At 69.2% G+C, this 109,775-nt stretch carries 118 protein-coding genes and 15 pseudogenes (2 of these 133 only partly in view); 63 read left to right on the forward strand and 70 right to left on the reverse strand.

Features of this window, described 5'->3' with window-relative positions; genetic code table 11:
- Positions 1–28: the 3' end of a hypothetical protein gene (locus tag ACGFYU_RS02200; RefSeq protein ID WP_393825311.1), read on the forward strand. Its footprint begins 566 nt before the window's first position; 28 of the gene's 594 nt are visible here — the last part of the coding sequence; the start codon falls outside the window, past its left edge; its stop codon occupies positions 26–28.
- A 430-nt stretch (positions 29–458) separates the two neighbouring features.
- Here ACGFYU_RS02200 and ACGFYU_RS02205 read toward each other — a convergent pair whose 3' ends face one another.
- On the reverse strand, positions 459–899 hold the full coding sequence (locus ACGFYU_RS02205) for a hypothetical protein (protein WP_393825312.1): 441 nt from the start codon (positions 897–899) through the stop codon (positions 459–461).
- A gap of 494 nt (positions 900–1,393) precedes the next feature.
- On the opposite strand from ACGFYU_RS02205, the gene ACGFYU_RS02210 reads away from it, so the two are divergent.
- Positions 1,394–1,903 carry a hypothetical protein gene (locus ACGFYU_RS02210; protein WP_393825313.1) on the forward strand — a complete coding sequence of 170 codons (510 nt, stop codon included), beginning with the start codon at positions 1,394–1,396 and terminating at the stop codon, positions 1,901–1,903.
- Between the two features lie 151 nt (positions 1,904–2,054).
- On the opposite strand, the gene ACGFYU_RS02215 is transcribed toward ACGFYU_RS02210, so the two are convergent.
- A complete protein-coding gene (locus ACGFYU_RS02215; RefSeq protein WP_393825314.1) occupies positions 2,055–2,339 on the reverse strand; it encodes a winged helix-turn-helix transcriptional regulator in 285 nt (94 codons plus the stop codon).
- Positions 2,340–2,486: 147 nt separating this feature from the next.
- On the opposite strand from ACGFYU_RS02215, the gene ACGFYU_RS02220 reads away from it, so the two are divergent.
- Positions 2,487–2,906: a YybH family protein gene (locus tag ACGFYU_RS02220; RefSeq protein WP_393825315.1), complete on the forward strand. Its 420-nt coding sequence runs from the start codon at positions 2,487–2,489 to the stop codon at positions 2,904–2,906.
- A gap of 428 nt (positions 2,907–3,334) precedes the next feature.
- On the opposite strand, the pseudogene ACGFYU_RS02225 reads toward ACGFYU_RS02220, so the two are convergent.
- Positions 3,335–3,556 (reverse strand): annotated as a pseudogene (locus ACGFYU_RS02225) (DUF4267 domain-containing protein); the annotation flags it as partial.
- Positions 3,557–3,600: 44 nt separating this feature from the next.
- A complete protein-coding gene (locus ACGFYU_RS02230; RefSeq protein ID WP_393825316.1) occupies positions 3,601–4,047 on the reverse strand; it encodes an anthrone oxygenase family protein in 447 nt (148 codons plus the stop codon).
- 91 nt (positions 4,048–4,138) lie between these two features.
- Between ACGFYU_RS02230 and ACGFYU_RS02235 the strand changes: the two genes are divergently transcribed.
- Entirely contained in the window at positions 4,139–4,717 is a 579-nt protein-coding gene (locus tag ACGFYU_RS02235) for a TetR/AcrR family transcriptional regulator (protein WP_393825317.1), read from the forward strand.
- 748 nt (positions 4,718–5,465) lie between these two features.
- On the opposite strand, the gene ACGFYU_RS02240 is transcribed toward ACGFYU_RS02235, so the two are convergent.
- The 9 genes and pseudogenes from ACGFYU_RS02240 to ACGFYU_RS02280 all read right to left on the reverse strand — a co-directional run bounded on the left by ACGFYU_RS02240 (position 5,466) and on the right by ACGFYU_RS02280 (position 14,324).
- Entirely contained in the window at positions 5,466–6,134 is a 669-nt protein-coding gene (locus ACGFYU_RS02240; RefSeq protein WP_393825318.1) for a hypothetical protein, read from the reverse strand.
- Between the two features lie 181 nt (positions 6,135–6,315).
- Positions 6,316–6,573, reverse strand: coding sequence for a hypothetical protein (locus tag ACGFYU_RS02245; RefSeq protein WP_393825319.1), 258 nt, complete (start codon positions 6,571–6,573; stop codon positions 6,316–6,318).
- Between the two features lie 967 nt (positions 6,574–7,540).
- Positions 7,541–8,137, reverse strand: coding sequence for a dihydrofolate reductase family protein (locus ACGFYU_RS02250; protein ID WP_393825320.1), 597 nt, complete (start codon positions 8,135–8,137; stop codon positions 7,541–7,543).
- 243 nt (positions 8,138–8,380) lie between these two features.
- Positions 8,381–8,458, reverse strand: a pseudogene (locus tag ACGFYU_RS02255) (DUF4287 domain-containing protein); the annotation flags it as partial.
- 87 nt (positions 8,459–8,545) lie between these two features.
- Positions 8,546–9,214 (reverse strand): DUF998 domain-containing protein, encoded by a 669-nt coding sequence (locus ACGFYU_RS02260; protein WP_393825321.1) that lies wholly within the window; start codon positions 9,212–9,214, stop codon positions 8,546–8,548.
- Positions 9,215–9,341: 127 nt separating this feature from the next.
- Complete coding sequence (locus ACGFYU_RS02265; protein ID WP_393825322.1) at positions 9,342–11,621, reverse strand: DPP IV N-terminal domain-containing protein; 2,280 nt, start codon at positions 11,619–11,621, stop codon at positions 9,342–9,344.
- Positions 11,622–11,713: 92 nt separating this feature from the next.
- Positions 11,714–12,850 carry a serine hydrolase domain-containing protein gene (locus tag ACGFYU_RS02270; RefSeq protein WP_393825323.1) on the reverse strand — a complete coding sequence of 379 codons (1,137 nt, stop codon included), beginning with the start codon at positions 12,848–12,850 and terminating at the stop codon, positions 11,714–11,716.
- Between the two features lie 26 nt (positions 12,851–12,876).
- Positions 12,877–13,548, reverse strand: coding sequence for a DUF4097 family beta strand repeat-containing protein (locus ACGFYU_RS02275; protein ID WP_393825324.1), 672 nt, complete (start codon positions 13,546–13,548; stop codon positions 12,877–12,879).
- 311 nt (positions 13,549–13,859) lie between these two features.
- Entirely contained in the window at positions 13,860–14,324 is a 465-nt protein-coding gene (locus ACGFYU_RS02280; protein ID WP_393825325.1) for a VOC family protein, read from the reverse strand.
- A gap of 99 nt (positions 14,325–14,423) precedes the next feature.
- Here ACGFYU_RS02280 and ACGFYU_RS02285 point away from each other — a divergent pair, with 99 nt between their 5' ends.
- Positions 14,424–15,314, forward strand: a complete 891-nt coding sequence (locus tag ACGFYU_RS02285; RefSeq protein ID WP_393825326.1) for a LysR family transcriptional regulator — start codon at positions 14,424–14,426, stop codon at positions 15,312–15,314.
- 89 nt (positions 15,315–15,403) lie between these two features.
- Here ACGFYU_RS02285 and ACGFYU_RS02290 read toward each other — a convergent pair whose 3' ends face one another.
- Complete coding sequence (locus tag ACGFYU_RS02290; RefSeq protein WP_393825327.1) at positions 15,404–15,574, reverse strand: hypothetical protein; 171 nt, start codon at positions 15,572–15,574, stop codon at positions 15,404–15,406.
- A complete protein-coding gene (locus ACGFYU_RS02295) occupies positions 15,574–15,882 on the reverse strand; it encodes a hypothetical protein (protein ID WP_393825328.1) in 309 nt (102 codons plus the stop codon). Before ACGFYU_RS02295 ends, ACGFYU_RS02290 begins: the two co-directional genes overlap by 1 nt.
- A gap of 18 nt (positions 15,883–15,900) precedes the next feature.
- Between ACGFYU_RS02295 and ACGFYU_RS02300 the strand changes: the two genes are divergently transcribed.
- The 3 genes from ACGFYU_RS02300 (at position 15,901) to ACGFYU_RS02310 (ending at position 19,609) form a co-directional block, all read left to right on the forward strand.
- Positions 15,901–16,608 (forward strand): hypothetical protein, encoded by a 708-nt coding sequence (locus ACGFYU_RS02300; protein ID WP_393825329.1) that lies wholly within the window; start codon positions 15,901–15,903, stop codon positions 16,606–16,608.
- 221 nt (positions 16,609–16,829) lie between these two features.
- Positions 16,830–19,283, forward strand: coding sequence for an N-6 DNA methylase (locus ACGFYU_RS02305; RefSeq protein ID WP_393825330.1), 2,454 nt, complete (start codon positions 16,830–16,832; stop codon positions 19,281–19,283).
- Between the two features lie 83 nt (positions 19,284–19,366).
- Entirely contained in the window at positions 19,367–19,609 is a 243-nt protein-coding gene (locus ACGFYU_RS02310; protein WP_393825331.1) for a hypothetical protein, read from the forward strand.
- Between the two features lie 385 nt (positions 19,610–19,994).
- Here ACGFYU_RS02310 and ACGFYU_RS02315 read toward each other — a convergent pair whose 3' ends face one another.
- A complete protein-coding gene (locus ACGFYU_RS02315) occupies positions 19,995–20,603 on the reverse strand; it encodes a DJ-1/PfpI family protein (RefSeq protein WP_393825332.1) in 609 nt (202 codons plus the stop codon).
- 721 nt (positions 20,604–21,324) lie between these two features.
- Between ACGFYU_RS02315 and ACGFYU_RS02320 the strand changes: the two are divergent.
- Positions 21,325–21,576: pseudogene (locus ACGFYU_RS02320) on the forward strand (IS110 family transposase); the annotation flags it as partial.
- On the opposite strand, the gene ACGFYU_RS02325 reads toward ACGFYU_RS02320, so the two are convergent.
- Positions 21,546–21,893 (reverse strand): hypothetical protein, encoded by a 348-nt coding sequence (locus tag ACGFYU_RS02325; protein WP_393825333.1) that lies wholly within the window; start codon positions 21,891–21,893, stop codon positions 21,546–21,548. The pseudogene ACGFYU_RS02320 and the gene ACGFYU_RS02325 overlap by 31 nt on opposite strands.
- A 205-nt stretch (positions 21,894–22,098) precedes the next feature.
- Between ACGFYU_RS02325 and ACGFYU_RS02330 the strand changes: the two are divergent.
- Positions 22,099–22,420, forward strand: a pseudogene (locus ACGFYU_RS02330) (MFS transporter); the annotation flags it as partial.
- Positions 22,421–22,516: 96 nt separating this feature from the next.
- On the opposite strand, the gene ACGFYU_RS02335 reads toward ACGFYU_RS02330, so the two are convergent.
- From ACGFYU_RS02335 to ACGFYU_RS02355, 5 genes are all read right to left on the reverse strand, one after another.
- Positions 22,517–22,984, reverse strand: a complete 468-nt coding sequence (locus tag ACGFYU_RS02335; protein ID WP_393825334.1) for a MarR family winged helix-turn-helix transcriptional regulator — start codon at positions 22,982–22,984, stop codon at positions 22,517–22,519.
- Between the two features lie 38 nt (positions 22,985–23,022).
- Positions 23,023–24,015, reverse strand: a complete 993-nt coding sequence (locus ACGFYU_RS02340) for a hypothetical protein (protein WP_393825477.1) — start codon at positions 24,013–24,015, stop codon at positions 23,023–23,025.
- 315 nt (positions 24,016–24,330) lie between these two features.
- Positions 24,331–24,594 (reverse strand): hypothetical protein, encoded by a 264-nt coding sequence (locus tag ACGFYU_RS02345; protein WP_393825335.1) that lies wholly within the window; start codon positions 24,592–24,594, stop codon positions 24,331–24,333.
- 37 nt (positions 24,595–24,631) lie between these two features.
- Positions 24,632–25,129, reverse strand: a complete 498-nt coding sequence (locus ACGFYU_RS02350; RefSeq protein ID WP_393825336.1) for a hypothetical protein — start codon at positions 25,127–25,129, stop codon at positions 24,632–24,634.
- Positions 25,130–25,401: 272 nt separating this feature from the next.
- On the reverse strand, positions 25,402–27,438 hold the full coding sequence (locus tag ACGFYU_RS02355) for a HelD family protein (RefSeq protein WP_393825461.1): 2,037 nt from the start codon (positions 27,436–27,438) through the stop codon (positions 25,402–25,404).
- 1,002 nt (positions 27,439–28,440) lie between these two features.
- Here ACGFYU_RS02355 and ACGFYU_RS02360 point away from each other — a divergent pair.
- From ACGFYU_RS02360 to ACGFYU_RS02380, 5 genes and pseudogenes are all read left to right on the forward strand, one after another.
- A pseudogene (locus tag ACGFYU_RS02360) lies at positions 28,441–28,736 on the forward strand (AraC family transcriptional regulator); the annotation flags it as partial.
- Entirely contained in the window at positions 28,736–29,401 is a 666-nt protein-coding gene (locus ACGFYU_RS02365; RefSeq protein WP_393825337.1) for a glyoxalase, read from the forward strand. The pseudogene ACGFYU_RS02360 and the gene ACGFYU_RS02365, both read left to right, overlap by 1 nt.
- Positions 29,402–29,516: 115 nt before the next feature.
- Entirely contained in the window at positions 29,517–29,930 is a 414-nt protein-coding gene (locus tag ACGFYU_RS02370) for a VOC family protein (RefSeq protein WP_393825338.1), read from the forward strand.
- Positions 29,931–29,976: 46 nt separating this feature from the next.
- Positions 29,977–30,411, forward strand: coding sequence for a YdeI/OmpD-associated family protein (locus ACGFYU_RS02375; RefSeq protein WP_393825339.1), 435 nt, complete (start codon positions 29,977–29,979; stop codon positions 30,409–30,411).
- A gap of 96 nt (positions 30,412–30,507) precedes the next feature.
- Positions 30,508–30,954: a DoxX family protein gene (locus tag ACGFYU_RS02380; protein ID WP_393825340.1), complete on the forward strand. Its 447-nt coding sequence runs from the start codon at positions 30,508–30,510 to the stop codon at positions 30,952–30,954.
- 54 nt (positions 30,955–31,008) lie between these two features.
- Here the strand turns inward: ACGFYU_RS02380 and ACGFYU_RS02385 are convergent, their stop codons facing one another.
- The 3 genes from ACGFYU_RS02385 to ACGFYU_RS02395 all read right to left on the reverse strand — a co-directional run bounded on the left by ACGFYU_RS02385 (position 31,009) and on the right by ACGFYU_RS02395 (position 32,828).
- Complete coding sequence (locus ACGFYU_RS02385; RefSeq protein ID WP_393825341.1) at positions 31,009–31,299, reverse strand: hypothetical protein; 291 nt, start codon at positions 31,297–31,299, stop codon at positions 31,009–31,011.
- A gap of 73 nt (positions 31,300–31,372) precedes the next feature.
- Positions 31,373–32,035, reverse strand: coding sequence for a hypothetical protein (locus ACGFYU_RS02390; RefSeq protein WP_393825342.1), 663 nt, complete (start codon positions 32,033–32,035; stop codon positions 31,373–31,375).
- Entirely contained in the window at positions 32,028–32,828 is an 801-nt protein-coding gene (locus ACGFYU_RS02395) for a TetR/AcrR family transcriptional regulator (RefSeq protein ID WP_393825343.1), read from the reverse strand. The genes ACGFYU_RS02390 and ACGFYU_RS02395 overlap by 8 nt, the downstream gene beginning before the upstream one ends.
- 141 nt (positions 32,829–32,969) lie before the next feature.
- Between ACGFYU_RS02395 and ACGFYU_RS02400 the strand changes: the two genes are divergently transcribed.
- Positions 32,970–33,563, forward strand: coding sequence for a TetR/AcrR family transcriptional regulator (locus tag ACGFYU_RS02400; RefSeq protein ID WP_393825344.1), 594 nt, complete (start codon positions 32,970–32,972; stop codon positions 33,561–33,563).
- The gene (locus ACGFYU_RS02405) at positions 33,560–34,399 is read left to right on the forward strand and encodes an alpha/beta fold hydrolase (RefSeq protein WP_393825345.1); all 840 of its coding nucleotides are present in this window, start codon (positions 33,560–33,562) and stop codon (positions 34,397–34,399) included. Before ACGFYU_RS02400 ends, ACGFYU_RS02405 begins: the two co-directional genes overlap by 4 nt.
- Before the next feature lie 94 nt (positions 34,400–34,493).
- On the opposite strand, the gene ACGFYU_RS02410 is transcribed toward ACGFYU_RS02405, so the two are convergent.
- Complete coding sequence (locus ACGFYU_RS02410; protein WP_393825346.1) at positions 34,494–34,733, reverse strand: nuclear transport factor 2 family protein; 240 nt, start codon at positions 34,731–34,733, stop codon at positions 34,494–34,496.
- A gap of 102 nt (positions 34,734–34,835) precedes the next feature.
- On the opposite strand from ACGFYU_RS02410, the gene ACGFYU_RS02415 reads away from it, so the two are divergent.
- Positions 34,836–35,813: an NADP-dependent oxidoreductase gene (locus tag ACGFYU_RS02415; RefSeq protein ID WP_393825347.1), complete on the forward strand. Its 978-nt coding sequence runs from the start codon at positions 34,836–34,838 to the stop codon at positions 35,811–35,813.
- Between the two features lies 1 nt (position 35,814).
- Positions 35,815–36,495, forward strand: coding sequence for an alpha/beta fold hydrolase (locus tag ACGFYU_RS02420; RefSeq protein ID WP_393825348.1), 681 nt, complete (start codon positions 35,815–35,817; stop codon positions 36,493–36,495).
- A gap of 208 nt (positions 36,496–36,703) precedes the next feature.
- Here the strand turns inward: ACGFYU_RS02420 and ACGFYU_RS02425 are convergent, their stop codons facing one another.
- Positions 36,704–38,056 (reverse strand): tetratricopeptide repeat protein, encoded by a 1,353-nt coding sequence (locus tag ACGFYU_RS02425; RefSeq protein WP_393825349.1) that lies wholly within the window; start codon positions 38,054–38,056, stop codon positions 36,704–36,706.
- Positions 38,057–38,422: 366 nt separating this feature from the next.
- Between ACGFYU_RS02425 and ACGFYU_RS02430 the strand changes: the two genes are divergently transcribed.
- The 4 genes from ACGFYU_RS02430 to ACGFYU_RS02445 are packed head-to-tail and all read left to right on the forward strand — an operon-like array spanning position 38,423 to position 40,884.
- The gene (locus ACGFYU_RS02430) at positions 38,423–38,737 is read left to right on the forward strand and encodes a pentapeptide repeat-containing protein (RefSeq protein ID WP_393825350.1); all 315 of its coding nucleotides are present in this window, start codon (positions 38,423–38,425) and stop codon (positions 38,735–38,737) included.
- A complete protein-coding gene (locus tag ACGFYU_RS02435; protein WP_393825351.1) occupies positions 38,737–39,063 on the forward strand; it encodes a hypothetical protein in 327 nt (108 codons plus the stop codon). Before ACGFYU_RS02430 ends, ACGFYU_RS02435 begins: the two co-directional genes overlap by 1 nt.
- A gap of 10 nt (positions 39,064–39,073) precedes the next feature.
- Positions 39,074–39,970: a hypothetical protein gene (locus ACGFYU_RS02440; RefSeq protein ID WP_393825352.1), complete on the forward strand. Its 897-nt coding sequence runs from the start codon at positions 39,074–39,076 to the stop codon at positions 39,968–39,970.
- Positions 39,967–40,884 (forward strand): hypothetical protein, encoded by a 918-nt coding sequence (locus tag ACGFYU_RS02445; RefSeq protein ID WP_393825353.1) that lies wholly within the window; start codon positions 39,967–39,969, stop codon positions 40,882–40,884. Before ACGFYU_RS02440 ends, ACGFYU_RS02445 begins: the two co-directional genes overlap by 4 nt.
- Before the next feature lie 212 nt (positions 40,885–41,096).
- Here ACGFYU_RS02445 and ACGFYU_RS02450 read toward each other — a convergent pair whose 3' ends face one another.
- On the reverse strand, positions 41,097–41,858 hold the full coding sequence (locus tag ACGFYU_RS02450; RefSeq protein ID WP_393825354.1) for a maleylpyruvate isomerase family mycothiol-dependent enzyme: 762 nt from the start codon (positions 41,856–41,858) through the stop codon (positions 41,097–41,099).
- A 77-nt stretch (positions 41,859–41,935) separates the two neighbouring features.
- Between ACGFYU_RS02450 and ACGFYU_RS02455 the strand changes: the two are divergent.
- A pseudogene (locus ACGFYU_RS02455) lies at positions 41,936–42,536 on the forward strand (IS5 family transposase).
- 11 nt (positions 42,537–42,547) lie between these two features.
- Positions 42,548–43,218: pseudogene (locus tag ACGFYU_RS02460) on the forward strand (transposase family protein); the annotation flags it as partial.
- Positions 43,219–43,353: 135 nt separating this feature from the next.
- Here ACGFYU_RS02460 and ACGFYU_RS02465 read toward each other — a convergent pair.
- Positions 43,354–43,785, reverse strand: coding sequence for a VOC family protein (locus tag ACGFYU_RS02465; RefSeq protein WP_393825355.1), 432 nt, complete (start codon positions 43,783–43,785; stop codon positions 43,354–43,356).
- A 262-nt stretch (positions 43,786–44,047) separates the two neighbouring features.
- On the opposite strand from ACGFYU_RS02465, the gene ACGFYU_RS02470 reads away from it, so the two are divergent.
- Both ACGFYU_RS02470 and ACGFYU_RS02475 read left to right on the forward strand, forming a co-directional pair.
- Entirely contained in the window at positions 44,048–44,635 is a 588-nt protein-coding gene (locus tag ACGFYU_RS02470) for a DinB family protein (RefSeq protein ID WP_393825356.1), read from the forward strand.
- 12 nt (positions 44,636–44,647) lie between these two features.
- A pseudogene (locus tag ACGFYU_RS02475) lies at positions 44,648–45,141 on the forward strand (transposase); the annotation flags it as partial.
- 56 nt (positions 45,142–45,197) lie between these two features.
- On the opposite strand, the gene ACGFYU_RS02480 reads toward ACGFYU_RS02475, so the two are convergent.
- The 3 genes from ACGFYU_RS02480 to ACGFYU_RS02490 all read right to left on the reverse strand — a co-directional run bounded on the left by ACGFYU_RS02480 (position 45,198) and on the right by ACGFYU_RS02490 (position 46,556).
- Positions 45,198–45,473 carry a hypothetical protein gene (locus ACGFYU_RS02480; RefSeq protein ID WP_393825357.1) on the reverse strand — a complete coding sequence of 92 codons (276 nt, stop codon included), beginning with the start codon at positions 45,471–45,473 and terminating at the stop codon, positions 45,198–45,200.
- Between the two features lie 215 nt (positions 45,474–45,688).
- The gene (locus ACGFYU_RS02485) at positions 45,689–46,270 is read right to left on the reverse strand and encodes a hypothetical protein (RefSeq protein ID WP_393825358.1); all 582 of its coding nucleotides are present in this window, start codon (positions 46,268–46,270) and stop codon (positions 45,689–45,691) included.
- A 37-nt stretch (positions 46,271–46,307) separates the two neighbouring features.
- The gene (locus tag ACGFYU_RS02490) at positions 46,308–46,556 is read right to left on the reverse strand and encodes a hypothetical protein (protein WP_393825359.1); all 249 of its coding nucleotides are present in this window, start codon (positions 46,554–46,556) and stop codon (positions 46,308–46,310) included.
- A gap of 66 nt (positions 46,557–46,622) precedes the next feature.
- On the opposite strand from ACGFYU_RS02490, the gene ACGFYU_RS02495 reads away from it, so the two are divergent.
- Positions 46,623–47,942, forward strand: coding sequence for a ricin-type beta-trefoil lectin domain protein (locus ACGFYU_RS02495; RefSeq protein ID WP_393825360.1), 1,320 nt, complete (start codon positions 46,623–46,625; stop codon positions 47,940–47,942).
- Between the two features lie 53 nt (positions 47,943–47,995).
- Here ACGFYU_RS02495 and ACGFYU_RS02500 read toward each other — a convergent pair whose 3' ends face one another.
- Entirely contained in the window at positions 47,996–48,538 is a 543-nt protein-coding gene (locus ACGFYU_RS02500; protein WP_393825361.1) for a hypothetical protein, read from the reverse strand.
- Positions 48,539–49,056: 518 nt separating this feature from the next.
- Between ACGFYU_RS02500 and ACGFYU_RS02505 the strand changes: the two genes are divergently transcribed.
- Positions 49,057–49,470 (forward strand): hypothetical protein, encoded by a 414-nt coding sequence (locus ACGFYU_RS02505; protein ID WP_393825362.1) that lies wholly within the window; start codon positions 49,057–49,059, stop codon positions 49,468–49,470.
- Between the two features lie 8 nt (positions 49,471–49,478).
- On the forward strand, positions 49,479–52,379 hold the full coding sequence (locus ACGFYU_RS02510) for a tetratricopeptide repeat protein (protein ID WP_393825363.1): 2,901 nt from the start codon (positions 49,479–49,481) through the stop codon (positions 52,377–52,379).
- A 422-nt stretch (positions 52,380–52,801) separates the two neighbouring features.
- On the opposite strand, the gene ACGFYU_RS02515 is transcribed toward ACGFYU_RS02510, so the two are convergent.
- Positions 52,802–52,996 (reverse strand): DUF5708 family protein, encoded by a 195-nt coding sequence (locus ACGFYU_RS02515; RefSeq protein WP_393825364.1) that lies wholly within the window; start codon positions 52,994–52,996, stop codon positions 52,802–52,804.
- 1,145 nt (positions 52,997–54,141) lie between these two features.
- Here ACGFYU_RS02515 and ACGFYU_RS02520 point away from each other — a divergent pair.
- The 3 genes from ACGFYU_RS02520 to ACGFYU_RS02530 all read left to right on the forward strand — a co-directional run bounded on the left by ACGFYU_RS02520 (position 54,142) and on the right by ACGFYU_RS02530 (position 55,376).
- Positions 54,142–54,612 carry a carboxymuconolactone decarboxylase family protein gene (locus tag ACGFYU_RS02520; RefSeq protein WP_393825365.1) on the forward strand — a complete coding sequence of 157 codons (471 nt, stop codon included), beginning with the start codon at positions 54,142–54,144 and terminating at the stop codon, positions 54,610–54,612.
- Positions 54,613–54,729: 117 nt separating this feature from the next.
- Positions 54,730–54,942 carry a DoxX family protein gene (locus ACGFYU_RS02525; protein ID WP_393825462.1) on the forward strand — a complete coding sequence of 71 codons (213 nt, stop codon included), beginning with the start codon at positions 54,730–54,732 and terminating at the stop codon, positions 54,940–54,942.
- A 5-nt stretch (positions 54,943–54,947) separates the two neighbouring features.
- Positions 54,948–55,376 (forward strand): tyrosine-type recombinase/integrase, encoded by a 429-nt coding sequence (locus tag ACGFYU_RS02530; RefSeq protein ID WP_393825366.1) that lies wholly within the window; start codon positions 54,948–54,950, stop codon positions 55,374–55,376.
- A 1,009-nt stretch (positions 55,377–56,385) separates the two neighbouring features.
- Here the strand turns inward: ACGFYU_RS02530 and ACGFYU_RS02535 are convergent.
- From ACGFYU_RS02535 to ACGFYU_RS02555, 5 genes are all read right to left on the reverse strand, one after another.
- The gene (locus ACGFYU_RS02535) at positions 56,386–57,261 is read right to left on the reverse strand and encodes a sigma-70 family RNA polymerase sigma factor (protein ID WP_393825367.1); all 876 of its coding nucleotides are present in this window, start codon (positions 57,259–57,261) and stop codon (positions 56,386–56,388) included.
- On the reverse strand, positions 57,258–57,650 hold the full coding sequence (locus ACGFYU_RS02540) for a VOC family protein (protein WP_393825368.1): 393 nt from the start codon (positions 57,648–57,650) through the stop codon (positions 57,258–57,260). The genes ACGFYU_RS02535 and ACGFYU_RS02540 overlap by 4 nt, the downstream gene beginning before the upstream one ends.
- 861 nt (positions 57,651–58,511) lie before the next feature.
- Positions 58,512–60,377, reverse strand: a complete 1,866-nt coding sequence (locus tag ACGFYU_RS02545) for a hypothetical protein (RefSeq protein ID WP_393825369.1) — start codon at positions 60,375–60,377, stop codon at positions 58,512–58,514.
- A gap of 306 nt (positions 60,378–60,683) precedes the next feature.
- Positions 60,684–61,799, reverse strand: coding sequence for a hypothetical protein (locus ACGFYU_RS02550; RefSeq protein WP_393825370.1), 1,116 nt, complete (start codon positions 61,797–61,799; stop codon positions 60,684–60,686).
- Positions 61,800–61,876: 77 nt separating this feature from the next.
- On the reverse strand, positions 61,877–62,833 hold the full coding sequence (locus ACGFYU_RS02555; RefSeq protein WP_393825371.1) for a poly-gamma-glutamate hydrolase family protein: 957 nt from the start codon (positions 62,831–62,833) through the stop codon (positions 61,877–61,879).
- 258 nt (positions 62,834–63,091) lie between these two features.
- Here ACGFYU_RS02555 and mobF point away from each other — a divergent pair.
- A pseudogene (gene mobF, locus ACGFYU_RS02560) lies at positions 63,092–63,674 on the forward strand (MobF family relaxase); the annotation flags it as partial.
- Positions 63,675–64,059: 385 nt separating this feature from the next.
- Positions 64,060–64,278: a hypothetical protein gene (locus ACGFYU_RS02565; RefSeq protein WP_393825372.1), complete on the forward strand. Its 219-nt coding sequence runs from the start codon at positions 64,060–64,062 to the stop codon at positions 64,276–64,278.
- A gap of 170 nt (positions 64,279–64,448) precedes the next feature.
- Here the strand turns inward: ACGFYU_RS02565 and ACGFYU_RS02570 are convergent, their stop codons facing one another.
- Positions 64,449–64,703 carry a hypothetical protein gene (locus tag ACGFYU_RS02570; RefSeq protein WP_393825373.1) on the reverse strand — a complete coding sequence of 85 codons (255 nt, stop codon included), beginning with the start codon at positions 64,701–64,703 and terminating at the stop codon, positions 64,449–64,451.
- A 412-nt stretch (positions 64,704–65,115) separates the two neighbouring features.
- On the opposite strand from ACGFYU_RS02570, the gene ACGFYU_RS02575 reads away from it, so the two are divergent.
- A complete protein-coding gene (locus ACGFYU_RS02575; protein ID WP_393825374.1) occupies positions 65,116–65,697 on the forward strand; it encodes a hypothetical protein in 582 nt (193 codons plus the stop codon).
- 577 nt (positions 65,698–66,274) lie between these two features.
- Positions 66,275–66,700 (forward strand): hypothetical protein, encoded by a 426-nt coding sequence (locus tag ACGFYU_RS02580; RefSeq protein ID WP_393825375.1) that lies wholly within the window; start codon positions 66,275–66,277, stop codon positions 66,698–66,700.
- 554 nt (positions 66,701–67,254) lie between these two features.
- Here ACGFYU_RS02580 and ACGFYU_RS02585 read toward each other — a convergent pair.
- Positions 67,255–68,061 (reverse strand): response regulator transcription factor, encoded by an 807-nt coding sequence (locus tag ACGFYU_RS02585; protein WP_393825376.1) that lies wholly within the window; start codon positions 68,059–68,061, stop codon positions 67,255–67,257.
- 140 nt (positions 68,062–68,201) lie between these two features.
- Between ACGFYU_RS02585 and ACGFYU_RS02590 the strand changes: the two genes are divergently transcribed.
- Positions 68,202–68,612, forward strand: a complete 411-nt coding sequence (locus tag ACGFYU_RS02590; RefSeq protein ID WP_393825377.1) for a hypothetical protein — start codon at positions 68,202–68,204, stop codon at positions 68,610–68,612.
- Between the two features lie 430 nt (positions 68,613–69,042).
- Here ACGFYU_RS02590 and ACGFYU_RS02595 read toward each other — a convergent pair whose 3' ends face one another.
- A complete protein-coding gene (locus ACGFYU_RS02595) occupies positions 69,043–70,173 on the reverse strand; it encodes an NADH:flavin oxidoreductase (RefSeq protein WP_393825463.1) in 1,131 nt (376 codons plus the stop codon).
- A gap of 220 nt (positions 70,174–70,393) precedes the next feature.
- Here ACGFYU_RS02595 and ACGFYU_RS02600 point away from each other — a divergent pair, with 220 nt between their 5' ends.
- Both ACGFYU_RS02600 and ACGFYU_RS02605 read left to right on the forward strand, forming a co-directional pair.
- Positions 70,394–70,861: a MarR family winged helix-turn-helix transcriptional regulator gene (locus ACGFYU_RS02600; protein ID WP_393825464.1), complete on the forward strand. Its 468-nt coding sequence runs from the start codon at positions 70,394–70,396 to the stop codon at positions 70,859–70,861.
- 119 nt (positions 70,862–70,980) lie between these two features.
- Entirely contained in the window at positions 70,981–71,517 is a 537-nt protein-coding gene (locus ACGFYU_RS02605; protein ID WP_393825378.1) for a transposase, read from the forward strand.
- Between the two features lie 280 nt (positions 71,518–71,797).
- On the opposite strand, the gene ACGFYU_RS02610 is transcribed toward ACGFYU_RS02605, so the two are convergent.
- The 3 genes from ACGFYU_RS02610 to ACGFYU_RS02620 form a co-directional block, all read right to left on the reverse strand.
- Complete coding sequence (locus ACGFYU_RS02610) at positions 71,798–72,622, reverse strand: NAD(P)H-binding protein (protein WP_393825379.1); 825 nt, start codon at positions 72,620–72,622, stop codon at positions 71,798–71,800.
- Positions 72,619–74,010 carry an MFS transporter gene (locus ACGFYU_RS02615; protein ID WP_393825380.1) on the reverse strand — a complete coding sequence of 464 codons (1,392 nt, stop codon included), beginning with the start codon at positions 74,008–74,010 and terminating at the stop codon, positions 72,619–72,621. The genes ACGFYU_RS02610 and ACGFYU_RS02615 overlap by 4 nt, the downstream gene beginning before the upstream one ends.
- A gap of 435 nt (positions 74,011–74,445) precedes the next feature.
- Complete coding sequence (locus tag ACGFYU_RS02620) at positions 74,446–75,324, reverse strand: sigma-70 family RNA polymerase sigma factor (protein WP_393825381.1); 879 nt, start codon at positions 75,322–75,324, stop codon at positions 74,446–74,448.
- A gap of 95 nt (positions 75,325–75,419) precedes the next feature.
- Here ACGFYU_RS02620 and ACGFYU_RS02625 point away from each other — a divergent pair, with 95 nt between their 5' ends.
- Positions 75,420–75,845 (forward strand): VOC family protein, encoded by a 426-nt coding sequence (locus tag ACGFYU_RS02625; protein ID WP_393825382.1) that lies wholly within the window; start codon positions 75,420–75,422, stop codon positions 75,843–75,845.
- A 133-nt stretch (positions 75,846–75,978) separates the two neighbouring features.
- Here the strand turns inward: ACGFYU_RS02625 and ACGFYU_RS02630 are convergent, their stop codons facing one another.
- The 5 genes from ACGFYU_RS02630 to ACGFYU_RS02650 all read right to left on the reverse strand — a co-directional run bounded on the left by ACGFYU_RS02630 (position 75,979) and on the right by ACGFYU_RS02650 (position 79,418).
- Positions 75,979–76,890, reverse strand: coding sequence for a phosphotriesterase (locus ACGFYU_RS02630; RefSeq protein WP_393825383.1), 912 nt, complete (start codon positions 76,888–76,890; stop codon positions 75,979–75,981).
- Positions 76,884–77,468, reverse strand: coding sequence for a DUF4865 family protein (locus tag ACGFYU_RS02635; RefSeq protein WP_393825384.1), 585 nt, complete (start codon positions 77,466–77,468; stop codon positions 76,884–76,886). The genes ACGFYU_RS02630 and ACGFYU_RS02635 overlap by 7 nt, the downstream gene beginning before the upstream one ends.
- 14 nt (positions 77,469–77,482) lie before the next feature.
- Entirely contained in the window at positions 77,483–77,872 is a 390-nt protein-coding gene (locus tag ACGFYU_RS02640) for a cupin domain-containing protein (protein ID WP_393825385.1), read from the reverse strand.
- An 11-nt stretch (positions 77,873–77,883) separates the two neighbouring features.
- Complete coding sequence (locus ACGFYU_RS02645; RefSeq protein ID WP_393825386.1) at positions 77,884–78,459, reverse strand: TetR/AcrR family transcriptional regulator; 576 nt, start codon at positions 78,457–78,459, stop codon at positions 77,884–77,886.
- Positions 78,460–78,530: 71 nt separating this feature from the next.
- Positions 78,531–79,418 carry a DUF2268 domain-containing protein gene (locus ACGFYU_RS02650; protein ID WP_393825387.1) on the reverse strand — a complete coding sequence of 296 codons (888 nt, stop codon included), beginning with the start codon at positions 79,416–79,418 and terminating at the stop codon, positions 78,531–78,533.
- Between the two features lie 648 nt (positions 79,419–80,066).
- Between ACGFYU_RS02650 and ACGFYU_RS02655 the strand changes: the two genes are divergently transcribed.
- Positions 80,067–80,450 carry a hypothetical protein gene (locus tag ACGFYU_RS02655; protein WP_393825388.1) on the forward strand — a complete coding sequence of 128 codons (384 nt, stop codon included), beginning with the start codon at positions 80,067–80,069 and terminating at the stop codon, positions 80,448–80,450.
- A 39-nt stretch (positions 80,451–80,489) separates the two neighbouring features.
- Here the strand turns inward: ACGFYU_RS02655 and ACGFYU_RS02660 are convergent, their stop codons facing one another.
- Complete coding sequence (locus tag ACGFYU_RS02660; RefSeq protein WP_393825389.1) at positions 80,490–80,918, reverse strand: hypothetical protein; 429 nt, start codon at positions 80,916–80,918, stop codon at positions 80,490–80,492.
- A gap of 164 nt (positions 80,919–81,082) precedes the next feature.
- On the opposite strand from ACGFYU_RS02660, the gene ACGFYU_RS02665 reads away from it, so the two are divergent.
- Positions 81,083–81,751, forward strand: coding sequence for a hypothetical protein (locus tag ACGFYU_RS02665; protein WP_393825390.1), 669 nt, complete (start codon positions 81,083–81,085; stop codon positions 81,749–81,751).
- A gap of 239 nt (positions 81,752–81,990) precedes the next feature.
- On the forward strand, positions 81,991–82,593 hold the full coding sequence (locus tag ACGFYU_RS02670) for a hypothetical protein (RefSeq protein ID WP_393825391.1): 603 nt from the start codon (positions 81,991–81,993) through the stop codon (positions 82,591–82,593).
- 355 nt (positions 82,594–82,948) lie between these two features.
- Here the strand turns inward: ACGFYU_RS02670 and ACGFYU_RS02675 are convergent, their stop codons facing one another.
- On the reverse strand, positions 82,949–83,356 hold the full coding sequence (locus tag ACGFYU_RS02675; protein ID WP_393825392.1) for a DUF3224 domain-containing protein: 408 nt from the start codon (positions 83,354–83,356) through the stop codon (positions 82,949–82,951).
- 261 nt (positions 83,357–83,617) lie between these two features.
- Between ACGFYU_RS02675 and ACGFYU_RS02680 the strand changes: the two genes are divergently transcribed.
- Positions 83,618–84,064: a hypothetical protein gene (locus tag ACGFYU_RS02680; protein ID WP_393825393.1), complete on the forward strand. Its 447-nt coding sequence runs from the start codon at positions 83,618–83,620 to the stop codon at positions 84,062–84,064.
- A gap of 853 nt (positions 84,065–84,917) precedes the next feature.
- Here ACGFYU_RS02680 and ACGFYU_RS02685 read toward each other — a convergent pair.
- The 11 genes and pseudogenes from ACGFYU_RS02685 to ACGFYU_RS02735 form a co-directional block, all read right to left on the reverse strand.
- Entirely contained in the window at positions 84,918–85,598 is a 681-nt protein-coding gene (locus tag ACGFYU_RS02685; RefSeq protein ID WP_393825394.1) for a hypothetical protein, read from the reverse strand.
- Between the two features lie 561 nt (positions 85,599–86,159).
- Positions 86,160–87,011 (reverse strand): MBL fold metallo-hydrolase, encoded by an 852-nt coding sequence (locus ACGFYU_RS02690; RefSeq protein ID WP_393825395.1) that lies wholly within the window; start codon positions 87,009–87,011, stop codon positions 86,160–86,162.
- Positions 87,012–87,377: 366 nt separating this feature from the next.
- On the reverse strand, positions 87,378–87,719 hold the full coding sequence (locus tag ACGFYU_RS02695) for a hypothetical protein (protein ID WP_393825396.1): 342 nt from the start codon (positions 87,717–87,719) through the stop codon (positions 87,378–87,380).
- Between the two features lie 253 nt (positions 87,720–87,972).
- Positions 87,973–88,819: pseudogene (locus ACGFYU_RS02700) on the reverse strand (integrase core domain-containing protein); the annotation flags it as partial.
- 103 nt (positions 88,820–88,922) lie between these two features.
- Positions 88,923–89,330, reverse strand: a complete 408-nt coding sequence (locus ACGFYU_RS02705; protein ID WP_393825397.1) for a hypothetical protein — start codon at positions 89,328–89,330, stop codon at positions 88,923–88,925.
- Between the two features lie 257 nt (positions 89,331–89,587).
- Positions 89,588–90,457 carry an alpha/beta fold hydrolase gene (locus tag ACGFYU_RS02710; RefSeq protein WP_393825465.1) on the reverse strand — a complete coding sequence of 290 codons (870 nt, stop codon included), beginning with the start codon at positions 90,455–90,457 and terminating at the stop codon, positions 89,588–89,590.
- A 104-nt stretch (positions 90,458–90,561) separates the two neighbouring features.
- The gene (locus ACGFYU_RS02715) at positions 90,562–91,299 is read right to left on the reverse strand and encodes an SAM-dependent methyltransferase (protein ID WP_393825398.1); all 738 of its coding nucleotides are present in this window, start codon (positions 91,297–91,299) and stop codon (positions 90,562–90,564) included.
- Entirely contained in the window at positions 91,296–92,507 is a 1,212-nt protein-coding gene (locus ACGFYU_RS02720) for a glycosyltransferase (RefSeq protein ID WP_393825399.1), read from the reverse strand. The genes ACGFYU_RS02715 and ACGFYU_RS02720 overlap by 4 nt, the downstream gene beginning before the upstream one ends.
- Before the next feature lie 119 nt (positions 92,508–92,626).
- Positions 92,627–93,409: a VOC family protein gene (locus ACGFYU_RS02725; RefSeq protein WP_393825400.1), complete on the reverse strand. Its 783-nt coding sequence runs from the start codon at positions 93,407–93,409 to the stop codon at positions 92,627–92,629.
- A 54-nt stretch (positions 93,410–93,463) separates the two neighbouring features.
- On the reverse strand, positions 93,464–94,465 hold the full coding sequence (locus ACGFYU_RS02730; RefSeq protein WP_393825401.1) for a GNAT family N-acetyltransferase: 1,002 nt from the start codon (positions 94,463–94,465) through the stop codon (positions 93,464–93,466).
- Between the two features lie 70 nt (positions 94,466–94,535).
- Positions 94,536–95,177, reverse strand: coding sequence for a hemerythrin domain-containing protein (locus tag ACGFYU_RS02735; protein WP_393825402.1), 642 nt, complete (start codon positions 95,175–95,177; stop codon positions 94,536–94,538).
- A 148-nt stretch (positions 95,178–95,325) separates the two neighbouring features.
- Here ACGFYU_RS02735 and ACGFYU_RS02740 point away from each other — a divergent pair.
- The 4 genes and pseudogenes from ACGFYU_RS02740 to ACGFYU_RS02755 form a co-directional block, all read left to right on the forward strand.
- A pseudogene (locus ACGFYU_RS02740) lies at positions 95,326–95,451 on the forward strand (LysR family transcriptional regulator); the annotation flags it as partial.
- 164 nt (positions 95,452–95,615) lie between these two features.
- Entirely contained in the window at positions 95,616–96,218 is a 603-nt protein-coding gene (locus ACGFYU_RS02745) for a substrate-binding domain-containing protein (protein ID WP_393825403.1), read from the forward strand.
- A 205-nt stretch (positions 96,219–96,423) separates the two neighbouring features.
- Positions 96,424–96,695 (forward strand): annotated as a pseudogene (locus tag ACGFYU_RS02750) (disulfide bond formation protein DsbA); the annotation flags it as partial.
- Positions 96,696–96,749: 54 nt separating this feature from the next.
- A pseudogene (locus ACGFYU_RS02755) lies at positions 96,750–96,914 on the forward strand (EamA family transporter); the annotation flags it as partial.
- Between the two features lie 54 nt (positions 96,915–96,968).
- Here the strand turns inward: ACGFYU_RS02755 and ACGFYU_RS02760 are convergent.
- Complete coding sequence (locus ACGFYU_RS02760) at positions 96,969–97,148, reverse strand: transposase (protein ID WP_393825404.1); 180 nt, start codon at positions 97,146–97,148, stop codon at positions 96,969–96,971.
- 89 nt (positions 97,149–97,237) lie between these two features.
- Here ACGFYU_RS02760 and ACGFYU_RS02765 point away from each other — a divergent pair, with 89 nt between their 5' ends.
- Positions 97,238–97,609 (forward strand): hypothetical protein, encoded by a 372-nt coding sequence (locus tag ACGFYU_RS02765; protein ID WP_393825405.1) that lies wholly within the window; start codon positions 97,238–97,240, stop codon positions 97,607–97,609.
- Between the two features lie 155 nt (positions 97,610–97,764).
- Here the strand turns inward: ACGFYU_RS02765 and ACGFYU_RS02770 are convergent, their stop codons facing one another.
- On the reverse strand, positions 97,765–98,547 hold the full coding sequence (locus tag ACGFYU_RS02770) for an ISL3 family transposase (protein ID WP_393825406.1): 783 nt from the start codon (positions 98,545–98,547) through the stop codon (positions 97,765–97,767).
- A 210-nt stretch (positions 98,548–98,757) separates the two neighbouring features.
- Between ACGFYU_RS02770 and ACGFYU_RS02775 the strand changes: the two genes are divergently transcribed.
- Positions 98,758–99,294: a GNAT family N-acetyltransferase gene (locus tag ACGFYU_RS02775; protein ID WP_393825407.1), complete on the forward strand. Its 537-nt coding sequence runs from the start codon at positions 98,758–98,760 to the stop codon at positions 99,292–99,294.
- A 185-nt stretch (positions 99,295–99,479) separates the two neighbouring features.
- Here ACGFYU_RS02775 and ACGFYU_RS02780 read toward each other — a convergent pair whose 3' ends face one another.
- Positions 99,480–99,794 carry an ATP-binding protein gene (locus ACGFYU_RS02780; protein WP_393825466.1) on the reverse strand — a complete coding sequence of 105 codons (315 nt, stop codon included), beginning with the start codon at positions 99,792–99,794 and terminating at the stop codon, positions 99,480–99,482.
- Between ACGFYU_RS02780 and ACGFYU_RS02785 the strand changes: the two genes are divergently transcribed.
- From ACGFYU_RS02785 to ACGFYU_RS02800, 4 genes are all read left to right on the forward strand, one after another.
- On the forward strand, positions 99,678–99,998 hold the full coding sequence (locus tag ACGFYU_RS02785) for a hypothetical protein (protein WP_393825408.1): 321 nt from the start codon (positions 99,678–99,680) through the stop codon (positions 99,996–99,998). The genes ACGFYU_RS02780 and ACGFYU_RS02785 overlap by 117 nt on opposite strands.
- Positions 99,999–100,007: 9 nt before the next feature.
- A complete protein-coding gene (locus ACGFYU_RS02790; RefSeq protein WP_393825409.1) occupies positions 100,008–100,493 on the forward strand; it encodes a hypothetical protein in 486 nt (161 codons plus the stop codon).
- Between the two features lie 270 nt (positions 100,494–100,763).
- Entirely contained in the window at positions 100,764–101,300 is a 537-nt protein-coding gene (locus tag ACGFYU_RS02795; protein ID WP_393825467.1) for a transposase family protein, read from the forward strand.
- Positions 101,195–101,473 carry a hypothetical protein gene (locus ACGFYU_RS02800; RefSeq protein WP_393825478.1) on the forward strand — a complete coding sequence of 93 codons (279 nt, stop codon included), beginning with the start codon at positions 101,195–101,197 and terminating at the stop codon, positions 101,471–101,473. Before ACGFYU_RS02795 ends, ACGFYU_RS02800 begins: the two co-directional genes overlap by 106 nt.
- A 3-nt stretch (positions 101,474–101,476) precedes the next feature.
- Here the strand turns inward: ACGFYU_RS02800 and ACGFYU_RS02805 are convergent, their stop codons facing one another.
- On the reverse strand, positions 101,477–101,989 hold the full coding sequence (locus ACGFYU_RS02805; RefSeq protein WP_393825468.1) for a hypothetical protein: 513 nt from the start codon (positions 101,987–101,989) through the stop codon (positions 101,477–101,479).
- A 101-nt stretch (positions 101,990–102,090) separates the two neighbouring features.
- Here ACGFYU_RS02805 and ACGFYU_RS02810 point away from each other — a divergent pair.
- The 3 genes and pseudogenes from ACGFYU_RS02810 to ACGFYU_RS02820 all read left to right on the forward strand — a co-directional run.
- Positions 102,091–102,691 (forward strand): annotated as a pseudogene (locus ACGFYU_RS02810) (IS5 family transposase); the annotation flags it as partial.
- 48 nt (positions 102,692–102,739) lie between these two features.
- Positions 102,740–103,063 carry a hypothetical protein gene (locus tag ACGFYU_RS02815; RefSeq protein ID WP_393825410.1) on the forward strand — a complete coding sequence of 108 codons (324 nt, stop codon included), beginning with the start codon at positions 102,740–102,742 and terminating at the stop codon, positions 103,061–103,063.
- A gap of 50 nt (positions 103,064–103,113) precedes the next feature.
- Positions 103,114–103,662, forward strand: a complete 549-nt coding sequence (locus ACGFYU_RS02820) for a GNAT family N-acetyltransferase (protein WP_393825411.1) — start codon at positions 103,114–103,116, stop codon at positions 103,660–103,662.
- Positions 103,663–103,704: 42 nt separating this feature from the next.
- Here ACGFYU_RS02820 and ACGFYU_RS02825 read toward each other — a convergent pair.
- The 3 genes and pseudogenes from ACGFYU_RS02825 to ACGFYU_RS02835 all read right to left on the reverse strand — a co-directional run.
- Positions 103,705–104,136, reverse strand: a pseudogene (locus ACGFYU_RS02825) (transposase); the annotation flags it as partial.
- A gap of 50 nt (positions 104,137–104,186) precedes the next feature.
- The gene (locus ACGFYU_RS02830) at positions 104,187–104,672 is read right to left on the reverse strand and encodes a winged helix-turn-helix domain-containing protein (RefSeq protein WP_393825412.1); all 486 of its coding nucleotides are present in this window, start codon (positions 104,670–104,672) and stop codon (positions 104,187–104,189) included.
- A 142-nt stretch (positions 104,673–104,814) separates the two neighbouring features.
- Complete coding sequence (locus ACGFYU_RS02835; protein ID WP_393825413.1) at positions 104,815–105,054, reverse strand: nucleic acid/nucleotide deaminase domain-containing protein; 240 nt, start codon at positions 105,052–105,054, stop codon at positions 104,815–104,817.
- A gap of 54 nt (positions 105,055–105,108) precedes the next feature.
- On the opposite strand from ACGFYU_RS02835, the gene ACGFYU_RS02840 reads away from it, so the two are divergent.
- The 5 genes from ACGFYU_RS02840 to ACGFYU_RS02860 all read left to right on the forward strand — a co-directional run.
- On the forward strand, positions 105,109–105,366 hold the full coding sequence (locus ACGFYU_RS02840) for a hypothetical protein (protein WP_393825414.1): 258 nt from the start codon (positions 105,109–105,111) through the stop codon (positions 105,364–105,366).
- Positions 105,367–105,616: 250 nt separating this feature from the next.
- On the forward strand, positions 105,617–106,090 hold the full coding sequence (locus ACGFYU_RS02845) for a hypothetical protein (protein WP_393825415.1): 474 nt from the start codon (positions 105,617–105,619) through the stop codon (positions 106,088–106,090).
- Positions 106,091–106,636: 546 nt separating this feature from the next.
- Positions 106,637–107,266: a hypothetical protein gene (locus ACGFYU_RS02850; RefSeq protein ID WP_393825416.1), complete on the forward strand. Its 630-nt coding sequence runs from the start codon at positions 106,637–106,639 to the stop codon at positions 107,264–107,266.
- Between the two features lie 440 nt (positions 107,267–107,706).
- A complete protein-coding gene (locus ACGFYU_RS02855) occupies positions 107,707–108,378 on the forward strand; it encodes a PASTA domain-containing protein (protein WP_393825417.1) in 672 nt (223 codons plus the stop codon).
- A 1,063-nt stretch (positions 108,379–109,441) separates the two neighbouring features.
- Positions 109,442–109,775, forward strand: the start of a protein-coding gene (locus ACGFYU_RS02860) for an IS110 family transposase (RefSeq protein ID WP_393825469.1). Its footprint extends 923 nt past the window's final position; 334 of the gene's 1,257 nt are visible here — the first part of the coding sequence; it begins with the start codon at positions 109,442–109,444; the stop codon falls past the right edge of the window.

Here is a 109,775-nt window from a genome sequence, read left to right on the forward strand (position 1 = left end):
TACGTGTCTGTGCTGCACCCTTTTCTGACAGGACATCACCTCACCCCCGTGGAATCGGCCAGACCGAGACCGCGTGGCGCGAGGGGCGGCCGCAGCGGCCCGATGAGCGAGATCTCCCCCCTGCCGGGGGGAAGCGCCATGGACGTAGACGAGCTGGACGCGTGAGCGCGCCCACAAGTGCTCGCGACTTCTCGGGGTCGAGCGTGACGGACGGCAGGTTGGCCGCGGCGAGGGCTATCTCGGCGCGGGAAACGGTGCAGGTGCCGCTGCTGCCCTTGAACGGTCCCGGCCGTAGTCACGCTGCCGCTGGTGGCGCAGGTGACGGGGCCAGTGGTCACCTGCCCGTACACGTACGTGAACGATCAGGGCTGCGGCCAGGACCAACGCCCCGGCGGCTACGGGATGCAGCGGCGCCGCCGGATCGGCTTGTTCCCGGCGGCGCCGCGGCGTGTGCGGGTTCAGTTGGCGCCGGTCAGCAGCCGCCTGGTCTCGTACGCCAGGGCGCGGCGGGTCAGCTCGGCGGCGACGGCCGGGGCGTCAGGGGTGCGGCCGAGGTGGACGTGGACCTGCATGGTGGCGTTGTGGGTCTTGAACTCCACGGCCTGGTGGCCGTCGTAGTCCGCCGCGAGGCTCGCGGGAAGCCAGAGTTCCACGCGCGCCGACCCGAAGATCAGGTACACCACGGAATTGGCCTTGGGTAGAGACGGCAGGATCCGCACGTACTGCTCCGCTTGCGTGGCGGCCGGGTTCTCCTTTCGGCGCAGCACGCTGACCTTGTCGGAGTCGGCGACCTTGCCCAGGTACTCCCAGGACAGGGTCACGGCCTCAGGGTTGGCCTCGATCCGCTCGGCGAACAGGCACAGCAGTGTCGCGCGCTCAGCCAGGGGCATGTGATGCACAGGGGGTGTTCCATCTCGGTCGAGGGTGGGTGTGGGGTGGGATCGACGGGCTCGCCTGCGGAGTTCGAGTACGCGCTGTGGCGCGGCGGGGCGCAAAGGCTGGGGCTGCTGCCGCACCGGGGTCATGGAACGGAGGGCTTTGAGCGCGATCGGATAGTCGGGGGCGCCCGCAGTGCACGCGGCAGGGTGTGCCGGCGGAGCACCGAGGAGGGAGCGGCTACGCGGTGGTCATGGCACGCTTTGTTGCTGGGGCATATTGTGCCGGTCGTGCGACCGGGTCCCGCGACCGGCTGCCTGGGTGATCCGCTCGGGCGCCGGGGGACACGCCGCGCACTCCCGGGGCGGGTCCAAGCGCTCCTCCACCCGCAGACCCGCGTGGCGCGGTCGCATGTGACCGTACTCGCGACATCCCGTGAGTTCTCCTGAATCCAGCCGAGTCCCTGACCCCGTGGCCAGGCTCGACCGGGTCGCACCGTGAGGGGAATCATGGGCGAATGACGTCGACCGAAGCAGCAGCAATCGCTCTCCAGGACCATGCCGCCCTCTGGAGCACGGGGGAAGTCCGTGCGAGTGAAGTCGTCGATGCCGCCTGCGATGCGCTCGTCGCAGGACTCGACACCCCCGGCCTTCGAATCCTCGCCGCCTGCACACGCGCCGAGGCGGACTACGACGTCCACGACTTGCTGCCCTCAGCACTCGACGAACTCGGCCTCACCTTTCATCCGATCGCCAGCAGGGCCGGCCAAGAAGCCACCGCCCGAGCGCTCGCACGCCGCATGCTCGCCGGCGAGCTCACGCCTCGGGAGTTGACTTTCCGGATTCACCAGCGCTTCGGACATGAGCTGCCCCTCACTGAGCGGCTCGCCGAACTCGACGACGAGTACGACGTCCTCGAATACGGCGACAGAACAGCGGCACAGGTCGATGCCGAGGTCACGGCCGAAGCCCGCCGCCTCGCAGCCCACCCCAGGGTTCCAGCCGAACCCACGGATACGCCCAGTTGATGCACACGGGCCGACACGCGAGTCCCCGAGGAACAGGCTTCGTAGGAGCCGCAGCTCACCCTTCTGCCTGTGGAAGACCTTCCGGGCGACGTTGTGGCGGGACTCCTACCGAGGCCGGGACCATTTCGCCGGCGATCTCAGCCCGGCCGTCTCAAGTCGGGTTCTCTGCTCCCCAGTCCCACAGGGCTTGGAGGACCGGGCCGAGGCGGTGTCCACGCGGGGTGAGCGCGTAGCGCACTCGCGGCGGCCAGCCCGGGTGGCGGTCGCGTTCGACGACTCCGGCCTCGCCGAGCTGTGCCAGACGGTCGGACGGCACCTTGTCCGACAACGTGGGCAGGGCCGCGCGCAGCTCGCTGTAGGAGCGGTCGCCGCGCAGCAGCTCGCGAACCACCAGCGTCGTCCAGCGGCCGTGAAGGGCCGCCAGTGTGATTTCCACTGGGCAGGCGGGAGCAGGCGCCCCGTTGTTCGCGTGTGGCTCGTTGGGCAGCCCTGCCGGGTGACCAACCGTTCGGTGAGTCACGAGATCGCCTCCTAACGTGTTGAGCACCCCATTGTCCCCGTAACGGAAGGACGTCTGTCGATCATGCGAGAACTGGCCGATCGGCCCGAAGAGGTGCCCGCGGTGTTCGCCGAGCGGTTCAACAGCGGCGACGCCGCCGCGTTGGCGCAGGTCTACGAGGACGGGGCGGTGCTGGTCGAGCAGCCGGGAACGCCGGTGACCGGCCCCGACCTGCTCGCCGCCAACGGCCGCCTGCAGAGCCTCGGAGTTCCCATCGCCGTCCGACCGCGGCACGTCTACCGCAACGGAGACCTGGCGCTGCTGATCGTGGACTGGGTCATCGAGGGGACCGACCGTGACGGCGGGGCGGTGCACGTCGAGGGCACGGCCACCGACGTCGCCCGGCGGGGCTCGGACGGCCGCTGGCGGTACGTCATCGACAACCCCTTCGGTCCCCGTTCACAGCAGGTCGCCGCCGAGGCCGCCGCAGAACCAGCGTCCTGAATCCACTTCACCCAGGTCGGCACCGCCCGACCGGGGGGCTCGATCCCCTTCTCCGCCGCCGCGTCCCGGGTCACGCATACCCGCGTCTCCTTTCAGGGGTCGCTCTAGTACGACGCGCCGACATGCTCCCGTGGCCGCCCTCGGCGTCACCCGCACCGCGGCGGACCGTGACGGGCGAACCCCTGGCCATCGCGCCGGGCTTCGACTTCCGGGACTTCCGTGTACGCATCGCGGCGTACACGGCCCTGGAGTCGTAGCTTGGACACCAGGGAGCAAGTAGCCCGCCAATAGCCTTCAGAGCTTCATGCCGGCGGTCTCTTTGGGCTGGCGAGGCACGGTCTTCTCGCGGTTGAGGCGCCCGTACACGAGCTTGGGCCGGCGCCCGCCGAGCCGGCCGCGGGCTCGCGCGGAGGCGGACCCTGGCATTGGGCGGGCTGCGGGGCGGGCGTTGCCGGAGCGGGCGCGGCCTTGCGGGTCTCGCGCATTGTCCGCAGGCCGTTGACCACCATCAGTGTCGCGGTCAGGCCGTGGACGCCGAGTGTGGTGGCCACGGAGTCGCGGTGGGCCAGCACGGTGGCCATGTCGCCGTACGCGGCGAGGGCCTCCACCAGTAGCACCCAGCCCAGCGCCCGGCGGTGGCCCGTCACCAGGCCGCGCGGATGCGGCTGATCGAGGGGCGGGTGAGCCCGCGGGCTCAGGTGAGGGCGGCGACCAGCAGGGTGAAGGCGGCGATGATGACGGCGACGCGGGCGTAGTGGAAGCGATCCCAGCGGTTGTTCTGCTCCTTCCAGTCCTCGGGCAGGTTCCCGGGGGTCCATGTCTTGCTCCGGTTGTTGATCGGGACGAGCAGCAGAAGCGACATGACCACGCTGAGGATCAGCAGCGCGCCGGCGGTGACGACGAGGCCGGTTCCCCGGTGGTGCCATCCGGCGACGGCCCAGACGGCGACGAGGACGAGCGAGCCGATGTACCAGACCGGCATCAGGGCGCCGAGCATCCGGCCCCCGTGGGCGCGGCCGAGCACGCCGCTGTCCTCGGGGAGTGCGTTGAGGATCGGGTTGATGACGAAGGCGACGGAGAACTCCACCCCCACCATGAGGCCGACGACCACGGTGGTGAACACCTCGAGTGCGTTGTGCATGATGACCTCTCAGATATCTAGCGCCGCTAGCTGATGAGGCAACGCTAATGCTGCGGCCGCTCACTTGTCTAGCGGTGCTAGGATTCCAATCATGTCGGTACAGGAACGCAAGCAGCGCGAACGGGCGGAGCGCGAGCGCCTCATCGTGGCGACGGCCCGAGAACTCGCCGAGCAGCAGGGCTGGGACGCGGTCACCACCCGCCGGCTCGCCGAGCGCATCGAATACAGCCAGCCCGTCCTCTACAGCCACTTCCGCGGCAAGCGCGAGATCATCGGTGCCGTCGCCCTCGAGGGCGCCTCCGAGATGGCGGCGGCGCTGCGGGCCGCGGCCTCCGCCGCGGACGGCCCTCGCGCCCGGGTCACCGCCCTCGCCCGCACCTACCTCGAGTTCGCCGAGCGCAACCCGGCGGTCTACGACGCCCTGTTCCAGCTCGACGGGGGCCTGGCGTACGCGCAGGAGGACACCCCGGAGCCGCTGAAGGACGCCTTCGCCGCCCTGCTGGAGACTCTCGGCGAGGTCGCCGGCGACGGCGTCCATCCGGGGCTGTTCACCGAGGTGTTCTGGGCGGCCCTGCACGGGCTGGCGACCTTGACCCGGGCGGGACGGCAGCTGCCTGGGGACGCCGAGCGGAGGGTGGAGCTGCTGGTGGACCGGCTCGCCGTGCTCTGACACCCCGTCCCGGCGGAGGGGACCGGCCAGGGCTGCCCCCCCCCGAAACGGTGCGGACAAGGGTGAAGTGAGCCATGACCGCCCCGACGTCGTCCAGCCCACCCCGGGCCATGGTCCGCGGTCCCGGGCGGGACGGTTCTTTCGCCCGACTGGAGCCGTTGGTCAGCCGATCCGGGGGAGGGCAGGCCGAACCCTTCCGAGAGTGGCCGGCCGCGTGGCCCGGACCGTCAGCCGCCGGCGGTCGCGCAGACGGCGAAGAACTCAACCTCGATCTGGTTGCCCGAGGTGTGCAACGGCGAGATGCCAAGATGTCCCATCCGCAGAGGGGGCGGACTCGCGCACATCCAGCTCAGATCGGTCTCCGCTGGTCACCGTCGCTCCTTCGCCGAGAAGCTTCTTCCTCGCAGGGCAGTCAGTGTCGCGTGAGGGCACGAAGAAGCCGCCCTCTACGAGCCCACCGCTGACCACTTCGCAGCCGGGGATGCCGTTCCCGGCTGGGGAGCCGGGAGGCGGTCGAGGAACACGGCACGGACATGGACGTGGCCGCGCTGTGGGCGGTGGTGGAGGAAGTCGCCCGCGCGCCGACCGTGCTGACATTGGCCCTTGCCGGGGCGGTGCGCGAACTTCACGAGGGCGGCACGGCGGGTTTGCCGGGTCGCCGAGGCGGCGGGAGTGCGGCCGGACGTACAAGCCGTTGCGGTAGCGCCCACGGAGGTTTGCTACCCGAGGAACCCGGGGTTCCCCGCGGCTACCGGGGGGTGGGGTGTTCCTTGCAGTCGGGACAGTACATGTCCGAACCCCCGTCCGCTCGGCGCAGGCGTTTCACCTCCCAGTCCAGCCGGATCCGCCGGGTCCTTCCGCAGGAGCGGCAGTAGGCGGACCAGGGCCGGGTGAAACCCCGAAAGCGCTCGATGGGCGAGTATCCGAGATCGCGGGCCAACTGCGTCGCGCCCTGCTCCCGGAGCTCATCGGGGAAGGCCACGTGGGCGGCGGCGTTCGGCCCGTTGATCTCCCGGGCCCGGTCTTCCTGGAAGCGGGCATCCGCTCGGTGCCATGCCCGTACGAGGGGGCCGTGACGCTCCGGGGAGATATCGCATCCCACCAGGAACGCCCGCATTTGGTCCAGTGAGGGGCGGGTCCTTCTGGCACCGATGCGCTGTGCGGTGGAGTGGGGTAGCCGGCCGAACTGCTTGACGGTCGCCTCCGCTCGTCGCTCCATCGTCCGGTACGGCGGGTGGCCCTTTTGGGCGCGTAAGTCAGCCAGGAACACACCCAGGTCGGCGTAGTTGTAGATCTGTTCCACCCCGGGAACGTCCTGGGGGCCGCGCCGGCCGAGGTGCTCGGTGCGGGCAGCCTGCCAGAGGCCGTAGACCTTGTTCTGATCCAGGCCACAGCCCCGCGCGAATTCCTTGACCACCTCCCAGGACGGCCGCGGCCCGCTGCAGCGTGGTGGGGTGGTACTTGGTGGCCGTCGCCAGTTCCCGGTAGCCCTGGCCGCGGAGCGCCAGGCCGTTGCGCAGGTGTTGGGCAAGCCGTCCGGTCGCGCTGTTCGGCTTCGGGATGGGATTCGCGGATCGTCCCACGACCTGCTCCTCCCCTCACACCTGTCCGGCGAGGCGGGCGAGCGCCGCAACGGCCTCGCGCTCCGCCTCCCGGGCTGAGCGGACTGCGCCGGCAGCGGTCATGGCGGCGACCGTCACGACGGAGGCGCCCGCGGTGCCGGTGAGCAGGATGAGGGTCTGGTCGACGGGCAGGCCGAACGCGGCGAGCGTCACCGACGACGCGAAGAACACCGTGGTGACGACTAGAGAACTGGTTTCGCGCGGACCGATTCGGCTGGTCAGGGTGTGATGCATCGTCATTTCCTCCCTAAAGACGCCCTCCTCGCGGGCGGATTGCTGCGAGGAGGAGACCCCCGGGCGACGGGCGCACCGGGGGCCGGGCTTCAGCCTGAAGCGATGCCTTCGGGACGTTTGGCGCCGTCCGAGGCAGGTGGTGCGAACCGTATGGTGCCAGCAGCGTGGGCCGATCGGGGGGAGACTGATGCGTCCAGCCCCAGTACGGAAATCGCTGCGGGACGTCATGCTCAGGCGACCATCTGGACGCGGGACAGTGCGCATCAATACGCCATGCTGCATCGATGCACCCGACCAGGGCAGATGTGAGGCCGCCCCCTGGGATCCCGGCATGGAGCGGCTGCAGCCGTTCCGTAGACCCAAGGGGAATGCCGCAGGTCCGTCCCACGGTGTCTTGCTGCGGGTTCCGCTCTCTGTCACCATCCAGCCGACCCCTGAAACGGGCTTCAGCCGCCGCACAGGGTTTCCGCGGGATCGTGTTGGCGCGCGGTTCCGCAGATGAAGAGCCGGCCCTCTAGAAGGACCGGCTCTTTGGCGTGGCCTGGCGATACAACGGCTTTGTCCTCGTCGGTGACGCGGGGAGATTCCTCAACGCCGCCTTCTCCAGGGCCCCTGTCGGTCTCACCCTGGCCTACACCCACGAGGCGGCGCCCGCCCACTTTCAAGGTGGCCGGGAGCGGCGGCACGGCCGGCGGGGAGGAGGTCGCCGTCGTCCGTCAGCATCGAGGGCGCCGTCGACCGCATCAAGAAGATCAAGCGGCAGCTCTACGGCCGAGCCAGGTTCGAACGGCCGGGTAGTCGCTGAACTGCTCCCCGCACCCGCGGGGATGCCCCCAACCCGCCGCACCGCCGACGGTGGCCGCGCCCTCTGTTCCCCGCGCATGTGGGGATGGCCTCCGTAGTGGAGCTCCTCCCAGCCCGCGCGGGTACGCACCGAGCGCCCGGCAGCGGCTCGTACGGCCGCCGGCTACGCCCCGGCCTTCGGGCGGTAGGTGCACACGTGCACTCCGGTGCCGGTCGCCACCGTGGAGACCAGGTCGAACGTGCGGAGGTGGCCGTCGGTCGGGTAGATCGTCTTACCGCCGCCGACGAGCACCGGCAGGATCATGAGCCGGAGCTCGTCGACCAGGCCCTCGGCCAGCAGGGTCTGGGCGAGGGACGCGCTGCCCATGACCACCAGGTCGCGGCCTTCGGTCTCGCGCAGCTTCTTGATCTGGTCCAGCGCCTGGTCGCCGGGGATGCGCGTGGTGTTGTTCCACGTCAGCTCGTCCTCGCCGAGGGTGCTGGAGACGACGTACTTGGTGATGCTGTTCATGCCGTCGGCGAACGGGTCGCCGGCCCGGGCCGGCCACGCCGCGGCCATGACCTGCCAGGTGCGACGTCCGAACAGCAGGGCGTCGGCATTGGCCTGCCACTCGGCGAAGGCGCCGCCCATCACCTCCGGGTCGAAGAACGGGTGGGTCCAGCCGCCGTGGGCGAAGCCGCCGTCGGTGTCCTCGTCCTGACCCCCCGGGGCCTGAACGACGCCGTCCAAGCTGATGAACTCACCAATCGCAATGCGCATACGGATGTCTCGCTTCCTGATCCGTTGGGTTCAGATCCTTGCCGCTGGATTCCCTGTCGTTCGCGACAGGGGAGAAGCTATGTTGCGTTCAGAGGTCCAGCAACCTATTGATCGCTTCTCTTCTTTGTCGGTGCAGGTCAGTTGAGGGGAATCATTGCAATGGGCTTGTCGCTGAATGCAAGAGTGGCAGTCGGGTCATTGCAATGAGCAGAGCGTGAACGCCCAGTGGCGGCCCGGTGTGGACTACTTGGCCTTGTCCTCCGCGAGGGTGTGGGCGACCAGGGCGTTGGCGTGGCCGTGCCCCAGGCCGTGCTGAGTCCGTTATGGCGGCCATGCCTTTCCTTCGTTGCTCGGGAAGGTCTTTGGCGTGTGTCTGCTACGTGGTGGTCGCCCGGCGGGGCGGTCCGGTCAGCGGCGCGTCAGCCGGACGGTCACCGCCGTGAGTGCGGCGAGACCGAACGCCGCCCCCGCGGTGAAGGACAGTACGGAGGCCGCGGACCCGGCGAACCCGGCGAGGACGACCGCGGGGGTGAGGCGGCAGGCGATCGCCCAGCCCCGCTGCCGCCGGACGGCGAAGTGGCGGGCCAGGACGAGGAACGCGGCGCACAGGGCGAGGTAGCCGACCATGCCGGCAGCCATGTGGACCGCGCCGTGAACGCTCAGGGTGGGGGTCGCGGAGTCCGGGGTGCCGGCGGGGAAGCCGGCACCCGGATCGGCGACGAACACCCCGCTGACCAGGAACGAGGCGCCGAACACGCCGACCAGCCAGGGCGCCGCGCGGTGGCCGGGGCCCTCGCCCAGCGCGCGCCGCAGGCCGACCGCGCCGGCGATCACGAGGGTGCCCGCGGCGAAGAAGGCGGTCACCTGGATCCAGCCCAGGTCGCCGAGGCTGAGCTGGCTGATGGCGTTGCGGGTGAAGTCGAATCCCTCACGCGTGAGGCCCTGGATGAGGCCCACGCCCAGGAACAGCGGGCCCGCCGCGGCGCCACAGGCCAGCAGCATCCGCCCCGTCGGTCGGGCCGCGGCCGCGGCCGTCGTGGGTGTGGCAGGGGCGGAGGTGCTGATCGTGTGGGTCATGGCATGCCTTCCTCGCTGGAATTTCGTTGCTTGCCTGTATGACCGTGAGGGATGGACGAACTCATCGGGCCGGGTGAAGTGATCCGGGTCACATGTGTGTGCTCGTTCTTCGTCTGCGCTGTCCCGGTCAGGCGAACAGTTCGGCGAGCAGTTCGGGGCCGATGGCGATGGGGGCGGGGCGGTACGCCGTCGGCTGGGTGCCCGTCAGTTCGCGGACCAGGAAGTCCCAGCCGCGCGTGCGGACGTACGCCAGGTGGTCGATGAACGTGTGCTCGGCGCCGGGGACGATGAGCAGCTCGAAGTCCTTGCCGGCGGCGATGAAGCGGTCGGCAAGGCGGAGGGTCTGGTCCGGGTGGACCTGGTCGTCCATCTCGCCGTGGATCAGGAGCAGTTTGCCCGCCAGACGGTCGGCGAGGTCCACGTTGGAGGTACGGGCCCAGGCCTCGGGGTTGTCCGCGCCGTCGTAGGTCTCCACGAAACCGGCGTTGAAGTGGCGGGCGTCGTGCGAGCCGGAGAGTGCGACCCCGGCCTTGTACGTCTCGGGGAAGTCCAGCATCGCGCGGGCCGCGGCGAAGCCGCCGCCGGAGTGGCCGAAGACGCCCACCCGGTCCAGGTCCATCCACGGACGGGCCGCGGCCAGCTGTCGCAGCGTCGCGACGTGGTCGGCCAGGTTGCCCGCGTCGGCCAGGTTGCCGTAGGAGGCGTCGTGGAAGGCCTTGCTCCGGCCCGGGGTGCCGCGTCCGTCCAGTGCCACCACCACGAAGCCGAGCGCCGCGAGGGGTTCCGCGTCGAGGCCCATGCCGCCGGGGTCGAAGCACGGGGCCACCCGGTTGACCTGCGGGCCGGGGTAGACGTTGTCCACCACCGGGTAGCGGCGGGCGGGGTCGAACCCCCGCGGCCGGTACAGCACTCCGTAGATGTCCGTCACCCCGTCGGCCGCCTTGACGCGGAAGCGTTCCGGCGGCGTCCAGCCGGTGGCGGTGAGCTTGCCGATGTCCGCGCGCTCCAGCTCGACCAGGACGCGTCCGGTCCAGTCGCGGACCGTCGTCACCGGCGCGGTGTCGACGGTGGACGCGGAGTCGATGAAGTACCCCGCGTGGTCCGGCATGGTGACGGTGTGGTCCAGTTCGTCGTCCGTGAGCTGGGCGAAGCCGGAGCCGTCCAGGCCGATCCGGCAGACCGTGCGCCGGTACGGATCCTCGTCGACCAGCCCGGAGGCGGTGAAGTACACCACCCGCTCGGCCTCGTCGACGCGCAGGATCTGCCGTACCGCCCACTGCCCGGAGGTGACCTGTCCCAGCAGTGCGCCGGTGCTCAGGTCGTACCGGTACAAGTGGCCCCAGCCGTCCCGCTGCGAGTACCACAGCACCTCGTCGGCGAGCACCCGTACGATCGGCGGCTCGTACGCGTACTGGTTGGGCTCCACGCGGGTGGGTCCGGTCTCGCTGAGCACCGTGGTGACCTCGCCGGTGACCGGGTCCAGCCGGTACAGGGTGAGCGTGCGCAGGTCGCGGGGGCGGCCGAGGTAGTACACCGCCGAGCCGTCCGGAGCCCACCAGGCCCACTGGGCCGTGATCGGCGACAGCGTCGGCATGAGCAGCGGCTCGGCCTGCGCGCGGACCACCGTGCCCGCGGCGACGTCCAGTACGACCAGTTCGGCCAGCGGTACGTGCTCGTCCCCAGGGTAGGCGAACCGTTGGGTGTGCAGCACCGGGGCCGAGCCGTCGGCGGGCCTGGCCTCCAGCAGGTGGGTCTGCCGGACCTCGCGCTCATCGGTGCGGTGCGCCAGTACCTTCGTCGAGTCGGGTGACCAGGCCACCGCGGGCGGCAGGTACGGCAGGCCGATCTTGCGCAGCAGGGTGCCGTTGGCCGTGCAGTCCGGGCCGGTGCCGTACTGGTGGTCGGGCGCGCCGTCGGTGGTCAGTGGCCACTCGCGGCCGTCGGAGAGCGAGCGCGCCCACAGGTCGTGTCCCCGCCGGGACACCGCGGTCTTCTTGTCGGGTGACAGGACTTCGAGGGGGTTGCCCGGCGGCGTGAACTCGGCCCGCTCGCACGTGTAGTCGTCCAGGTGGCAGCGCCAGAACTCGCCGCCGAACGCGTCGAACTCGACCGTGTTCCCGGCCGGTGCTATCGCCGTTGTCGGCAAGAACTCGGGGTCGACCTGCTGCCCGGAGGCGGCGGCCAGTGCGGCGGCGAGGCGGGCGTGGTCGAAGGCCGGCTCGCGGGTGCCCGCCGCCGGGTCGACCAGCACGAACCGCCTGCCGAGGCCATTGCTCACCGCGTACCAGAAGCGGGCGCCGCCGTCGATCCACTGGGGCCGGACCTTGTCGCCGATGACGAGCTCGCCGGGGCGAGCGGGGCGACGCAGGAGTTGCTCTGCGGCCTGGTAATCCTGAGTGGTGCTCATACTTTTTGTCCGTCCTGGGTGTTGCCGGTTCTGGGCATGGTGGTGCCACGGTGGTGAAGGCGTGGCAGGGGTGATGAGGGGGGTGGGAGGGCTCAGGCCTCGTCGGACGGCTCGGCCTGCTCGTCGCTGAAGACTTCCTGGACGAGCCGCTGCGTCGCCTTCTGGAACGCCTCGGCCAGGGACATCGCGGCGTCGTCGACGTAGTTCACGGAGGCGGTCAGGGTCTTGGCGCCGTCGGGCGTGCTGTACATGAGCGCCGCGTGGCCGGCGATGCCGCCGTTGTGGGTGATGACGGTGCCGCCGCCGGCCGTCTCCTGCACCATCACGCCCAGGCCGTAGCCGATCTTGGGGTGCGGTGTGAGCATCTCGGTCAGCAGCGGGGGCGGCAGGAGCTGGCCGCCGAGGAGTGCGGAGATGAAGGTGTGGAGGTCCTGGGTGGTCGAGATCATGTCACCGCCGCTGGAGATCCAGGAGGGGTTCTGGCGGGTGACGTCGACCGTCTTCTCCTCGCCGGCGTCCTCGAAGCGGTAGTAGGCGTGGGCGTGCGGCTCGGGCAGTTCCTGCGCGGTTTCCGGCACCACCGTGTCCGACAGACCGAGCGGGCCCAGGATCCGGCACTGCATCACCTCGGCCAACGGGCGGCCGGTGACCTGCTGGATCAGCAGCTTGAGCAGCACGTAGTTGGTGTTGGCGTAGCTCCAGTCCGTCCCCGGCTCGAACCGCGCGGGCTTGGACACGGCCAGCCGTACGAGCTCCTCCGGCCGGTAGGTCTTGAAGCGGTTGTCCACCCACTCCTGGCCCTGCCAGGGGATCCCCGGGGCGACCGTTCCGTCCTCGTGGTACTCGCCGGTGAAGTTGAAGACCCCGCTGGTGTGCTGCAGCAGCATCCGTACCGTGATGCGGCGGTCCAGGTCGAACTCGGGCAGGTGGTCGGCCGCCGGGTCGTCCAGCCCGATCCTGCCTTCGGCCACCAGCTGCAGCACCAGGGTCGCGATGAAGGTCTTGGTGCTGCTGCCGATCCGGAACCGCCCGTCGGTCGGCGGCTTGGTGCTCTCGCCCAGCTTGCTCACTCCGGCGCTGCCGAGCCACTCGCCCCGCTCATCGTGCACGCGCAACTGCATCCCGACGAAGCCTGAATCGACGATTTCCTGGATGACCTTCTGCAGCTCGGGGCGCTCCTGCCCGGCGGCGTCGACGGCTTCGGTGGGCTTGTGGGTCGTGTTCGTCACGAGGGGGCTCCTTTGGAGACTGCGGGTCAGTTGCTGCGGACGGTGATGTCGCCGTAGGCGGTGGTCGCCTGGATGTTCAGGGCGGCAGCGGCGCCGTCGGCGTTCTGCAGCGCGTTGTTGATCCGGCCGTGGCCGGTGCCGGCGTCGAGGGTGGCGGAGACTCCGCGGGCGGCGCCGACCGAGATCTCGCCCGCCTCGGTGCGCAGGGTGACCGAGCCGCGCACGGCCTCGGCGACGCGGATGTCGCCCTTCTGGGTGCTGATCTCGGCGGGGCCGCCCAGGCGGCCGACCGAGATGTCACCGGCCATGAGGGTGAGGCGGGCGCCTTCGGTCTCCTCGAGCCCGACCGAGCCGGCCGCACCCTCGAAGACGACGTCGCCGAGCCGCCCGGCGCCCCGGAACTCGGCGGCGGCCGTCTTCGCCTCGACGCGGGAGCCGGCGGGCAGTTGGACGGTCACCCCTACGGATCCGGACTGGCCCAGGATCTGGTTCTTCGCCTCCGGGGCCGCGACGCGCAGGACGCCGTCGACGTAGGCGACCTCGATCTGCTGCGCCGCCTTCACGTCACGGCTCTTCGAGGCGTCCGCGGGCAGGACCTCGACCGTGGTGTCGGACCGGTCCGCAGCGATGAACCGGATGAGGCCCGCGGGGATGTCCAGGACGGCGGCGATCGGGGCGGGGGTGTCGAACTTCTGCATGATGCTCTCCTGTGATTCATTGTTTCCGATGAGGGAAAAGCTACGTTGCGTTCATAGATTCTTCAATGTAGCCGTTGCGTAAAATCAGCATACTTGCAGATCAGTGGCGGGAATTCGTTGCAATGATCTTGGAGGTTAACGCAATGGCGGGGCCTGAGTGTTGCAATGATATGAAGGTGAAGGCTAAGTGGGGGCACCCAGGGGAACGAAGGGGAGCGCTACGCGGGGCGGCAGGCTCACCGATCACCCGTGACGTGATGCGCAACGACGGCGCCACCGTCCACCTGGCCGTGCGCGGCGGTGACCGTACGTCAGGCCCCGGCATCCGACGCGAACTGGCCCTGTGGCCGGCCGGCTTCCTCCGCGGCGGCTGACCCATCGTGTTCGGGGGCGCCGGCCGGCGGCACCCATTCGGCGAGCCGCACCACGACACCATTGGGGTCGGTCAGCAGGAACTGCCGCTCACCCCAGGGCTCCTGGCGTATCGGGCCGACGACAACGGAACCCCGACCGCGCAGCCGTTCGTACTCGGCCGTGAGATCCGTGACGGTCAGGGTCACTGCCAGATCGGCCAGCCCCTGGCCCCGCCAGGCCCGCGGCGGCAGCTCGGGGTCGCGCTCGCACAGGGCGATCTCGGCGGTGCTGTCGTCCCGGCGGAGGCAGATGTACCCCTCCGTCGACTCGACCTCACGAAAGCCCAGGTAGGCGGTGAAGAACCGGCTGGAAGCGGCTATGTCCTCCACCGTCAGCGACACCTTGGTGGTCACGATGTTCATGCACTGAGCATCCGGTGTGGACAAGTTGATGATCAACGGTCGATCATGCAACGCCGGTTAAGCCAGGGGTTAACGAACAAGTGGGGGCGTGGGGGGCACGTGGAGCTGCGCGACATCGAGATATTCCTGACGTTGTCGGAGGAGCTGCACTTCGGACGGACGGCCGAGCGGCTGCACGTGTCGGCTGCGCGGGTCAGTCAGGCGATCAAGAAGCAGGAACGTTCGATCGGCGCGGAGCTCTTCGAGCGGAGCAGTCGCCAGGTGCGGCTCACGCCGGTTGGTGAACAGTTGTGCGGTGATCTGAAGCCGGTGTTCCAGAGCCTGAAGGCGAGCCTGGAGCGGGCGCGGCTCGCCGCCCAGGGCAAGACGGACGTGCTGCGCGTCGGCCTGATGGTCACCAACGGCCACGAACTGCGGCCCTTCTGGGACGCCTTCCGCTCGCAGCATCCGCAGTGGGGGCTGCGGCTGAGCCACAACGGTTACATCGACCCGTTCGCCCCGCTGCGCAACGGCGAGATCGACCTGCTTCTGTCATGGCTCCCGGTGGAAGAGCCCGATCTGACCGTGGGGCCCGTGCTCTTCGTGGAGCCCAGGGTCGCACTGATGGCCGCCGACCACCGGCTGGCCTCCCGCTCGTCGGTGACCTTGGAAGCGTTCGCGGACCACGGTGTCGCGGGACCGTCGGGGTTCCAGCCCGACTACTTCGAGGACGCATTCCTGCCGTACTCCGCGCCCAGCGGCCGTGCCATCGAACGGAAGTGCCTGGTCACGACGCTGGACCAACTGTACACGTACGCTGCCGACGGGGAAGTCCTCCACATGCTGGGCAATCAGGTCACCCGCTTCTACGTCCGCCCCGACGTCACGTACGTCCCCGTTCGCAACACACCCCTCCTGCGCTGGGGACTGGTCTGGCGGTCGGACAACGACAGCCCGATGGTCCGGTCCTTCGTACGCGTCGCCCGCGAGCTCGGCACGATGTCCTTGTGAGGGGCCTGCCGACGGACGTGCCTAACCGCGGCCCCGCAGGCCCTGCGCCTGCCACGTGTGCGCCGGGAGGTACTCCGCCAGGCTGCCGATCACGAACAGGCGGCCCTCGCGCGGCTCACCGCGACGTTGAGGAGGTTCGGGCGGGAGGCGGCCCAGGCGCGGGCGCCCGGGCGGCCCGGGTCGGTGCCCAGGATCAGGATGACGACGTCCGCCTCTTTGTCCTGGGTCGTGTGCACCGTACCGACCCGCTCGGCCGGCATCAGATCCCGCCACGCCCGCTTCGCGCCCTTACGACCTGCCGGAACGGGCTGATCACGAACACCTCCCGGGCCAGGTCCACCCCGCCCTCCTCCCGCACCCGCTCCCGCACCCGCTCCCGCACCCGCTCCCGCACCCGCTCCCGTACGCGCCGTTGCGCCCGCCCCGCCGCCGGGATCCAGTGCCCGTCCGCCTCCGCGCCGACGACGTTGACCCAACTGCTCGTCGGCCGGTAGACGTACGGATCACGCTCCGCCACGCCCTGGACCATCAGGCCGTAGTAGGCGATGGCGTTGCTGATGGAGAACATCGGGTCGTCACACCGTCGGTGCACGCGCAGCGGCGAGCCGACCCACACCACTGGCGTGACGAACTACCTGCCGACTTCAACTGGGCTGAGACCCAGGCCGATCTGGAGATCGAGCAGAACCAGGCGCACGTGCGGCAGATGCGCGAGAACCTGAAGCGCCTTCCGGTCCGCGCCGGGGCCACGCGTGAGCAGCTCGACGCCCGCGTGAACGGGGTGCTCGCGGCGCTCAACCGCGACCGCCTCCCCGTGGAGGATCCCGAGATCATGGCGGATCTGAAGGCGGCCATGGCCTTCGACGGACCTTCCGCGCGATCCCGCGCGGCGTGGATGCACGCGGCGCTGTGCCGTGTGGAGCAGTTGGCGCTGCGACAGGAGACGAACGGCGTGGAACGGTACGCGGCACTCATGGCACTTCAGGACGCGGAACTCCTCCACTTCCGGGAACTCGTACTCGAGTCGATCAACGCCATGTACGCATCCGCATCAGAGGCGCGGCTGCGGAGCCTTGCGATCCGATCCCTTCCTGACGCCCGGATGGCGGGCCGGCTTCTCGTGGAGTGGAACAGCATCCGGCAGGTGGTCGCCCCCGGCTCCCGCCCGGCGCAACTCGCGCTCGACGGCCTGCGCAGCCTCTGGGACGTCTGCTCACACGCGGGCGGGGGAGGCGAAGGCCGCGCGGCGTTCGTGGCACGCACCGGGAACAGTGCGTCCAACCGAATCGGGTGAGTGTTAACCCCCTTGTTCGAGACCTCTCGTGTAAACCTTCCCCTTGGTCTCCTCACTTCCCATTAATCTGGCATTTCAGAACATCCCTCCGCTTGGTGTGAGGCGGCGCACGGAGACACCACTATGTGCGCACCCGCAGTGCGCACATGACATCACAAGGCGCCGCCCCGTACGTTCCTCATCAACGGAACGTCCTCCGGGCACAGTTCAAGGGGAGCAGCATGGAGAGCAGCAAGGCGCCCTACGACGGCGACGACCCTCACATCACACGCAGTCAGATCGCGCGGCTGGCCGATGTCACACGGCCGACCGTCACGGCCTGGGAACGCCGTTCGACGGACTTCCCCTCGCCCAGGAAGGCGGGAGGAACGGGGTACTTCCTCCGGTCGGACATCCTGAATTGGCTCGACGACCGTCCGGTTCCGCTTCACCTGAGGCGACCGGGGGAGGGTGCGGAGGCCACGTACGGCGCCCGGGCCCGCGGTCGCGTGGCCGATGCGGAGGAGACGGCGAAGGCGAAGACGAAGACGAAGGAGCGGCAGTCCCGTTCCGCGGCTGTCCCCACCGCAGGCCTTCAGCCGGTCCGGTCCGCAGCCCCCGATCCGTCGGAGTGGCGCAACCGGCAGGTCGTGCGGGAGCTCATGGGGCCCCTCGCCGATCAGGTGCGCGGTTCGGGCTCGATGGTGAGCTTCGTCCAGCTGCTCGCCGCGCTCCACTTCCTGCAGGTCACCCGCCGCGACCGGTGGGAGGAGCTGCGGGGCAAGGCGCTGACGGTCGCCCGGGCCGGGGCAGCAAGAGCAGCCGGCGGCGATCTGCTCGACCACATCGGCCGTACGGTGGACGACGAGGTGCAGCGCCTGGGCATGCTGCGCAGCTTCACCGAGGCGCTGTCGCACCTGATGCCCCGGCGCGCGGCCGATCTGGCGCGGGTCGTGGAGCTGGTGGGCACGCTGGACGGCAACGCCTTCCAGCTGATCATCGACGAGTACGAGACGCACGCCCGGCTGCGCAGCCGTGAGTTCTTCACCCCCCAAGGCGTCGTGCGGCTCATGGGCGCACTCGCCCGCACCTCGCTCGGACGTGTCGCCCAGGTCGTCTACGACCCGTACGTCCGCGGCGGCGAGTTCCTCGCGGAGTCGGTCGCCGTCTCCGAACTGCTCCGGCACCATCCCCTCGCCGGGAAACCGGTCGCCGTCTTCGGAGAGACGACGGTCCGGGACGCGTCGCTCCTGGCGGGTCTCAACCTGGCGCTGTGCGGCGTACGGTCCGGGGTGCGCCTGAAGCGCGAGGCGCCGTGGGCCGGCGCGCGGGCCGGCGGCGGGTGGGCCGACCTGGTGCTCACCAACCCCCCGTTCAACATGAAGGACTCGGCGGGGGAGGCCTGCCGCTCGGGGACATGGGCGTACGGCGCGCCACCGCTGGACAACGACAACCTCGCCTACGCGCAGCACGCGCTCGCTTCGCTCCGCGAGGGCGGGCGGGCAGCCATCGTGATGCCCAACAAGGCCGGCAACTCGGGCAGCGCAGTGGAGACGGCGATCCGCCGCGCGATGGTGGAGGCGGGCGTCGTGGAGTGCGTCATCGCGCTGCCGGCCAAGCTGTTCAGCGGCACGGCGGTGCCGGTGTCCGTGTGGCTGCTGCGTCATCCCGGGGATCCGTGCGCCGGCGTGCTCTTCCTCGACGCACGCCACCTCGGAGCCAAGAAGGGGCCGCGACGGGTTCTGGGAGAGGAAGACCTCCATCTCGTCCTGGACACGTACCTGGAGGGGGTCGGCCGCCAGGACCCCTTCCGGTACGACGGTCCGGACGGGCTGCCGCGCGTGCCGTGGGCGCTGGTGGACCATCAGAAGTTCCTGGACCAGGGCTGTTCGCTCAATCCCCTTACGTACATCACCTCGAAGGAGCCGCGGGACGACCGGGAGGCTGGTCGTGCCGAGGCGGAGGCATCGCAGGCCTGGGCGGACGTCGAGTTCCTGAGGGAACACAGCGAGAGTGTGGGCGCGCACGCGGCCTCCTTGCGCAGCGCGCTCACGCCGGAGGCCCTGAACGAGGTCAAGTGGGCCGCCACGACGCTCGGCAAGCTCTGCGAGATCAAGGCCGGCCCTTCGTTCACGCGGGTGGGCAGCAAGGACCGTGGGCCCCATGGCCAGGTGCCGGTGGTGTTCCCGCGGCATCTGAAGGTGGGGCGCGTCACCGATACCGGAGAGGAGCGCGTCTCCGCGGAGTTGGCGGCCCGCTGCAAGGACTACCGGCTCCAGGGGGGAGACATCCTGTGCGTCCGCTCCGGCAAGGTCGGGCGGCCGGCTCTCGTGTCGGCGGCGCAGGAGGGGTGGCTGATGAGCCCGAACGTGATCCGGCTGCGCGTGAAACCGAACCTCGAGGTGGATCCGGGCTACCTGCTCGCGTGGCTCAGCCGCCCGGAGGCGATCGCCTGGGTCGAGGACCGCTCGGCCGCCACCGCGGCGTCGTCGATCAGTACCGCGTCCCTCGGCGGCATGGACGTACGGCTGCCTCCGTTGCCGGAGCAGCGCCGGATCGCCGAGCTGCTCGACAGCCTGGAGGAACAAGCCCGCGCCCACCAGGAGCTGGCGGCGGCCCTTACCCGGTCTCGCGTCCTGCTCACGGAGCAACTGATGACCCCCGCACCGCGGTCCGCCGACACCGGTGCAACGTGACCACCCGCGACCTGTCCCCCCGCCCGCCTGCTTTGCCCTGCCCTGCGTTACCCCTGCTTGCCCGATCGAAAGGGAACACCGCCGTGACCGCCTCCGACGACCTCACTGACCTCCATGCCGCTCCCGCTCTGCCCGTGTGGGCGCTCTGGCTGCTGATCATCACCTTGTTCTCCCTGTCCGTCGGCCTGTCCGCCGGCCTCGTGGAAAGCCTTGCGGGCGCGGGCCTCCCGGAGGTGATCCGCTCCGGCGGAACCGGCTTCGCGACCGCGGCGGGGCTGTGCCTGGCCGCCGTACCTGCCGTACTGCAACTCCGGAAGCGCCGCTAGCTGCGCACGTGTCCGTCCGGGGACGGGAACTTCGGCTTCCCGTGCCCGGACGACTGCTTCGAGTGAGCGCGGTCCGGGCAATCGGCCTGGTAGGAGAGGGGAGGGCGCCTTGCGCCCGATACGGGGATTTGCCGGACTTTACGAAAGTGCTCTGCAGCGGGGCTTGGTGCCCGTAGAGTCCCAGGCCATCAAGCCTGCTCCCCGCATGTGCGCGGGGGATGACCCCGTGATCCTCGGCGGGCCTGTGATCGTCCAGCTCTGCTCCCCGCCTCCGCGGGGTCCGAGACAGCCTGCGGCCGAAACCTCCCTCCGGGGCGGCACAGCGGAAAGGACGCGGTGGCAAGCCCCGCGCTGACCGCTGGAACATGAAGACCTCGCCCGCGGACTAGCGCAGTGAGACTTCGCCCATCCGGACTACGTTCAGGGCGCGCTCGACGGTCTGTTGGTTTTCGCCGACCGGGGCCACGTAGTCGAGGACGTCGTGCGCGGCGTCCTCGCCGAGGGTCCGGGTGATCACCCAGGTGGCGAGGTACTGGGAGGACAGGCAGCCGCCCGCGGTGGCGATGTTCCCCTCGGAGTGGAACGGCAGGTCCAGCACGGTGATGTCGCAGGCTTCGACGAAGGGCCGGCTCTTCTGGTCCGTGCAAGCGACGCCGTTCAGCAGCCCGAGCCGGGCGAGCACCAGTGCGCCGGAGCACTGCGAGCCGATCAGCTGTCGCGAAGGGTCGAGCGGGAGCCTGGAGAGCAGCCGTTCGTCGGCGACCGCCTCTCGCGTCTTGATCCCGCTGCCGATCAGTACGACGTCTGCCTCCGTCACGAACTCCATCGGGCGCTGCCCGGCCACCTCGACGCCGTTCATCGAGGTGACCTGCGGCGTCGGCGTCGTGATGAAGGCTTCCAGGCCGTCCTTGCGGCACCGGTTGATCAGGGCGGACGCGATGAAACTGTCGAGCTCGTTGAACCCATCGAAGGTGACGACGGCTACTTGCGGCATGGTTCCTCCACGTATCAACAGATTCTCGATTCTCTTTCGCACGCTTTTCGGCGGACCAGGGCCAATGTGCGGCAAGTGGCCTGCCGGCCTGCAAAGCCAGTCCGGTATGCGCCTCGGGCTGGAAGCACGTCCGCTCACACGGAGGAATCGGTCGTGAGGTCGGCCATTCCTGCGCTGCGTGAGGGCATGGGCCAGGACATGCGGTGGACCATGCGTGCGCCGGTGCGTTCGTTGAGTATCCACAGGTGGTCGCCGTCGGCCTTCAGGACACCGGTGGCGAGGTCGATGGGCTTCGGCCGTGACCAGGGCGGGCTGGGGACCGGTGACGTCGAGGGAAGCGGCAGTGATGCAGGGCCGTTCCGGTACGCCGGCGTAGCTGCCGCAGCCCATGCCGGTGCCGGTGTACGCGTAGCTTCCGACGCGGGGGAGCACGTAGCTGTTGCTGTCGGTCTGCCAGATGCGGTCGGTGTCGAAACGTCGAAGCCACTGCCTGTGCCGGCGACGTAGAGGAGGCTGCCGGACCAGACGACCGCGTTGGCGTGCCCCCGATGAGCGGGGTGTATCCAGTGCCGTCCGCCGCGACGCCGACGAGCTGGGCATGGCGGTAGCGAACGCGAACGCGATCGGAATCGGAATCGGAATCGGTGACGTCGGCGAAGGTGAGGCGCTCGGTTCCTCCCGGGCCGTACCAGCTCGTGACGACGGTCTTACGGGTGTCGACCGTGCCGGCTCGGCGATCCGCGGTGAGCAACCGTCCTGGAGAGGAAACAAAAGGCTCAAACGGGCCTTCTTCCTGTCGGCGTTCGCAGCCCTGGCCGACCCGGCCTCCAGGGCCTACTGCGACAAGAAGATCAACCAAGGCAAACACCGTGCCCAAGCCCTGCTCTGCCTCGTGAGACGACGGGCCGACGTGCTCTTCGCGATGCTCCGCGACGGCACCTTCTACGAACCGAGACCCGCTACGTCAGCCTGACCGCCCAGGGCCTGCCTCGCCCGAGCCCACACCTGCTCGAACTCCTCAACGGAGAGCTCATCGGCATCCAGTTCGTCCTCCCAGCCGTCAAAGACTCTGCCGTCCGCCAGAACTCCGTACTGCTGCTCGTACCGGCTCATTGCCGCCCGATCGCAGTGATCACGCAGATGCAGGACCTCCTTCAGAGACGCGGCCGTCACCGGCCGCGAATCCACCCCCCGAATCTCAACCTGACGGACCGCCCAGCCCTCACCATCCGCCTCGAAGTACTGCCACAGATCTTCATCCTCGTAATAGGCACGGAACCAGATCGTCATGGCACCATCCTCGCCCCACCGCCCTGACCAAACCCCCGGGACGTTCAGCGGCCGGCCGCAGCGACCCGGTTTCCCGCGACGCTGCTGGGGGTCGCGGTGCAGGAGCCGGCGATCCGTACCGACCGGAGTGACACGGACGCGGGGGCGGCGATGATCACGAGGGCTCAGGCGCTGGTGGGGCGGCGGGTTGCTGGTCTGCAAGGAGATGGGCCTCCCGGGCGACCGCTACGGACGTCGCCCGCTGTGCCTGGCTGGCCTGCGCCGCCTCGGCCCAGTGGATGTTCCCGCTGGTCGCGTTGCTGCGCACGGCCGATCCGCTGCTGTGACCATGGGTTTCGCGGGCGCGCTGCTGGCCATGGCGTCGATGTTCGCGGTGGTCGGGGCCTACCTGCCAGAGCTGTACGAGCCGCGCATCCGGGGCGCGGGGTCTCGGTTTGCTGCAACCTGGGCGGCCGGGGGTGCTGGGCGGGGCCCTGACCGGCATCGCCCCGCTCAGCCTGGGCCGCTTCGCGCTTCTGCCGGAGACGAACCGCACTTGGTCTGGGCGACGGCCAGGCATGCGGCTCGGCGGAGGCACCCGGGCGTCGGTATCACCTCGGTTGCCGGTCGTTGTGGTGGTTCGGTCACGTGTCGCGGAGGGTGTCGAGGTGCGTCCGTACGTCGTGGAGCAGGGTGAGGAGGGTGTCGAGGTCGCCGTCGCTGAGTGGCTCGAGGGCGGCGCCGGCCTCAGGGTGCATGGCGCTGATGGCCTGGTGGAGCAGGTCCTGCCCGGCGGTGGTGAGTTCCACGGTGCGTCGCCGGGCGTCTTCGGCGTCGGTGCCGACGCTCACGGCGCCGCGTTCGGCGAGGGTACGCAGGGTCTTGGAGACCGCAGGCTGGTTGACCTCCATCGCGGCGGCGATCTCGTTGACGGAGCAGGGGCGCGATGTGCCGGCGAGGTGGAACAGCAGACTGGTGTGGGTCATGGTGAGACCGAGGGGACGCAGCGCCCGGTTGAGCCTGGTGGTCAGCAGCTGGTGTACGACGGCCAGTTCGCGAACGGCCTGTCCTTGCTGCTGGGCTCGGGGCGGTCGGCCGGCTTGCCTGGGCATGCGCGCGTGTCCCTTCTCGTGCGTGTGGTCCGTATGGATCAGGCGGGATGCCCGATGTTGAGGATCTCGACGACATGGGGAGTGTCGACCAACGTGTGCGGGGCCAGTGCGTGGTAGGCCCACAGGTGCACCCAGGCGTTCCCTGTCCGCAGCGTCAGTACGGCCTTGACCATGCCGGGGCCAAAGTACTGCAGGAGCAGCAGGACCACCGAAAGCAGGGTGGCGGTCGGCGAGGTGAACACGGTCCAGGCCTCGAAGAAGTGAAGCAGTGCGTAGGTGAGGCCGCCGAGCACGATGGTGGCCGGTACGGACCGGGTCAGTTTGAGGTAGCGGGGCAGCAGGATGGCGTAGATGAAGATCATGGTGGGGAGCGCGGAGCCGAAGAGGTAGAGCACGAAGGTCACCGGCGCGCCGACCAGTAGTTGCCCGGGGCTCAGGCTGAGGATCGCGGAGCTGAGACCGCCGAGTTCATTGAGCGATTCAATGATCATGACCACGAGGATCACCAGGAAGTCGTTGCGGCGGTTCGACGAGCGCAGGTTCAGGTTCGTGGCGGAGTAGTGCCGCCTGAAGTAGAGGTACGGCAGAAGGGCGTAGCAGACGAAGTTGTAAACGGCCCAGGTGTAGGCCTCGTACGGCGTCACGTGCTGGTGGCCGTAGAGCGTGCCGGCGAGGTGGAAGCTGATCGGGTGCCCGCCGAGGAACCGGCCGAGGAGCGCGCCTCCGAGTTGGGCCGCTATGCCGTAGGCCAGGAGCCCGCCCACCTCGCGCGCGGCGACGCGCTGCTCAGGGGCGCGGGCGGCCAGGTCCGGGACGGTGCGTCTGCGGGTCAGTGCATAGGTGACCCCGATCAGTACGAAGACCGCCACGAGGTTGACGTTGGCTCCGATGGCGATGCCGGTCGCGGTGACGCCGGCCTGGTCGAGGGTGCCTCGGGGGAGAAGCGCGACGGCGATGTCGGCCAGCGCCCAGAGCGTCAGGGCGATCTGGACGCTTCGATGGGTCAGGAGTTTGCGGACGCGCGTCAACATGGGGGATCCGTTCTGGTGGGGCGGCGCAGGCCTTCGGCCAGCACATTGCATTCCTTGGAATGCATCATGTGGCACGTTTGCCCGCGAGGTCAATATTCCTTGGAATGTAACCAGGTGTCATCTCGGGCCCGGCGGGATCGGTCTACGGACGCTGACCGAAACCAGTGCTCAGCTGTGGCTCATGGGCACCAACCGATCCCTGAAGAAGCCGGTGGTGCCGTATGCCCGCGGCCGCAACAGAGCTGGTGGTTCGATGCGCGAGGGACTTGGTCGGTGGCGACGGCGCTACGCCGAACGGGTACACGGGATTCCTGGTCAGGCGGCTTCAGCGAAGTCGTCGCGGAGCGGGGTGAAGTCGACGTCGAGCTCCGGGTCGTACGCCTCGGGCTTGATGGCCGGCTCGTGGGTGCTGTAGTCGCCGAACCGGCTGATGTGCTCGGTCAGGCAGGGCGAGACGCGGTCCAGGCCCTCGGGGTTGATCTCCCAGCCCTCTTCCAGCAATTGACGCACGACCTCGGCGATGTGGCGTGCCGCCAACGAGGAGCGAGCGGGTTCCTCCTGGAGGAGGAACCCGGGCATCCCGTTCCCGGCCCGACCCCCGGTGAGCGTCCCGCGCTCAGAACAGTCGGTGCCCCTTGACCACGGCGCTCTCGGATCCGTTTCCCCTCACGAGCCTGAGCCTCTTCACCCCGTCGTGATGACCTGCGGCGAACAGGAAAGACGGGCCTACGATCAAGGCCAGGGCGACCAGCCCGAAGTAGACGCCCACGGTGTTGGTGGCACTCGTGTCGCCCTCTTCGACGGTCTGGCCGCCGAGGTGGAAGAGCGTGGGGACGGTGATGACGAGCGAGAGAAGGAGGAGCCAGCCCACCGCCCGGTAGACCAGCTGTTTGCGCCGCGCCTTGGCCGCTCTCTCCACGCGGACCGTGAACTCGCGCGAGCAGCGGGGGCAGGTGATGCCCACGGTCTGGTCCTCACCGGTGGGCCGCTGCGCGCCACCCGGCGGCAGGTGTGAGACGCTCCAGTTGACCGTGGTCACGGACGGCCCTGACTCAACGCTCACCCTGCAGCCGATGCCCACGACGTACCGCTCGTCGATCGACGAACTCCCCATCCCCGCCACCCCCCGGTGCCTGCCAGCCCCCGCACGCCGGCAGGCGGATTCTTGCCACCCGGCAGGGACGCGAAACCCGCGCCTGGATTCCCGGCGACGTCGCGGCCGGCACCCCCTCCTCCTCAACGCCCAGCCGGACCCGTACTCGAAGCAGCTGCCCGCCCACCAGATGGAGATCGGGCTCGCCGAGGACGCCGGGCGAGGCAGAACGCCTCCGGGGTCAAGCCACCACCGTGCACGCTGCACCCAGGGCCAGTCCCTACCGGGGTCCGTCAGGCGGGCTGGACGGTGACGGTGCGGAGGCGCTTGGTCGCCCGGGTCAGGGCTACGTACAAGTCCCTTTCCCCACCGGGGCGAGCCGTGATGATTTCCTCGGGGTTCATGACGACGACTCCGTCGAATTCCAGGCCGCGTGCTTCGGACGCCGGCACGATGCGTGCGTGGTGAGCGACGCCCTGGGCAGTCAGCTCGCTCACCCTGGTGTCCGCGCAGATCACTCCCAGGAGCTCGCCCGGGTGCGCCGTGCTCTGGGCGCGGAGTTCCTGAACGACGGCCGTGACCAGCCCGTCCGGAGGTGTGGTCACGGTGCGAGGGCTCTCACCGCTTCGCAGTGACCGTGTGGGCTTCTGGTCGGGAGCGATCCGCGTGAGCAGGTCCCGGACGCTCTCAAGGATCTCCTGCGTGGTGCGGTAGCTGACGGTCAGGTTGTGCAGTCTGAACCGCGGTCCGACGTGGGGGCTCAGTGCTTCCTTCCAGTCGCGTGCTGTCGCGACCGGGCCTGCCTGGGCGAAGTCACCCACCAGCGTCATTGACCTCGACGGGCAGCGGCGGACGATCATCCGCCACTGCATGGCGGTCAGTTCCTGCGCCTCGTCGACGACGACGTGCCCGTACGTCCGCTCGGGAGGGCCGTCGACCAGGCTCGCCGCCTCGTCCAGCAACGGCACATCGGCATCGGTCCACGGGTCGTCCGGACAGCGCAGCAGAAGGGACCGCTCCTGCGCGGTCAGGCGGGGCAGGTACTCGGCGAGAGCGCCGGCGTTCGTCAGGAGCGCCTTCACGAGGTCACCGGGTACCAGCCGCGGCCACAACACCTCGACCGCTCGGTCGACGCCGGCGTCGTCGAGGAGATCGGCTCGGATGACGTCCAGGTCCAGCTCGTGGACCGGACCCGGGTCGGCCGCACCTTCGGCACGGCGCTGGGCGGCCCCCGTGAACCGGTCGAGGTTGATGCCCGTCATCCTTTCGGCATCGGCGTCGATCTGCTCCAGGAGGTCGCCCATGTCTCGTTGCATCGCGTCGGTGACGGCGTCGACCAAGAGCTCTTTGAACACCTGGCGCGCGGGGTTGTGCCCCGGTACGGCTGCCACGGCGGCGTCGCGTGCCGTGGCGACTTCCTCACCGGAGAGGCGAACCAGTTCCTGTCCGACACGCACGGTGAAGTCACCGGCGGGGGCTTGGTGGACGCGCAGCAGGCCGGCCAAGGCGTCGGCGAGGTCGGAGCTGCCCTTGAGGCGCGCCGTATCGAACGGGTCCACCGCGTCCACCGTGTCCGAGGACACTCCGGCCAGTTCCCGGCAGGTCGCCAGAACGACGTCGTTCTCTCCGAGCGAGGGAAGGACCTGGGAGATGTAGTCGAGGAACCGGGCGTTCGGGCCCACCACCAGGACACCCTCCTCCGCGGCGCGCGGGAACGCGTACAGGACGTAGGCCGCCCGGTGCAGGGCGACCACCGTCTTGCCGGTGCCGGGCCCGCCCTGCACCACGGTCACCCCGCGGTGGGCGGAGCGGACGATCTCGTCCTGCTCGGCCTGCAGCGTCGCGACGGCCGCGTGCATCCTGCCCGTACGCCTTGCCGACAGAGCCTCGGCCAACGGGCCGTCCCCCACGACGTCCTCGTCGGTCGGGGCGGTCCCGTCCAGCAGTTCGTCGCTCACCGAGACGACCGTGCGCTCCTCGAGGCGCAGGTGCCGGCGCCGCCGCAGGTCCATCGGGTGGACCGGTGTCGCCTCGTAGAAGGGCCGCGCCGCGTTCGCCCGCCAGTCCACGAGCAGGGGCAGGTCATCCTCCTCCGTATGCAGTCCGATCCGCCCGATGCGCAGGGCCGTGCCATCCGTCCAGTCGATGCGCCCGAAGACCAGCCCCTTTTCTGCGCCCTCCAGCCGGCCGATTTCCTTTGCCAGACGCTCGGCGGCGATTTCTCTCTCGTATGCCTCACCGGCGTTTTCCGCCGGGGCCTTCAGCACACTCGCTCGGTGTACTCGCGCCTCGGAAAGCCGCTCGGTGAGCAACTCATATAGGGAGGACACATAATCGCGCTCCGAGTCAACTGCACGCACAGCGGGATCATTTATGTTCGACAACAGGGGGCTCCTTCGACTCGAGCCACACCATACGGTCAATGTCCCCTAAAGATCAGTCTTGACTTACTTGGTGAAGCTATGGCCCTACGGCTGCGTATCATGCATTCCGTCGTTCCGTATATCGCTGATTGCGCTCCCGATGCCCGCCTGCCTTATGGGCGAGCCCGTCCTTGGATGCCGGCGGTGTTCGGCCGCGCTCGGGAAGGGGGGAGAGATCCGGCGAGGCGACCGGCGCCATCGAGCTCACTGCCAGGGGGTATCCGGTCGCTTGGTCGGGCGACCCGACCGAGGGGACTCGCACAGAATGGGCCCAGATAACGGATCGGTGAACTCTCCCCGTTCGCCGCCGCGCCGCCCGGCGGGAGGCCCGTCCGTGTTCGGACCATCCGACCCGGCCCCGCCCAACCTGGATCCGCCGATCTTCGGCCTCCGCGTCCAATGAACTCGTGCAATCCGGGGGTTCGCGGCGGCTCGAATCCAATCAGATCCGATGGTGATTGATGACAGGGTTTGACGACAGATACGGTCCGATCCCCAGCACGGAAGGGGCCCTGATGGCGAACCTGGTCTACAAGCGGGTCCCGACCAACCAGCAGTCGACCGACCGTCAGAACCTCGTCCTGGACGAGGCCGGGATCGAGGCCCCGGTCGTCTTCGAGGAGGACCCGGGCGCCTCCAGCCGCCTCCACCCGCTCCAACGGCCGAAGTTCAGCGAGCTGCTCGCTCGGCAATCCCGCCCCAACGCAAGGCCCGCCGCTGGTACGAGAACCGCGTCAGCACCCTCGGGACCGAGACCCCGTGGCAAGCCGCCAGAACTTCAAGATCATCCCGTGGCCCCTTGGGCTTACCGCGGCGATGGCGGCGCGGGCGCGGGGGCGGCGGGTCCGCGCGGTCCGTTGCGCCGACGGGTCTTGCCGCGGGCGGCGGGTGTAGCGGTGCCCACAGATGCGGGCGACGGCGCTGCTGCGGCGGGGCGACCTCAGCGACACCGAGGTCTGCTTCGCGGTCGGCTGCCCATCGCTGGGAACGTTCACCACCCGCCTCACCGAGCTGATCGGCATGCCGCCCGGGGCCTTCCGGCGTCAGGCGGCGGATGCGGCGGCCGACCCTCCCGATGCTGCGGGTACGGCCCGCGATGCGGGGTCGGCGATCAAGGTGGAGTGGATGCCGACGTGCGTGGCGAAGCACGTCTCAAGCCGGTCAGGAATCGAGAAGCCCCGGCCGCCGCGCAGCCCCTAGCGTGATGGTCATGGCAACCACCACCTCCACCGCAGCCAACACGTCCCTCGCGTCCGTCACCCTTGAGGTGGCTGATCCCGAGGCCGCCCGCCGCTTCTACAGCGCCTTCGGCGTGGACACGTACGTACGCCTGCGGGCGTCCGAGGCGCCCTCCACCGGATTCCGCGGCTTCACCCTGGCGCTCACGGTGTCCGGGCCGGCCACCGTCGACGGCTTCGTCGGCGCCGCCGTGGACGCCGGCGCCACGGTCCTGAAGCCCGCCGCGAAGTCGCTGTGGGGCTACGGCGGCGTCGTCCAGGCCCCGGACGGGACGATCTGGAAGATCGCGACCTCGGCGAAGAAGGACACCGGCCCCGCCACCCGCGAGATCGACGAGGTCGTCCTGCTGATCGGCGTCGAGGACGTGAAGGCCACCAAGCAGTTCTATGCCGGCCAGGGCCTGACCGTGGCCAAGAGCTTCGGTGGCAAGTACGCCGAGTTCGCCCCCGGTCAGGCCAGCCCCGTCAAGCTGGCGCTGTACAAGCGCCGTGCCCTGGCCAAGGACCTCGGAGTCCCCGCCGCCGGCACCGGCTCGCACCGCATCGTCCTCGGCGGTACCGCCGACGCCTTCACCGACCCGGACGGGTTCGCCTGGGAGGCTGCCGCGTCGCTCGCCCCCACGCCGTCCTGACTCCCGGCCCCTGTCATACCGATTGACCGGCGGACACGCGCCGATGCGACATCCGGGCTTCGGCCCGGATGTCCGGCACACATACATCCACCATCCACAGAGCAAGGAGTAAGGCATGAAAGCGCACGTCAGCTCCATCCTCCTCGGTGTCCGGGACATGGACCGGGCCAAGCAGTTCTACACCGAGGGGCTCGGCTGGAAGATCAAGAACGACTACGGCATCTCGGTGTTCTTCGACTCGGACGGCGCCTCGCCGGTCGGCTTCTACGGTCGCGAGGGTCTGGCCGACCAGGTGGGCACGGACCCGGAAGGCAACGGCTTCAGCGGGCTTGTTCTGACCTACGTCGTCCGCAGTGAGGCACGGGTCGAGGAGATCATGGCGGAGGCCCGGAAGGCCGGTGCCACGATCCTCAAGCCTGCCGGGGCTCTGCCGTGGGGCGGGTACGGCGGCACCTTCGCCGACCCGGACGGCTATGTCTGGAGTCTCGGCTACAGCGCCCAGGGAACCGACCAGCCCTACGCCGAGTAGCCGCGATCTCTTGCCTCACAGCCGGCAGGACAACAGGAGGAAGATCATGAAGTTTCGGGCCCACGTCGAGCCACCCGAGCCCATGCGGGGCCTGGAAGTTCCGCCCGAGGTGGTAGCAGCGCTCGGCGGGGGCGCTCGGCCGCCGGTGACGATCACGGTCAACGGGCATTCCTGGAAGAGCCGGGTCGCCATCATGCGAGGCCGCCACCTGCTCGGCCTCAGCAACGCCAACCGGCAGGCCGCGGGTGTCGCGATCGGCGAGGAGGCCGAGGTCGAGCTGGAGCTCGACACCGAGCCGCGCGTCGTCGTCGAGCCCCCGGACTTCGCCCGAGCCCTGGACGACGACCCGGTCGCCCGCGCCGCGTACGACAACCTTGCCCATGGCCGCAAGCACGAGCATGTGCGCGCCATCGCGAGCGCGAAGAGGCCCGAAACGCGCCGACGGCGTATCGAGAAGGCCATCGCCACCCTGCGGGGCTGACCCCCGGGAGCGAAGACTCCGGCGGCACTGCAATCGCCGTGCGGCGGCCTGACCCTGCCCAATTCCCCCGAAGGGACAAGCATGTCGAAGCGACCCATGGCCGGTCTGTACTGGTTCTTGGCCTTCGAGTTCGCGCTGGGCGCCGTGACCAAGTACTGGCCGGGCGACACGGTATTCAGCTCGGCGTACTCCGCGAAGTTCGTCGATTGGGGTCACCCGTCGTGGATGCGCTTCGTGGTCGGTGCCCTGGAAGGCACAGCCGCCGTCCTGCTGGTGATCCCCGACAAGCGAACACGCTTCCTGGGTGCCACGACGCTGATGTTCGTGCTCACCGGCGCGGTCACCACCCACGTCGTCAACCACGACCCGGCGGCGGAGAGCTGGGCCGCGCCGACCCACCTTCTCATCATGGGCATCCTCGCGCTGGCCAATTGGCCCGCCGACTGGCGAGAACTCCTGCGGGCTCCTACCGCGCCGACGGCCCGAACACCACGTCCATCCAACGAAATGACAAGGGTGCACCACCTCAGAGGGAACCCCTGACCTGCACCGACCCGCGGCGGCCTCATCGCCCTGCCGCTGGCCCGGGCGCCGATCTCATGCGCACGCTGGGCCGCCCGGCGGGGGGCACGGCCCGTTCGTCGGCCTGCTCTGCCGCTGGACGCCGTCGCCGGCGACCTCGCCGAGAGTCTCCAGCAGGGCGTCGTAGACCGCCGGGTTGCGCTCGGCGAACTCGAGGTAGGTGCGGGCGAGGGCGGTGACCCGGGCGCGAGGGCCGTCCGCGGCGGAGGCCGCGGCCCGCAGCGCCGCAGAACGCTCGGCTGGGAAACCCCAGCCGAGCGTTCTGCCGAGCTCCTGGCCACAGCCAGTTGATCTCTTGTGCTTCAACGGCCCCTGGAATTTTGCCTGGTGGGCAGCCGGAGCCCTCGGCGGAGGGGAAATGGGAGCGGGGACCGGATGGTCAGGCGTGGCGGGCCGGGGGTCGGGGCGAGGTTCGGATGACCGCGATGCCGACCGCCAGGGCCCAGTAGACGACGAGGGCGGCGGTCAGGGCGGTGTTGCCCCAGCCGACTGCGCTGTAGAAGTCGGCGGCGTCGGTTCCGAAGAACAGGGACGGCACGAATGCGAGGTTGACCACGGCGACGGCCTGGGCGAGGCGCCCGGTCCAGCGCGGCAGTGCGCCGCTGCGCAGGATCGCGTATCCGGCGGTGGCGAGCAGGATGGCGGTGAGGAGCCGGGCGACGGAGCCGTGCAGGAGCATGTTCGCGTGGGCCAGGGTGCCGTCGACGGTCGGGTCGAGTGTGCCGCCGGGATGTTCGAGAACGGTGCCTGCCTCGATCGATGCGGCGGTCAGGGTGACGACGATGTAGGCCAGGCCGGAGCCGAACACCAGGCAGGCCGGCCACTCGTACCGCTCGCCGGCGCTGCGAATCAGGTGACGCAGTCCGGCCAGGAAGACCAGCAGCGCGCCGCACGTCAGGATGTTGAGCAGGATTCTGGTGAGGACGTTCGTCGCCGGTGGCGGGCCGGCGTGGACGAAGTAGAGGGGGACGCCGATTGCGGCGAGTAAGCCGGCGGTGATGCCGCAGGCGGCCGTCAGGCGGCGTATACGCAGGTCATCCATGGTTTGCTTCCTTCCGTCGGGTGGAGCTGGCGGGGTGGGCGGTGCGGGAGGTGTGCCGGGCGCCCTGCGCCTCCACACCGTCCAGCAGGCGTTGGAGACCGTGGCTGACGATCGGGGTGACGTCGCCGTCCTCCGTCTCGTCGAGTCCTTCCTCGCCCGCCAGCGAGCAGAGGAGGGGGAAGAGGTCCGGGTCCAGGCGCCGGGTCAGGACCTCGCCGTACACGGCAGCGGAGGTCGGGTCGAGTTCCGTGGCCACGCGTGCGAGATCGCGGACCGCGCTGGAGACGAACGTGGCGAGCGGGATCAGCTCGGCGCGATCCAGCCCGGCGCGCTGGAGGGGCGCCAGGAGGGCTTCGAACCAGGCCAGTTCGTTCGGCCCGACCGGGGCGCTCAGCGTGGGCGTCTGCAGCATCCACGGGTGGCGCAGGTAGCGGCGCCACAGCGCGTCTACCCATGACTCGATCTCGGCGCGCCACGGATCGCCGGGTGGGGAGGCTGCGGGCGGCCGACCGACGGCGCGGTCGGTCATCGCCGCGAGCAGGTGGTTCTTGCTCGGGACATGCCGGTAGAGCGCCATTGCCGTGCAACCGAGTTCGGCGCCGATCCGCTGCATCGAGAGCACGTCCAGTCCCTGGGTGTCAGCGAGGGCGATCGCGGTGTCCACGATCAGTGTGGCGTTGAGCCGGGGGCGGGACGCGCCCACCGCCTGCTCGGTGCTGGTGCGCCAGAGGAGATCGGCGACCGCGTGCAGGTCGGAGCGATCGGCATGGTCGGCGCGGTTCTTCTGAGTCACAGGGCTCCCCGCTAAGGTTTGCATACGAGATAAACTGAGTCTACGTCATATACCTTCCACCACACGAACCTTCGTGGCCTTGCGTCTCGATCCTATTCTTATTAGGATCTTGCCTAGAGGTCCTAGGAAAGGGGTTGTGGCATGGCTGCGCGTGCTGGACTGACGGCCGATCGGGTCACCCGGGCCGCGGCCGATCTCGCCGACGAGGTCGGCTTCGGCAAGGTCACCGTGTCCGCGCTCGCGCGGAGCTTCGGCGTGAAGGACGCGAGCCTCTACTCGCACGTCAGGAACGTCCAGGACCTGCGGGCGCGGGTGGCCGTACTCGCCACGGGGGAGCAGAGCGACCGCATCGCAATGGCCGTCGCCGGCCGCTCCGGCAAGGACGCGCTCGCCGCCTTCGCCAACGCCTACCGGCAGTTCGCACTGGAACACCCGGGGCGCTACGCCGCCACCCAGATCCAGCTGCCCCCGGACCGGGTCGCCGAATCGCCCGGTCACCTGCGGAACATCGAACTGACCTACGGGATGCTGCGCGCCTACGGGCTCGACGAGCCCGACCTGACCGACGCGGTCAGGCTCCTGCGCAGCACTTTCCACGGCTTCAGCAGCCTCGAATCCATCGGCGGATTCGGGCACACCCGGGACGTGACCGCTTCCTGGGAACGGACCATCGACGCGCTGCACGTGCTGCTCACCTGCTGGCCGTCCATCGTTGAGAAGGAGGACCGGTCGTGATCACCGGAATGCTGAAGGTGCCCGGAGCGAGCCTGTACCACGAGGTGCGCGGACGCGGCCCAACCCTGCTGCTGCTCCCGGGCGGCGGCGGTGACGCGGCCGTCTTCGACGGCATGGCAGACACCCTCGCCGAGCGGTTCACCGTCGTCACCATGGATCCCCGCGGATACTCCCGCAGCCACCTCGACGCCCCCTCGCCCGTGGACCAGCGAGTCGAAGTCCAGAGCGAGGACGCGCACCGTCTGCTCACCCGCCTCACGCCGCCCGGCGAGCGCGCCTACGTCTACGGCAGCAGCTCGGGCGCGATCGTCGCCCTCGACCTGCTCGCCCGGCACCCCGAGCGGCTCCACCTGGTGGTGGCGGACCAGCCGCCGTGCGCCGGCCTGCTCCCGGAGGCTCGGCAGGGGTTCTTCGAGGAGGTGTACGGGATCTTCCACGAGCAGGGTCTCGGCGCGGCGGCGGCGCACTTCGTGGCCGGCATCGGCGGCACCCTCAAGCCCTTGCCGGATCCGACCGAACTGCCGCCGCGCGCCGCCGCGATGGTCACCCGGCTCGGCGCCAACTTCCCGGTGTTCATGGAGCACGAACTGCGCCAGTTCACCGCGCACGTGCCCGACGTGGCGGCCCTTGCGGCCCTCGCCGACCGCCTGGTGCTGGCCGCCGGCCGCGAGACCCGGGGTCACCTGCCGTACCTGCCGGCCGCCGCCCTCGCCGAGCGGCTCGGCCTCACCGTGACCGAATTCCCCGGCGATCACAGCGGCTACACCGACTGCCCGGAGGAGTTCGGCCACCGCCTGTTGGAGGTCCTGAGCGGCGCGCCCGCGACGGTGCGATAAGCCCCCGGCCTGGCCTCAGCGGTCCTCCGCGGTGCAGCGCAGGCGGCGGAGATGGCCGCCGTGTGCCCGGTAGAGTCGGGCGGACCTCAGGGATTCACCCGTCCCTGACCGTGATCGTCTGCAGGATCCGGAAGGCGAGCTCCCGGCCGCCCGTGCGGGCGCGGGCGCGCACCCGCGTGAGGACCACCGCGGTCTCGCCCGTGGCGAGGAACTCCTGCTCCACCATGTCGAACGACTCCCAGGCGCGGCTCATCGCCAGGAACAACCGTTCCAGGTCCGTGAGCCCGCGCCAGATGCCGCCGCACGGCAGGGCCTCGGCCTGATGCAGCACCACATCGGGCGCGGAGTACGGGGCGATCGGAGCCCTCCGGCTCCGGCGGCGGCGCAACTCGAACCAGTCGAGCCGGAACGGCTCGTATCCCCAAGGAGGATGACCATGCGTGCGATCGGCCAGGACGACTTCGGCGGCCCCGAGGTGCTGAGGCTCGTCGAGGTGGCACGCCCGGAACCCGGACCGGCCGAGGTGCTGGTGCGGGTGCACGCGGCCGGGGTCAACCCGACCGACTCCTGGCACCGGGCCTCGGGCGGTCTGGCCGGCGCCGTGGTCCGGCTCGGCTGGGACGTCTCCGGCGTCGTCGACGCGGTTGGGCCGGGGGTGACCACGCTCGCGCCCGGCGACGAGGTGTTCGGGCTGCCACGCCACCCGCTTCCCGCCGGTACCTACGCCGAGTACGTGACCTCCCCGGCCCGCCACTTGGTCCGCAAGCCCGCCGGGCTGAGCCACGTGGAGGCCGCCGCGCTGCCGCTGGCCGGGCTCACCGCCTGGCAGGCCCTGGTCGACGTCGCCGACGTACAGCCCGGTCAGCGGGTGCTGGTCCACGCGGCGGCCGGCGGCGTCGGCCACCTCGCCGTACAGATGGCCAAGGCTCGCGGTGCCCGGGTGGTCGGCACCGCTCGCTCGGCCAAGCACGACTTCCTGCGCGGCCTCGGCGCCGACGAACTGGTCGACTACACCGAGACCGACTTCGAGACGGCCGTCGAACCGGTCGACGTGGTCATCGACGCGATCGGCGGCGCGTACGGGCCACGCTCGCTCCGCGCCCTGCGTCCGGGCGGTGTCCTGGTGTCGCTCGCTTCCCCGGCCGAGGCCTGGCTGGCCGACGAGGCCCGGCCCCTCGGGCTGCGCGCCGCCTTCATGATCGTCGAGGCCGACCAGGCCGGCATGCGCGAGATCGCCGCACTCGCCGGGGCGGGCCGGCTGCGACCCGAGATCGAGGCGGTGCTGCCGCTCGACCAGGCCGCCCGCGCTCACGAGCTCGCCGACGGACGCCGCACCACCGGCAAGATCGTCCTCTCCGTCGCCGACCGACCGTTCTTCATCCCTCGGATTCACGGCCCGGAAAGGCACTTCTGAGATGACCACCTTCGTTCTCGTCCCCGGGGCCTGGCACGGAGCCTGGACCTTCGAACCGCTGGCCCGCGGGCTGCGCGAGCACGGGCACCACGCCCACCCGCTGACCCTCACCGGCGTGGGCGACCGCCGGCACCTGCTCACCGCCACGGTCAACCTCGACACCCATATCGACGACGTGGTCAACCTCCTGACGGACCAGCGGATCACCGACGCCGTGCTGGTCGGGCACAGCTACGGCGGAATGGTGATCACCGGCGCCGCGGACCGCGTCCCGGAGCGGGTGGCCGGGCTGGTCTACGTCGACGCGATGGTGCCCGAGGACGGCGACTCGTGCTGGTCCCTGGTCACCGAGCAGGAGCGCGCCTGGTACCTCTCCGGCGTGGGTGACACCGGCTACACCAGCGCGCCCCTGCCGTTCTTCGACCCCAGGGCCACACCCCACCCGCTGGCTTCCTTGCTCCAGGCCGTCCGTTTGGAGGGCGGCGTGGACCGCTACCGCGGCCTGGACTACGTCTACGCCACCGGCTGGGACGGGCAGTCCCCCTTCACCACCCTCCACGACCGCCTACGCGAGGACTCCGCCTGGCGCACCCACGCCGTGGCCTCTGGTCACAACGTGATGCGGGACGCTCCGGACGAGCTGCTCAGTATCCTGCTGGCAGCCGCCGACCAGGTCGGCTGACCCACGCCCGGCCGGCGGGGATGCTGAACGGACAATCGAACCTCAGCCGGGCAGACGGGCCACGTCCGCTGTCCGAGGACCTGCGCCGCCCCTGGGAACGACCAGCGCAGCCCGGCCGGCTCACAGAACAAGCTGAGAGGTTGGGCCCATTGTGCCGCGGTCAACTCGGGACGCCGACCGGCCCTCGGGTTCTGAGCCAGGTAGATCTTCAGAACGGGGGATCTTCGCTCCAAGCGGTGGCCGAGGGCTGTGGCGGACGAGGCCTGTCCTGGTGAAGGACGGCCACGGCTTCTTCGATGCGGCCGAGTTCGATGAGGTACTCGGCCAGTTCGTGGCTGTTTGTGGGGGCATGGGGGCGCAGGACGGCGACGGCCCCCTCGACGCGTCCGGCGCCGGCGAGCAGCTCGGCAATGTGTGGTGCCGCGTACCATGTGCCGCCCTCGGGATGAGCCCGGGCCAGCTCAATCGCTTCGTCGACCCGGCCGCAGGCGGACATCAGCGGAAGTCGTATCCAGAAGAGGTCCCATTCCTCCTCACCGCCGCGGGCGGTGGCGAGGGCGTCGAGGTGCGCCAGGCCGTCCTCGGGTCGGCCCTGGTCGAGGTACAGCTCGGAGAGAGAATGGAGGAACCGGTCGTCCCCGTTGCGGGCATCGGCCTGGTCGCGCGCTACCTCGATCGCTTCGTTCCCCCGGCCGTGCCGGGCCAGCAGCTGCGCAAGCTCGACAGCCGATTTGGGGTCGTAGGCAGCAGGTTCGTCAGTCGGCCGGTATGCCGCGATCGCCCCCTCCACGTCACCCCGTTCCTCCAGCAGCTCCGCGAGGCGCTGCGCGGCGTACCTCAGCTCCTCGGCTGCCGCGTAGGCGCGCAATTCCCCGGTCCGGTCGTGACGGGCCAGCAGATCGGCCAACTGGTCCCGACCGTTGACCGCGTTGGTGTCCCGGGTGCGGAGCAGGGAGATGGCTTCGTCGATACGGCCCTGGCGTTCGCGGATCGTGGCGAGCAAGCCGATCGCCGTGTCGGGATCGAGGCCGCGGCAGCACCACGGAGTGGCACAACGATGCTCATCCGGGATCCGGGCGGCAAGCAGAGCTGCCGCCTCCTCGTCGCGGCCGGCGTCCGCCGCGACGTCAACCAGGGCCGCAGCGAGGAACCAGTCGTCGATGTGTGGCTGCAGCAGAGTGAACGCCTCGTCGCTCCGGCCATGCCGGGCGAGCAATCGCGCATAGAACTCCAGTGCCAGCGGATGCCCGACCTCCATACGAGCTCGGGTCAGTACGATGGCCTCGTCGGCCCGCCCCCAGCTCTCCAACAGTTCTGCCGTGGTCCTGATGGCCGTCCACCAGCCCGTAGCGAGATACGGGGCGAGTATCTCCAGCGCCTCACCCCGTCGGCCCTGTTCACCGAGCAGCCGGGTCCACTCCCGCGCGCAGAACCACTCCCCATGCACGGCCCAAAACCCCACCTCCTCGGAATGGCCGAGTTCGAGTAGCCGGGAGACCAGATGCGGTGGGACGCAGCCAGACTGCGTCCGGGCCCGATAGTCAAGATCAGCAGCGTCCACAGCGACACACCGTAGCCGCTCCCTCTGACATCACCACCAGCGCCGAATACCGCGTACTTGGAAGGACGCTCCGCACCAGCTGGCGCAAGGACCCTGCGGAGAAGCCCGACGAGGAGCATCCGGACCTGACCGTCACGCAGTCCGACCGGCAGGGGCAGCCGGTGCACCGTGTCACCTTGAACGGTGCCCGGGCCACACGCTGGGACGACCTGGCCCCGCAGCCGCAAAGGACCAGGGCACGACCGGGGCCGCGACGTCTCCCTCACGGGGCGCCGTGGCCCCCGCGCTCCGCGCTGCGCTCCGATTGGCGGGCCCACCGACCGGGGGTGACGATAAGAATATGAAGTTCCGTCGAAGGAGAGCGAGATGGGGCTCGATCAAGCGGTTGACAGCGCAACATTGACACCGAATATGTATGTCACCAACGCGGATGTCCGACAGAGCACCTGGCACGAGAGCGCATTCCTCGGCTCGCTGTTCGCGGAGTCCGCCCTGGATGACTCCCAGTTCCTCTACGGCAAAGCCCAGCGCACCACGTTCGCCGGCACCGTCCTGGACGGCAGCCGCCTCGTGGGCTGCTCGCTGCGCGACGTGGTCATCGAGAATTGCGACCTCAGAGGTCTGATCATCGACGGCGTGCGCATCGGGGACCTGATCGCACGGGGGGAAGGGGCTCACTGATGTCCACACCCACACCCATGATCTTCATCCACCCCGAGCTGCGTCCGGATCTCGCCAGTACCCACGACGTCGAACCGGTCGGCATCGAGGAGGCCATCCGCGCCGCGGTGGCCCGCGGGGAGCAGGTCGGGGACAAGCAGGACGGCGTGGAACGCCGCTTCCTGGCCGGCATCCTCGACGAGGCACAGGCACGCACCGGCAAGGAGCAGAGCGAAGGGACCGGCAAGGAGACCTCCGACACGGGCAAGGAAGCCTGCGACACCCAGGTCAGGGTGGTATACGGCTCCATGCCGCCCGTGCAGGCCTTCATCCGTCCGATCATGTAGCCCGACGCGGATGATCCTGCTACTGGGGGCCGACCCGGACGATCCCGCGGTGGACTCGTTCGACGGCTTTCTGGCACGCCGGTCGATCGCGCATGCGGTCTGCCGCGACCCCGGCCGACTCGCGTTCGCCGTGCGCATGGAGGCCGACGGCCGGACGCGGGTCCGACTGCGTCTGCCCGGGCATGGCACGCTGCACGGCGACGAGGTGGCGGTGTTCGTCCGGAACCCGTGGGCGCTCGTGCCGGCCGGCCGGGACGGCCCGGACGCCCGCTTCGCCGCCGACGAGTATCGCGCCGCACTGTGGTCTCTGTGCGCCTTCCTCCCGAACGTCGTCAACCGACCGGGCCCGCAGGCATGGCCCGACGACCCCGAGCTGCGTCGCCGTCTCGAACCGTCGACGGTGCTCCGGGAGTGCTGGACGACCGACTGCCGAAGGCTGCTCGACGGGTGGGCACGCCGCGCGTCACCCGAGCTCCACGTAGAGGACCTGCTGACCCACGAGCGGCGGGTCGTCACCGAAGCCGGCGCTCTCGACCCGGGAAGCACCGGGGGCCCGGGGACCACCGCACATCTCCGCGCCTTGTTCGCACCGTCCAGTGCGTACGTCATCGAGTTGTGCGTGGGGCACCGGTCCTTCACCGTCCTCAATGAGCCCTGTGTGGACGTGGGCGCCGAGTCGTACCGGAAGCTCGTAAGCGGCCTCGCCGCCGCCCTGTACGGACAGGGCATCCGCTTCTTCGCCGTCGCCCTGGTCGCCGACGAACGGCACCGGCTCTCCGTGAGCCGCATCCTGCCCGTCCCGCCGTTCGCGTGGTACCGGGACATCTCCGACGCAGTGCACGAACAGCTCTGCACCGAACTCGGCCACGGTCCGGAGGCGGAGACGGAGACGGAGGACGTCCGATGACCGTTCTCATCATCGGTTCACCCCATGACCGCACGATCGTGCACACCGTGCGCAGCGCACGGCACCAGGGCGTCCCCTGCCTCTTCTTCGACAGCGTGATGTTCATGCGCTCCGGCACGTACTGGTGGGACGCCCGGAGCCGATGCGGACGCTTGAGCACCGGAGCGCTGACGGTGGACCTGCCCGACGCCGGGATCACCGGGATCTACGCTCGGCTGATCGATGCCGTCGACAGTTTCGACGGCCCGGACCGCGCGCCCGCCGCAGCGCGCCTCAGGGCGCTCACGGAGGCCCTCGCGACCGTGGACACGCTCGTCGTCAATCGCCCCGGCTCCGACATGAGCAACTGGGCGAAGGCGTACCACCTCGGTCTGCTCAGCCGGTGCGGCTTCCGGGTGCCGGCGTCGCTGCTCACCAACGACGAGGGGGAGGCTCATGCATTCCTGGGTGCGCTGCCGGAGGCCGTTTACAAGGGCGCCAGCGGTGAGAAGACGGTGGCGTCGGCCTTCGAACCCGGCCAGGTCGCGGAGCTGGGGCTGCTGCCCCGTAGCCCGGTGCTGTTCCAGGAGCGCGTGCGTGGTGCGGATGTCCGTACCCACCTGGTCGGCACTGAGCACATATCCGAGCGGATCGAATGCGAGGGCGTCAACTACCAGTACTGCCAGGGCGTCAAGACGTTCGCCCCGGCCCGGGTGCCCGACGACATCGCCGAACACTGCCTGGCATACCGGGATTTGAGCGGTCTGGCCTTCGTCGGGTTCGACTTCATGGTGGGGGACGACGGCGTCTACACGGTCCTGGAAGCCAATCCGATGCCAGGCTACGACGGGTACGACCGACGCTTGGGGCTGCGCATCTCCCACGCACTGCTCGACCTGTTGCAGGGTCGGGACGGCGCTGAGGCCGCTGGCTGACGAAGCCCCGGCTGGGCTGGGGGCTTAGAGCACCTCGCAGAAAGCCTGGTCGCAGCCATATCCCCTTCCTGGCTGAGTCGGCAGTACTGCGGGAGGTGCTCGGGCCGAGCTGTACGAGGCCGTACTGGCCGTCCGCCGCGCGGAGGCGGAGTTGTTCAGCATTTTCACCGACGCCGACGTCATCGAGGCCGTCCGCTGGCGGGGTTGGCCGGCTATTCCTCGGGCTCCCAGGCGATCAGCTGCTCGAACACCTGCTGGTCGCCATCGATCTTCAGGTCGCTCAGCGTGAGGCGGCCCCAGACGAAGAGGAGCAGCTGCTCGGCCGTGCCCGTGGCCGAAGCGGAGGCGGGCGCGGCGTCGTCCGTGAGGGGTGCGGGCCAGGCGCCGGTGCCGTCCAGCGCGAGGAGCCAGGAGCGGCCCTCGGTGGCGTGGTAGTGGATGGTGGCGGCCTCGTGCGGCCAGGCCGCCGGGGTGGAGTTGCAGGTGTCGAGAAACTCGGCCACGCCGTCGATCGCGACGTCCGCCGGCATCGGCTGCACGGCGCCTGCGGCGAGCTGGGCGTCGTAGGTGTGCACCAGCACCTCGTGCACCCGGCGCCGGGCAACGCCCCAGGCATTCGCCGGCGACACGCCGGCGGCCCACCACGCCCAGCACTCGCGCTCCGGGCCAGCCTCGCGCAGCACACTCAGCAGCAGCTCGTGCGACTCGGCGTACCAGGCCAGCAGCGCCTCGAGCTCGCGCGGCACCTCCGCGGCATCCTTGGCCGGCGGAGCCTGGGCCGGGCCCGCGGCGACGATCGCGGCCCACCAGCGCTGGCCCGTACCCAGGTGGTGCACCAGATCGAACAACGTCCACTCGGGGCAGGACGGCACCGGCGCGTCAAGGCTGGGCGCGGCGGCGACCGCACTCCGGAACGCGGCCGACCGCTCGTCGATCAGTTGCAGCAGGGCGGAATACTCAAGACTCTCTGTCACATCGCTTACCTATCACCCCAGCTCAGCCGACCGCACCCCATTTTCCAGGCCGTCAGCTGGGGAACGGTCCACCGTGGATGGTGCCGGATGACCTGTGGGGGCGGATCGAGCCGGTGCTGCCTGTCGGGCAGCGGCGTCCGCGCCGTCCCGGCCGGCTGCCACTGGACGACCGTGGTTGCCTGCAGGGCATCCTGTTCGTGCTGCACACCGGGATCCAGTGGGAGTGGCTGCCGCAGGAGCTCGGCTTCGGGTCCGGGATGACGTGCTGGCGCCGGTTGCGGGACTGGCACGAGGCCGGGGTGTGGGACGGGCTGCACCAGGTGCTGCTGACCGAGCTGCACCGTGCCGGGAAGCTGGACCGGTCCCGGGCGGTGATCGACGGCTCCCACCACCAGGCCCGTCGGGGCGGCCCAAAACCGGGCCGAGCCCGGTCGACCGTGCCCGGCCCGGCTCGAAGCACCACGTCATCACCGACGCAGGCGGCACCCCGCTCGCCAGCGCGGCATCAAGCCGGTCATCGCCCGACGCGGAGTTCCGCACGGCTCCGGCCTGGGCTCGGTCCGCTGGGCAGTCGAGCGGACGAACGCGTGGATCCACGGCTTCCGACGGCTACGGATCCGCTGGGAGATCCGCGACGACATCCACGAGGCATTCCTGAAGCCAAGGGTCGTCCCGTAAGTGATCTTGCCGTGCCTGGTGTGCTCACGGCGTCTGAGCCGTCCTGTGTAGCCCCGTTCGCCGGACTGAGCCCGCGTGCCTTCGACAAGTTGATGAGGCAGCTACGCCGCGAGGGCGGCGACGCGCCGGGCTGTGGGGTCGGCCGTGGAAGCTGTCCCTGGAGGACCGGGTGCTACTGGTGGCCGCGTACTGGCACACCAACTTGACCCTGCGTCAACTCGCGCCGCTCTTCGGAGTGTCCACGTCCACCGCCGATCGCGTCATCGACCACCTCGGCCCCAGGCTCGCGCTGGCCCCGCGCAGGCGCTTTCCAAGGACACGGTGCTGAGCCGACACCCGCCTGGTCGTGGCGGTCGGCCGGCCACTGCCAGGGAACCGCAACGACTGCCTGGCCTGGGTCGAGTCCGGTGCCAAGCGCGCGGTCGGCGACACTACGACGATCGCGGACGGCGGCTACTTGGGCACCGGGCTGATCATGCCGCACCGCCGGCGCACGGGCGAGGAACTGCCCGACTGGATGGAGGCCCACAACAAGAGCCACAAACGGGTTCGCGCCCGCGTCGAGCACGCCTTCGCCCGTATGAAGACCTGGAAGATCCTGCGCGACTGCCGCTTGAGAGGCGACAGTGCGCGCCACGCGATGCACGGCGTTGCCCGCCTACACAACCTCGCCCTCACGGAACGACTCCCGCCGCATGCGAGACCTGAGGGGTCCACGGGAGACCGGCCTTGGGGAACATCGAGACAGCCGATTTCGGCTGCCCCGATGTTCCCCAAGGCCGGAGACGGCTCCCCACCTCGCAGTCTCGGAGGAGAATCAGTCGAGGCAGAACTCGTTCCCCTCGACGTCCTGCATCGTGATGCACGACTCGTTGACGCCATCGGCGCGCTGCGTCAGCACGTGTTTCGCGCCGAGTGCCATCAGCCGCGCGCATTCGGCCTCGAGTGTGGCCAGGCGCTCCTCACCCACGAGCCCGGCGCCGGCCCGCACATCGAGATGCACCCGGTTCTTGACGACCTTGCCTTCGGGAACTCGCTGGAAGAGCAAGCGCGGGGCCACACCCGAGGGATCAGTGCACGCGAAGTAGATCTCATCCTCGAGCGGCAGCGAGCGGTGGTACTCCTCCCACGTGGCAAAGCCCTCCGGGACCGTCGGTACGACGTACCCCAGCACCTCGCACCAGAAGGCAGCGAGGCGCGCAGGCTCCGCGCAGTCGAAGGTCACTTGGAACTGTTTGATCGTTGACATCGGCGCACGATAACAGGGGCCCTGCTCAACTCCCCAGGTCGGTAGGTCCGCACGTTGTCGGGAGGAGGCGCCTGCTACCCGCTGTTGTGTCGTGCGATCGCAGGGGTGAACCGAGGTCAGTGCCTCCCCAAAGGGAACCTGGGATGCGATCCCGGCCAGCCACTCTCGTGCTGCCAAAGATCAGCTACGGGACAACCCTTAGCCTGCTGTGCGATCACCTACAGGCGGCGAGTCCAGGCATTGTGTGGCAGGCTCGTGCCGCATGATCGCTGAATTCGCGAAGGACAACCTGCACGGGAGACTGCGGCGGGACCGCAAGGCGCTGCTCTGGAAACTCGACGGCTTGTCCGAATACGACGCCCGCCGGCCTTTGACAGCGACCGGGACCAACCTCCTCGGCCTGGTCAAACACGTGGCCACCGTCGAGGCCAGGTACTTCGGCGAGGTCTTCGACCGCCCTTCCCCGGAGCCGCTGCCCCGGTGGCAGGACTCCGACGGCAGCGATCTGTGGGCGACCGAGGAGGAGACCCGCGATCAGATCATCGGGTTCTACCGGCGCACGTGGGAACACTCGGACGCGACGATCAACGAGCTTCCCCTCGACGCCCCCGGCCACGTGCCGTGGTGGCCGGAGCCTCATGCCGACACGAACCTGTTCGCCATCATGGTCCATGTCCTCGGCGAGTCCATCCGGCATGCCGGGCACGCCGATATCCTGCGCGAGGGCCTCGACGGCCGGACCGGTTTGCGCGCCGAACACGAGCAGCAGATCGACGAGGAAGCCCGTGCAGCCTACTGCGCGAAGATCGAGCAGGCCGCCAGGTCGGCCGCACCAATCAAGGCTTACTGATCGTTTCATGCCCTGTGGGAGCGGGTGGCCCCGCTGTTGCCGCGCGCTCCCGAGCGGCGACGCCGCTACCCCGGGCGGCTGCGCGTCTCCGACCGAGTGGCCATCGCCGGCGTCCTGTACGTGCTGCGGACGGGTGTCGCGTGGCGGCCGAGCTTCGCCACGCTGACCTGCTGGATCTGAACGACCGCTCCGTAGGCGGGTCGCATGTCCGGGCCCTCAAAGGGGGGATCATGTCGGACCCTCGCCGGTCGACCGTGCCCGTCCCGGCTCCGAGCGTGATCGTCGACCGATACGGAACCCCACTCGCCGTCACGCTCACCCGTGGCAACCGGCACGACGTCACCCAGCTCCTGCCGCTACTGGACGCCATCCCATCGGTCCGGGGACGGCGGGGACGCCCCCGCCGCAAGCCCCGGCGTCTGTACGCCGACCGGGGCTACGACTTCGACAAGTACCGCTGCCTGCTGTGGAAACGCGGCATTGAAAACCCGCTACGGGCTGCTCGAACTGGCCTGCAGCGTCATATGTCCGCGCCAGCTCCAGCGGACGGCCAAACGCTGAGTCAGTAGCGGAGTCGAGCCTCAGACCCATCGATCCGCAGCATGCAGTTCTTGAAGAGCTGCAACGGAGGCTGCCGGCCGTCAACCGGAGCCAGGGTCAGCTCCAAATCGTGCAACGGCTTGACCAGGGCGACGAACCTGACCCCATCCGGATCCGGGCCGCTGAAGGCCGCCCATGCCTCGAACAACGCCCTCACGCTCTCCCAGCCCGGTCCCGGGGTGAAACGCGCCAGGAAGAACGGCTGATCACAGCCATACTCACTGAGCTCACCGACCAAGACATCTCCCCGTAAGAGCCGCCACTGCGTCATCTGGTGCCCCGTCCTCCACCGTCCGGTCGAGAGCGCATCTTCGCAGCGCATGACCATCTGACCAAGCGCGTCATTCTGAAACGACGAGGGTGTTCTCCACCTCCCATCGTTCGCCGTGGAGCGTTGATCGAGAGTGATCGTCACGAAATGTGGGCCACGGCCGGATTCAAAGAGCGCCGTCATCAGCGCATGCGGACGGTGATCTCGGGGAGCGGTATGTCGGACAGGTTGAGCTGGAGGCCGGTCATGGTCAGGTAGGTCTGCGAGTCGCTCAGGGTGTTGGACGGTGCCTGGGTCTTCCCGCGCGTGCTCACCAGCAGGTACCAGCCGCCGCGCTTGTAGCTGCGGGAGGCGTCGGCGCTGTCGCCGTTCGGGTTCAGCACCCAGCCCTGGCGCTCCAAGTCCGCACAGATCGCCTTCATTTCCGACTGTGCGGCGGCCTTCTCCCGGACGGCCATCCAGCCCGTCCTGTTCAGGCTGGATCCGGCCGGGACCGTCGGCTTGCCCTGCTCCGGGTCGAGGCCCGCCGCGCGGACCGCCGTCCGGATCACTTCGTCCACCTCGTGCCGCGTGAGCGGTGGGGACGTGGGTTCAGGTTCCGGCGCGGGCACCGCCGCGGATCCGGACGGCTTGGACAAGGGCGCGCCCAGGTGCACGCGCCCGTCGTCATCGATCTGTACCTGGTCCGGCAGGACCACGGCGGCCAGACTCACGATCAAAGACGCGGCCAGTCCGATCCACACCCTCTTCAAGAACGCGTTCAACGTGAAACTCCCCCCGAATGATCATTCGAGGGGAGTCTCACACATCCCGTTCGACGCCCGGCAGCCAAGCCCCCGGGAGCGGAGCCCGCCACCTCGCGTTCTCGGCCCTCAGCTTCTTGAACTCGTCCGGGGAGATCGGGTCGATGCCCTTGCCGGAGTTGACGGTCAGCGTCGTGCCGTTGATCGACAGGCTCCGGCAGGCGGGAGAGGACGCGCGGGTGGGGCGATGAGGCCGGGAGGCGGGCCCTGGGCGGCGGGTGTGGGAGCGTTCCCACGGTCTTGACATGGGCACGGCCTGGGGGTTCACTCGCCCCACGCTCAGGTCTGGACCAGTACTCGAATCGAGGACCCCATGCCCCCCACGCCGACCCCCGAGCCCACCCCCACGCCCACCCGGACATCCGCGTTCGGGCGCCATCGCGCCTTAGGTCTGGCGGCGCTGGCCACGGCCGCCCTCACCGCGGTGCTCGGCTGGGGGCCGGCGGCCGCCGCCCCGGCGCCCGGGCCGGCCCCGGTCGCCGCCCCCGCGGCCGTTACCTTCGAGGACACCTTCGACGGCCCGGCCGGAGCCGCCGTGAACCCCGGCAAGTGGCAGACGGAGACCGGCGACAACGTCAACAACCACGAGCGCCAGTGGTACACGGCCGGCGCCGCCAACGCCGCACTGGACGGCCAGGGCAACCTGGTGATCACCGCCCGGCGCGAGAACCCGGGCAACTTCCAGTGCTGGTACGGCCGTTGCGAATACACCTCGGCCCGACTGAACACCGCCGGCCGCTTCACCCAGACGCACGGGCACGTCGAGGCGCGGATGAAGGTGCCACGCGGGCAGGGCATGTGGCCGGCTTTCTGGATGCTCGGCGACGACATCGGCCAGGTCGGCTGGCCGAACAGTGGCGAGATCGACGTCATGGAGAACGTCGGCTACGAACCCTCCACCGTCCACGGGACGATCCACGGCCCCGGCTACTCGGGCGGCGGCGGCATCGGCGCCGCCTACACCCTCTCCGGCGGCCGCGCCTTCGCCGACGACTTCCACACCTTCGCCGTGGACTGGGCCCCCGGCTCGATCACCTGGTCCGTGGACGGCCAGGCCTACCAGCGCCGGACCCCGGCCGATCTCGGCGGCCGCCAGTGGGTGTTCGACAAGCCCTTCTTCCTCATCCTCAACCTCGCCGTGGGCGGCGACTGGCCCGGCAACCCCGACGGGTCCACGGCCTTCCCGAACCACCTCGTCGTCGACCACGTCCGCGTCACCGCCTGGGACGGCGGCGGAGGCGGCGGTAGCACCGGCACCTTCGTCGGCCTCGCCGGAAAATGCCTCGACGTGGCCGGAGCCCAGACCGCCAACGGCACCCAGGTCCAGCTCTACACCTGCAACGGCACACCCGCCCAGCGCTGGACCCTGCCCGGCGACGGCACGGTCCGCGCCCTCGGCAAGTGCCTGGACGTGAACAGCGGTTCCACGGAGCCGGGCGCCAAGGTCCAGCTGTGGGACTGCAACGGCACCGGCGCGCAGCGGTTCGACTACAACGCGGCCACCCGGGACCTGGTCAACGTCCAGGCCGACCAGTGCGTCGACGTACGGGACCACGACTCGACGGACGCCACCCCGGTCCTGCAGTGGTGGTGCACAGGCAACGCCAACCAGAAGTGGACCCTGACCGGCTGACCCGCTGCCAGGTTGTCCTGGTCGCCCCGGCGGGCCCCGCCGGCGGGGCGACCTCACACGCAGCCGATGCGCGAACCGTCCGTCGCCGCCTCGGCGCTCAGCGAGAACAAGGTCCGGCCGCCGGACCCGGTCGACTCGGGTCCGGGATCCACCCCGTGGATGTCGCGGAGCTGCTGCGCGGAGAGGAATTGAAGGGTGATGCTCGGACGGTCCTTCGATTCGAAGCAGAAGAGGACGGCCCGGCTGTCCGGGCCGAAGTCGAGTGAGCCGACCGGGCGCCACCCCGCCGCCGGCGCCGCCCGGCCGTAGTATTCCAGCACCTCCGCACGACTGCCGTCGTAGGAGTACAGCCGCTCCGCGGTCAGATAGGCGTCACCGCTGTCGGCGGTGCAGGAGGCCGTGGCCATGGCCCCCGGCGCGGCGCCGACGGGCCGGGCCCGCTCCGGGCGCAGCTCCAGCCCCGGCAGCTTCGCCAGCTCCGCGACCGCCGATTCGGTGCCCTCGCAGGTCGGGTACGGGCCGAAGAGGGCGCATCCGCCCAGTGCGGGGGAGACGAGCAGGACCGCGAACAGCAGCCGCAGGCTGGGCATGTGCATGGCGGCAGTATGCCCCGCGCCGCGCAACGGCCCGCACTCCGGGGCCTGAACCGCCGGTGACCGTTCTCCCGTAGGTGTACGTAATAACGCGTACGGCGCCGGGAGAGCCGGTCGCGGTTCCGACCGTGCCGTTCGGGAACGACCTCTGCGGTTGAGGGGTGCTGTGCGCCCCCAGAACAGCGCGCCGGGGGTACCGGAGAGGTAGCCTCGCGTGACGGGGGCAGATACGCCAGGCGAACGGCAGCCGGATTTCGTCGGAGTTCGGCCACCCGCCGGGGGCGGCGGCGCCCGGCCGTTGGGGGACCCGCGGGAAGCCCACGCCGCGCCGATGCCCTCCCCGGATGGCCTGCCTCGTCGCCAACAGGCCCAGGGCCGCGCCTCCCGGGCCGACGGGCGCGCAGCGTGGCGGATGGCTCAAACCGACCGCGAGCGGCGGGATTTGACGCCGTCAGATGGTGCACCGGACGCTTCGTTAGCATGTGTGTCGCATCGACTCCGGAAGAAGCGAGGGGCGCACGGTGGACGGTTCCATGGTTGACGCGGTGGTCGCATCGGTGGGCGCGGCGGTCGGTGCCTACGGCACGGCGGTACTCACCCGGGGGGAGGACGCCGCCGCGGATGCCACGGTGCGTCTCGGGCAGCGCCTGCTCACACGGCTGCGCCGCAGCCCGGAGTCAGGGGAGCAGATCGTCGAGGCGGTCGAGGATGTCGCGGCTCACCCCGGGGACGTCGACTACCTCGGACTGCTTCGCGCGAAGATCGTCAGAGTGGTCGAAGGCGACCGGGCCCTGGCTGGGGACCTGGCCGAACTCCTCGCGGCGGCCGGCCGACCGGTGGTCACGGTGAGCGGCGACCGCACGGCCGCGGTGCGAGAGAACACGGGCATCGTCTCGCTGGGCGACCATGCCAGCAACGTCGTCGGGGATCGTTGAGCGTCGGCGTGGACCCTTTCAGTCGGCGGGCCGAGGTCGAGGTCAACCACGGGATCATCTCCCTGGGCGACGGTGCGAAGAACACGATCAACAACTATCACCACCCCCTGCCCTCGGCGGCGTCGCTGAGCTGGCCGGGCGGTCCGGGCAGACTCTCACCGACCGCCCTGGCTCCCGGCCGCTTCGTAGGCCGGGAGCAGGAACTCCGCGATCTGCACACCGCCCTGCAGTCCGGAACGGGGCTGATCGCCCAGGCCGTTGCGGGCCTCGGCGGCGTCGGCAAATCGGCGCTTGCCTGCCGCTACGCCCAGATGCGGCAGGATGCGTTCAGCCCTGTCTGGTGGATCACCGCCGACAGTCCCGACCGGATCGAGGCCGGCTTGGCTGCGTTGGCCGTGCGGATGGTGCCCGAGCTGAACAGCGCACCCCTGCCGGACGCCGCCGCATGGGCACGCAGTTGGCTGGCCTGTCACGACGGGTGGCTGCTGGTCCTGGACGACGTCGCCGCACCGGCCGATGTGCAGGACCTGATCGGTTCACTGGGGGGCGCCGGGCGTTTCCTGATCACCAGCCGCCTCGCCGAGGGCTGGCAGGACTTGGTCGACCGGCCCGTGACACTCGGGGCCATGCCGGCCGAGGACGCCACGGAACTGCTGCGCCGCTCCTCGGGCCGCACAGACCTTGCCGACGCGGCCCGACTGAGTGGCCGGCTGGGCCATCTGCCCCTCGCCGTCGCGCAGGCGGGTGCCTATCTGTCCCAGACCGGCATCAGCGTGGGCGAGTACCTGGACCTCCTGGACCACAGCAGCGCCGAAACCTTTCGTCAAGCGGCTACTGGGACACCCGAAGACCGGACGATCGCCGCTGTCTGGACCGTGACCCTGGACAGGATCGCCGCGCAGGACGCGCTCGCCCTCGAAGCGTTCCGGACCCTGGCCTGGTTCGCCCCGGCCGGCATCCCGCGCAGCCTCCTGACGCCGATGGCCGATCAGGCAACGCTGGTCCACGCCCTGGGCCTGCTCCGCGCCTACCGCATGGTCGACGTCGTCGACGGCTCGCTGTCGGTGCACCGACTCGTACAAGAGGTGTTCCGCACACCTGACGCGGCGATCCGGCACCGCGAGGACGAGGCCGTCGCCCGGGGGCGCGCCCGCTCGGTGGACCTCCTCAACCGGGCCCGCCCCTCGCTCGACGCCGGACTCGAGGCCTGGCAGCGGTTTCTGCCGCACGCCGAAGCCCTGGTCGCGCACACGACCTCGGCGCAGGACGACTCCGCGACGACCGGCGTCTTCGATGCGGCCGCGTCCTTCCTCGGCAGCCAGAACCTGCAACACCGGGCGGTCCGGTACTGCTCCCGGATCGCCGACTTCCGCGCACGGACGCAGGGGCCGCACGATCCTGCCACCCTGCACGCCCGCGCCAATCTCGCGGCCGCGTACTTCGAGGCCGGGAACCGGGTCAGGGCTCGTGATCTGCTCACGGCGAACCTGTCCGACCAGCAGCGGATCCTGGGCCCCGACCACCGCCTGACCCTGGCGTCCCAGGCCTACTTGGCCGCCATCACCTACGCGGATGGCGACCGGGACCTCGGCATCGAATTGCTGGAGGCGAGCCTTGACCACCGGGAACGGGTGCTGGGGCCGGACCATCCCGACACCTTGGTCTCCCGCGGCAACCTCGCGGTCGCCCACCATGAGCGCGGCAACATGGGCCGCGCCGTCGGCCTGTTCGAGGCCCAACTCGCCGACTGCGTCAGAATCCTGGGCCCAGACCATTTCGACACCCTGCGCGCCAGTCACCACCTCGCCAGTGCCCACCACGCCGCCGGGAACGCGGCGGAGGCCGCCCGGCGACTCCGGGCGGTCCTCGCCGACTGCGAACGGTTCCTGGGGGAGAGCCACCCCCTCACCGCGGCCGTCCGTTCCGACGTCGCCACCGTCGAATCGGAGCTCACCCAGCAGCCGCGCGACGACATCGAGCAGATGCGGGCGGACCTCATCGCATGCGAACGGGAGCACGGACCGGAGCACCGGCAAACCCTGTCCGCCCGCGCCGTGCTCGGGAGCGCCTACCTCCGGGCCGGAGACGTCCGGTCGGCCACCGAGGTCCTGGAACCCGCTCTGGGGTACGCCCTGTGGGTGCTGGGGCCGGACCATCCGACAACCTTGAACATCAGTCACCAGCTCGGCGACGCCTACTCCGCGGCCGGCCGGCACGCGCTGGGATCCGAGATGGTCCGGGAGGCCCTGGCCGATTGCGAACGGCTGCTCGGCCCCGGCCACTGGGAGACCGAGAACGTCCGGGCCACCCTCGTCCACATTGCCGCGTCCTCCTTGGTCACCCGCATCCCGGGGGCCCGGGCGGCGAGCCGCCTGCTGAAACGAATGCGCCGCCGCCGCAGCCGGCCGGACGGGCACCAGGGGTGGATCCGCCCCGACCCCGACCCCGAGCGGGTCCGCATGGCGGCGGCCGAGGGCCTGCGGCGGTGCAGGAAGGGCGAACTGCGCGCGTCGGAAGGGCACCTGCGCGTCGCTGCCGACGGAGGGAACACCGCGGCGATGGCCAATCTGGGGATGGTGCTGGCCCGGACCGGCCGCCCGGCCGGAGCCGAGTTCTGGCTGCTGCGCGGGGTGGAGGCGGGCGAGGAAACCGCGAGCGGCCCCCTCGCGGGCCTACTGGTCGAGACGGGACGGTTCAAGGAGGCGCAACCCTGGCTCAGGCGCGCCGCGGCGACCGGCTCGGTCGACGCGATGATGGACCTCGGGCACGTACTCATCCGCACCCGCGGCGGGCGGAGCGAGGCTGAGCTGTGGTACCGGCGCGCGGCCGCCGCGGGCGACCCGGAGGCCGCCCGCTTCCTGGACCAGTGGGCGGCCCTGCACCACCGACGGCGGCAGGGACCCGGCTGAGCTGCTACCGAGCTCTCCGGGACTCATGATGTTCCGTGAGGCGTCCGCTGCCTGCTGGGTCGGGGACGCCCACACTGCGGGACTCCAGCCCCCAGTCGACCGTCCGGTCGGCCGCCGGCAGGTGCTGAGCATCGGAGTGCGTGATCGCATGGGACGCCAACGGCTCGGCACGGGCCGCACCCGCGTGTCCGGCCCCGCCCCTCCCTGATCCGGCGGCAACCGGACGGGTTGTCCGTCGCACCGAGGCACAGGAGGCCGACCTGCGATCCCGGTAGCCCGCCCGAGGGGTGGCTCGGCAGGAACTGAGTTCCTCCCGAGCCACCAAGCTTCACCGTGCCGGATGTACCTGAACGAGCGATGCCGAGCCCAAGAACTCAGAAAGGCAGCGCGGTCCGAGCGGTATGTCGCCGCCCGGCCGTCCGCTACTCCACACTCCGCGCGCTGAATGCCTGGTACACGCCGTAGAGCAGTTGTATGCCACCGACAGCGATCAGTACCATGCCCACCTTCGCGAGCGTAACGACGGGAATGTGCACGTCCTGGGTGAACAGGGCCAGGCCTATTCCGATGACGGCGCAGACTGCGCCCTCGACGATGTTCTTCGATGCGGGAGCCACGGTGGCTGATCTCCTTGAGGTCGCTTCGTCCCTGGCAGGGCTGTTGCTCGCCCGCAACCCAAACGGGGTACGCAGGGGCGCAACCTCACCCCCCGGATGAGATGTGCACTACGTACTTCGATGAACCGGATGTCGCGGTCTTGGTCATGGCACGGCCGCCCCGCGAGCGATCGTGGGGCCGCCCACAGGCCGGCCTGGTGAGGTGCCTTGCCCGTGCGCCTGGGTTACGAGCGGACGACGCCACTCTGGTGTACGGCAAGCGGCCTCAGGGCAGGTTCGATGGTTCCCCCGGATAGATCACCAATGATCCAACCTGCTCCGAACGGGGTATCGCGGTGGGAGCTCCCCATCTCCGGTATGCAGAAACCGGTATGACGGGCAATCGGGAGATGCCCCGGCGAACCGAGATCTGTTCGGTCAGTTCCAACAGCACCCCGCCCGCGCCCGCCGCGCCCAGCTCGCCAAGGAGATGGAGAAGACCGGCGAGCAGCGCGGCCGCGGCCTCGCCGCCCGGCGGCATCCAGGCCGACCTTCGGGTGTCCAAGGTCTGGCCGCGGGTGGTCCCGGTGCCGTACGGCTCGCGGCCTTCCATCTGCGGGGGCGGTTTCGGGGACCGGTCGTGCCGCCGTTGGTGCTACAGGGATTGACCGTCCATGAACACCACCAAGCGGATGGCCCTCCTGGCTGCGCTGGCCCCGACCTTGCCCACCGCCCCGGCCTGCAAGTGCCCGAGCAGCACCAAGGACATGACCGAGAGGGCTTCCCCATGCCGAACATCGAGGGGCTGCTCGCCCACGCGTACAAGCACGTGCTTTGGCGAGACGAGGCACAGGACGCCGAAAGCCCCAGCTCCAGCTCCAGCAGGTCTATGCCGACCGGCTCAAGACCTGGGCCGACGGGCGAGGTCTTTCCGCGGCGGCCCACGGCACCCTGGCGGAAGAGGTTCGGTGCCCCCGGACCGAGGGTGGCCCGTCCGTCGAAGGGGGCGGCAAGGGCGCTGCTCCCGGGGCACACGCGCACACGATGGCCGCCGCCGTCGACTTCGCGCACTTACGCCGGTGACTCACGTCACGTTCGCCGCCGTCACAACCCGACCGGGGTCGGTGTCCTAAGGGCAGCAGCGAACAACAACAAAGGAGCACACGATGAACGCCCGTCTGAACGTCTTCACCAGCCCGGTCGCAGCCAAGGCCTGGAAGCACATCATCGAGGCGGCCAACGCCCTCGGCGATTCGGGACTGCCAGTCGCGACCCGCGAACTGGTGATGCTCCGTGCCAGCCAGATCAACGGCTGCGCCGGATGCATCGACATGCACACCAAGGACGCCGCCGCCGCGGGGGAGAGCGCGGTACGCCTCCACCTGGTCGCGGCCTGGCGGGAGGCCACCGTCTTCACCGACGCCGAACGCGCCGCCCTGGACCTGGCGGAGGAAGCCACCCGCATCGCCGACGCCGCCGGCGGCGTCCCCGACGAGGTCTGGGCGAACGCAGCCAAGCACTACGACGAGGAGCAGCTCGCCGCCCTGGTGACCCAGATAGCCGTCATCAACGCCTTCAACCGCCTGAACGTCACCGTCCAGCAGCCCGCCGGCCACTACCAGCCAGGCCGGCACTGACAGCCGCCCGGACAACCACTGCGGCTGCCGAAGCTCCTTACCTTTCTGCAAGGAGAACCTCTCGCCGTTGCGTACCTGGCGGGTGGTGCGTTCAAGCTGGTCACACCGAAGGAGAGGATTGCCTCCAGCGGGCCCAGCGCGAGGTGGGTCGAAGACCTTAGAGGCAGGCCCGTCAAGGCGATCGGAGCACTTGAGGTCCTGGCCGCGGTCGGCCTGGTCCTGCCCGCCGTGCTCGACATCGCGCCGGTGCTGGTGCCGCTGGCCGCCCTCGGTCTGGTGCTGCTCATGCTGGGCGCGACCGTCACATCGAGATCGCCGAGCGGCAGGTGATCGCGGTGCCGCGGCAGAACGACAACCGGGCTCGCGCGAAGGCCGGCCGCACGCGGACGGTCCCCGCCGGCGCGGAGCTGATGCGTCTGTACTCCGACTACCTGCACCGCGAGTACGGCGCTCTCGACTCCGACTACGTCTTCGTGAACCTCTTCGCGGAACCGCACGGGCATCCTTGGGGCTACCCAGCTGTCTATGACCTGGTCAGACGGCTACGGAAGACCACGGCCATCGCTGTCGAACCGCACCAGTACCGTCACACCTACGCGAGCTGGCTGCTGCGACGCGGTGCCGGCATGGAGAACGTCAAGGAACTCCTGGGCCATGCCTCGATCAGCACCACGATCGACACGTATGGTCACCTGACCGTCGAGGATGCCCGCCGCACCCCGGACGATGCGGGCTGGTTCAGCGGGCGGGAGGTGCGACTGTGACCGTCCCCGTCATCATCCCTGGTCACGGACGTGCCTGGGTGCTGGAGAAGTTGCTGGCCGCAGTCCGGGCCGAGTTCCGCACCGAGATCTGCCATCCGAATCCCGCCGAACCGGTCTTCGCCTCTCGTCAGTGCGCGGTCACCGACTGCGACCGAGTGACCTGGCAGCGGGGGCTCTGCAACGGGCAGGTCATCCGGTGGCGCCACCATGGCCGACCGCGCACGGGACTTCCTTGCCGCCCCTGGCCGGCCGGCCGGTTCGTGGACGTGGTGAACTGGCTGCCTGCGCGGCTGATGGCTGCCGCTTCGGCGTCAACGGGCGGGAGTTGTGCATGCGGCACCACGACCGTTGGGTGCGGGCCGGACGGCCCGGTCCACATGAGTGCCGTCCGCCGTTCTGCACGCTGCCTCCCAGCCCGTCGAATGGGGCCTGAAGAAGACCCGTATTCAGGGCTGAACCGGTTCCTCCGGGCCATCCGGCAGAACCGCTGGGACGACACTCTTCCCGGCACCGCTGCCTACTACCCCCGGCGACACCCCGCAGCCTGCCCCTCAGGCCTCCCGGCGCCTGGCCGAGCACGGCATGACCCAGATCGAGTCCGAGGACATCCTCGACCGTTGGACGGACACATGCGGATATGGGTCGGGCGTGTCGGTCTGACGGGTCCCGGGGTTGGGAAACCTTTCGCTCCAGGTGATGTCCGGAGAGGAGAAGGGAGGGTGTCCGTCTCGCTGATCCTGCCGACTGGCTGTGGTTTCTGTGGGAGTCGTTTCGATGGAACTTCGGGAGCCGTTCTGCGGCGTTGGGCTTGATCAATGTCAGTGACTTGATGTCACTCAGGTGCTGCCGGGCCACCCGTTTGGGCCGGAGTCCTAGCTCAGACACCAGCTGCAAAGGGGTCCCGTAGCCCCGGGGACGCTGGATGTTGGCGACGAACCGGCTGCGGGGCTGAGGAATCCAGCTGGTCGGCCCGGCGTGACGTGCACGGGCCGACCCTGACGGCGTCGGCTCAGTCCGGGGCGGGCAGCTGGATCCAGGCGAGTTTGGCCGGGTCGATGACGATGTGGATGCCGGTGATCCGGCCTTCGGTGACGGTGAAGGCGATGACGGACAGAGGGGTTCCGTCGGGGCGCCAGGACATGTGGCCGGGAATCCCGTTGACCAGCACGGGCCGGTGGCGGGCTACCTCGCCGGAGAACCTGCGGGCGCCTGCGGCGACCTCGGTGGCGCCGAGGGTGACGACCACGCCGTCGGGGGTGTCGACGGTCAGCTTCACGTTCGGGTCGAGGACACGCAGGAGCGCTTCGAAGTCGCCGCCGAGGGCCGCGGCGCGGAATGCCTGGACGACCTCCCGGTGCTCGCGGCCGGGGCCCGCCGGCCGGTCCGTGGCTTGGACCTTGCGGCGGGCGCGGCTGGCGATCATCTTGGTGGCGTCGGCGGACTTGCCCAGGATCTGGCCGATTTCACGGAACGGGACCGCGAACATGTCGTGCAGGACGAACGCCAGGCGCTCGCTCGGGGTGAGTGAGTCGAGCACGACGAGCAGGGCGAGGCCGACTGACTCGGCCAGCGCCACCTGCTCGTCGGGCGCGGGGTCGTCGGCGGGCGTCACCACGAGGTCCGTGGACTCTTGTCCGTAGACGGTTTCGGGGTGGGCCTGGCGGGATCTCAGGAGGTCCAGGCTGATGCGGCCGACCACGGTGGTCAGCCAGCCCGCGAGGTTGCCGATGGTCGCCTCGTCCTGGCGGACGAGGCGCATCCAGGCTTCCTGGACGACGTCCTCGGCGTCGGCGTGCGAGCCCAGCACGCGGTACGCGACAGCGCGCAGCCGATCGCGCTGGGCTTCGAACGCCTCGGTCACGAGGCCGGACGGGTGAGCGGTCACGGCTTTCGCTGCTGACGGAGCGAGAGCCGGTTGCCGTCCGGGTCCACCGCCTCGATGCGGACCCCGAACGGATAGTCCTCGGGCTCGGACTGTTCGAAGACGACGCCGCGCCGGCGCAGGATCTCGAAATCCTTCCGCAAATCGTCGGACTCGAGGATCAGCGGACCGGGCGCGGCATGCCGGCCCTCGTCACCCGGCTGTCCCGCGGCCGCCGCATGCGACCACAGAATGATCTGCACCGGGCTGTCGGGAACACCGACGGTGAGGAAACGTCCGTCGGGCCCCGGGAAGTCGACCCGCTTCTCCAGGCCAAGTCCCTCGGTGTAGAACGCCAGCGCACGGTCCTGATCGGTGACATAGACTGTCACGTACATGATGTTGGTCAGCATCCTGCTCTCGATTCACTCGTTGATACGACGACCGTTCGTATGCGGTCGTCACACCTATGACGAGTGCCGACGGGAGAAGGTAACAGGGCCCGTCCGCCGGAGCAGTGACCGCCCGTGCGGTGTGGCTTGGAGAGGAAGCGGGGCCGTTCCGCTGCTCCGTACCCGGATTGCGGCTGGTGTCCTGAGCCAGTACTCCGGGTGAGTCCCTCACCCATCACCGCGAGGCCTGAGCCGCAACGGATCCAGCCTCGCGGTGATGGATGTTTTCAACAGGAACTGGCGAACCGCTGCCAACGCGGCGTCCGCCAGGTCACCGGCTGACGTACTCGAAAACCCCTCCGTCCGGGTGCCGCAAGACGTCCGACGTCCGTTCGGCGTGGCCGCAGGAGCGGCGATCACCTCAGCGCCCGCCGCCTCGCAGGCCACGACCGCGGAGTCCGAGTCCGGGACATCCAGCATCTCGTCCCGCTCACGCGGAGCCGACGCCGACCGGTGACGGCCGGACGGGGCGTCGACCCCGCAGGGGCGCGATTCGGGAGTACCCGCGCGCGTCCCGGCCCGGTCCGAGCTGGTCGCGCACGGTGCCGCCGTGCCGGCACCCAGCACCAGGAGCCCGACGCCGACGGCACGTATCCGGCGGACGGCAGCAGCGCGGGCACCGCCCGGCCGAATGAGCCCGAAGGGAGCCGCGCCGTTCCCGCTGCGCCGGCCGCTTTGTGTCGCGCGGAGAGACGAAGAGGCCGAAGCAGCGAGCGCTTCGGCCGTCCGCATCGGTCGCCTCCTCACGGGTCTTGCGACGGTACGGCCATGAGCAGGGGTGTCCCGCAGGGCGCGCCACCGGCGCCGGATTCCGGGCTGCGGTCAGAAGCGGCGGATGATGCGCAGGGCGTTGGTGTAATAGCCGCTGGACAGGCCGATGAGGGACTGGGCCGCGAGGTCGCCCATGGTGGGGCCGTCGGGGGTCTTGCGGCTGGAGATGAAGCGGTGGTGTCCGTTGTGGTCCGGGCCGACGTAGATGCCGACATGGTCGATGCCCCGAGGCTTATCGGCGGGGGCATCAGCCTTCTCAGGCTCGGCGTTGAAGTAGAGAGTGTCGCCGATCTGGAGGCCGGTGATCGGCGGCGGCGTCGCATCGTCCGCTGTGCTGTCCTGGCCCGGGCCCGGAGGGGTGGACTGGGCCACGATGACACCTGGTCCCTGCAAGGCCATGTTGTGGCTGGTCCGAGGCAGGTTCTCCCCGGTGAAGTCTTTCTTCACCACCATGGGCATGCCCAAGTGGTAACCGAATACCATGCGCACGAGGCCCGAACAGTCGAGGCTGCCGACCAAGCGGCTGCCCTGGCCGGGCTTGTCGCCGGGCTCCCCGTTGGGGAAGACCCATTCCCGGTCCATGTAGTGGTGGAAGTCGGCCCCGATGTCCAGCCTGCCGGAATCGGGGGCGCTGGCGTCTCTCGGCCCGTAGGTGGCCGTGCCCAGCACGCGTGCGCCGCCGAGGACTGTTGAGGTGATCTTGGGGGCGGACACCAGGAACATGGAGGCGTAGGAGAGCGCGTCGGGCGAGATGTCTGACGCCCAAGCCCGGATCTGCGCGTCCAGCTCCGGGGTCCAGGTCCCGCTGAAGGGCGCTGGCAGGATCCGGACCCAGGTCGAGTGGGTGACCGCAGGGGGCTTGGCCCAACTGCATGACGTCACCTTGAACTCGTCGACGATCGCGTCCACGGGCAAGTTGACGGACCCGACGGAGGCGAGTGCCCGCACCCCGATGTGACCCTTGGTGAAGCGAGCGTCCGTCGCCTCGCCGACCGACTTCGCCGTGGATGGGGCGGCACCGTCACGCCAGGCGGAGGCACGCAGCTTCTGTCCGTCCCGCTCCAGGCGGATCCGCCAACGGTCGGCGGCGGTGAAGCTGGTGGCGAGCAGGACGGAGTCGGACTGCGGGGTGCCGCCCAGTACGGTCACGACACCGTTGTCCTCTTTTTCCAGGATCAGCCGTACTTCGACCTTCGGCGCGGGCGAGACGATGATCCTGGCACGGTAGTGGTTGTTCATGTCCGCGAACCCGCACGTCAGGCCGATCGACAAAGGTGCGCCACTTGGCAGCCCGCTGAAGCCGACGACGGCTGTGACGTCGACGTCCGTGACGTCGTTGTCCACGAGGTAGGCGTAGCGGGTGCGATTGTCGCGCGCCAGCGAGATGCGGCCGGACTGGCCGTCCACCCGGTAGTCGGAATGGAGCGCCGCGTACCCGTCGATGTCCCAGTTGCCGCCGCCGAGGGACGGGCCCCACCCCTTGGGGTCCCCGGATGCGGGCTGCTCTCCGCCCGTGTTGTTCACCTTGCGGTCGAACAGGTCAGTGAACGGCCGCTTCTGCTCGGTGAAGTGCCGCTGCGGTCCGCGTACCGTGACGGTCCGCGCCCCGGTCGTCAGCGTGGCGAGCACCCCGTGCGGGTCCGAGACCTGGAGTCGTGCCGGTTCACCGGGGAGGACCTTGGTGGTGAGGACGGCTTCCTTGAACTGCGGATACCAGACCTGCTCGGTCAGGGAGGCCATGCCGGGTATGCGGGCGTCGGAGGCCGCTGCTTCTTGTACGGTCTGCGCGACTCCCCGGGCCGCCGCCGGCTGCGTGGCGGTCGCCGCCCGCGCGGAGCCGGTGGAGGAGAACAGCGGAGCGGCGACGGTGGCCGAGGCCATGGCGGCCAGGGCAGAACGGCGGCTGAGAGATGACACGAGTGGGAACTCCTTATGGTGACAGGCACGTCACCTTAAGCCTGCAAGCCGTCGCATCGTCACCTCCGCTCGGGGCACTCACAGGGCACGCCAAGGCGTCGTCTCGCATCAACGGTCTTCTTCGCGTAGTTGATGATGATTGCGGACAGGCGTCGCACGTGGTTGGGGGCCTGCGGATTCCGGGAGCCGGCAGGTGGTTCCCTCGGTGAACGCCACCTGGTGGCACCGCCGCCGGACAACTTCATGCACCGCGTTCCCGGCGGCTGCCGGGAACGCGGAGGCGGGTCGGGAACCACCGCTGCGCTGTCAGTGGGTCAGTGCGTCTTTGTAATAGAGGTCGAACCGGCGCGTGCCGTCTGCAGCGTTGTCCGTGATGCCGAAGCACAGACGGAGCCCCGCGGGACCGGTGTAGACGGCCATTCCCTCCGGCTCGCGTGGGTCGGCGTTGCCGTCGGCAGCGGAGTAGGTGCGTTGCACGTAGCCCGTCGTGGGGTCGTTTTCGGTGCCGTTCAGGTCGATCGACGTGGTGTGGATGGCGTAAAGGTCTTCGCCGGCGAGTGGTGCCGAGGCACTGCCGGTGCGGCGTGAGCCGTCGAGCATGTAGACGTACTGTCCGTAGGACGTGAAACCCTGGAACGTTGCAGGCTTACTGGTGTCCTTGCCGTCGGCGTCTGCCTGGTAGACAAGCGGCTGCCGGATCTTGGCCAGAGGTGTTGCGGGCAAGTCCTTCCCGTGGATGGCGGCCTCCCGTGCAGTGGCCAGCTTGTAGGCGGCGAACCAGAAGGAGCCGCCGGCCAGATAGCGCAGGACGAGGTTGCCGAAAGCGGTGTCAACACACGGGGAGATCTGCACGGCACCGGTCTCCGGGGGCGCGAGCCGCTGGACCAGGGGGTGGCTGGTCCACAGCACGGTGCCGGCGGCGAACGGGAACCGGGCGATTTCTCGCCCGTAGCCCTGGGTGTCGGCGCTTGCCTCGGTCCAGACGTAGGCGGGCGTGTCCGCGTTCGCCGGCTCGATGCCGAGTGACACGCCGTGCCCGAAGCCGAGCAGGTACATGGAGCCGAGTACCTCGCCGTTGGCGATGTCGTGCTGGGTCAGGCACAGGTCGCCGGCGGCGTCGTGCTGCGGGCCGCTGATCTGAGGGGTGCGCGCGACTTCGTTGCCACCGCGCTGGTAGGTGATGCTGCTCGCGCCCGCCACCTGGAGCGTGTACAGGTGGCCGTTGACCGAGTCGAACGCAATGCTCTGCAGTGTGGTGCTGGCGTCCTGGTTGACGACGTCGCCGAGGCCGGGCCAGCCCTTGGAGGCGCCGCCCATGGCGAACGCCCGCGCCCCGGTCGGGGCATTGGCCGGATTGGTGGTGGTGCTGTCTGCCGTGGCAGAGCCAGGGACGGCCAGGTGGCTGGCTGCGGCAACGGCCACACCCGCACCTGCGGTCATGAGCCGACGGCGCGAGAGATGAGACGGGGATGTCATGTCGTTCCTCATGGATGGGGCCGTCAGGCGCCGGTGGGGGGCGCGGGCTTCGCCAGCCCGAGCTCGTGCACGTCAATGGCCTCGCGGACGGCGTTCGTAAAGCCGTTCCAGAAGTGGGCCTCATTCTTGGTTGTGACCCCATTGCCGGTACCCGCGGTGGCCCGCCGGTTCTCCCCGCCGTCGAACGTGCCGAACATCGCCCGTCGGAGTTCGGTGGATATCTCCAGCTGGGCGCCGGCTCCGGTGCGGGTGCGGTTCACGAAGTTTCGGTCGTCATCGCCGTTGAGCTTGGAGTCGCCCGCCGCCATGGTCACTTGGACGGACAGATCGCCGTTGTCGGTGCGGAGCTTGAGCCCGTACTTGTCGAAGGCCCAGGCCAGGTTGGCCATCAGCCGTCGGTCACGGCCGCCGATGAGGATCTGGTTCTTCGGTCCCTCCTTGGGGCTGAACCCGTGGAGGGAGACGGCGTACAGGTTGTTGGCGCAAACGGCCAAGGCCGCCGGGTCGTCACAGTGGGTGGAGGTGACGTGGAGCGCGTCATCGTTGATGAGCGACTCGAACATCCAGTAGTCCCGCTGTACGAGGCCGGCCACGGCAGCGGGCATGGCGGAGCCCGGGCCCTCCCTGTGAGAGTAGCCGGCGATGGCCAGGCACAGTTCACTCGTGCCCGCTTCGATGCCACCACCGTGCGGGGCGAGGATCGCCGTGCTGCGGACGGCAATGCTGGACGGCCTCAGATTGTCACCGAAGTCGGGCCGGGGACTGCACCGGAAGCGACGCATCCAGGCAGTCCCCTCCTGGAAGTCACTGCTGGTGTAGAGGTCGGTGTTTGAGGCGAAACGCTCTATGACGGGAGAGGCGGTGGTGCCCTCGTCCGCTGCGGCGGTACTGCCGTTTCCGGCCAGGTCATTGAGGAGGGGCAGGCTGGCGATGGTGGCCGCCGCTGAAGTCAGCACACTACGCCGACTGGTGAATGTCATGCAGTGATCATCACCGATGAAGCAGCCATGGGAAAACGAGCGGGGCTGGCGGTCCGAAGGCCTTGTGGTCACCACCCGCAGGCACCGGGTATCGGATTCCTCCACAAACACGCAGATGGGAGGTGTGGCTCGCAGGATCTGCGTGCTACTGCGGGAATCTCACGCAACGAGGTGAAGCCCCGAACAAGCGTGGCTGACCTGCTGACCTGGTACGACGAGGCTCAGGTGGCGCTGAGTCGAACCGCGTGACCCTCCACTGGCAAGACCCCGGCGCAGGCGCGGCGGGCGACCGTGCTGGGCTGGCCCATCGAGCGCGACCGCTCGCCCAAGACCGCAAGGCCAAGGAGCGTACGCCCTTGCCGGCCTTCGACCTGGCGTTCCGGGGCCCCCGCCGACGGCACACATCGCGTGGGCGCTCATGAGCGATGAGACACGACTGGTGCTGGAGTTACGCCAGGACAACGCCCGGGACAAGACGCTCGCGTGGCTCGAGGAGGCGGTCGTACGGTTCCGCTGGGGGAGCGGCGGCAAGCACCGCAAGCCGATCCGGAACGGGTTGATCGTCGCGGTGTTCCGGCACTATGAGTCTCACGCCGTAGATGCGAGGCCGCTGCTTCACGATCACGCGGTGGTGGCCATCCGTGCACGGCGGCCGGACGGGACGTGGGGGAACCTGTGGGCGGACTCCCTTCTGGCGAACATCGTCGCGGCTGACACCCTCTACACCCTGCTCTTCATGGAGGAGGTGTCGGGGCGGCTCGGGTGGGCGTGGGAGCCGCGAGAGGTGACGCCCGGCCGCAGGCCGGTCATGGAGACCGCCGGGATCGACCAGCGGCGCATCCAGCCCGCGCCGGGCAGGACCACACCCACCGGAGGAGGCGCATGACCGCCACGCCGCGCGCGGACCCGAGGAGGGAAGCCGTCGCCGCCCGGTTGAGGGAAGCTGCCCAGGAGCGCGCCGAGGCGTACGGGCCGCCGCCGGCCTGGCAGCGGCCCCCGGAAGCCGAAGTCCATCCGGGCGAGGAAGGCGGAGCTGGCCAAGCAGCGCAAGCGGCTCAGGGCGGCCGGGATACGCCGGTTCTACGGCGGGCAGTCGCGTCGGCCCCGGCCCCGGCAGAACCACATCGGCCGCGCCGCCGCGCGCTGCGACGCGCGCGCTCTGTCCCGGATGCGGCACTCGAACGCTTGGCTGTGGTGACGATATCGGGCATCGTCCATTCGACCCCGTGATCGTCACCGGCTGCACCGCCAGCCGCACCCACAAGCTCATCCCAGGCGAGAAGGACGCCAACCGGGTCCTCGCCGTGGGACGTGCACCGGTCGAACAAAATTTCGCCTACCTCAAGAACTGGCGGACCCTCACCAAGCTCCGCACCGATCCCGCCCGCGCCACCCAACTCCTCCGCGCTCTGCTCGTCCTGACGAACCTCGAAGTCAACCGCTGACGGACGGTCTTCTCCGCAGACTCCCGCCCACGACCAGCGCGAGCGCCCGGAGGTCCGGTCACACCAGCCCTTTGACCTCCAACTTCAAGTTGGCGGAGGCTCACTGCACCGTGATGCCCGGTGAGGTACACCGTCCGGCGGTGGTGCCCACCCGATGCGAGCGGTGCGCACTACACGATGGAAGGGTGCAGCGGGTGTGCACCGGCCGGTGTGGGGTGGGCATCGAGGGCCTGCCCCACGCCAGCCGCCTCCAGCTGGCGCAGGGCATCGGCGACGTCCTCGTGGTCCTCGGTGAGGAACTGCGCGGCGAAGTCGATGACGGCACGGGCGATACCCTCCGCCGAGTCCGGACCGGCCGCGCCCAGTACCGCAGGGAGGTCACCAGGACCCGCCCGAGGGCCTCCAGGGCGAAGGTCTCTGCGCACGGCTCGCCAGCCTCCGGGCCGGGCAGGGCGGTGATGGGGACGACGATCCGCTTGAGGATGTCGACGAGCAGCTGGGGCATCCGCGGTGGGGCGTCGGCGAATGCGCGGGCGGCTTCGATGTACGCCCGCCTTCAACCAGGCGGTCAAGGAGCTCACGTACACGCCATGGGTCGAAGAGGTCGGCCAGGCCTTTTACGACCAGAACAGCAGGGGCACCCCCGACGTGGCGGTCAACGGTACAAAGCTCTCCGTCAACTCCGGCGAGGGCATCGACCGATCACCCCGGACGAGTTCAAGAAGCTGAGGGCCGAGAACGCGAAGTGGCGGGCTCCGCTCCCGGGGGTTCGGCTGCCGGGCACCGAACGGGATGTGTGAGACTTCCCTCGAATGATCATTCGGGGGGAGTTTCACGTTGAACGCGTTCTTGAAGAGGGTGTGGATCGGACTGGCCGCGTCTTTGATCGTGAGTCTGGCCGCCGTGGTCCTGCCGGACCAGGTACAGATCGATGACGACGGGCGCGTGCACCTGGGCGCGCCCTTGTCCAAGCCGTCCGGATCCGCGTCGGTGCCCGCGCCGGAGCCTGAACCCACGTCGCCGCCCCTCACCCGGGACGAGGTGGACGCCGTGATCCGGACGGCGGTCCGCGCGGCGGGCCTCGACCCGGAGCAGGGCAAGCCGACGGTCCCGGCCGGATCCAACCTGAACAGGACGGGCTGGATGGCCGTGCGGGAGAAGGCCGCCGCACAGTCCGAAATGAAGGCGATCTGTGCGGACTTGGAGCGCCAGGGCTGGGTGCTGAACCCGAACGGCGACAGCGCCGACGCCTCCCGCAGCTACAAGCGCGGCGGCTGGTACCTGCTGGTGAGCACGCGCGGGAAGACCCAGGCACCGTCCAACACCCTGAGCGACTCGCAGACCTACCTGACTATGACCGGCCTCCAGCTCAACCTGTCCGACATACCGCTCCCCGAGATCACCGTCCACATGCGCTGACGACTCACAGCAGAGCCCACGCCGTTTACCGTCGTGCGATCTCTCGGTTTGGCTCCGGTACGGCGGCCGCCCGGTGGCACTGGGTGCAGCGCATCCGTCAACAAGCCCCTGCCTTCTGCCCTGCCGTAGCCAGCAGGTCCCCTTCCCCAGGGATGCCCACCCGGCTCGAACCACCAAACGAGCAGCGCGTTCACGAAGAGAGCGCGGAGAGCGCACGGCGCACACGTCGGTCTCATCCGTGCCACCGCCCAATAGCGAGCGCCCCGAGCGCGCTTCGATGCCACTACGCGCCCACTTGCCATGCCTGCAAACTGCGATCTCTCGGTTTCGTGTCAGTGCGGCACCTGCACGAAGACCGCCCCGTGACAGTGGAATCACTCCGATCTCTCACATCCATGACAGTGAGCCCTGCCCCGAAACCAGACACTGACCAGCACCAACGCACAAACCCTCGCTGTCTCTCAGAAGGCTTCCGCTTTCCGAACGTAGTCGCTGAGCTTCTGCTGGTCAGGCATGGTTCTGGCTGCTCGGTGGCAGAGACGGCGCATCGTGTGGTCTGTCTGGTGGAGATGCCTGGGTGCCGTCGGTGTTGGGACTGCTGGAAGCCCGGGAGAAGAGTGTCCGGGAAGAGGTGGCGTGGTTGCGGGAGGAGGCCGAGCGGGTGCAAGCCGCGCTCGGCGTGGCGGAACGTGCTCTGTGGCGGTTGGAGCTGGCGCGGGTGACGGTCGCCGAAGTGCCGGCCGAGGAGTCGTCGGCCGGGGCGGCGGGGACGGTGCGGGCCGCGGTGGCGGGCTCGGTCGTGCCGCAGCGGGCCGAGGGCGTGGGTGTGGAAGTACTCGCGCCGGAATACCAGCAGATCCTGGCGGTGCTCGCCGCACCGGAAGCCGTCGGCGGGATCCGGGCGAAGCAGATCGCGGTGCAGTTGGGGTGGCAGACGACTCCGGCGAGGGTGGAGGGATTGCGCCCGCGAGTGAAACGGCTGATGGCCCTTCCTGAGCTGTAGCCGCTCGCTGAAGGACGCGCCCCTTGCCCACGGTGCCGAGCAGACCGTGCTATTCGCGGAACCCAGGCCCGGCCTCGTCCAGCCAGCCCTCTTCGCATAGCCTGCGGCCATGACGACAGGCCAGTTACCGGACCACTGTTGCGACCACTGCGGACACCAGCGCGGGCACCACTCGGCTATCCCCGGTGGCAAATGCAAGGGCAGCCTTGCCTGCGGCTGCCGTCGAAGCCGGGCAAGCATGCCCGCCCCACCCCGCCCCGCCGATGAACCGGACGAGCCCGCCCAACCGCCGTGCGACAAATGCAGGTCGCCGTTCGGCCAATGCCGGTGCGACTCGTGGTGGGCGCGGGAGCAGGAGCCGTACGGTTCCTGTGGTGGTTGCGGAGGTTGAGCTCCGGCGCTACCAGGCCGCCCCGCGGGTGCGGAGCCGGTCCGAGACGACCTCTGCCTTCTCGCTGCCGATCCCGAGCACGACCCTCGCCGCCCGCCCGCGCGCGCTGGTAGGTCGGGTCTGTACTGACGGTGGCTGTTCGCGCGACTCAGAACACCCGATGTCAGTCCCGCCCGTCCTGTTCGGATAGGCCCTCAGGACGCAATCCATGGGGCACCGTCAGCAAGCCGAGGGACTGGGCTCGGACGACCGCGCTCGTGCGGTCGGGGGTCCCGAGCTTGCGGCGGAGGTTCTCCGCGTGCTTGTCGACCGTCCGTGCGGTGATACCGAGCCTGCGTGCGATGGCGCCCCCTGTGAGCCCGTCCTGCCACAGGATGAGGACCTGAGTCTCCCGCGGCGTGAGGCGCGTCCCTGCCCCGCTCTCCGCCGACAGGTGCGGCGGACGACGCAGGAGGTGCAGGCCGCTGAGCACCGTACCCAGTTCCTTCGCCATGCCCAGGTCGAGATCGGTGAAGGGGGTCACTGCACGCATGACGGCGATCCCGCAGACCAGGCCCGGGCTTCCCGTCACCCGGATGACCAGCTGTTCGCCCATCCCTCCGTGCTCGCGAAGGTATGCGAAGGAGGGCGACCCTCGCCATTCCCGGCGTGAGGTGAGTTCGCTCGAGTTCACCGCTGGTTCATCCCCTCCCCGTTGGTAATACCGCACGGCAGGATGGCCGGAGAGGAACGCGTGGAACTCCGAGGGCACCTCCACACAGAGAGCCACCAGCTCAGCCGGATGGCCGCCCACCTGCCGGCTCTGCCCGGTACGCAGATCGATCAGGCAGCTGTCGACCGCGTCGGCCTGAAACAGCCCGGCAAGGTCGGCGTCCGCCAGGGTTCCAGGAAACTCCGACTGCTCGCAGGTGATCGCGCGCGAGGCTACCGCCCAGAGCTGACGGTAGTCGCTCAGTGAGAAACGAGCCACGCTTCTATTTTCCGGCCATGGAACCCAGCCCGCGAGCGGTGGGTATACGCAATTTCCCCACCTGTCGGGAGCAGCGGGGACGGGCCTACGGTCGAAGCAACGAATCGATCCAGACCCCGGGACGGAAAGGACGTTCAGTAATGTCGAGAGATGGAATCCAAGCCCGGAACAACCAGGGCGCGCAGATCATGAAGAGCCCGTACGCACTGGACGTCGGGGGTGAACTGCATGTGGCGGCCGACGTCACCAACGCCATCACGGCGGAGAGCCAGGACAGCGTGGGGCTGCTTGTGATCAGCGAACGTGACGACGCCATCCGGGCGGTGTCCGGCACCAATGACAAGGCCGCCGTCGACGCTTTCGGGGGCCGGGGCATTGGCGTCCGCGCCTTCGGCGAGACCGCCCCCCTCCAGCTGAGCCCCAGTGGTGCAGATCCGGGGCCGCCTACCAGCGGCGACCACGAGGCGGGGATGCTTTACCTGGACTTCCAGGCCGATCTCTACCTGTGCAAGGCGAGCGGCAACCCAGGCGTCTGGAAGTTCCTCGGCTGAAGCGGCCACCCAAGACCGCACAACACGCCGGGCGTCAGGCTGGCCGCGCAGAAGACTGCGAGGCCAGCCTGATGCCGTCAACCACCTACAGGCCTTCGGCATAGGGCGCGGACGCTAGCCTCGGCGCCGCTGCCGCCCCCGTTCGGCGTGCCGCGAACCACATTACGCACCCCCCTTGCCTGGAGGCGCAGCCAGCTATTCCCCTCGCATGGCAAGAATCCAAGTATCGACTAGGAGTGCGGGCATGTTTCACAGATATAGAGCCCTTTCCCACCGTGAGGTTGGAAAGGGCTCACGGAGCACCACCGGTTGGCGATGGGTGGCACCGGCGACGCGGGGCAATTCTTGACCGGAGCGCGAACGCCCCGTGACCTCGGCGGCGGACCGATGTCACGGGGTGCCCTTGAAACGGTCGTCCGGACGGTTCCGGCTACCGACTGAGCGACTTGAGCGCCGCCGCGTCGTACGGCTTCAGCTCGTCGAAGCGGTTGCCGAGGACCTTCGCCGCCCACTGCGGGTCCTGGAGCAGCGCGCGGCCGACGGCGACCATGTCGAACTCGTCGCGTTCCATGCGGTCCAGGAGGTTGTCGATGTCGCCGAGCGCCGCACCCTCGCCGGCGAAGGCGCGGAGGAAGTCGCCGTCGAGGCCGACCGAACCGACGGTGATGGTCGGCCGGCCGGTGAGCTTCTTGGTCCAGCCCGCCAGGTTCAGGTCCGAGCCCTCGAACTCCGGGAGCCAGTAGCGCCGGGTGGAGGCGTGGAACGCGTCGACGCCCGCCGCCGCGAGCGGGGCCAGGATCGCCTCCAGCTCCTGCGGGGTCTGCGCGAGCCGGGCGTCGTAGGCCTCCTGCTTCCACTGCGAGTAGCGGAAGATCACCGGGAAGTCGGCCGGGACGCGCTCGCGGACCGCGGCCACGATCTCCGCGGCGAACTTCGTACGGGCCACCGCGTTGCCGCCGTAGGTGTCGGTGCGGCGGTTGGTCCGCTCCCACAGGAACTGGTCGAGGAGGTAGCCGTGAGCGCCGTGCAGTTCGACCCCGTCGAAGCCGATCCGTTCGGCCTCCACGGCGGCGTCGGCGAACGCGCCGATGACGTCGTCGAGGTCGGCGCGGGTCATCGCCCTGCCGGTCCCCTCGGTGCCGTCGACGCGGATGCCGGAGGGGCCGACGGCGGGCGCGTCGGCGTACGGTGCCTCGCCGTGCTTGCGCACCATGCCGACGTGCCACAGCTGGGGCACGATCGTGCCGCCCGCCTCGTGCACGGCCGCGGCGACCTTCGCCCACCCCGCCAGCTGGTCCTCGCCGTGGAACCGCGGTACACGGTCGCTCTGCCCGGCGGACTCGTGACCGACGTAGGTGCCCTCGGTGACGATCAAGCCCACACCCGCGGCGGCTCGGCTGGCGTAGTACGCCCGCACGTCCTCGCCGGGCACGCCGCCGGGGGAGAACATCCGCGTCATCGGAGCCATCGCGATGCGGTTGGGGACGGTCAGGCCGTTCAGCGTGACGGGCCGGGACAGGATCTCGGCCGCGCGGGAGGCGGTGGACGGGGTGACGGTCATGCGGTCCTCCGGGTTGAGGCGGTGGCTCGTCGGGGTGACAACGAGAAGTGCATAGTACACATGATATGTATCATGCATAGTGCGGTCGGGGTCGTCGTGCGGCGCCGCCCGCAGGCCGAGCCGTGCAGGGGCCGCCGGTCCGCCGGGTTCACAGGTCCGCGATAATGGAGCGCCGGAAGGAGCGGGAGGCGAAGTGCTGGAGAAACTGGAGCGGGAGCTGATGCTGCTCTCGCGGCACCAGGTGCTTGCCCGGCGCGAGCGCGACCCCGAACGCCTGGAGCGGTCGGCGTACCTGCTGCTCAGCCGGATCGACACACAAGGCCCCATGTCCATCGGACAGTTGGCAGAAGCCTTCGGGCTCGACACCTCCACCGTGAACCGCCAGACGGCCGCACTGCTGCGCTGCGGACTGGCCGAGCGCGTCGCAGACCCGGACGGCGGCATGGCCCGCAAGCTGCGCATCACCGTTGAAGGCGGGCGCCGGCTCGCCGAAGACCGTGAGGTCAACCGGTCCTGCCTGGCCCGGGTGGTCGCCGACTGGTCCCCTGAGGAAGTACGAGAGCTGGAGGACGCCCTGGTCCGGCTCAACCGCAGCGCCGAGGCCCTCGAAGGACGGTACTGGCCGCGCACGGAGGAAGACGACACCCACGCCGCATGCCACCAGCCCAGCCACCGCGACCGGGCCTGACCATCGCCACATCACGTGGGCCGACCCGGTGAAGTTGGGTTGATCACCAGTCGGGCGGTGGCCGTGGGGAGCGGAGCCTGGTCGAACCGGGTGCATGGTTCCTACGGTTTCCCGCTGATGTGCCCAGCGGTGGCGGAAGCGTTGCTCTCCAGCTGAGGGTCCGTCGGTTCGCCCGCGAGAACTCGGACTGCGCACGCCGCACCTTCGTCGAGCAGATAGCCGGCCTGACACGCCGGCACGGTCAGCGGACCGAGCGGCTGCGCTCCACCCTGGCCGCAGTCGGCTTGGCCCTCGCGGGCCGGGCTGGGGCCCGCATCGTCCGCATTCTCGGGGTGTCCGTCAGCCGCAGCACCGTGCTCCGGCTGGTGGACGATCTTCCCGAACCAGAGATCCCCGCGCCGCGGGTGGTCGGCGTCGACGCGTACGCCACCCGCAAGGGCCGCCACTACGGCACCGTCCTCACCGACATCGAGACCCGACGCCCCATCGATCTGTCGCCGGACCGGGAGGCGTCCAGCCTGGCGGCCTGGCTCGCCGACCGGCCCGGCGTAGAGGTCATCTGCCGCGACCAGGCGCCGTTCTTCGCCGAAGGCGCTCCGCCGGCGCCCAGCAGGCCATTCAGGTTGCAGACCGGTGGCACCTCTGGCACAACCTGAGCCGGCGCACCGGGCAACTCCAAGATCCCCGACAGAGTCAAGCTGAGGGGAAGGGCGTCGAGTGCACGGAGGGTGGGGCCGGCTGTCCAGGTGAGGGCGCGCGGTGGGGTGCCGAGGCGCAGGCCCGGGTGTTCGCACAGCAGGACCCGCAGCGCGGTGCTCAGTTGGAGGGACGCGCCAAGTTGCTGCTCCCTTGTGAGGGCAGGAGAAGCCGTAGGTGATGCATGGTTCCCTCACAGGAGAACGAAGGTTGATCGGTCGTCATTCCTGGTGCGAGGTGTCAGGTGCGGAAGGCGTCGGCGTGCGCGGCGGCCCACTGGGCGAAGGTCCGTGGCGGCCGGCCGACGACCTCTTCGACCGTTGACGTCAGCTCGGCCACTGTCTCAGGGACCGTTGCCCACATGCGCAGCATGAACTCGATGCCTTCCTCGGGCCATCCTTGCGACCGCCACTGTGCGCGTGCTTGGTCGTCGGTCAGAGCGGTGAAACGGATGTCTCGGCCGGTCGCCGCCGAGATGGCGGACACCTTGTCGGCCGGGGTGAGTGCCTCTGGCCCCGATACGACGAGCCGCCTGCCTGCCTGCCCGCCCGTCATCAGAACGGTTGCGACGACGTCGGCGACGTCCCTCTCGTCGACCGAGGCGGTCCTGCGCTGTGCGTACGGCTCGCGCACGTGCGCCGTGTTGCGGATGGCTTCGGCCCACCCCAATGCGTTGGCCATGTAGTCGACCGGCCAGATGAACGTCCACTCCAGGCCGCTGTCACGCACGGCTCGTTCGAGCTCTCCGTCTTCCCCAGCCGACAGGACCGTCAGCCGCTGTACGCCCGCCCGTGCGGCCATCGCCATGATCTGCGGCCCGGTCCGCAGCGGGAGGTGGTCCGGCCCGCTGGCGCCCAGCAGGTGTACGGCGGACACGTCTGCCAGAGCCGCCGTCAGCGTCTGTGGCTGCGTGAGGTCGCCGCCGACCACTTCGATACCGCCGGGCAGGCCGGTGGCCCCGGCCGGATCGCGTGTGAGCGCGCGAACCGTCTCCCCGGCTTCCTGAAGCCGTTGCACCACATGGCGCCCCAGAGTTCCCGTCGCGCCGGTCACCAGAATCGTCACGTCGCTGCCTCCCTGTCGTCCGGGGTCTGGTTGCGCTGGGCCGGCCCGGGTGATGGAGTGCCGGTGAGGCTTGGGTCGGCACTCGTATCACCCACCTCGTGCCCGCTCGTCAGGCCGATGGCTCGTTGGCTCTCAAGCATGGCGGCCGCCGCGGCGGGACTCTGGGACCGGTTCAGCACTGCTGCCGCGGACAGCACCGCTGGGGCCGCCGCAAGCACGAAGCACCAGGACAGGGGCAGGCGGCCCACCAGCCACCCTGTGGCGGCCGTGGCCCCCGCGGAACCGGCATTGAAAGCGGTGTTGACCCAAGCGCCCGCTTGGGTGCGGGCAGCGGGGCTTACGGACTGGTCGGCGACAAGATAGGAAGTCGATATGGCTGGCGCGATGAACAGCCCGCCGACTCCTACCCATGCAATGAGGACATAGGGATGCGGTGAAAGCCCTGTCACAGCCAGGGTCAGGCCCAGCGCTGCGGCAAGGAGCGAAAGCCGCAGCCTGTTTGAGACGCGCCATGGGACGGCGCCGTAGAGCAGGCCGCCGATGGCGCTGCCGGCCGACAGCGCGGCCAAGGCCCAGGCCGCTGCACCAGGACGGTGGTGCTCGTCAGTGAAGGCGATCACGAGCAGGTCCAGGGCGCCGAGACACATGCCCATACCGACGGAGACGACGATCGCCTGACGCAGCCCGGAGTCGCCTTGCAATGGCAGCCGGAGCCATGAGGAGGGTCTCGGGCCGGACATGGACCCTTCGGCTGGGGCGGAGGACTTGACACGACTCACCTCGCCGCGCACCAGAGGCGTTGAGGCCAGGGCAAGGGAGCCGGTCAGTACGAGTACGGCGCACATCGCAAGACCGACCGATGGCGCGGTGACCCTCATCAGCAGGCCTACAAACAGCGGCCCGATGACCAAGAGGAGTTCTTCGGCGACGGCATCCAGGCTGTAGGCACGTTGTAGTAGCCGACGGTCAGGAACCAACTGCCTCCACAGCGTCCGCATCACCGGACCAAGGGGCGGTGCAGTGGCACCAGCGGCCATCGCTTGGACCCCCAGCAGGAACCCTGAAGTCCCGCTTCGCGAGGTTGTGAAGGCCAACCCGGCCAACAGCATCGCGTAGGTGGTTGCCATCGGAGGCAGCACGCGGCGCGCACCGTACCGGTCAATCAGAGCAGCCCGGGTCGGCGAGAGAAAGACACAGGTCAGCCAGAACATCGCCATCACTGTGCCGGCCGCGGCATAGGAGTCGGTCGCCTTCTTGACTGCCAGCACCCCGGACAGAGACAGCATGCCGTAGGACAGTCGGCCCAACAGCGCCGCGCCAAATGTGCGACACGCGTGCGGAGTCCGCAGGACAGCTGCATACGACGGCATCAGGGTAGTCGAATACATGATCATGTTCCTGGGAGAGACGGCGCCACTGACAGGGCGCTCGAACGTGCATGGACAGCGGGGACCGCGGCCTGTGGGCGCGATCAGCGCTGACTCCTATGCACGGAAGAGGAACATGTGGGCCAACATAGCAAACTCCTTGGGCTGTTGAGATCGACGCCCTGCTTCAGGCCAGCGTCGAGCGCGGCAGCATCCACGTCGACACCGCGAGCGGTGCGAAGGCGTCCCGCCACGGCACACTTCGAACGACGCTCCCTGCCGGCTGATGGCTACGCCTGGACGACCGAGAGGCGCCGCCGGTACGCCAACGACATCACCCTGGTCGCCGTCTCCGCCCGTTCCAACGGCGTCCAGTCGCTCCCTGCCGTGGAAGCTGCGCCTCGGCGGGCATCGAGCTGCGCGTGCTCGATGCCCTTACCTGACCATCCCCCTCGCTCACGCCGGAGCCGGCAGGGCCACGAGTGCGAGCTTGGCCGGGTCGGTGACGGCCGTGATGTGGGTGATCCGGCCGTTGGTGACGGTGAACGCGAGGAGTGAGAGCGGGGAGCCGTCCGCGTGCCAGGAGATGACGCCGGGGGAGCCGTTGACGAGTACCGCCCGTCCCAGCGTGGCCGCACTGGCGGCCACCCGCGCGCCGGCGGCGACTTTGGTGGCGCCGAGGACGACGATCTCCCCGGCTGGGGTGTCGACGGTCAGTCTCACGTCCGGGTCGAGCAGCCGAAGCAGTGCCTCGAAGTCGCCGTCGCGGGCCGCGGCCAGGAAGGCCTGGGCCACCTCCCGTTGCCCTGGTCCAAGCCCAGTCGGCCGTTCGGTCGCCCGTACCTTTCTGCGGGCGCGGCTGGCCAGCATCTTGGCGGCTGCGGGGGACTTGCCGAGGATCGTGCCGATCTCGTCGAACGGCACGGCGAACAGGTCGTGCAGGACGAAGGCCAGCCTCTCGCTCGGCCGGAGCGATTCGAGGACGACGAGGAGTGCGAGCCCGACCGAGTCGGCGAGCACCGCGTCCTCCTCCGGCACGGGGCTGTCGTCGAGCCTCACCACCAACTCGGGCAGACGATCGTGGTAGGCCGCCGTGGGACGTGTCTGGCGCGATCGCAGCACGTCGAGGCTGATCCGTCCGACCACCGTGGTCAGCCAGCCGGCGAGGTTGTCGACCGCCGTGGCGTCCTGGCGGGAGAGCCGCAGCCACGCCTCCTGCACGACGTCCTCGGCGTCGGCGTGCGAGCCGAGCATCCGGTAGGCGACCGCGCGCAGCCGGTCGCGCTGGGACTCGAAGACCTCGGCCATCAGGGCCGGGGCGCTGCTGTCGGACATGTTGTTACCTTCCTCGGATCCGCTCCGTCATGGGTGATGACGGGCCCCGAGGGGCTCGGGTAACAGGTTTCCTCTGCCGGAAGGCAGAGACAGACATGCGGAAGGACGACACGATGCTGACCAATGTCATGTTCGTGACGCTGAAGGTGACCGATCAGGACCGCGCGTTGAGGTTCTACACGGAGCAGCTCGGCCTGGAGAAGCGCATCGACTATCCGGGCCCGGACGGCCGCTTCCTCACCGTGGGCGTCCCCGGAAGTCCGCTCGAGATCATCCTCTGGCCGCACGCCGCGGCTGCGGGGCAGCAGGCCGACGTGCAGTCGGATTCCGTGCCCGGTCCGGTTTTCCTGGAGTCGGACGACCTGTGGGCGGACTTCAAGGTGTTCCGCGAGCGTGGTGTGAGGTTCGATGCGCCGGAACCGGTGGAGTACCCATTCGGGATCCGTATCGAGGCGGTGGATCCGGATGGCAACCGCATCGCGCTGCGTGAGCGCGGCCGGGCAGGCCGGGGCGATGGCTGACCGGTCGAAGCCCCGGCGTGGCCCAAGCGTGCCGGCCACATGACCCGAGGCCGCAGCCATCGCACTGCCTTCGTGGCCGACACGTCCGCCTACACCGGCCTCCCGCCCTTCCGGTCGAGCCGAACCGGCCGGCTCAGGGCCAGTCGACGGCGAAGGCACGCGCGGGGTTCCGCGTGAGGACGTGCTCCACCAGCTCCGCACCCAGGGCGGCCACCAGCCGGGGTCGCACTCGGCGCAGCAGGTACGGCATCCCGGGGCCGCCGTCGACCGACCGCGCCCCGGAGACGACGGTGTCCCCGCCGAGCAGCAGCCGATGCCCGAAGCCCGCATCGGCCAGCGCCTTCACCGCGTCGGGCATCCGCCAGTCCGTGGCGTGATGGGCGGGTGAGGGCCCGTCGAAGGCCAGATAGCAGCCCGCCTCCGCGGCCTGGCGCTGCACCACGCCGTCGGGGGAGCGGTTGAGGTGCCCGAGGATCACCCGGTGAGGTGGGACCTCCAGCTCGTCACACAGCAGGTCGAGTACGTCGAGTGCGCCCGTGCCGTGCTCCAGGTGGACGGCTATGGGCGCGCCGGTCTCGTGGTGGGCCTCGGCCGCGGCGGTCATCGTCCAGCGTGCGTGCGCGTCGAGGGCGTGGAAGCCGCCCGCGACCTTGATGAGCCCGGCGCGGACGCCCGATGCGCCGATGCCTGTGGTCAGTTCGGAGACGAAGACGTCGGCGAGCCCGCCGCGCACCGCGTCGAGGAACTCCGGCTCGTAGTGGGCGGCTTGGTGCAGCCCGGTCGCGCACACCACGTGCACCCCGGCCGCGCGGGACAGGGGAGGCAGGTCCGCGGTCCGCCGTCCCATGCCGTACGGCGTCCACTGGATGACGCTCGCACCGCCCGCGGCGCGGAATGCGGCCAGTTCGGAGCGTGCGGCCGGGACGTCGTCCAGTTCCCGGTCCGGGAGCTTCGGGCTGCGGAGGAAGAGGTGGTCGTGGGCGTCGCATACGCCGAGGTCATCGGGGTGCACGTCTCCGAGGACCGTGCGGACGCGTCCTACCACTGCCGACCGCGCCGCAGTACGTGCCTCCCGGGCGCCGACATGTGCAGCACCTCGAAGACGTCGCCCGAGGCTCTGGGCGCGTGGTGGTCCCAGAGCGAGAAGTGAACCAGCTCCCAGCGGTGCGAGTCGACGGCGGCCGCGGCGAGTACGGTGCCTTCCCGCGAGGCGAGCCGCCCCGCTTCGCGCACCGCGTCCTCCATGAACTCGGACAGCGGCACGGCCTCGGGGACCCGCTGCCGCCGGCGCACCGCGACGACGGCGGGAGAGCCGGCCGCGGCGCCCTCCTCGTAGGCCAGGCCCGTCCACTGCCGCACGTCGGGCCGCCCGAAGTCATTGACGGGCCCCTGGAAGGCGCCTCCCCACAGGAAGGTGTTCATCCCCTCCATGGTGTTCCAGAGGTAGAACGGCGCGTACTGGTTGACCGGCGAAGCGTGTACCCCGCGCTCGCGCATCAGGTACGTCTTGAAGCCGAGGCCGTCCCAGTCGTCGAGGGCGTGCCCGAGGCGGGAAACACGGTCGCGGATGATGTCCATGTCGTAGTCGGCGGGCAGGGTCATCTCGTACTGCATGGCGTGCACCGTGAGCTCCCTTCTCAAGCGGGGTAGTGGCCCACGTGTTCGTGCCACTCGACGGTCGAGCCGTCTTCAGCTGCCTCCACGACGGCGAGATGCGTCATGAAGGTGCCGGGAGCGGCGCCGTGCCAGTGCCGTTCGCCGGGCTCGATCCACACGGTGTCGCCCGCCCGGATCGCCGCGACGTCACCGCCCTCGCGCTGGACCAGTCCCTCGCCCTCCAGGACGTGCAGGACCTGGCCGTGCGGATGGCGGTGCCAGGCTGTGTGCGCGCCGGGGGCGAAATGCACGCTGAACATCCGCAGCCGGGACGGTGACTCCGGGGCGGCCATCTCGTCCAGCCACACGGTGCCCGTGAAGTGCTCCGCCGGGCCCTGCAGGGTGTCGGGTCGCTTTGTCGTGATGTGCATGGCAGAACTCCTCAGGATGCCGGTCGAAGAAGGGAGAGCAGACCGCGTACCCCGGAGTCGAAGGCCGTGGCCGAGCCCGACGCGCGGGCCAGGACGTAGCCCCCCTGCACCGTGGTGAGGACCGTCGCGGCGATCTCCCGCGCGTCGAGGGACCGGGCGAACTGGCCCTGTTCCTGACCCTCTTCGACGATGCGGGCGAGCTGCTCGCGCAGCCAGGCGATCGTCTCGTCCACCGACGCCCGCAGGTCCTCGTTCGCGACCACGTCCGGGTCCATCGTCAAGCGGCCCACGGGGCCGCCGCGCAACACGTCGCGTTCGCGCTCCAGATAGGCCCGGATCCGCTCGTACGGCGTCCCGGCCCCGTCCAGCGCGCTCTGCGCGGAGGCGCGCAACTCCTCGGCCGTGCGGCGGATCGCGGCCAGCGCGAGGTCCGGTTCGCCCTGGAAGTGGTGGTACATGCTGCCCTGGCCCACGCCCGCGCGCTCCAGGTTCGCCTTGGGGCTGGTGCCCACATAGCCGCGTTCCCAGAGCAGTTCGCGGGTGGACTCGATCAGTCGGTCCTGAGTGCTCATGCGAATAATGTACATACTAGTAGGTACAGAAGTCGAGCAGGCAATACCGACTGGACGCGGTGGGGCCGTGTCGTCGTGCTGGGGGGTTACGTGCTGGTCGGCACGCCCGCGTTCACGAGGATGTCGCGGGCGGGCAGGGCGGTGCTCTGTGCCGCGGTGAGCCCGGAGGCCGTGAGGTGGGCGTCGACGATGCGCAGGCCGGCCGCGTATCCGGCCGCGTCGGGCAGCCCGACGGGTTCGCAGCCCATACGGCGGGCGGTGGCGTCGCCGTACACGTACGGGGGCAGGTTCCACATCCCGGCCACGTCGATCGCCGCTGTGACCTTGGCCCGTGCCCGCTCCAGTTCCCGGCCGGACAGCCTCGTCGCCCAAGGCCCCATCGCGTCTTCACCGGCCACCTCGCGTACGAACGCCTCGGCCAGTCCCTCGGCCACTACCTGCTCGCCGACCGTGACGGTGGCCGGGTCCCAGACCACGTTGGCGTAGCGCACGTTGTGGTGGAGCTCGTGCGCGGCGGCGTATCCGATCTTGGCGAGGCTGGTCCCGGTGGGCCACATCGTCAACTGGATCGCCCCTGGTATGCCACCCATTCCGAAATAGCCCCCGTTGCGGACCGTCAGCAACTCGTCGTCCGGGTCACCCAGCGCAAGCACGACGTGCACGGTCTCGGCGGCCTTGATCCCGGGCGCCGCTGCGCTCAGCCGCCTCCACGCCGCGGCGAGGCAGTCCTCCATCCGGCTCCACACCTGGGCGTCCTGCATCTGTCGCAGGGCTGTCAGGTAGCGCGCATCCTCCACGTCGATCCGGAAGCCGCTGCCGGCTTGGTGCATCTGGACCATGTCCAGGTCGCCGATCGCGGACATGGCGTTTTGCAGGGGGCTGAGCATCTCGCGCAGGGCGTCGGGCCGTTCCTCCAGCGGGCGCCGCAGGAGATCGAGCATGGCGGACGCCGTGTCATGGACGATGATCTTCATGACACGGGACGGTAGGGCCTCCCCCTACGTGAGGATCAAGCTGCGGGGATGGTGGCCACCATCCGTTCGGCGTGGACGCGGCACATGCGAACGGAGCGCTTCCGGCACCCGGCCGGCATGGACGGCGGGAGCTGGTGAGAGCCCGGCCACGAGGCCGGTGACCTGGCGCTTCGTGCCGCGGACCGTCGGCGTGCGGAAGCGGAGCGACGGTAGGTGGTCCACGCTGAACGGACCCGGCAGAGCGCTGCCGCCAGAGCGTTCGACGGCAGGACCGCTCTGGTCGACGGAAGCCGAAGCCGAAGCCGGCCCGACGGCGGCAAGGCGGACGTGTACACCGACGTCCAGTTCGACGCCTTGGACAACCGCACGGGGCTTACGCGACTGGGCCTGGGTGTTCGTTCACCCACTGCTGGGCGGCCGCGGGGGTGGGTGCCGGGCCCGGCAGGTTCGTAGACGAACCCGTTCCCCTCTTCGAGGGTGCCAGGTTGGGCGGGCCTCAGAGGGCGGTTCGTGAGCTGATGTCCATTGCCGGGTGAGGCTGGGAGGGGGCTGCTGTGATGTCGCCCTGTAGTTGGCCGTTCCGGTTCCGAGTCGGTCAGTGGGCGGACGTGTGACGGGGCGGGCGGAGGCCTCTGGCAGCATGGGCTTGTGACTAATGCGAACGACTCGGACGACCCGCTCCAGCTGCTGATGGGCTTGGAGGTCAGCGCCGTGTCCTTCGTGCGCGACTACGTCGAGCTGCACTTCGATGGACCGGTTCTGCGGGCCTTGAGCGACCCCTCGGGGGTGTACGGGGGCCGCGAGTGGCGCTTTCCCGCACCAGGGTCGCTGGAGCTCATGCGCTGCTACATCGGCAAGACCGTCGACGGCTATGAACTGGATCCAGATCGGATTCTCGCCCTGGACTTCGGAGAGCACCGCTTCGTCATCCCGCTGGACTCCGATTCAAGCGGTGGTCCCGAGGCGGCCCACATGGTCGGCGTCGACGAGAGCGGTCGGACTTCTGTCCTCGGCGGGATGTGGATCTGGTAGCAAGAGCGGCGCCGATCCGGGGTGGCCGATCGGTCGTGGTCACAGCTGCTGGTCGTGGTGCCCGGCCGCCTGCTGCTTCCTGGTGAAGCTGCCAGTGTCGACCTCGGCAAGGATGTCGAGCTTGACCAGGCGTTTCAGCTTGGCGCGGGTGCCCTCAATGTTCTTTGGCAGCAGTTCGTGGTCGAGGGCTTCGCAGACATCGCGGGCCCGGAGAGGGCTTGTGGCCTCGTTGAAGGCAGCGAGGATGCGGGGGTAGTCCGGGTGCTCGGGTAGGTCCGGCGGGGCGGCCGGGAGCCGGTCGGCGAGGGCGGTGACGGTCTTCCGGGTAATCGACAGGTGTTCGAGGTGGGTCTCGGCTTCCCGCAGTCGGCCGTGCAGCTCTTCGATCTGGGTGCGGAGGTCGTCGGCCAGGGCCCGGACGGCGTCCTCTTGGAGGCCGAGAGCGTCGAGGAGGGGCTCGATGTTCACGCTGCCACCGCCTGCGGAACACGCCATCATCGACTCCAAGGCCACCTTCTGGGATCCCGACAGCCGCAAGGACGAGATCCGACTGGAGCCGCGCCCGCATTGTGGGGAGGACGGCCCCCTCCCACGCGCGATGTCCGGGGGGTGGGTTGCGGACAGGATCGGGGGTGACCCGACCGCACCTCCCGGAGGAGACCACCGCCATGCACCGTACGCTCCTGCGCCTTGCCGCACCCCTCGCCCTCGCCGCCGCCCTCACGGCCTCGGCCTGTCTTCCGGCGTCGGGGGCGGAAACGCCTCCGGCGGCGCGGATGTCCCTGGCGATCCCCGCCGGCCTGCGGGCTCCCGCGCTGGACGGGATCAGCGGGTGGGCCCGCATGGCCTACGGCGACCCCCGCGACGACGTCCAGATCTCCGTCGACGCCCACGGCCCGTTCGGCCCGGCGGGATCCACCACCGCCACCCGCTCCTGGGGAGCCTTCCGCATCCAGCACTTCTCGCCCGCCAAGGACGATCAGCCCGCGGATTTCAACTGGGGCGACTTCGTCGTCGACTGTCTACGGGTGGAGGCCGCGGTGGGCGGCACGGAGGTGTCCGTGACGGGCCGGCTCGTCGACGCCGGCCAGGCGTGGTCGGGGTACCTCAACCGCAAGCCCCTCCCTGCCCGCATGGGCCTCAGCTTCCACGTCCCCGGTCCGGGCGGCCGGCCCGACGAGGCGCGCGTCGGCCTCACGCCCCCGGCGGCGGAAGGAGGCCCGGACATCGCGAAGTGCGCGACCCGGCCGGCCGACTCGGGCCTGGCGGCGGGCGGCTACCGGATCCTCAGCGGGCTCTAGCGCGCGAAGACGCATGCGCATTCCGACGCCGGCGACCGCGGGCGAGCACCTCGGTATTGCGGCAGACGAGCAGGTGCGATCTGCATCTCGGCAGCGCGGAGGGGGCATTGGCTCGCTCTACCCCGCTCCTGCCTCCGGGAGCGGGTCTCAGAGCGGATCGGCCTCTCCCCCATATGGGGGAGAGGCGGTGCATTCCCCAGGCTGACGATCCGGGACGCACGGATGCGCACACTCGGTCCATGAGCGAAACGAAGACGTACAGGAACGCGCGCAAAGAGCCGCAGGCAGGGGTGGTGTCGAACAGCCGGGCCGGAGCCGAGACGGCCGCGGGTCGGCAGGACACCGCCCGTCCCGTGGCCCGTTGGGCCGAGAGGGCCGCCCACGCGATCCCGCTGTTGATGCTGCCCGTGTGCCTGTGGCGGCTGCCTTTCGCCTTCCACTTCCCGATGGGGCTGCGGGACGACGGGCCATTCCCGGACTCCCTCTGGCTCAGCGTCCCGTACATCTTCGGGCTCAGCATCCTGTCGGAGCTCGCCGCGCTGTCCTGTTTCGTCCTTGTGCGCGGCTGGGGCGAGGTGGTGCCGGACCGGGTGCCGCTGATCGGTGGCCGCGCGATCCGTCCTGCTGTGGTGATCGTCCCGGCGGCACTCGCGTCCCTGGGCGCGCTCGTCCTGCTCGTCGACTGGATCCTCGGCACGTTCGGCCTCGCGGGCGTGCCCGCGCCGCACTTCGCGAACGGATGGTGGGCGCTGCTGGCCGCGGTCACCAGCGGCCTGTTCGTCCTCTGGGGCCCGCTACTGACGGCTCTGACATGGCAGTACTACACCCGACGCTGCCGTTGACGCGTGTGGGTGTGTTGGACGACTCTCAGCATGAGCAGGCACCAGTGGCTTGGTGACGCTCACGATGGACATGTGTCGGCCAGGGCTTGGGCGTGTGAGAAGCGCTTGGTGTGCGACGACAGGGTGAACACGAACACCGACTGGCGACCTATGCGTCGGGCGGTGTCCATCGCTTGATGATGTTGGGCAGAGAGCGCGGTGCAGGCCACGCCTGGATCCGAATCTCCTCCATGTCTTCGGGCTCGTCCTCGCAGTCGGGGTCGGGGAAGGCCACGGCTTCGAGATTCCGCCGGGACGTCCGGATGCGGATCCATCCGGCAGCTCGACAGATCTCGGGCAGTTCCAGAGCCCGGGGCTAGCCAAGCTGGTAGTCGAACCAGACGCGATGCGTGCCGTCAGCGTCAACGGCCATCCCTCCGGCACCGGAGATCCCAGCCAGCTCGCCGGTGCCGCTGGACGGCACGATGGTGAAAAACTCCGCAGTGCGGTCGCTTCCGGACGTTGTCGCCGAGTGCACGAAGTTGAACGAACCCTCCCGCCCGTTCAGCGATCCTTCGAACGACTCCATGGCCAGATAGGTGCCGATGCCAGCCGCATGGTCGAACGCAGAAGTGAACAAGGTCGCCGAGCGCCCCGCGGCCGCTCCCTCGAAGTGTTTCTCCATCGTCGCGACACCTACCGGCAGCCCAGTGGACACGGCCGGCTCGGGCTTCAGCTCAGTCGGGACGAACGCTTTGACGGTGAAAGTTGCCGTAGCTCTCATGTCCCAACCGTACCGATGCGGTCTGACAACACGGCTGGACCATAGGCAACCCCGGCGCCAGGAAGCGACAGAGTCCTTAAAGAACAAGCTGAGCGCCTACCAGATCTGGCACCGGCCAGCCCCCTGCCCACTCCGCCCGGCGTCGGGCGGCAGCCTCCATGCGGCCGCCACCCGGATGCACTTGGGCGACCCGAAGCCTTCCAGCGGATACCTCCGGGGAATCGGCTTGCCCGCAGGGACCTTGTCCGGTCACATACGGCCATGAGCAGAATGGCACAGGTCCTCGTGCTGGCCCGGTACGAGGACGAGGTGATGGAGCCGCTGACGCGGGACGACGAGTCGCGTAAATGGCGCGGCCGGTTCGAGCCGATACCCGACTGGTTCGTCGGCGGGTGGTACCTGGAGTTCTTCCGGGAGGGCCAGCGCACCGGGATCCTCAAGGACCTGGAGGCACTGCCGTGGAACAGCCCGGAGTGCGTGCAGGTCATGCTCCACGACGAGGAAGACGACTGCTTCGGGCTGTGGATGTTCCGCGAGGGGAAGCTGGTGGAGGTGCCGCTGCCAGGCACCGAGCGCTTCCACAAGCCGGCCCCGCCCACGCGGGAGTACGCACCCCACCCCGGCTATTTGTGGCGCACGGACGTCGGGCACACGTGGCTGCCCGAGCAGACTCCTGAGGAACTGCGGGACCCGCGCCCGGCCTGGTAGGCCGAGGCACCGCGAGGCCGGGGGCGCCCTCTCAGCTCGCTCGTGCTGCGCCTCGCGGACGCGGGTGGGTTCCACTGGATCGCACGCACCGTGGCCTGCGAGCGGCCGGGGAAACGGCCGACAGCGGGGCGGGATGCGGTGAGGGTTCCGCCGGGGCATGTGGCGGTGGACCGCCCGCCGACCGAACTGCGCGTCGGGGACCAGGTGGAGGCGGGCGGCCGCCTGGTCGCCATTGTGGATCTGCGCTACCGGCACGGTGATAGGGCTCTTTGGGCTCTGACCGGAGTTTCGTGATTTCCCAGGTCAGAGCTCGCGTGCGGGAACGTTCCGCCAGGGCATGCCTGGCTGGTGGGGGTCTGCTCGCTGGATGACGTGCTGTCCCCGGACGTCGATGTTCGCTTGGAGGCCGTGGAGTTCACGGCGGAGGTCCTGGTCGTGGTGGCGGCCGCGTGCGGTCCGCCGCCCAGATGCCCGGGGTGCCGTGCCCTGGCCCGGAAGGTCCACTCCTCCTATGTCCGAAGCCTGGCCGAGCGGCCCCTGGCTGGGAAGAAGCTGCTGGTCAGGCTTAGGTCCGGCGGTTCTTCTGCGACCGGCAGTCATGCCGGCGACGGACCTTCGTCGAGCAGGTCAGCGGGCTGAGCGAGCGGTATCGCCGCTCCAGCCTCGGGTTGAAGGTCTGGTTGCGCCAGGTCGCGGTCGAGCTCGGCGGGCGGGCCGGCGAACGGTTGTGCCGCCGGATGCATCTCGTCGCAGGTCGCACGCGGTTGCTGGAACTCCTGGCCCCTCCGACGGCGCCGGAACGGTCCCCGCGGGTCTTGGGCGTCGACGAGTTCGCCTTTCGCAAGGGCCGCACCTACGGAACCCTCCTGGCCTGCTCACGGCCGAACCCCACCGCCTCCGGGTCGGTCACCCGCTCCAGGCTCGTAGCCTGCAGAACACGCAGCCGGTCGTAGAGCGGCCGCAGACACTCGGGCCGCAGCTTGTAGCCCTTCTCGACCCGGGACCACAACGTGTAGAGGGCCTCGGCGACCAGCAGATCCGGCAGACCCCGCAGGCTCACCTCCCGCGTGGAGCACACCGCCCTCTCCATCCGCCGCCACCATGCCTCGTCGAACCCGGGTTCCTCACGGACCACGCGCAGGCGCTGCGTGTGAGTCTTGCAGTGCGGATGCTTGCTGCCGACCCGGTCGAGGAAGCAGGCGGCGATCAGGCACGGGCCGAACCCGGCGAGCCCCACGACCCGCGGGTGAGCCAAGAACTCCTCCAGCCCGATCCCGCCCAGCACCTGCCTCTGCTGGAGGCGATGCGTCGCGCACAGCATCGCGGCTGCGGTGTCCCGGGGCCGCTCGCAGCGGGCAACAGCACACGGCTGCTGCCCCGCCCCCGTGGAGACGGTCTTCGGAATGCGGCGGAACTCCTCCAACGGCAGGTCGGTCTTTCTCCACCGCTCCACGCAGCCCCGGCACATCGGATGCGTGAAGACCGTGATGGCCAGCGGGCAGTTCGGCACCGGGCAGTCCGGCAGACCGATCACCGGATGCACCCGGGGAAAGGGGGTTCTCTGGGGCTATCGCTGTTGCGTGAGTGAGATGCGTGGGGTTGTCCCAGCTCAGTGCGGTGCAGGTGAATTTACGTGGTGCTACAGGTGTGGCGGCATCGCTGGTTGGGGTGATGTGGGTGGGCGTTGATGCACACTGTGGTCTGATGGTTGCCCGGGAAGGGCGAAAGCCCCCGGAGGTGCTCCGGGGACTCCGGTTGTGGGGCAGAGTTCGACGAGGGTGATCTCGGTGGCCTTGAGGCCGCTGGTCGCGCGGCGCGCTGTTAAGCCGGACTGTTGGCCAGGGGCAGCCGAGAGCTTCATTGGCTGCAAGTCCGGCAGTCCCAGGGGGTGTAACACCTCCGTGCCAACAGGCCGTGACAAGATCACCAACAACATCCAGAAGTTGAGCCAGAGCCGCTGAACGTGAACCAAGCCGAACCGGCGATCCGCGCACCCGGGCGGCCGTTTCCGGTGAGCATCCCCACCCGACCGGCAGGTTTTGTGGTCGAAGGTGCCGGAGTGCGGCAGAGCCCAGACGCTGCGGGGCAGTGCCCTTCACGTTCCCGACGGTCGCGGCTGCTCCGGTGGAACCGAGCTCTCGGCAGCGGCCATCCACTGGTCCAGGTCGGCCTGGGTGAACTCTGTCCACGGTGGGATGTCGGGGAGCTGGCGGAGGAGGTCGTAGGCTTCGGGGATCTGAGGGTCGCGGAGGACTGGGCAGTGGCAGCCGGCGATGACCTCGGCGTTCAGGTGCTGGAAGTCGGTGACGACCGTCCCGAACTTTTGGACGTCCAGCAGGGCGACCCAGGGGGAGACCAGGCGCCCGCCGAAGAACTGGCCGTCGCGGAATTCGTCCGGCGACATCGCTGCTGTTTCGGGCATGGGGGTCGGCACGTTCGTGGCGAAGGTGTCGACGGACCACAGGACGTTGGTCTTCGGGTCGAAGAGGGCGCGGGTCGTGGGGTTGTCGTACAGGGGCGGTCGTTTGGCGACCAGGGTGCGGTCGCCCGCGTCGATCGTGTCGCCGTCGGTCATGAAGCGGCAGCGGTTGATGGGGGTCTCCCACTCCTCGGCCATGCGGCCGATGGAGAACCATGTCGTCAGCAGGGTCGCGTTCGGGCATTCGGCGAGGACCGCCAGGAGGTTGCCGGCGTGATCGCGGTCGTCGTGGGTGAGGAAGATCCACCGTACGTCCAGCGGGTCCACGACGGACCAGGCTGCCTCGAGCCACTGGGCGCGCACTGCGGGCGCCCCGGTGTCCACGAGGACCGGTTCGGCTCCCCGTATCACCATCGAGTTCATTGGAAAATGCCCGACCGGCGGGGCCTCAAGAGCCCACGGGATGACGAACGTCTCCTCGGCGATCTTGTATGGCTGCAGAAGGCTGAAACTCTCCATGGCTGTCATCGCTGCTCTCCCTCATGCGGAGCCGCGCAGTGTCCATTAACCAGTGCAGCCCCGTGCCGGGCGGTCGTCAAACGCAGAACCCGTGGCGGTCGGCTCCCGTAGGCGATGACCTTCAGTAGATCCGAGACTGTCTGTTCGGGGCGGCCCGCTCATTCTCGGGAACTCGGCCGCTCCAGGAGCCGGAGTGCCCATCGCTGGCCTGACCTTTGGAGGATCAACAGACTCATCGCGACGATGCGCATGGAACGGGACCTGGACGCGACCCGCAGGGGGCGGTCGTGGGTGGCGGTCGGTTCCACGGCTTGGCACGGGGCGGGGTCCGCTGCGGTTTCGGTGTCGTTGGCTGGCGGGGGTTGAACGATAGGTTCAGGGGATGCGGATACTGGCGAGGAGCCGCTCATGCATCTCGTTCAGGGCCTTCTCCTTCACTTCAGGGCAGAAGGTCACGGCCTGAACGAGGTGGGTGTCATCGGCTATGAGGCGAATGAATCCAACCGAGCGCTCGCCTTCCGTGACGGACAGCCGCGCGTCGAGAGCCGGGTGACCGTCAAGCATGGTCTTGCGGACGTCGGTGCCGGTGAGAATCTCGCCGCCGGAGACGATGCTGTAAGCCTGTAGGAAGCCCTGAAGGTTCTCTTCGAGAGAGTACCGGTCGCCAGGCATGTCGAAGACGCCGAAGCCAGCGCCCTCGTCGTCAGTGATGTCCACACGGCAAAGCGGCCGTCTACCGATTTCCCCTCGATAGGAGTCGGCGCACTCGCCTATGTGCGGAGCTGCGTACGGATGAACGTGCAGAGCAGGGAGACCTGTGGAGCGCGAGCGTCGTGGTTCGAGATGATGGGGCGGTGTCTCTTCGATATTTCAATCAGACCGGCTGGACCGCGCTCTTCAATGGCACCGACACAGAGATCGGCCGCATGGTGCGTGTGGAGGGCTGGGACCAGGCGACCGGGACGGCCCTGGTGTATTGACCCGCAGGGTTGTTTACGCGGCTGATGGGTGGGTGTCCGCCCAGTGCGGTGTGGCAGCGGTGGTGGTTGTAGGCGTGGAGGAAGTCTGCCAGGGCTTCGGTTCGCTCCGCGTTGCTGGTGTAGGGCCGCTGGTAGGCCCATTCGTCCAGCAGGGTGCGGTTGAAGCGTTCGACCTTGCCGTTGGTCTGTGGCCGGTAGGGCCGGGTTCGTTTGTGGGCGATGCCGGCTTCGGTCAGGGCTTGGGTGAACAGTTTCGATTTGTAGCAGGAGCCGTTGTCGGTCATGACTCGTTCGACGGTGATTGCGTGGGCGGCGAAGAAGGCGTTCGCCCGCGTCCAGAAGCCGACGGCGGTCTCCTGCCGTGCGGCCCACGGCCCGCCATCCGCCGCCGTCGGGGATGTTGCCGAGTTTCTTGATGTCGACGTGGACGACTTCGCCGGGCCGGTCGCGTTCGTAACGGCGGACCGGTTTTCCGGTGGGCCGGTCGAGCCAGGCCAGGCGGTTCAGGCCGTGCCGGGCAAGGATGCGGTGCACGGTCGAGGCCGGCAGGCCAATGATCGGCCCGATGCGGGCGGGGCCGAGCTTGCGGTCGGTTCGCAGCCGGCACACGTCCGCTTCGGTGTTCGCCGGTGTGCGGTGCGGGGTCGAGGCCGGTCTGCTGGAGCGGTCGGCGAGCCCGGCGTCGCCCTCCGTCCGCCAGCGGCGGACCCATTTGTGGGCGGTGGCTCTGGATATGCCCATCTCGGCTGCGACATGCGCGACGGGGCGTCCCGAGCGGACACGTTCGACCAGCAGCCGCCTGCCGAAGACGGTCAGGCGGGCATTACGGTGGGACACGAAGACCTCCGTGCGGTGAGTTCCCAGACAGCTCCCACCACACCGGAGGTCTTCGCCATGTTCAAGACCCGCCGAGTGTCAACAACGCTCGTGATCAATACACCTAGCAGTCCATCCGAGAACCGTCGGACGCCGCCTCGGCGGACCACCTGAACCAGATCCGGGAGCCGGGCCCACCGGGCGCCGGGCCCGGCTCCACTCCGTAGAACTCGCGGAGATCCTCCGGGGACTCGAAGGCGAGCGTGATGCTCGGACGATCGTTGGATTCGAAGCAGAAGACCGAGATCTGGCGGTCCGGCCCCGTGTCGAGGCGGCCCACGGGGCGCCATCCCGCCGGTGGCGCTTCCCGGCCGTAGTACTCCAGCACCTCCTCACGGGTCCCGTCGTACGAGTACAGCCGCTCCGCGGTCAGATAGGCGTCCCCACTGTCCTCGGTGCAGTGGGCCTGGGCCGCTGGCTCACCGGGCCCTTCGCCATGGTCGCGGCCAGCACAAACATCGGACTCATTCATCTAGCCCCACCAGTGGTTCGACGTCCCCACGTGACCCATGCGTCGACAACAGCACACGCACTTCGTTGATCTCTTATTTTCCGTAGCTTCTTGGCCAGGGCGACCCTCCTGTGGCCGGCATGGTGCCCGGGTGACGGCCTCGGTGAAGGCCGTCACCCGGTAGCGGCGTCCGATCTCAGTGCCGGGGCGGTCGTGGGTGCGCCCACATGGACGCTCTCGTTCCTCGTCCCACCACCGAACCGTTCACCTCATGTCGATCACGCCAGGGCGGACGGGGCGGGGAGCGTGGCGAGTTCGCCCAGGACGTGGGCCGCCGGCGCGGGGTCGACCAGCCACTTCAGGTGGCTGCCCTCCAGTGTGCGGACGTCGTACGGGTTGTCCGGCGTCAGCTCGTTGCCCTCACGGATCAGGCGGTCCTGCAGGGCGAGCGGCAGGCTCGCGTCGTCGGCCAGGCGGATATAGGTCTTGGGGATTCGGCCCCAGGTCGTGGTCTGTGCCCGGTCGGCGGAGCCGCCGGCGTCCAGGTTCTCGTCGGGCTGGAATGTGTTGAGGAAGGTGAGGAACTGCTCGTCGGTGCCGTCGGCGACGAGGGCCGCCTTGAGTGCCGCGAGCGCGTCCGGGTCGGCGGTGCGGAAGTTGACGCGGAGCAGGCCGAGGTCGGCGGGGTTTGCGGCCAGCGCCGCGGCGAAGGCGGCGGGGTCGACCGTGGCCATCTCCGGCTCGGCGTAGTAGTCGTTCACGTCGAGGTGGACCGGGGCCCAGGCCGAGACGTAGACGAGGCGGTCGATCAGGTCCGGGCGGGCGTTGGCCGCGGCCGTGGCCGTTATGCCGCCGCGGCTGTGGGCGACGAGGATCACGGGGCCGTTCCGCTTGGCCCGCTCGAGGATCCCGATCAGGTGTGCGGCGTTGTCGGCGAGCGTGACGCCCTTGATCGCGCCGGGCGTGCTCGCGAGACCCGCGAGGTCCTGCGGCGCCTGGTAGGCGTGGGTGAAGGTCGCCTGGAAGCCGTGGCCGGGCAGGTCTACGGCGACCGAGCGGTGCCCGAGGAGGCCGAGCTCGGCCTGGAGGGGCGCGAAGGAGAAGGAGTTCGCGAAGGCTCCGTGCACGAGTACGAACGTGGGTTGCATCATTTTCTTCACTTTCCGGCCGCCGCGGGTCGGCGGCGGCCATGGCGGGACCCCCGGGTGCGGGGGACGTCTTGGGCGCTTGGGCTTGCCGGCGGCTTACGCGATCACTGCGAGGTCCGGCGCAGCACCAGACAGACGAAGCCGAAGCTGTCGCGGTACCCGTGCAGCCACTGCGAACGCTGGGCGTTGGCCGTTGCCAGTACCTGCGGGGCGGCCGGATCGGCAGGGTGGTCCAGAGCCCAGGAGGCCAGTGAGCCCCAGCAGGCCCACTCGTAGGCGTCAAGCTCGGCGCGGGTGCTGACGTGGCCGTGGACCGGGGTCCAGCCGTCGGCGACAACGCGGTCTACCGTGCTCGCGAGGTCGGCGAGGTCACCGAACGCCTCGATGGCCTCCGGGGAAGGAGGGCGTTCCCAGAAGGATTCACCGATCAGGACGCGGCCTCCGGGTGCCAGGTGCTCGCGGGCTGCCGTGAGGGTAGGCAGGAGACCGCCGAAGGCATGCGTGGCGCCGACGCTGAGCACCAGGTCGAACGGCTCTGAAGAGACGAAGTTGGCGGCCTCCCGTTGGTGGAGGACCAGGCGCTCGTCGACGCCGAGTGCGCGCGCTGCCTGGCGGGCCTGCGTCAGGGCGACCTCGGAGACGTCGACGCCCTCGGCGTGCAGGTGCGGGCGGTTCGCCAGGGCGCGCAGGAGCCATTCCGCTGTGCCGCATCCGAGGTCGAGCACGCGCTCGTCGCCTCTCGGCAGGCCGTGTGCGAGCAGCCGGCTGACCGAGTCGTCGTCGAGCGGGGACTTGATCGGGTGGTCGGCATGGGCGAGCTCGGAAATCTGTTCGCGGTTCATCGGCGCGGCGTGCTCCGGTCGAGCAGCAGTTTCGCGGCCACCGTCGTACCGTCGGTGCGGATGGTGCCGGCGACGGCCTGCGCTCGTGCTGTCGTTTCGGGGGTCAGGGCTGTCCTGAGTGCGGCTGACAAGGACTCGAGGGTCGGGGTCGGGCCGTCGTGTGCCGCGCCGATGCCGAGTTCGGCCACGCGGGCGGCCCAGTGCGGCTGGTCCACGAACTGGGGGACCACCACCTGGGGTGCACCGGCCCGGGCGGCGGTCGTCGTGGTGCCGGCGCCGCCGTGGTGCACGACGGCCGCGACCCGGTGGAACAGTGCCTGGTGGTTGACGTCGCCGACGGCGAAGCAGTCGTCCGCACCGTCGACCAGGGCCAGGTCGGCCCAGCCACGGGAGACGAGCACACGGCGGCCCTGCGCGCGGGCCGCCTCGACGGCGATCTGGGCGATATCGGTGGCCGGGCTCATGGGCATGCTTCCGAAGCCGACGTACACCGGCGACGTGCCGGCGTCCAGGAACGCCTCCAGATCTGCGGGTAGGGGGCGTTCGTCGGGCAGGATCCACGCGCCGGTCTGCAGGACGTCGAGATTGGTGAGCTTCTCCCACGGCCCGAGGACCGGGTCCACCGCCAGCCACGGCCGGTCGCCGAAGACGTGGTCGCGGACGTTGTCCACAGGGGCGAGGCCGATCGCCGCGCGGTGGGCGTTGAGGGGTTGGAGGTAAAGGGCGTTGACCTTCTGCGCGTCCAGGTCCCACAGGGCCTGGTTGTCGGTCATGCCGGGCGGGGGCGGCGGGCCGGGCCGCCCGGACGGCAGGTAGTGCGCGGAGGGCATCTCGAACGGGTGGAAGCCCGCGTACACGTAGCGGATGCCCAACTTCTCGGCGACCGAGCGGACGCCGGCCGGCATCAGACCGCTCGCCACCAGCACGTCGCAGTCCTCGGCGGCCTTGCCGACGGTTTCGAAGTGCGCGGCGACCAGCTCGGCCGCGAACGCGGCCGCGTCCGACGGCGGCGCTCCCGTCCGCAGCGCGCGCACGTCCCGCCCGAACGGCACATGTTCCGCGCCGACACTGGCCAGCAGTTCCGCGAACTCCTCGTCCGGCGGTGCGCACACGCGCACCTGGGCGCCGAGTTCTCGCAACGTGGCCGCCAGTGCCGCCAGGGGCGCGATGTCGCCGCGCGATCCGTACGCCATCAACAGCACACGCATGTCGTGTTTCTCATTCCTTGTGCATGTCGGCCTCGGCCGGTGATTTTCGGGGGGAGGGGTCCGGTCGTTGCCGGAACCTCCCGGGGAGCAGGAGGCAGGCTCGTTCGCGGCAGTCGCGGTCATCGTGCCCATGGCAGGTCGCGGGTGCCCTCGGTGCCGGGTACGGAAGCGACTCCGTCGCAGCGCATCGCGACGTGGGCCTCGGCCCGCTCCGGGGCGTGGATCCGGCGGACGAGGCCGGGCGGGAGGATCAGGCTCTGGCCGGCCAGGACCTTGTGGGTGTGGCCGTCGCAGGTCACTTCCAGGGCGCCCGCGGTGACCGTCCAGACCTGCTCACGGCTGATGGAGTGCTCGGGACCCGTCGCCCCGGCCTCCATCGCGACCGTCCAGGTGCTGAGTTCGGCGCTGCCGCGGCTGGGAGCCGCCAGGCCGGTCATGGTGGCGTTCGGTGAGACGGTGACGTGTTCGGCCGCGGGGGTGATCACGTGCGGGGCGGTGTTCTCGTCCGGATTGGCGGGGCGGTCGGGGACGGCCCACTCGACGAGCTGGACGACGACCCCGTTGGGGTCGGTCATCTGGAACAGGCGCTCGCCCCACGGCTCTTCGCGCAGCGGCATGGTGATGGGGGCGCCGGCCGCACGCAGCCGGGCCTCCTCGGCGTCGAGGCCGGTGACCGTGAGTGCGAGGATCAGGCCACCCGCCTCCCGGTCCCGCTGTTCGGCGGACAGGACCTCGGTGCCCTTGCGGAGCAGGACGATGTCGACGGCGGTGTCCTCGCGGGTCAGGGAGGTGAAACCGTCCTCCGCCATGGCCACTTCGTAGCCGAGGTGGGTGCACAGGAAGTCACACGAGGCGTCGACGTCGGCGACGGTCAGGGACAGGGTGGAGGTGGAAACGTTCACGGCAGCTCCTTGGCCGGTGTGCGATGGGTGGACGAGCCGGGGTGTCCGTCGCTCTCAGGCCGTGGGCACGTCGAGCTGGAACTCGCGAGTGCGCCGGTAGGCGCGGAAGCCCAGTCGGTGGTTGACGGCCAGCATGTGGACGTTGTCGTCGGCGTTGTCCGTCTCGATCTCGACGACGCCGGGGTGCTCGGCGCGCAGCCGCCGCGCCATGGCGGCCTTGACCCACAACCCGAGGCCGTGGCCGCGGTGCGCAGGCACGACCGCCGTGTCGTACTGCTGCGCACGCGGCCCGCAGCCCCCGGGGAGCACGATCTCGGTGTAGCCGGCCATGGTGCCGTCATCGTGGACAGCGGCGATCGTCAGCAGGGTGTCGCCGCGGTCGGCGACCACCTTGGCCATGGCGCGCACACGCTCGGCGTCCCATGCCACGCTGCCGTAGTCCAGGTCTCCGACGGGCATGTCGTTCATCGCGTTCTTGGCCGCGGCGAACGCGTCGGCGACCTCGTCGGGAACCGTGCCGGTCCAGCCGGTCAGACGGTAGCCGGAGTGCTCGGCCTCGGCGATCCACAGCAATTCGGCCACGTTCAGGTCGTTGAGGCGCAGCATGAGGTGATCCAGGGTGAGCGCCCGGCGGAAGCCGTGGCGCTCGCTGAACACCTCGCCCGGACTGTCGGCCGCGGCTGTCACGACGAGGCTGCGACGGCCTTCGGCGCGGGAGGCCGCCACGACCGCCGACAGCAGGAGGGAGCCGGTTCCCAGGCGCCGGTGTGCGGGATCGACGTGGAGTTCCAGTTCGGCCAGGTGCTGCTGGCCAGGTGAGGTGAACAGCCGCAGGCCGGCGACTCCGACGGGGGCGCCGTCCGCCGCGGTGGCGAGCCAGGTCAGCCGACGGCTGCCGAGGGCGGGCTGGGTGAGCTGGGCGTGGATGCGTCCGGGGTCGGGGGCCGGTACTCCCGGCAGGTCGTGGGCCGTCGAAGCGGCGACGATCTGGTGCCATGCGGCGGCCTCGGTGTCCGAGACGCGCTGGAGCGGAGTGACGTGTGCAGATGGGGACACGGTGATGGCTTTCGTGGTCGAAGGTGAAGGCGGTCGGGCGATGGACCAGGGGGCGGGCGGTGAAGGCGCGTTAGGCCGTGGTGCCTGGACTCCAGCGGTCGAGAGCGGCGTAGGCCGGGATCCATTGGGCGGTGCAGGCGGCGTACGCGGGCGCGGGCAGCTGGGCGAGGAGCCTCGTCGCGGTCGGCTTGTCGGCACCGTCCAGGAGCCACGGCAGCAGAACTGGCGCGTTCTTGCCGATGTGCCGGGCGTGGACCTGGCTGAAATGGGCCCACTGCTCGGCGGTCAGCGTCCGCCGGATCAGCGGGAAGGCCATGTCCTCCTCATGCCGGAGGTGTCCGGCCAGGCCGCGGATCAGTGCGTCGGTGAGCTGGCCCAGCCGCAGCGGGTCGGCTCCGGGCTCGGTCAGCAGCTCGTCGATGGCCTGGATCACCGCAGCGATGACGGCGTGCTCGGCTTCCATCACCTCCAACCGGCCCAGGTCCTTCGGACGGCCGGCCAGATTCAGCCGCAGCGACGGCCACAGCGCGTCGTCCTCGGCCGCGTGGTGCTCGCGGAGGGCCTGCTTGAACAGTGTCCATCCGGCAGCGGTGGTCAGTACGCGCACAGGGTCACGGTCCGCGGCGGTGGTGACCCGGTCGAGCTGGGCCAGGTCCCGGCGCAGGGCGCCATGCATCGCGTACATCACGGTCAGGTCGAGGGCGTCGCTCATCGGGCCGGACGGATGCGGCGTTCTTCATGGTTCTTCATGCGTGCATGCATGCCTCAAACGATCTTGCGATCCGTGCATAGGATCAAGCCACATTTTCACACGGTTCGATTACCGCTGGGTTATCGATCGACATGGGGGGCGTGGGCCGGTGGAGCTGCGGGACATCGAGATCTTCCTCGTACTGGCGGAAGAGCTTCATTTCGGACGGGCCGCACAGCGGCTGCACGTCTCCCAGGCCCGCGTCAGCCAGGCCATCAAGAAGCAGGAGCGGCGCATCGGCGCAGAGCTGTTCGCCCGCACCAGCCGCTCAGTCAGCCTGACCGAGGTCGGCCGGCAGTTCCGCGACGACCTGCAACCGGTCTACACGGGCCTGCACGCATCCCTGAGCGCGCCCAGCTGGCCGCCCGCGGCATCACCGCACAGCTCCGCGTCAGCCTCATGCCCTTCAACGTCGCCGATCTGCACCCCTACTGGAAGGCGTTCCGCGCGCGCCACCCGCAATGGGGCCTCCAGATCCGCCAGGCAACCTTCACCGACCCGTTCGGCCAGCTCCGCAGTGGTGCCATGGACGTCCTGGTCGCCTGGCTGCCAGTGGAAGAGCCGGACTTCACCGTCGGGCCGGCCCTGTGCACCGACCCGCGAGTCCTTGCCGTGGCCTCCGACCACCGGCTCGCGGCACGGGACTCCGTCCCACTGGAGCTGCTCGCCGAATTCCCACACGCCACCGCCCTCGGCCTGCCGGACTACTGGGAGGACAGCTACCTGCCCTTCCACACCCCACGAGGCCGGACGCTCGAACGCATCACGGCCGCGGCCTCGGACAACGCCGATCAGCTGATCAGCCACGTCGGCATGGGCGACATCATCCACACCTTCCCCGGCCATGTCACCAGATACTGGGGCATGTCGAACATCCGATTCCTTCCCGTCCCCGAGATGGCAACCCTGACCTTCGCTCTGGTCTGGCGGACCGAAGCCGAGAACGACCTCATCCGCGCCCTGGCCGACACGGTGCGCGAGCTGGGTGTATTCCGCTTCTGACGCAGCTTGCCGACCCCGCCACGTCGTCGGCGCTGCAGACTGGGCGGATCGTTCGCCAGGCACCCGATCTCTTGACCGAGGGCGAGCCGGAATGCGGCGTCCCTGGCAGGCCACGGCGACGCGGATGCGGTCGACACTCCCGGCGAAGCGCCCGCGACGGCCCCTCAGGACGCGCGCGCACTGCTCGACTCCGGCTTGACCGAACGCGGAGGCCGCGGAGGACACCTCCTGGGACGAGCCGCTGCGGGCCGAGCACCACGAGGGGATGGACCCGGTCGGTTCCGAGGTCGGCACCCCCGTGATCCACGTGCCCGGCCCCGACGGTCAGCCGCTGGCGTTCTTCGGCCCCGTGCTCGCCCCCGCCCCCCCCGTGGCGAGGCTGCCGGAACGCTCTGGGACGTCGCGCTCGCCGTGGCGAGCACCGACGGCTTCTTCGAGCTGAAGCGCGGCTGTGACCGTGACCCGATCTTCGACTAAGCCAGCCGGACGGACGTCGGGAACCACCGTAATTCCCAAGGGATTTGAGGCAAGGTGAAGAGCAGACAGAGCGGACCCACGGCGGCCCTGACCGACCTGGCTCCGGCCATCTGGGGCAGCACCTACCTGATCACCACCGAGCTGCTGCCACCGGAACGGCCGCTCCTGGCGACCACCATGCGGGCCCTGCCGGGCGGCCTGTTCCTGCTGGCCCTCGGCCTGTCCGCGTACTCATTGAGGGACTCTGTCGCTGATCTTGTGACGGTGCTGTGGTCAGGTTCTGAGGAGGATCCGGGTTCGGAGGAGGTCGAGTTTGGCTCGGCCGTATCCGGCTCGCTTGATCAGCTTGACTCTGGTGACCTGGCCCTCGACCTGTCCCGAGCTCCAGGTTGAGGAGAGGCCGGCGACGACGGCGTCCTGGTCGTGGAGGAGCCAGCGGACGAACTGCTGCAACGAGGGCAGGTCGCTGGCTTGGACCGTTCGATCCAGTCCAGGACGTCCCCTCCTCGTTGTTCGTGCATGAGGGTGGCGAAGGTGCGGACGTGCTCGACGGCCGTGTCGAGTTCGGTGCAGGCAGCCCGGACCGCCTTGAGGCCGATGACTCCGTGTGGCCGCAGCCGGTCGGGGTGCGTCATCACCCAGCGAAGTGCCCGTCGCGGTTTAGGCGGCGCCAGCGGTGGAGGAGCGGTCTCGATGCCTTGCTTAAGCTGGCGAATGTAGCGGTTGACGACGGCGCGGTCGCCGCGAAATCCCTGGTCGCGGACTTCTCGGAAGAGCTGACTGGCGTTTCGGCAGCCCTGGGTGAAGCGTTCGTAGAGGTATGGCTTGTGGTCATCCAGCAGGGTCCGCCGCTGGGTGACCTTGACCAGCAACTGGTCGACATCCAGGTTCGGGCGTATCGACGGACGGCGTAGTAGTCCAGGTCGAGGTCCCGGCTGATCCCTCGTCGTGATCGGCCCTGGGCGAGGAGTTCGTGGACGCGGCGGTGCCGTTCACGGATCCGGCCGACGATCCCCCGCGGGCGCCCGTTGACGTCGAGTGTCCCGTCCGGCGGCGCCACCGCCACCTCCTAGTCAGGTTGTCTGGTGGCTTCGTGGCCGGCTCGGATGCAGGCGTAGTGGCTGGTGAGAGTCCTCTCGACGGCTTTGACGAGGTTGTTCCACAAGTGCCACACGTCTGCGATCTGGACGGCCTGGGGTGCAGCCGCTCTGGCTGCTTCGGCATAGGCGGAGGCCCGGTCACGGCAGACGATCTCCACCTCCGGGTGGCCTGCGAGCCAGCGGGCGACGGTTTCGGCCTCCCGTCCGGGCAGGACGTCGATGGGGCAGCGGGCTTCGAGGTCGACCAGCAGCGTCGCGTAGTTGTGGCCCTTGAGCAGGGCCAACTCGTCCACCCCCAGAACCCGCACCGCCCCGGGTTCCTCAAGGTCGGAAGCGCGCAGAAGACGTCGCAGGGTTTCCTTCGCGACTGGCATCCCCATCCGTCGGGCGAGCCGGGCGCCGGCCCTGCCGGCCAGGGCCTCGGCGACCCGCGTCAACAGCTTGCGCAGGATGGGGGTGTGCCGGGCATGCGGACTCGTCAGGCCCGGTATCTGTTCCGCGAAGGTCACCGTCGGGCATCCGGGGCTGAGGCACTTGAACCTGCAGACCATCAGTCCGATGACCACCGGCGTGGTTCCGACGGCGGCGTCCGCCAGACGGCGTTCGTACCGGCCGTGTACCCGCCACGACAGCGACCTGCAGCGCGGGCATCTCCCTGCGTCGGCCCGGGCCCGCGTACGAAACGTGACCACACCTGCGTCCCGCGAGATCGACTCCACCACCAAACCGGACAGATGCGGAAACAACCGCACCAAACCCCCAGAACCGCACGCCCGGATGCTGCCCAGCTCAACCGCCCAGCATCACAAGATCAGCGACAGAGCCGACGAAAAAGGTGCACAGGTCCAGGACGACGCTCAGCGATTGATTTCGGTGGTTCCGCACATCGAGCGTCTACGGTCGGCAGGATCGAGCGGACCCTGCGGCACGGCAGTGCGCTCGCCCGTGAGAGGGTTGCCATCATGGCAGATGACGCGACTGCGGGCAGCGAAGTTGTACTCGAGACGAGTCGCCTGCTGCTGAGACCTTGGCGGGTAGCCGAGGCTGTCGTCCAGCGTGAGCTCTGGACCGAACGTGATCCACGAGTGCCGCCGCACCGCCGAATTGACGCGGACGGACACCCCACGGTCGCGGAACTCGAGGAGTCGATCCGCACCAACCAGCTATGGTCGACCGGATTGCTGGCTGTCGAGCGGAAGGCCTCTCGCGACGTCATTGGCTACTGCGGGCTGGTGGACAGCGGACGAGGAGCGGAAGGGGAGCCGGAACTGGCGTTCGAGCTGCTCCGCCGAGTTTGGCGTCAGGGATACGCGACCGAGGCATCGTTGGCGGTTCTGGACTGGGCGAGATCATCTGGGTACGAACGTCTATGGGCCACGGTCTGGGACTGGAACACCGCTTCTCGCCGCGTATTGGCCAAGGTCGGGTTCACCGAGACCGAGCGGCAGGCTGTGGACGCCGCGTATGGGACCACCCTGTTCACCACGAGACGGCTCTGACACACCCGACGTTTGGCCTTGCGGACGGCTCCGAGCAGTGACGGCAGGCGTCAAGTGCCCCGGTCCGTCGGCAGAAGCGGCTATGCCACACGGTCGATGGCGGGTCGCTGGAAACGGAACATCACGGCGGCCGGCCGCCGGGTCGTCCCTGTGGGCCTGACTGAGCCCGGGTCCCTCTCCGATGACTATGTCGAAGAGAGCGGGGTCGACACAGCCCACAACCAAGAACGCTCACGACCCACTTGGCATAGTCGCGGTCTCGGCATAGGTCGAGGACCAGGAGTTTCGGGTCGGCGAAGAAGTTTCATGCAGGACTTCCACCGGCCCTCGAGAGCGGCTTTGTGGCAGCGGGCCGAGTTCGCGGCGGTGGTGAAGTAGACGCGGTGCCCGGCTTCGACCGCGGCTCGTCCGAGTACGACCGACAGCATCGTCTTGCCGACGCCGGGCGGCCCGACGAACAGGATGTTGGTGGCGTCGTCGAAGAAGCGGAGGGTGGCCAGGTCACGGATGAGTTTCTCATCGACGCCGGGCTGGGCCGCGAAGTCGAAGTCATCGAGTTATCTGGGGTAGTGGTGAAGAAGTCTTGCAAAGTCGCTGTTTACGACGCTGCGGACGTGTCCGGAAGGTCGCTGCGGTTCGCCCTCTACCCAGGGTGCTTGCTGTTTGAGGTAATCCGTTATCCTGTCGGATTGGTGCATCAGTAGGATCACCTTATGACTGCCGATGCCCCGCTCACCCGAGAGTCGTTCCGGCGCCTCCAGCCGATTAGCGCGCCCAAGCCGATGCCCCAGGTGCCCGATCGTGTTTGGACTGACGAGGACTGGGACCGGATCCAGCGCGGATACCGAGCCAGGGACATGGATGAGAAGTGGAACATCTTCGTCGAAGCCGATGTCGTTTTCATGCACCGGAGTTGGACCGGTCTCGGCGTCTATGAGGCGTCCTTCGCCCCCGTGGCTGGTGGTGGGAGGAGGATCTCCTCTGCCGTAGTGGAGGCCGATGGAGAGCGCTATCGGAGCATGGGCGACGAGTACGACCGCCTGATGATCGAGCTGATCATCAGCGCGATTGTCCTTGGTGAGCCAGCCGCCGACCTCCGGGCCGGACTCGTGGAGCTGACTGCTCGGGCTTCGGGGAAGAGCGATCTTCCCTCGGGTGTGGTGCAGCACAGTGTTCTGGGACTGCGTTCTGAATCGTGAGACCTGGACCCAGGCGAGTGTTGTCACGACCTCGCGCTATGTGACTGGATCACGCGTTGCAGGCGCAGGATCTCGCCATGTGATGCGGCCAGTTGGCTTTGTACGCGAGAACGGGGTTCTGGCACAGATCTTGGGCTCTGTCGCTAGTTTGGGGGTAGTTTGGCAGCTATCGGGCGTGATGGGTGGGGTTCAGGTTGCGGACCTTCTACTGCCTGGTGTGGCGTGGAGGTTGACCGGCTGGTGCTGACGGATACGGAGGCCCGGGTTGCCGTGCGATCACGGGCAGCGTCGGCGACCTGTTCCGGATGCGGGCAGAGATCTTCGAGAGTGCACTGGTACTACCAGCGGACTCTGGCGGATCGTCCGGTCGCTGGCCGGCGCGTACGAGTCGAACTGCGAGCGCGGCGACTCGTGTGCGGGAATGAGGACTGTGCCCGTCGGACGTTTGCCGAGCAGATACCGGCCCTGACCCGTCGCCACGCACGCCGCACGGACGCTCTCACCGCCCACCTCACCGACGTGGCCCTGTTCCTGGGCGGCCAGCCAGGCGCTCGGCTGTTCCGCACGTTCGCACAGTCGAAGTCCTTGTCGACCGCGACGCCGTCGCCTCCGGCGCCGCCTCGAACGGCGCCCCCTGGCAGTACTACGACCTCGGCCACGGCTGGTGCACCTACACCTTCTTTGAGCAGTGCCAGCACCGCATGGCCTGCGCAGGCTGCGACTTCTACACCCCCAAGGCCTTCAGCAAGGGCCAGCTCCTGGAGGCCAAGGAGAACTTACAGAAGATGCTGGCCGCCATCCCCCTGACCGACGACGAACGCGCCGCGGTCGACGACGGCCAGGCAGCCCTCGACCAGCTACTGGAGCGACTTACTGACATCCCCACGCCGGCCGGGCCAACTCCCCGGCAGATCGGCATCCCAGCCCAGGCCACGGTGCTGCCGATCATCGAGATCAACCGGAAGCCGGCCGAGCAGTAGTGCTCAGCGGCCCAGCTCGTGTCGGACATAGTCCGAGTGGGCTGCACCGACCTCGATGGCATTCTCATCAAGGCCGTTGACGATCCGCAGGCGGCCGCTGGCGAAGACGAACTCCACTGCCACGGTTCCTGCCGCCAGGTCACGCTCTGCCGGCCGCCATTCGAGAAGCGTGACCTCCCGCAGTTCATGGCCGACGAACGGTTCGAGGCCTTCATCGCTGTGAGACCACCGGGGCGTGAACTCCGACGACTCCCACCCCCTGATGGTCGCCGCCGTGTCGATCGTGTCCCAGCTGATCGAGAGCTCGTCGAACTTCCAGTGGCAGACCTCCACCTGGATACCGTCGAAGTCAAGCACCACCGGGCAGTCGGCGAACCAGTCCCCGTCTTCGGCGAACCGCACCAGCGCGAACCCCGTCAGGCGCCTACCGGCGAGCGTCGCCAGGCGTGTTCCGTGCACCTGCCGAATCGCGTCGATTCCGATCAGGAAGGACGGCTCGAAACCAGAGATCCCCATGTTCACAGCACAGGAGTCTCCCGGCATTCGACCCAGCGAGCCAGCGTATATCGACCAGGGGGACCTTCGACGCCACTTGACAGGTCGGATTCCACAGAAGGCCGTGGCGCACGGTCTGGGGATTCATGGCGCGCTGGACCGCGGCCGGCGTCGTCGGCCAGATCCGCGACCACCTGCGCGGACGCATCCGCCGCGAGATGGGCAAAGCCTCCAGGGCCGTCGCCACCGTGATCGATTCTCAGAGCGTGAAGGCCGCAGAGACCGTCGGCAGAGACTCTCGCGGCTTCAGCGGCGAAGAAGATCAATGGCCGCAAACGGCACATCGTCGTGGACCCGCGCGGTCTCCCGCTGCTGGTCATGGTTACGCCCGCCGACATGACCGACCGCGACGCCGCCAAGGAAGTCCTCTTCCGCCTCCGGCTCATGCACCCCGAGATCACCATCGTCTGAGCAGACTCCGCCTACGCCGGCCAGCTCGTCACCTGGGCCAAGCAGCACGTACGGCTCACGATCAAGACGGTCAGCCGGCCCAAGGACGCCACCGGCTTCGTCGTCCTGCCCCGCCGCTGGGTCGTCGAACGCACGCTGGCCTGGCTCATGCACGCCCGCCGCCATGCCCGCGACTACGAACGACTCGTCCAGCACTCAGAGGCCCTGATCACCTGGGCTGCCATCACCCTCATGACCCGCAGGATCGTCCAGAAGAAAATCCTCAGAGACCCGGGGGAGGACAAACAAAGATAGGGCTTCGTGACCAACACCTCGAACTGGCCCACAGACAAGCTGACCGCCCTCCGCCTCGGCAGAAGACTGGTGGCGGAAGTCCCAGCAACGAGGGTTGACCGCCGGGCGTTCGTAGACATCACGCCCAGGCAGACCCCACGTGATTCCGAGGCGCGCAAGCAAGGTTGGGTGCCCAGCGACACGGACCGTGTCTTCCGGCTTGAGCACTGGGAGTACGACAGCGAGCGCATCGACGGCTTCGACCACGACATCCGAGCGGTCCTCCTCGCATCCGCTGAGGCAACCGGGGAGTCGGAGCTGGTGACCGTACTACTGAGGTTGAAGGCGTGATGTCGGGGCCTGATGCTCCCGCCATGGGGAGAGTCTGTAGGTTGCCTGTCATGGCTGAGCTTGGACCCGTTGTGTGGCCGCCCGCTTCGTTGCGGACCGAGCGGCTCGTGCTCCGCGAGTCGGTGGCCCGGGACCGTGCGGCGTTCATTGACCTGTTCGCCTCGTCGGAGGTGCGGACGTACCTCGGTGGCCCCCGGCCACGTGCTGAGGTTGAGAGTGCAGTGCCTGAAGTACCCGGGCGGCGCGCCGGCGTGTTCGTGGTCGATCACGACGGGGCGATGATCGGCATCGTCACGCTCGACCGGCGGGACGCGGAGCGTCCGGGGCACGTCCGTCCTGATGCCGGGGAGGCCGAGCTCAGCTACATGCTCCTGCCCGAGGAGTGGGGACGTGGGTACGCCTTTGAGGCGTGCTCGGCGGCGCTCGGCTGGTTCGCCGACGCGTTTCCCGGCGAGCCGGTGGTTCTCTGCACTCAGGTGGCCAACGACCGCTCGGTAGGTGTCGCGGTGAAGCTGGGGTTCACTGAGCTGGAGCGGTTCGAGGAGTTCGGCGCCGAGCAGTGGTTCGGCGTGTGGTCCTCGGTTCCGCGGTCTGGTTGAGCGCGTACTCGACAGCCGTGCGACCACCGCTCGGGGTCCCGCGTCCGGTTCGTTGAGCGTGGCTTCAGGGGTGCGCGTGCTGCGGCGGAGGATTGACCAGATGCCTTCCACGGGGTTGAGGTCGGGTGCGTAAGACGGCAGGTGGTAGGCCGTGAGCCAGTCGTGTGCGTCGATGAAGGCCCGCATACGGCGGTCCTTGTGGACGTTCAAGTTGTCCCAGACCAGGACGACGGGTGCCCCCAGCTGCTGGTGGGCGGCGATGAGCAGGTCGCGGTACTCGGTCCAGGCGAAGCTCTTGCGGCCCCCGGCCTTGTGGTCAGTGTGTCGTTTGGGCCGGTAGATCAGGCGGGAGCGCGTCCCGGGTTTGTAGCAGCACAGGGCGGCGATGGAGAAGCGGCGCTGGGAACGGCCACGGACCCGGATGACCGGTGTGGTGCCGCGCCGGCTCCAGGCGCGGGAGGTCGGCGGCGTCATCGAGAATCCGGCTTCGTCCTCGAAGACGATCCAGGCCCCGAGCGCCTCCGCTATCTTTCCACCCGCGGCCACACCTCCTTCACCCAACCGGCCACCGCGACCTCGTCACGCTCGAGGGCACGACGGGAGGGAACCTGATGACTCCAGCCGTGTCTGCGCAGCATCTGCGAAATCCCCGACAGCGTCATCGACTTGTGGAACCTGCGGCCGATCAGGGTCTCTATCCTCGCCAGCGTCCATCGCTGGTCCGGCCATCCATGCAAGACCGGGCCCTTGGCCAGCTCCTCCTCGAGCACCGCGAACAGCGCGTCGCTCAGCTTGGGTCTGGACGCCGGGCCGCGGGATCGGACCCCGCCTGGGCCGGCCGCCCTCCATGCCCGCCGCCACCGCTGGACCGACCGGACGCTGACCCGTAACTCTTTCGCGATGTCCGTGCTGCTCCGCCCGGCGGCGAGCATCACCGCTGCTTCCATCCGGATCCGCTCGCGGAACGCTTGCCTCTCCGCGGTCAGACCCCCACCCTGCGGATACCTCATACACCCGACATACCTCAACGATGACTGACCGTCAGCATCTGCGGCAAGACGACTTCAAGGTCAGTAGAGGCGGAGACGGTTCGAGCCGGAGTTGAATCATCAACCAACTGGTACCAGGGCAAGCCGATTTTGTGGAGCCAGCTCAGAGCGAGAAAGCCACACATGGAGCCAGCTCGGTGTAAACGCCCTTAAGACTGCTGGGGTCGAGCCCCAGCAAAGCCCACTCCTCAACCGCCAAGCGCTCTGAATGGCGTCCGGAACTGCGCTTCACGATATGTCTTCTTGGCGATGAAGCCGCGACGAACAACCGATGATGGCGGTCAACGGGCTGCTCGGGTTGCAGCCTCAGCCGGAGATCTACAGGGGGCCAGCCATGGAGCACAGCTCTGAGCGGGAGAACGTCGAAAGCGCAGCTCGTGCTCGGTACACCCGGGACATGCAGGAGGAACGCGGTGCTCTGCGCGAGGCCCTGCGGTCAGACCTGCCCGCCGCCCACATGGGCTTGGGCGTGACCGTCATCGCCTTGATCGTCGTCGCCAGTTTCTCCGGCCCTCGGTGGACCTTGATCATTGCTGGCGCCTTCACGACCTGGTTCCTTCTTGCACTGGCGGTGATTCACATCGGTAGCGGCCGTGGCTGGGACGCCGTCCGCCGGGCCTACATCGCCACGTTCGGCTGGGGCAACTCGATCTGAACGTCCTTCGCCGCAGGCTCCTCCGCCGGAGTCGGCCCTGCCGAGCCATCGCCACTGAGCGACAAATCTCTCGCTCCCTGAGCGCCTACCAGATCTGGCACCGGCCAGCCCCCTGCCCACTCCGCCCGGCGTCGGGCGGCAGCCTCCATGCGGCCGCCACCCGGATGCACTTGGGCGACCCGAAGCCTTCCAGCGGATACCTCCGGGGAATCGGCTTGCCCGCAGGGACCTTGTCCGGTCACATACGGCCATGAGCAGAATGGCACAGGTCCTCGTGCTGGCCCGGTACGAGGACGAGGTGATGGAGCCGCTGACGCGGGACGACGAGTCGCGTAAATGGCGCGGCCGGTTCGAGCCGATACCCGACTGGTTCGTCGGCGGGTGGTGCCTGGAGTTCTTCCGGGAGGGCCAGCGCACCGGGATCCTCAAGGACCTGGAGGCACTGCCGTGGAACAGCCCGGAGTGCGTGCAGGTCATGCTCCACGACGAGGAAGACGACTGCTTCGGGCTGTGGATGTTCCGCGAGGGGATTGGTCCAGCTGCTCGGCCCTGTCTCACAGCCTTGCAGCAGCAAGCCGTCTGGCGCTGCGAAGCACCAGCCGCTGACCTGGGCCAACGGCGGGGCCATCTGTCTCATGAGACACCCTGCAAGAAGAGATCGAATCCGATCGGGCCTGGGCCAACTACCCGATACCGGATGCGACCCGCGAGGAACTGCGGATGAACGGCGATACCGCCCAGACGATCCACGGCATCGCCGACGGCAGCAAGGCGGCCCTATTCGTACCCCTCCGCCCTCTTGGGTTTGAGGGGCGTGATGGCTGGAAAATGCTGCGGTGCAGGTCGTTTGTCGCAGGATCGGGGAATCATGGTCGCCGTGCTCAAGGGTGGGAGGCTGGCAGTCGCTTGGCTCAGTCGCGGTGGCTGGCATCGCGCGTGGCTGCATTTGGATGCAGATGGTCATGTGCGGGCGGTCGACAACTTGTTGGGGCCGAGCCGGCCGCAGGCGGAATGGCCCGGAGAGCTGGAGCCGCCCAGGGACTTCCGGTTCCAGGACGCCCAGGGCAATTGGCATGCCGCCCATCTGACCTATTCCCACCCACGTGGGGGAGACTCTCCCCACGGAGCTTCGCGGTGGCACAGCGGCCAGGCCCATGGTCATGGTGGCGGTGGCTCTCGGGAGGAGCACGGACGGGGTGAAGGGCCCGGTCGAGGCTCCGCTGTCGGGCCGGACTCCAACTACCTGGTGCCCGACGGGATACGGCCGGTCGTGATCTTCGAACCTGGCCAAGGGAAGCCTCCGTACCCCATCACGCCGATTTCATCGGTCGACCCCCTGGCGGGTCACGTGGACGACCCTGGAGCTCTCATTCTTCACCCGGCTCAGCCTCCGCATCACCCACAAACGGGCATCGTCCACCCAAAGAACCAGGCCTCTTCCGAGGACACATGGCACACGGACCCTTCCACCGCGCACTACGACGTCAGTCACCTTCCGGAGCTCGTGGAGGAGGCACATGAGCTGCAGGTGCAGACGACGCCCGAGAACCCGACGCAAGCGGTCACATCGGGGACGATCTCGCACCAGACCGCTACACAGGACGGTGACCCATTCGCCACCCCGCTGCCGGACGAAGCGGCGGAATTCGACTGTCTGCCCGTGCAATTGGATACCCGGCGGCTGGCCGATGAGTATCTCGCCGACGGCGACTTCGGTTCCTTCGACTACCTTCCGGAGTACACGACAGATGAGTGCGGGCCGTGTGACACGTACTCCGCCTCCCCAGGGCCGACCGAGGATTCCCCTGGCAAGACGGTCGTAGCCACGTCCAAGGATGACGTCGCTGACGACGGCACAGCACAGCAGTCCTACCCGTCGGATCCGTTCTCCGAAGAATAGGCACCCGCGTGAGCGACGCAGAAACCCTCCGCCAAGCACATACGCTCCGGGACCAGGGCTCCCTCCGAGCAGCTGCCCGACTTTACGCGACGCTTCTCGATCACCCGGAGTTGGGCCTGCAAGCGCATGTGGGCTTGGGAGCAGTCCATGCAGCTGCTGGGTTACCGGACCGCGCGGAGCCCCACCTTCTTCGGGCTTACCCAGATCCCGCCCTGAGGCCGGAAGTCCTTGTGTATCTCGGACGGGTCGAGGAACTGCGAGGCAGCACTGCGGGCGCTGAGGCGAACTATCGGCACTGTCTACGTATCACTCCTCCGTCTTCACAATGGCACTCGACCGCCGAGCGGCGTCTGGCCGCCCTCCGGCGATCCGATTCCCCGACGACCGGGACTTCGAATCCGTCGAGGCAGCCGGCAGGAGCGGGACCAAGCGTCCAGCCGGTGTACCGGAACGGGCTGGTCGGGACTGTGCGGCAGGTGGCGTCGAGGCGAGAGAACTATCTTGGCCAGATCAACGCGCTCACCGTACTCACGTTGACATTGACGCTTCCCGACGGCGGAAGCGAGTCGGTCCACCTCTCGGGAACCAGAATCCTGGGTGGCGTCCCCAGAAGGGACGACGTCGTCGAGGTAGATCTCGACAGATGCCGCCAACGCGGCCCAGGCAACTCCTTCGAGACGAAGGTACTCTTCAACCACTCCACGAGCTCAGAACTCAAAGCGGAAACCAGTGCCTCTGGTCTCTCAGGCAAGGCCCGCCGCGTGTACTGGGCCTTCGGGGCAGTGGTGATCGCCTTCATCATGATGGTGTTTGCCGCGGTCGGATTCGGGTTCTTCAAGTTCCTGACCTTCGAGTCGCCTTTGCAGGAAACGAAACAGACGGTGACCGTCCCCCAAGTCGCGGGAATGAACATGAGCGAGGCTGTGGCAGCGCTGGAACAGGCAGGCTTCACTTTGGGCGACTACAACATCGTGCAGAAACCTGGTCCGGCAGCTGCGGGCACCGTCTTGCGGACTGAGCCCACCGGCGGCACGCAGCTTGAAATCTCACATGGCTCGGGCAAGAGGCCCGAATCGAAGCTGCAGGTGCACGTGTCGACCGGACACTCATGAACGACGCGAAAGGGTGGCCCAACTTCAGACAAGCCGCCTGAGCGTCTACATCGGCACGACAAATTGGTGGCGGCAGACCTCGATGCGGCCGGAGAGCCGGCGGCGCCCCACAACCGCACCGTGCTGTCCGCGCCGCCCGAGACCAAGTTGTGCCGTCGTCGGGTCTGAACGCCACCGATCGGCCCCAGCCGGTGTGATCAGCGAGGGTGTGGGTTCCAGCCACGGTGTCTCCGGACAGGAAATTGCTGCTGGGGGCGGCCAGGCCGAGGACGCCGAATGGATATCCGGCACCTCGCACTCGACCGGTACCGCTACTTCCGCAACGTAGGCTTGGGCGGGCAACGGCCGGACTCCCAGGTTGACCAGACCTTTCGCGGCTGGGCACCACACCGAAACTGCTCGGGCTCCGACATGGCCCTGGGGGGCCGTGGTGGCTGCAGGGCCACCGAGCCAACACACCTGGACGCCGACACCCAGTCAGTATCGACAACGGGTCGAACCGCTTCTGAGTCGGGCTCGCCTGAGGCGGTTCTATCGGGTCACTTTGTGGACCAGCGGGACACCAAGACAGCTTCGCGTTCCCGGACTTGCAAGCGGTAATCGCCGATGCCCCTCAACGATCCGCTTGCACGAAGTTCATCGGGGAGGGCAACCTACCACCCCTGCTCGCATAGGACAGCGAATGCCTGGATCCCCCCTGGCCGTCAAGGCCTCCTCAAAGAGCGGCATCGCTGTCCGCTGCGGGGTCCGCGGCGATGACGCGGGCGCCGGGCTGATGCCTCCGTTTCCCCAGGCCCTTGAGGCCTCTGTCAAGAGCGGCGCAGCCCGGCGCCTCCGTGGTCACCGCGAAACTCGCGGAGCCAGGCCGGACGTTAATCGTCACGGCGCGAGCCCTCTCCAGGGTCGACCTCTTGTTCATCCGCGAGCCCGCGAGCTCTGCCGAAGGATCGAGCCCCTGGAGTTCGCTGGTGTCGCGAACGGCTACTGAGATGGCGGACCAACGAGTCCTTGGATTGGGGCGCCGCGCGACGCGCATGTGCTCGTGACCTGCATAAACGGACGGATCTGGGAGGACAGCTTGACCGTGTTCTGCGGCATCGACTGGGCAGAGCGTCATCACGACGTCGCCCTCGTCGACGAAGCCGACACCCTGCTCGCCAAAGCCCGTATCACCGACGACGTGGCCGGCTACCACAACCTCCTGGACCTCTTGGCCGAGCACGGCGACAGCCCAGACGATCCGATACCGGTGGCCATCGAAACCAGCCACGGCCTCCTGGTCGCGAGCCTGCGCACCGGCAGCCGTCGGGTCTTCGCGATCAACCCGCTCGCCGCCGCACGCTACCGCGACCGCCACGGCGTCAGCCGAAAGAAGTCCGACCCGGGCGACGCCCTGG

This window comes from Streptomyces sp. NPDC048337, assembly GCF_043201175.1.
In the GTDB taxonomy this organism is placed as follows: domain Bacteria; phylum Actinomycetota; class Actinomycetes; order Streptomycetales; family Streptomycetaceae; genus Streptomyces.

Excerpts from the sequence above, each read along its gene's own strand:
- ACGFYU_RS02490 (WP_393825359.1), bottom strand. The coding sequence starts at position 46,556 with ATGTCAAGACCGTGGGAACGCTCCCACACCCGCCGCCCAGGGCCCGCC.
- ACGFYU_RS02745 (WP_393825403.1), top strand. The coding sequence starts at position 95,616 with ATGCCCTTCAACGTCGCCGATCTGCACCCCTACTGGAAGGCGTTCCGC.
- ACGFYU_RS02620 (WP_393825381.1), bottom strand. The coding sequence starts at position 75,324 with ATGTCCGACAGCAGCGCCCCGGCCCTGATGGCCGAGGTCTTCGAGTCC.
- ACGFYU_RS02220 (WP_393825315.1), top strand. The coding sequence starts at position 2,487 with ATGCGAGAACTGGCCGATCGGCCCGAAGAGGTGCCCGCGGTGTTCGCC.
- ACGFYU_RS02555 (WP_393825371.1), bottom strand. The coding sequence starts at position 62,833 with ATGACATTCACCAGTCGGCGTAGTGTGCTGACTTCAGCGGCGGCCACC.
- ACGFYU_RS02345 (WP_393825335.1), bottom strand. The coding sequence starts at position 24,594 with ATGCCCGGGTTCCTCCTCCAGGAGGAACCCGCTCGCTCCTCGTTGGCG.
- ACGFYU_RS02845 (WP_393825415.1), top strand. The coding sequence starts at position 105,617 with ATGAGCAGAATGGCACAGGTCCTCGTGCTGGCCCGGTACGAGGACGAG.
- ACGFYU_RS02500 (WP_393825361.1), bottom strand. The coding sequence starts at position 48,538 with ATGCACATGCCCAGCCTGCGGCTGCTGTTCGCGGTCCTGCTCGTCTCC.
- ACGFYU_RS02325 (WP_393825333.1), bottom strand. The coding sequence starts at position 21,893 with ATGACGATCTGGTTCCGTGCCTATTACGAGGATGAAGATCTGTGGCAG.
- ACGFYU_RS02350 (WP_393825336.1), bottom strand. The coding sequence starts at position 25,129 with ATGGGGAGTTCGTCGATCGACGAGCGGTACGTCGTGGGCATCGGCTGC.
- ACGFYU_RS02540 (WP_393825368.1), bottom strand. The coding sequence starts at position 57,650 with ATGCTGACCAACATCATGTACGTGACAGTCTATGTCACCGATCAGGAC.
- ACGFYU_RS02415 (WP_393825347.1), top strand. The coding sequence starts at position 34,836 with ATGCGTGCGATCGGCCAGGACGACTTCGGCGGCCCCGAGGTGCTGAGG.
- ACGFYU_RS02380 (WP_393825340.1), top strand. The coding sequence starts at position 30,508 with ATGGCCGGTCTGTACTGGTTCTTGGCCTTCGAGTTCGCGCTGGGCGCC.
- ACGFYU_RS02520 (WP_393825365.1), top strand. The coding sequence starts at position 54,142 with ATGAACGCCCGTCTGAACGTCTTCACCAGCCCGGTCGCAGCCAAGGCC.
- ACGFYU_RS02680 (WP_393825393.1), top strand. The coding sequence starts at position 83,618 with ATGAGCAGAATGGCACAGGTCCTCGTGCTGGCCCGGTACGAGGACGAG.
- ACGFYU_RS02645 (WP_393825386.1), bottom strand. The coding sequence starts at position 78,459 with ATGTACATTATTCGCATGAGCACTCAGGACCGACTGATCGAGTCCACC.
- ACGFYU_RS02340 (WP_393825477.1), bottom strand. The coding sequence starts at position 24,015 with ATGTTGACGCGCGTCCGCAAACTCCTGACCCATCGAAGCGTCCAGATC.
- ACGFYU_RS02775 (WP_393825407.1), top strand. The coding sequence starts at position 98,758 with ATGGCAGATGACGCGACTGCGGGCAGCGAAGTTGTACTCGAGACGAGT.
- ACGFYU_RS02840 (WP_393825414.1), top strand. The coding sequence starts at position 105,109 with ATGCAGGAGGAACGCGGTGCTCTGCGCGAGGCCCTGCGGTCAGACCTG.
- ACGFYU_RS02210 (WP_393825313.1), top strand. The coding sequence starts at position 1,394 with ATGACGTCGACCGAAGCAGCAGCAATCGCTCTCCAGGACCATGCCGCC.
- ACGFYU_RS02465 (WP_393825355.1), bottom strand. The coding sequence starts at position 43,785 with ATGTCAACGATCAAACAGTTCCAAGTGACCTTCGACTGCGCGGAGCCT.
- ACGFYU_RS02400 (WP_393825344.1), top strand. The coding sequence starts at position 32,970 with ATGGCTGCGCGTGCTGGACTGACGGCCGATCGGGTCACCCGGGCCGCG.
- ACGFYU_RS02245 (WP_393825319.1), bottom strand. The coding sequence starts at position 6,573 with ATGCATCACACCCTGACCAGCCGAATCGGTCCGCGCGAAACCAGTTCT.
- ACGFYU_RS02590 (WP_393825377.1), top strand. The coding sequence starts at position 68,202 with ATGTCGAGAGATGGAATCCAAGCCCGGAACAACCAGGGCGCGCAGATC.
- ACGFYU_RS02280 (WP_393825325.1), bottom strand. The coding sequence starts at position 14,324 with ATGAACATCGTGACCACCAAGGTGTCGCTGACGGTGGAGGACATAGCC.
- ACGFYU_RS02430 (WP_393825350.1), top strand. The coding sequence starts at position 38,423 with ATGGGGCTCGATCAAGCGGTTGACAGCGCAACATTGACACCGAATATG.
- ACGFYU_RS02445 (WP_393825353.1), top strand. The coding sequence starts at position 39,967 with ATGACCGTTCTCATCATCGGTTCACCCCATGACCGCACGATCGTGCAC.
- ACGFYU_RS02335 (WP_393825334.1), bottom strand. The coding sequence starts at position 22,984 with ATGCCCAGGCAAGCCGGCCGACCGCCCCGAGCCCAGCAGCAAGGACAG.
- ACGFYU_RS02305 (WP_393825330.1), top strand. The coding sequence starts at position 16,830 with ATGGAGAGCAGCAAGGCGCCCTACGACGGCGACGACCCTCACATCACA.
- ACGFYU_RS02230 (WP_393825316.1), bottom strand. The coding sequence starts at position 4,047 with ATGCACAACGCACTCGAGGTGTTCACCACCGTGGTCGTCGGCCTCATG.
- ACGFYU_RS02600 (WP_393825464.1), top strand. The coding sequence starts at position 70,394 with ATGCTGCTCTCGCGGCACCAGGTGCTTGCCCGGCGCGAGCGCGACCCC.
- ACGFYU_RS02235 (WP_393825317.1), top strand. The coding sequence starts at position 4,139 with ATGTCGGTACAGGAACGCAAGCAGCGCGAACGGGCGGAGCGCGAGCGC.
- ACGFYU_RS02805 (WP_393825468.1), bottom strand. The coding sequence starts at position 101,989 with ATGGGGATCTCTGGTTTCGAGCCGTCCTTCCTGATCGGAATCGACGCG.
- ACGFYU_RS02715 (WP_393825398.1), bottom strand. The coding sequence starts at position 91,299 with ATGAACCGCGAACAGATTTCCGAGCTCGCCCATGCCGACCACCCGATC.
- ACGFYU_RS02830 (WP_393825412.1), bottom strand. The coding sequence starts at position 104,672 with ATGAGGTATCCGCAGGGTGGGGGTCTGACCGCGGAGAGGCAAGCGTTC.
- ACGFYU_RS02295 (WP_393825328.1), bottom strand. The coding sequence starts at position 15,882 with ATGTTCTCCATCAGCAACGCCATCGCCTACTACGGCCTGATGGTCCAG.
- ACGFYU_RS02440 (WP_393825352.1), top strand. The coding sequence starts at position 39,074 with ATGATCCTGCTACTGGGGGCCGACCCGGACGATCCCGCGGTGGACTCG.
- ACGFYU_RS02735 (WP_393825402.1), bottom strand. The coding sequence starts at position 95,177 with ATGAGCGACGCCCTCGACCTGACCGTGATGTACGCGATGCATGGCGCC.
- ACGFYU_RS02275 (WP_393825324.1), bottom strand. The coding sequence starts at position 13,548 with ATGCAGAAGTTCGACACCCCCGCCCCGATCGCCGCCGTCCTGGACATC.
- ACGFYU_RS02375 (WP_393825339.1), top strand. The coding sequence starts at position 29,977 with ATGAAGTTTCGGGCCCACGTCGAGCCACCCGAGCCCATGCGGGGCCTG.
- ACGFYU_RS02595 (WP_393825463.1), bottom strand. The coding sequence starts at position 70,173 with ATGACCGTCACCCCGTCCACCGCCTCCCGCGCGGCCGAGATCCTGTCC.
- ACGFYU_RS02790 (WP_393825409.1), top strand. The coding sequence starts at position 100,008 with ATGACTGCCGATGCCCCGCTCACCCGAGAGTCGTTCCGGCGCCTCCAG.
- ACGFYU_RS02640 (WP_393825385.1), bottom strand. The coding sequence starts at position 77,872 with ATGCACATCACGACAAAGCGACCCGACACCCTGCAGGGCCCGGCGGAG.
- ACGFYU_RS02370 (WP_393825338.1), top strand. The coding sequence starts at position 29,517 with ATGAAAGCGCACGTCAGCTCCATCCTCCTCGGTGTCCGGGACATGGAC.
- ACGFYU_RS02420 (WP_393825348.1), top strand. The coding sequence starts at position 35,815 with ATGACCACCTTCGTTCTCGTCCCCGGGGCCTGGCACGGAGCCTGGACC.
- ACGFYU_RS02820 (WP_393825411.1), top strand. The coding sequence starts at position 103,114 with ATGGCTGAGCTTGGACCCGTTGTGTGGCCGCCCGCTTCGTTGCGGACC.
- ACGFYU_RS02470 (WP_393825356.1), top strand. The coding sequence starts at position 44,048 with ATGATCGCTGAATTCGCGAAGGACAACCTGCACGGGAGACTGCGGCGG.
- ACGFYU_RS02710 (WP_393825465.1), bottom strand. The coding sequence starts at position 90,457 with ATGCAACCCACGTTCGTACTCGTGCACGGAGCCTTCGCGAACTCCTTC.
- ACGFYU_RS02670 (WP_393825391.1), top strand. The coding sequence starts at position 81,991 with ATGAGCGAAACGAAGACGTACAGGAACGCGCGCAAAGAGCCGCAGGCA.
- ACGFYU_RS02675 (WP_393825392.1), bottom strand. The coding sequence starts at position 83,356 with ATGAGAGCTACGGCAACTTTCACCGTCAAAGCGTTCGTCCCGACTGAG.
- ACGFYU_RS02260 (WP_393825321.1), bottom strand. The coding sequence starts at position 9,214 with ATGACCCACACGATCAGCACCTCCGCCCCTGCCACACCCACGACGGCC.
- ACGFYU_RS02365 (WP_393825337.1), top strand. The coding sequence starts at position 28,736 with ATGGTCATGGCAACCACCACCTCCACCGCAGCCAACACGTCCCTCGCG.
- ACGFYU_RS02705 (WP_393825397.1), bottom strand. The coding sequence starts at position 89,330 with ATGAATGAGTCCGATGTTTGTGCTGGCCGCGACCATGGCGAAGGGCCC.
- ACGFYU_RS02800 (WP_393825478.1), top strand. The coding sequence starts at position 101,195 with ATGGCCTGCGCAGGCTGCGACTTCTACACCCCCAAGGCCTTCAGCAAG.
- ACGFYU_RS02250 (WP_393825320.1), bottom strand. The coding sequence starts at position 8,137 with ATGCGCATTGCGATTGGTGAGTTCATCAGCTTGGACGGCGTCGTTCAG.
- ACGFYU_RS02615 (WP_393825380.1), bottom strand. The coding sequence starts at position 74,010 with ATGTATTCGACTACCCTGATGCCGTCGTATGCAGCTGTCCTGCGGACT.
- ACGFYU_RS02495 (WP_393825360.1), top strand. The coding sequence starts at position 46,623 with ATGCCCCCCACGCCGACCCCCGAGCCCACCCCCACGCCCACCCGGACA.
- ACGFYU_RS02650 (WP_393825387.1), bottom strand. The coding sequence starts at position 79,418 with ATGAAGATCATCGTCCATGACACGGCGTCCGCCATGCTCGATCTCCTG.
- ACGFYU_RS02315 (WP_393825332.1), bottom strand. The coding sequence starts at position 20,603 with ATGCCGCAAGTAGCCGTCGTCACCTTCGATGGGTTCAACGAGCTCGAC.
- ACGFYU_RS02690 (WP_393825395.1), bottom strand. The coding sequence starts at position 87,011 with ATGACAGCCATGGAGAGTTTCAGCCTTCTGCAGCCATACAAGATCGCC.
- ACGFYU_RS02720 (WP_393825399.1), bottom strand. The coding sequence starts at position 92,507 with ATGCGTGTGCTGTTGATGGCGTACGGATCGCGCGGCGACATCGCGCCC.
- ACGFYU_RS02625 (WP_393825382.1), top strand. The coding sequence starts at position 75,420 with ATGCGGAAGGACGACACGATGCTGACCAATGTCATGTTCGTGACGCTG.
- ACGFYU_RS02265 (WP_393825322.1), bottom strand. The coding sequence starts at position 11,621 with ATGAGCACCACTCAGGATTACCAGGCCGCAGAGCAACTCCTGCGTCGC.
- ACGFYU_RS02290 (WP_393825327.1), bottom strand. The coding sequence starts at position 15,574 with ATGCCGGCCGAGCGGGTCGGTACGGTGCACACGACCCAGGACAAAGAG.
- ACGFYU_RS02435 (WP_393825351.1), top strand. The coding sequence starts at position 38,737 with ATGTCCACACCCACACCCATGATCTTCATCCACCCCGAGCTGCGTCCG.
- ACGFYU_RS02390 (WP_393825342.1), bottom strand. The coding sequence starts at position 32,035 with ATGGATGACCTGCGTATACGCCGCCTGACGGCCGCCTGCGGCATCACC.